At 38.1% G+C, this 115,343-nt stretch carries 102 protein-coding genes, 2 tRNA genes and 1 pseudogene (1 of these 105 running past the window's edge); 51 read left to right on the plus strand and 54 right to left on the minus strand.

What is annotated here, in order from left to right:
• Positions 1–413 precede the first annotated feature (413 nt).
• From IQ215_RS01000 to IQ215_RS01020, 5 genes are all read left to right on the plus strand, one after another.
• Positions 414–971, plus strand: coding sequence for a type IV pilin-like G/H family protein (locus IQ215_RS01000; protein WP_193799464.1), 558 nt, complete (start codon positions 414–416; stop codon positions 969–971).
• A gap of 230 nt (positions 972–1,201) precedes the next feature.
• On the plus strand, positions 1,202–1,717 hold the full coding sequence (locus IQ215_RS01005; RefSeq protein ID WP_206688471.1) for a type IV pilin-like G/H family protein: 516 nt from the start codon (positions 1,202–1,204) through the stop codon (positions 1,715–1,717).
• Positions 1,718–1,753: 36 nt separating this feature from the next.
• On the plus strand, positions 1,754–2,509 hold the full coding sequence (locus IQ215_RS01010; RefSeq protein WP_193799465.1) for a hypothetical protein: 756 nt from the start codon (positions 1,754–1,756) through the stop codon (positions 2,507–2,509).
• A gap of 24 nt (positions 2,510–2,533) precedes the next feature.
• Entirely contained in the window at positions 2,534–4,717 is a 2,184-nt protein-coding gene (locus tag IQ215_RS01015; RefSeq protein WP_193799466.1) for an O-linked N-acetylglucosamine transferase, SPINDLY family protein, read from the plus strand.
• 66 nt (positions 4,718–4,783) lie between these two features.
• Positions 4,784–5,341, plus strand: a complete 558-nt coding sequence (locus IQ215_RS01020) for a Uma2 family endonuclease (RefSeq protein WP_193799467.1) — start codon at positions 4,784–4,786, stop codon at positions 5,339–5,341.
• Between the two features lie 334 nt (positions 5,342–5,675).
• Here the strand turns inward: IQ215_RS01020 and IQ215_RS01025 are convergent, their stop codons facing one another.
• On the minus strand, positions 5,676–7,016 hold the full coding sequence (locus IQ215_RS01025; RefSeq protein WP_193799468.1) for a class I SAM-dependent methyltransferase: 1,341 nt from the start codon (positions 7,014–7,016) through the stop codon (positions 5,676–5,678).
• A gap of 321 nt (positions 7,017–7,337) precedes the next feature.
• Here IQ215_RS01025 and prfA point away from each other — a divergent pair, with 321 nt between their 5' ends.
• From prfA to panB, 3 genes are all read left to right on the plus strand, one after another.
• Positions 7,338–8,447 carry a peptide chain release factor 1 gene (prfA, locus tag IQ215_RS01030; RefSeq protein WP_193799469.1) on the plus strand — a complete coding sequence of 370 codons (1,110 nt, stop codon included), beginning with the start codon at positions 7,338–7,340 and terminating at the stop codon, positions 8,445–8,447.
• A gap of 41 nt (positions 8,448–8,488) precedes the next feature.
• Complete coding sequence (locus IQ215_RS01035) at positions 8,489–9,031, plus strand: hydrogenase subunit MbhD domain-containing protein (protein ID WP_193799470.1); 543 nt, start codon at positions 8,489–8,491, stop codon at positions 9,029–9,031.
• Positions 9,032–9,187: 156 nt separating this feature from the next.
• Positions 9,188–9,961: a 3-methyl-2-oxobutanoate hydroxymethyltransferase gene (panB, locus tag IQ215_RS01040; RefSeq protein ID WP_193799471.1), complete on the plus strand. Its 774-nt coding sequence runs from the start codon at positions 9,188–9,190 to the stop codon at positions 9,959–9,961.
• Positions 9,962–10,191: 230 nt separating this feature from the next.
• On the opposite strand, the gene IQ215_RS01045 is transcribed toward panB, so the two are convergent.
• From IQ215_RS01045 to IQ215_RS01060, 4 genes are all read right to left on the minus strand, one after another.
• A complete protein-coding gene (locus tag IQ215_RS01045; protein WP_193799472.1) occupies positions 10,192–11,190 on the minus strand; it encodes an N-acetylmuramoyl-L-alanine amidase in 999 nt (332 codons plus the stop codon).
• Positions 11,191–11,386: 196 nt separating this feature from the next.
• Positions 11,387–11,812 carry an FHA domain-containing protein gene (locus IQ215_RS01050; protein ID WP_193799473.1) on the minus strand — a complete coding sequence of 142 codons (426 nt, stop codon included), beginning with the start codon at positions 11,810–11,812 and terminating at the stop codon, positions 11,387–11,389.
• Between the two features lie 151 nt (positions 11,813–11,963).
• Positions 11,964–14,309: a heavy metal translocating P-type ATPase gene (locus IQ215_RS01055; protein ID WP_193799617.1), complete on the minus strand. Its 2,346-nt coding sequence runs from the start codon at positions 14,307–14,309 to the stop codon at positions 11,964–11,966.
• A 27-nt stretch (positions 14,310–14,336) separates the two neighbouring features.
• Complete coding sequence (locus IQ215_RS01060) at positions 14,337–14,873, minus strand: late competence development ComFB family protein (RefSeq protein ID WP_193799474.1); 537 nt, start codon at positions 14,871–14,873, stop codon at positions 14,337–14,339.
• A gap of 298 nt (positions 14,874–15,171) precedes the next feature.
• Between IQ215_RS01060 and IQ215_RS01065 the strand changes: the two genes are divergently transcribed.
• Positions 15,172–15,948, plus strand: coding sequence for a tryptophan-rich sensory protein (locus IQ215_RS01065; RefSeq protein ID WP_193799475.1), 777 nt, complete (start codon positions 15,172–15,174; stop codon positions 15,946–15,948).
• A 287-nt stretch (positions 15,949–16,235) separates the two neighbouring features.
• On the opposite strand, the gene IQ215_RS01070 is transcribed toward IQ215_RS01065, so the two are convergent.
• Both IQ215_RS01070 and IQ215_RS14535 read right to left on the minus strand, forming a co-directional pair.
• Positions 16,236–17,156 (minus strand): cobalamin-binding protein, encoded by a 921-nt coding sequence (locus tag IQ215_RS01070; protein WP_193799476.1) that lies wholly within the window; start codon positions 17,154–17,156, stop codon positions 16,236–16,238.
• A 37-nt stretch (positions 17,157–17,193) separates the two neighbouring features.
• Positions 17,194–17,283, minus strand: coding sequence for a DUF2949 domain-containing protein (locus IQ215_RS14535; protein ID WP_193799477.1), 90 nt, complete (start codon positions 17,281–17,283; stop codon positions 17,194–17,196).
• Positions 17,284–17,653: 370 nt separating this feature from the next.
• On the opposite strand from IQ215_RS14535, the gene IQ215_RS01080 reads away from it, so the two are divergent.
• The 5 genes from IQ215_RS01080 (at position 17,654) to rnc (ending at position 20,405) form a co-directional block, all read left to right on the plus strand.
• Complete coding sequence (locus IQ215_RS01080) at positions 17,654–17,992, plus strand: DUF3082 domain-containing protein (RefSeq protein ID WP_193799478.1); 339 nt, start codon at positions 17,654–17,656, stop codon at positions 17,990–17,992.
• A 98-nt stretch (positions 17,993–18,090) separates the two neighbouring features.
• On the plus strand, positions 18,091–18,417 hold the full coding sequence (locus IQ215_RS01085; protein WP_193799479.1) for a DUF2605 domain-containing protein: 327 nt from the start codon (positions 18,091–18,093) through the stop codon (positions 18,415–18,417).
• An 81-nt stretch (positions 18,418–18,498) separates the two neighbouring features.
• The gene (locus IQ215_RS01090; protein WP_193799480.1) at positions 18,499–18,813 is read left to right on the plus strand and encodes a DUF2973 domain-containing protein; all 315 of its coding nucleotides are present in this window, start codon (positions 18,499–18,501) and stop codon (positions 18,811–18,813) included.
• A 68-nt stretch (positions 18,814–18,881) separates the two neighbouring features.
• Positions 18,882–19,559 carry a deoxyribose-phosphate aldolase gene (gene deoC / locus IQ215_RS01095; RefSeq protein WP_193799481.1) on the plus strand — a complete coding sequence of 226 codons (678 nt, stop codon included), beginning with the start codon at positions 18,882–18,884 and terminating at the stop codon, positions 19,557–19,559.
• A 102-nt stretch (positions 19,560–19,661) separates the two neighbouring features.
• Complete coding sequence (gene rnc / locus IQ215_RS01100; RefSeq protein ID WP_193799482.1) at positions 19,662–20,405, plus strand: ribonuclease III; 744 nt, start codon at positions 19,662–19,664, stop codon at positions 20,403–20,405.
• 10 nt (positions 20,406–20,415) lie between these two features.
• Here rnc and IQ215_RS01105 read toward each other — a convergent pair whose 3' ends face one another.
• From IQ215_RS01105 to IQ215_RS01140, 8 genes are all read right to left on the minus strand, one after another.
• The gene (locus IQ215_RS01105; RefSeq protein WP_193799483.1) at positions 20,416–21,000 is read right to left on the minus strand and encodes a nicotinate-nucleotide adenylyltransferase; all 585 of its coding nucleotides are present in this window, start codon (positions 20,998–21,000) and stop codon (positions 20,416–20,418) included.
• Between the two features lie 87 nt (positions 21,001–21,087).
• The gene (gene hisA, locus IQ215_RS01110; protein WP_193799484.1) at positions 21,088–21,858 is read right to left on the minus strand and encodes a 1-(5-phosphoribosyl)-5-[(5-phosphoribosylamino)methylideneamino]imidazole-4-carboxamide isomerase; all 771 of its coding nucleotides are present in this window, start codon (positions 21,856–21,858) and stop codon (positions 21,088–21,090) included.
• A 58-nt stretch (positions 21,859–21,916) separates the two neighbouring features.
• The gene (locus IQ215_RS01115) at positions 21,917–23,215 is read right to left on the minus strand and encodes an L-lactate MFS transporter (RefSeq protein WP_193799485.1); all 1,299 of its coding nucleotides are present in this window, start codon (positions 23,213–23,215) and stop codon (positions 21,917–21,919) included.
• 12 nt (positions 23,216–23,227) lie between these two features.
• The gene (locus IQ215_RS01120) at positions 23,228–23,485 is read right to left on the minus strand and encodes a chlororespiratory reduction protein 7 (protein ID WP_193799486.1); all 258 of its coding nucleotides are present in this window, start codon (positions 23,483–23,485) and stop codon (positions 23,228–23,230) included.
• Between the two features lie 145 nt (positions 23,486–23,630).
• Positions 23,631–23,885: a DUF6761 family protein gene (locus tag IQ215_RS01125; protein ID WP_193799487.1), complete on the minus strand. Its 255-nt coding sequence runs from the start codon at positions 23,883–23,885 to the stop codon at positions 23,631–23,633.
• A gap of 68 nt (positions 23,886–23,953) precedes the next feature.
• Positions 23,954–24,646: a photosystem II repair protein Psb32 gene (gene psb32 / locus IQ215_RS01130; RefSeq protein WP_193799488.1), complete on the minus strand. Its 693-nt coding sequence runs from the start codon at positions 24,644–24,646 to the stop codon at positions 23,954–23,956.
• A 138-nt stretch (positions 24,647–24,784) separates the two neighbouring features.
• On the minus strand, positions 24,785–25,645 hold the full coding sequence (locus tag IQ215_RS01135; RefSeq protein WP_193799489.1) for a transporter substrate-binding domain-containing protein: 861 nt from the start codon (positions 25,643–25,645) through the stop codon (positions 24,785–24,787).
• Positions 25,646–26,175: 530 nt separating this feature from the next.
• The gene (locus tag IQ215_RS01140) at positions 26,176–27,855 is read right to left on the minus strand and encodes an NAD(P)H-quinone oxidoreductase subunit 4 (protein WP_193799490.1); all 1,680 of its coding nucleotides are present in this window, start codon (positions 27,853–27,855) and stop codon (positions 26,176–26,178) included.
• Positions 27,856–28,066: 211 nt separating this feature from the next.
• Between IQ215_RS01140 and IQ215_RS01145 the strand changes: the two genes are divergently transcribed.
• Positions 28,067–28,795 carry a Bax inhibitor-1/YccA family protein gene (locus IQ215_RS01145; RefSeq protein WP_193799491.1) on the plus strand — a complete coding sequence of 243 codons (729 nt, stop codon included), beginning with the start codon at positions 28,067–28,069 and terminating at the stop codon, positions 28,793–28,795.
• A 26-nt stretch (positions 28,796–28,821) separates the two neighbouring features.
• Here IQ215_RS01145 and tilS read toward each other — a convergent pair whose 3' ends face one another.
• From tilS to gshA, 6 genes are all read right to left on the minus strand, one after another.
• Entirely contained in the window at positions 28,822–29,787 is a 966-nt protein-coding gene (gene tilS / locus IQ215_RS01150; protein ID WP_193799492.1) for a tRNA lysidine(34) synthetase TilS, read from the minus strand.
• 135 nt (positions 29,788–29,922) lie between these two features.
• Positions 29,923–29,994: transfer RNA gene (locus IQ215_RS01155), tRNA-Thr, on the minus strand.
• A gap of 3 nt (positions 29,995–29,997) precedes the next feature.
• Positions 29,998–30,079 (minus strand) — tRNA-Tyr (locus IQ215_RS01160).
• 214 nt (positions 30,080–30,293) lie between these two features.
• On the minus strand, positions 30,294–30,722 hold the full coding sequence (locus tag IQ215_RS01165) for a MerR family DNA-binding protein (RefSeq protein ID WP_347239011.1): 429 nt from the start codon (positions 30,720–30,722) through the stop codon (positions 30,294–30,296).
• Positions 30,712–31,014: a hypothetical protein gene (locus IQ215_RS01170; protein WP_193799493.1), complete on the minus strand. Its 303-nt coding sequence runs from the start codon at positions 31,012–31,014 to the stop codon at positions 30,712–30,714. Before IQ215_RS01170 ends, IQ215_RS01165 begins: the two co-directional genes overlap by 11 nt.
• A gap of 145 nt (positions 31,015–31,159) precedes the next feature.
• Positions 31,160–32,314: a glutamate--cysteine ligase gene (gene gshA, locus IQ215_RS01175; protein ID WP_193799494.1), complete on the minus strand. Its 1,155-nt coding sequence runs from the start codon at positions 32,312–32,314 to the stop codon at positions 31,160–31,162.
• 291 nt (positions 32,315–32,605) lie between these two features.
• Here gshA and thrC point away from each other — a divergent pair, with 291 nt between their 5' ends.
• The 6 genes from thrC to IQ215_RS01205 all read left to right on the plus strand — a co-directional run bounded on the left by thrC (position 32,606) and on the right by IQ215_RS01205 (position 37,702).
• On the plus strand, positions 32,606–33,910 hold the full coding sequence (gene thrC / locus IQ215_RS01180) for a threonine synthase (protein WP_193799495.1): 1,305 nt from the start codon (positions 32,606–32,608) through the stop codon (positions 33,908–33,910).
• Between the two features lie 108 nt (positions 33,911–34,018).
• The gene (locus IQ215_RS01185; protein ID WP_193799496.1) at positions 34,019–34,294 is read left to right on the plus strand and encodes a MoaD/ThiS family protein; all 276 of its coding nucleotides are present in this window, start codon (positions 34,019–34,021) and stop codon (positions 34,292–34,294) included.
• A 225-nt stretch (positions 34,295–34,519) separates the two neighbouring features.
• On the plus strand, positions 34,520–35,275 hold the full coding sequence (locus IQ215_RS01190) for an isoprenyl transferase (RefSeq protein WP_193799497.1): 756 nt from the start codon (positions 34,520–34,522) through the stop codon (positions 35,273–35,275).
• A gap of 88 nt (positions 35,276–35,363) precedes the next feature.
• Positions 35,364–36,389, plus strand: a complete 1,026-nt coding sequence (pdhA, locus tag IQ215_RS01195; protein ID WP_193799498.1) for a pyruvate dehydrogenase (acetyl-transferring) E1 component subunit alpha — start codon at positions 35,364–35,366, stop codon at positions 36,387–36,389.
• Between the two features lie 187 nt (positions 36,390–36,576).
• Positions 36,577–37,434 carry a CIA30 family protein gene (locus IQ215_RS01200; RefSeq protein ID WP_241735219.1) on the plus strand — a complete coding sequence of 286 codons (858 nt, stop codon included), beginning with the start codon at positions 36,577–36,579 and terminating at the stop codon, positions 37,432–37,434.
• Positions 37,435–37,531: 97 nt separating this feature from the next.
• Positions 37,532–37,702, plus strand: coding sequence for a hypothetical protein (locus tag IQ215_RS01205; RefSeq protein WP_193799500.1), 171 nt, complete (start codon positions 37,532–37,534; stop codon positions 37,700–37,702).
• 30 nt (positions 37,703–37,732) lie between these two features.
• Here IQ215_RS01205 and folE read toward each other — a convergent pair whose 3' ends face one another.
• From folE to bioB, 6 genes are all read right to left on the minus strand, one after another.
• Positions 37,733–38,455 carry a GTP cyclohydrolase I FolE gene (gene folE, locus IQ215_RS01210; RefSeq protein WP_193799501.1) on the minus strand — a complete coding sequence of 241 codons (723 nt, stop codon included), beginning with the start codon at positions 38,453–38,455 and terminating at the stop codon, positions 37,733–37,735.
• 134 nt (positions 38,456–38,589) lie between these two features.
• Positions 38,590–39,318: an SDR family oxidoreductase gene (locus tag IQ215_RS01215; RefSeq protein WP_193799502.1), complete on the minus strand. Its 729-nt coding sequence runs from the start codon at positions 39,316–39,318 to the stop codon at positions 38,590–38,592.
• Between the two features lie 249 nt (positions 39,319–39,567).
• Positions 39,568–40,545, minus strand: coding sequence for an acetyl-CoA carboxylase carboxyl transferase subunit alpha (gene accA / locus IQ215_RS01220; protein WP_193799503.1), 978 nt, complete (start codon positions 40,543–40,545; stop codon positions 39,568–39,570).
• Between the two features lie 148 nt (positions 40,546–40,693).
• A complete protein-coding gene (gene lspA, locus IQ215_RS01225; protein ID WP_193799504.1) occupies positions 40,694–41,143 on the minus strand; it encodes a signal peptidase II in 450 nt (149 codons plus the stop codon).
• 61 nt (positions 41,144–41,204) lie between these two features.
• Positions 41,205–41,834, minus strand: a complete 630-nt coding sequence (locus IQ215_RS01230; protein WP_193799505.1) for a biotin transporter BioY — start codon at positions 41,832–41,834, stop codon at positions 41,205–41,207.
• Positions 41,818–42,873 carry a biotin synthase BioB gene (bioB, locus tag IQ215_RS01235; protein WP_347239013.1) on the minus strand — a complete coding sequence of 352 codons (1,056 nt, stop codon included), beginning with the start codon at positions 42,871–42,873 and terminating at the stop codon, positions 41,818–41,820. Before bioB ends, IQ215_RS01230 begins: the two co-directional genes overlap by 17 nt.
• A gap of 423 nt (positions 42,874–43,296) precedes the next feature.
• Between bioB and murA the strand changes: the two genes are divergently transcribed.
• Positions 43,297–44,559, plus strand: coding sequence for a UDP-N-acetylglucosamine 1-carboxyvinyltransferase (gene murA, locus IQ215_RS01240; protein WP_206688472.1), 1,263 nt, complete (start codon positions 43,297–43,299; stop codon positions 44,557–44,559).
• Between the two features lie 230 nt (positions 44,560–44,789).
• Here murA and crtD read toward each other — a convergent pair whose 3' ends face one another.
• The 4 genes and pseudogenes from crtD to IQ215_RS01260 form a co-directional block, all read right to left on the minus strand.
• Complete coding sequence (gene crtD, locus IQ215_RS01245; RefSeq protein WP_193799507.1) at positions 44,790–46,274, minus strand: C-3',4' desaturase CrtD; 1,485 nt, start codon at positions 46,272–46,274, stop codon at positions 44,790–44,792.
• A gap of 463 nt (positions 46,275–46,737) precedes the next feature.
• On the minus strand, positions 46,738–48,534 hold the full coding sequence (locus tag IQ215_RS01250) for an ABC transporter ATP-binding protein (protein ID WP_193799508.1): 1,797 nt from the start codon (positions 48,532–48,534) through the stop codon (positions 46,738–46,740).
• Between the two features lie 129 nt (positions 48,535–48,663).
• Complete coding sequence (locus IQ215_RS01255; RefSeq protein WP_193799509.1) at positions 48,664–50,046, minus strand: aldehyde dehydrogenase; 1,383 nt, start codon at positions 50,044–50,046, stop codon at positions 48,664–48,666.
• Positions 50,047–50,492: 446 nt separating this feature from the next.
• A pseudogene (locus IQ215_RS01260) lies at positions 50,493–51,404 on the minus strand (glutamate synthase subunit alpha); the annotation flags it as partial.
• A 115-nt stretch (positions 51,405–51,519) separates the two neighbouring features.
• Here IQ215_RS01260 and IQ215_RS01265 point away from each other — a divergent pair.
• From IQ215_RS01265 to IQ215_RS01280, 4 genes are all read left to right on the plus strand, one after another.
• The gene (locus IQ215_RS01265; protein ID WP_193799510.1) at positions 51,520–52,575 is read left to right on the plus strand and encodes a hypothetical protein; all 1,056 of its coding nucleotides are present in this window, start codon (positions 51,520–51,522) and stop codon (positions 52,573–52,575) included.
• Positions 52,556–52,876 (plus strand): hypothetical protein, encoded by a 321-nt coding sequence (locus tag IQ215_RS01270; RefSeq protein ID WP_193799511.1) that lies wholly within the window; start codon positions 52,556–52,558, stop codon positions 52,874–52,876. The genes IQ215_RS01265 and IQ215_RS01270 overlap by 20 nt, the downstream gene beginning before the upstream one ends.
• Before the next feature lie 2 nt (positions 52,877–52,878).
• Positions 52,879–53,547 (plus strand): hypothetical protein, encoded by a 669-nt coding sequence (locus IQ215_RS01275; RefSeq protein WP_193799512.1) that lies wholly within the window; start codon positions 52,879–52,881, stop codon positions 53,545–53,547.
• 152 nt (positions 53,548–53,699) lie between these two features.
• A complete protein-coding gene (locus IQ215_RS01280) occupies positions 53,700–54,590 on the plus strand; it encodes a cold-shock protein (RefSeq protein WP_193799513.1) in 891 nt (296 codons plus the stop codon).
• A gap of 100 nt (positions 54,591–54,690) precedes the next feature.
• On the opposite strand, the gene gltB is transcribed toward IQ215_RS01280, so the two are convergent.
• The 3 genes from gltB to hemC form a co-directional block, all read right to left on the minus strand.
• Entirely contained in the window at positions 54,691–59,313 is a 4,623-nt protein-coding gene (gene gltB, locus IQ215_RS01285; RefSeq protein WP_193799514.1) for a glutamate synthase large subunit, read from the minus strand.
• A 277-nt stretch (positions 59,314–59,590) separates the two neighbouring features.
• On the minus strand, positions 59,591–60,199 hold the full coding sequence (locus IQ215_RS01290) for a hypothetical protein (RefSeq protein WP_193799515.1): 609 nt from the start codon (positions 60,197–60,199) through the stop codon (positions 59,591–59,593).
• 439 nt (positions 60,200–60,638) lie between these two features.
• Positions 60,639–61,601, minus strand: a complete 963-nt coding sequence (hemC, locus tag IQ215_RS01295) for a hydroxymethylbilane synthase (RefSeq protein ID WP_193799516.1) — start codon at positions 61,599–61,601, stop codon at positions 60,639–60,641.
• Positions 61,602–61,765: 164 nt separating this feature from the next.
• Between hemC and IQ215_RS01300 the strand changes: the two genes are divergently transcribed.
• Complete coding sequence (locus tag IQ215_RS01300; RefSeq protein WP_193799517.1) at positions 61,766–63,244, plus strand: SulP family inorganic anion transporter; 1,479 nt, start codon at positions 61,766–61,768, stop codon at positions 63,242–63,244.
• 403 nt (positions 63,245–63,647) lie between these two features.
• Here the strand turns inward: IQ215_RS01300 and lexA are convergent, their stop codons facing one another.
• Positions 63,648–64,241 (minus strand): transcriptional repressor LexA, encoded by a 594-nt coding sequence (gene lexA / locus IQ215_RS01305; protein WP_193799620.1) that lies wholly within the window; start codon positions 64,239–64,241, stop codon positions 63,648–63,650.
• A 207-nt stretch (positions 64,242–64,448) separates the two neighbouring features.
• Between lexA and IQ215_RS01310 the strand changes: the two genes are divergently transcribed.
• Complete coding sequence (locus IQ215_RS01310) at positions 64,449–66,440, plus strand: flavin-dependent dehydrogenase (RefSeq protein WP_193799518.1); 1,992 nt, start codon at positions 64,449–64,451, stop codon at positions 66,438–66,440.
• A gap of 550 nt (positions 66,441–66,990) precedes the next feature.
• Here IQ215_RS01310 and rpe read toward each other — a convergent pair.
• Entirely contained in the window at positions 66,991–67,686 is a 696-nt protein-coding gene (gene rpe / locus IQ215_RS01315) for a ribulose-phosphate 3-epimerase (RefSeq protein WP_193799519.1), read from the minus strand.
• 151 nt (positions 67,687–67,837) lie between these two features.
• Here rpe and IQ215_RS01320 point away from each other — a divergent pair, with 151 nt between their 5' ends.
• From IQ215_RS01320 to IQ215_RS01335, 4 genes are all read left to right on the plus strand, one after another.
• A complete protein-coding gene (locus IQ215_RS01320) occupies positions 67,838–68,122 on the plus strand; it encodes a dienelactone hydrolase family protein (RefSeq protein WP_193799520.1) in 285 nt (94 codons plus the stop codon).
• Between the two features lie 97 nt (positions 68,123–68,219).
• Positions 68,220–68,795, plus strand: a complete 576-nt coding sequence (locus IQ215_RS01325; protein ID WP_193799521.1) for a TerD family protein — start codon at positions 68,220–68,222, stop codon at positions 68,793–68,795.
• Between the two features lie 161 nt (positions 68,796–68,956).
• Positions 68,957–71,251 carry a ribonucleoside-diphosphate reductase subunit alpha gene (locus tag IQ215_RS01330; protein WP_193799522.1) on the plus strand — a complete coding sequence of 765 codons (2,295 nt, stop codon included), beginning with the start codon at positions 68,957–68,959 and terminating at the stop codon, positions 71,249–71,251.
• A gap of 197 nt (positions 71,252–71,448) precedes the next feature.
• Positions 71,449–71,895, plus strand: coding sequence for a DUF3531 family protein (locus IQ215_RS01335; RefSeq protein WP_193799523.1), 447 nt, complete (start codon positions 71,449–71,451; stop codon positions 71,893–71,895).
• 3 nt (positions 71,896–71,898) lie between these two features.
• Here the strand turns inward: IQ215_RS01335 and IQ215_RS01340 are convergent, their stop codons facing one another.
• Positions 71,899–72,138 carry a hypothetical protein gene (locus IQ215_RS01340; protein ID WP_193799524.1) on the minus strand — a complete coding sequence of 80 codons (240 nt, stop codon included), beginning with the start codon at positions 72,136–72,138 and terminating at the stop codon, positions 71,899–71,901.
• Between the two features lie 250 nt (positions 72,139–72,388).
• Here IQ215_RS01340 and IQ215_RS01345 point away from each other — a divergent pair, with 250 nt between their 5' ends.
• Entirely contained in the window at positions 72,389–73,105 is a 717-nt protein-coding gene (locus IQ215_RS01345) for a hypothetical protein (protein ID WP_193799525.1), read from the plus strand.
• Between the two features lie 45 nt (positions 73,106–73,150).
• On the opposite strand, the gene IQ215_RS01350 is transcribed toward IQ215_RS01345, so the two are convergent.
• Positions 73,151–73,522: a DUF1823 family protein gene (locus tag IQ215_RS01350; RefSeq protein WP_193799526.1), complete on the minus strand. Its 372-nt coding sequence runs from the start codon at positions 73,520–73,522 to the stop codon at positions 73,151–73,153.
• Positions 73,523–73,948: 426 nt separating this feature from the next.
• On the opposite strand from IQ215_RS01350, the gene map reads away from it, so the two are divergent.
• The gene (gene map, locus IQ215_RS01355) at positions 73,949–74,719 is read left to right on the plus strand and encodes a type I methionyl aminopeptidase (protein WP_193799527.1); all 771 of its coding nucleotides are present in this window, start codon (positions 73,949–73,951) and stop codon (positions 74,717–74,719) included.
• Between the two features lie 185 nt (positions 74,720–74,904).
• On the opposite strand, the gene IQ215_RS01360 is transcribed toward map, so the two are convergent.
• From IQ215_RS01360 to IQ215_RS01380, 5 genes are all read right to left on the minus strand, one after another.
• Positions 74,905–76,320, minus strand: a complete 1,416-nt coding sequence (locus IQ215_RS01360) for a diguanylate cyclase (RefSeq protein WP_193799528.1) — start codon at positions 76,318–76,320, stop codon at positions 74,905–74,907.
• A gap of 29 nt (positions 76,321–76,349) precedes the next feature.
• Positions 76,350–79,175, minus strand: coding sequence for an ammonium transporter (gene amt, locus IQ215_RS01365; protein ID WP_193799529.1), 2,826 nt, complete (start codon positions 79,173–79,175; stop codon positions 76,350–76,352).
• A gap of 159 nt (positions 79,176–79,334) precedes the next feature.
• Entirely contained in the window at positions 79,335–80,087 is a 753-nt protein-coding gene (locus tag IQ215_RS01370; protein ID WP_193799530.1) for a class I SAM-dependent methyltransferase, read from the minus strand.
• A gap of 85 nt (positions 80,088–80,172) precedes the next feature.
• Complete coding sequence (locus tag IQ215_RS01375; RefSeq protein WP_193799531.1) at positions 80,173–81,441, minus strand: serine/threonine-protein kinase; 1,269 nt, start codon at positions 81,439–81,441, stop codon at positions 80,173–80,175.
• Positions 81,442–81,444: 3 nt separating this feature from the next.
• On the minus strand, positions 81,445–82,296 hold the full coding sequence (locus IQ215_RS01380; RefSeq protein WP_193799532.1) for a serine/threonine protein kinase: 852 nt from the start codon (positions 82,294–82,296) through the stop codon (positions 81,445–81,447).
• A 158-nt stretch (positions 82,297–82,454) separates the two neighbouring features.
• On the opposite strand from IQ215_RS01380, the gene bchB reads away from it, so the two are divergent.
• A complete protein-coding gene (gene bchB / locus IQ215_RS01385) occupies positions 82,455–83,981 on the plus strand; it encodes a ferredoxin:protochlorophyllide reductase (ATP-dependent) subunit B (protein WP_193799533.1) in 1,527 nt (508 codons plus the stop codon).
• A gap of 35 nt (positions 83,982–84,016) precedes the next feature.
• Here bchB and IQ215_RS01390 read toward each other — a convergent pair whose 3' ends face one another.
• Positions 84,017–84,265, minus strand: a complete 249-nt coding sequence (locus IQ215_RS01390; RefSeq protein ID WP_193799534.1) for a Ycf34 family protein — start codon at positions 84,263–84,265, stop codon at positions 84,017–84,019.
• 69 nt (positions 84,266–84,334) lie between these two features.
• Between IQ215_RS01390 and IQ215_RS01395 the strand changes: the two genes are divergently transcribed.
• Together IQ215_RS01395 and IQ215_RS01400 are read left to right on the plus strand one after the other, a co-directional pair.
• Positions 84,335–85,558 (plus strand): CCA tRNA nucleotidyltransferase, encoded by a 1,224-nt coding sequence (locus tag IQ215_RS01395; protein WP_193799535.1) that lies wholly within the window; start codon positions 84,335–84,337, stop codon positions 85,556–85,558.
• Between the two features lie 395 nt (positions 85,559–85,953).
• Positions 85,954–86,763, plus strand: coding sequence for an ABC transporter permease (locus IQ215_RS01400; RefSeq protein WP_193799536.1), 810 nt, complete (start codon positions 85,954–85,956; stop codon positions 86,761–86,763).
• Between the two features lie 63 nt (positions 86,764–86,826).
• Here IQ215_RS01400 and pdxH read toward each other — a convergent pair whose 3' ends face one another.
• Positions 86,827–87,471, minus strand: coding sequence for a pyridoxamine 5'-phosphate oxidase (gene pdxH / locus IQ215_RS01405; RefSeq protein WP_193799537.1), 645 nt, complete (start codon positions 87,469–87,471; stop codon positions 86,827–86,829).
• Positions 87,472–87,477: 6 nt separating this feature from the next.
• Positions 87,478–88,704, minus strand: a complete 1,227-nt coding sequence (locus tag IQ215_RS01410) for a bifunctional sterol desaturase/short chain dehydrogenase (RefSeq protein ID WP_193799538.1) — start codon at positions 88,702–88,704, stop codon at positions 87,478–87,480.
• Positions 88,705–88,927: 223 nt separating this feature from the next.
• Here IQ215_RS01410 and IQ215_RS01415 point away from each other — a divergent pair, with 223 nt between their 5' ends.
• From IQ215_RS01415 to glnA, 3 genes are all read left to right on the plus strand, one after another.
• Positions 88,928–89,611: a YggS family pyridoxal phosphate-dependent enzyme gene (locus IQ215_RS01415; RefSeq protein WP_193799621.1), complete on the plus strand. Its 684-nt coding sequence runs from the start codon at positions 88,928–88,930 to the stop codon at positions 89,609–89,611.
• Between the two features lie 163 nt (positions 89,612–89,774).
• Positions 89,775–91,073 carry an aminopeptidase P N-terminal domain-containing protein gene (locus IQ215_RS01420; RefSeq protein WP_193799539.1) on the plus strand — a complete coding sequence of 433 codons (1,299 nt, stop codon included), beginning with the start codon at positions 89,775–89,777 and terminating at the stop codon, positions 91,071–91,073.
• 613 nt (positions 91,074–91,686) lie between these two features.
• Positions 91,687–93,108, plus strand: coding sequence for a type I glutamate--ammonia ligase (glnA, locus tag IQ215_RS01425; RefSeq protein ID WP_193799540.1), 1,422 nt, complete (start codon positions 91,687–91,689; stop codon positions 93,106–93,108).
• Positions 93,109–93,441: 333 nt separating this feature from the next.
• On the opposite strand, the gene IQ215_RS01430 is transcribed toward glnA, so the two are convergent.
• The 3 genes from IQ215_RS01430 to IQ215_RS01440 all read right to left on the minus strand — a co-directional run bounded on the left by IQ215_RS01430 (position 93,442) and on the right by IQ215_RS01440 (position 96,479).
• On the minus strand, positions 93,442–94,485 hold the full coding sequence (locus tag IQ215_RS01430) for a hemolysin family protein (protein ID WP_193799541.1): 1,044 nt from the start codon (positions 94,483–94,485) through the stop codon (positions 93,442–93,444).
• Between the two features lie 3 nt (positions 94,486–94,488).
• The gene (ilvN, locus tag IQ215_RS01435; protein WP_193799542.1) at positions 94,489–95,007 is read right to left on the minus strand and encodes an acetolactate synthase small subunit; all 519 of its coding nucleotides are present in this window, start codon (positions 95,005–95,007) and stop codon (positions 94,489–94,491) included.
• Positions 95,008–95,135: 128 nt separating this feature from the next.
• A complete protein-coding gene (locus IQ215_RS01440; protein ID WP_193799543.1) occupies positions 95,136–96,479 on the minus strand; it encodes a serine/threonine protein kinase in 1,344 nt (447 codons plus the stop codon).
• 144 nt (positions 96,480–96,623) lie between these two features.
• On the opposite strand from IQ215_RS01440, the gene IQ215_RS01445 reads away from it, so the two are divergent.
• Entirely contained in the window at positions 96,624–97,277 is a 654-nt protein-coding gene (locus IQ215_RS01445) for a PAP/fibrillin family protein (RefSeq protein WP_193799544.1), read from the plus strand.
• A gap of 246 nt (positions 97,278–97,523) precedes the next feature.
• Here IQ215_RS01445 and IQ215_RS01450 read toward each other — a convergent pair whose 3' ends face one another.
• Entirely contained in the window at positions 97,524–98,348 is an 825-nt protein-coding gene (locus tag IQ215_RS01450; protein WP_193799545.1) for a hypothetical protein, read from the minus strand.
• A 182-nt stretch (positions 98,349–98,530) separates the two neighbouring features.
• Between IQ215_RS01450 and IQ215_RS01455 the strand changes: the two genes are divergently transcribed.
• Both IQ215_RS01455 and IQ215_RS01460 read left to right on the plus strand, forming a co-directional pair.
• Entirely contained in the window at positions 98,531–100,342 is a 1,812-nt protein-coding gene (locus IQ215_RS01455; RefSeq protein WP_193799546.1) for an aspartate kinase, read from the plus strand.
• A gap of 398 nt (positions 100,343–100,740) precedes the next feature.
• On the plus strand, positions 100,741–101,961 hold the full coding sequence (locus tag IQ215_RS01460; protein WP_193799547.1) for an HhoA/HhoB/HtrA family serine endopeptidase: 1,221 nt from the start codon (positions 100,741–100,743) through the stop codon (positions 101,959–101,961).
• A 142-nt stretch (positions 101,962–102,103) separates the two neighbouring features.
• Here the strand turns inward: IQ215_RS01460 and IQ215_RS01465 are convergent, their stop codons facing one another.
• Entirely contained in the window at positions 102,104–103,435 is a 1,332-nt protein-coding gene (locus IQ215_RS01465) for a glycosyltransferase family 4 protein (RefSeq protein ID WP_193799548.1), read from the minus strand.
• 77 nt (positions 103,436–103,512) lie between these two features.
• Here IQ215_RS01465 and IQ215_RS01470 point away from each other — a divergent pair, with 77 nt between their 5' ends.
• Positions 103,513–104,244 carry a tetratricopeptide repeat protein gene (locus tag IQ215_RS01470; RefSeq protein ID WP_193799549.1) on the plus strand — a complete coding sequence of 244 codons (732 nt, stop codon included), beginning with the start codon at positions 103,513–103,515 and terminating at the stop codon, positions 104,242–104,244.
• Positions 104,245–104,263: 19 nt separating this feature from the next.
• Positions 104,264–104,650 carry a hypothetical protein gene (locus IQ215_RS01475; protein WP_193799550.1) on the plus strand — a complete coding sequence of 129 codons (387 nt, stop codon included), beginning with the start codon at positions 104,264–104,266 and terminating at the stop codon, positions 104,648–104,650.
• 175 nt (positions 104,651–104,825) lie between these two features.
• Here IQ215_RS01475 and IQ215_RS01480 read toward each other — a convergent pair whose 3' ends face one another.
• Entirely contained in the window at positions 104,826–105,872 is a 1,047-nt protein-coding gene (locus IQ215_RS01480; RefSeq protein WP_193799551.1) for a hypothetical protein, read from the minus strand.
• A gap of 356 nt (positions 105,873–106,228) precedes the next feature.
• On the opposite strand from IQ215_RS01480, the gene IQ215_RS01485 reads away from it, so the two are divergent.
• The 4 genes from IQ215_RS01485 (at position 106,229) to IQ215_RS01500 (ending at position 110,383) form a co-directional block, all read left to right on the plus strand.
• Positions 106,229–107,029, plus strand: coding sequence for an ABC transporter permease (locus IQ215_RS01485; protein WP_431355514.1), 801 nt, complete (start codon positions 106,229–106,231; stop codon positions 107,027–107,029).
• A 27-nt stretch (positions 107,030–107,056) separates the two neighbouring features.
• The gene (locus tag IQ215_RS01490; protein WP_193799553.1) at positions 107,057–108,526 is read left to right on the plus strand and encodes a transglutaminase domain-containing protein; all 1,470 of its coding nucleotides are present in this window, start codon (positions 107,057–107,059) and stop codon (positions 108,524–108,526) included.
• 163 nt (positions 108,527–108,689) lie between these two features.
• Positions 108,690–109,202 carry a flavodoxin FldA gene (fldA, locus tag IQ215_RS01495; RefSeq protein WP_193799554.1) on the plus strand — a complete coding sequence of 171 codons (513 nt, stop codon included), beginning with the start codon at positions 108,690–108,692 and terminating at the stop codon, positions 109,200–109,202.
• A 152-nt stretch (positions 109,203–109,354) separates the two neighbouring features.
• On the plus strand, positions 109,355–110,383 hold the full coding sequence (locus tag IQ215_RS01500; protein ID WP_193799555.1) for a chlorophyll a/b binding light-harvesting protein: 1,029 nt from the start codon (positions 109,355–109,357) through the stop codon (positions 110,381–110,383).
• 453 nt (positions 110,384–110,836) lie between these two features.
• Here the strand turns inward: IQ215_RS01500 and IQ215_RS01505 are convergent, their stop codons facing one another.
• Complete coding sequence (locus IQ215_RS01505) at positions 110,837–111,580, minus strand: class I SAM-dependent methyltransferase (RefSeq protein ID WP_193799556.1); 744 nt, start codon at positions 111,578–111,580, stop codon at positions 110,837–110,839.
• A 65-nt stretch (positions 111,581–111,645) separates the two neighbouring features.
• Between IQ215_RS01505 and IQ215_RS01510 the strand changes: the two genes are divergently transcribed.
• Positions 111,646–111,957: a cupin domain-containing protein gene (locus IQ215_RS01510; RefSeq protein WP_241735220.1), complete on the plus strand. Its 312-nt coding sequence runs from the start codon at positions 111,646–111,648 to the stop codon at positions 111,955–111,957.
• A gap of 22 nt (positions 111,958–111,979) precedes the next feature.
• On the opposite strand, the gene IQ215_RS01515 is transcribed toward IQ215_RS01510, so the two are convergent.
• The gene (locus IQ215_RS01515; RefSeq protein ID WP_193799557.1) at positions 111,980–113,065 is read right to left on the minus strand and encodes a WD40 repeat domain-containing protein; all 1,086 of its coding nucleotides are present in this window, start codon (positions 113,063–113,065) and stop codon (positions 111,980–111,982) included.
• A gap of 164 nt (positions 113,066–113,229) precedes the next feature.
• Here IQ215_RS01515 and IQ215_RS01520 point away from each other — a divergent pair, with 164 nt between their 5' ends.
• Positions 113,230–115,343: the 5' portion of a mannose-1-phosphate guanyltransferase gene (locus IQ215_RS01520; protein ID WP_193799558.1), read on the plus strand. It continues 403 nt past the right edge of the window; 2,114 of the gene's 2,517 nt are visible here — the first part of the coding sequence; its start codon is at positions 113,230–113,232; the stop codon falls past the right edge of the window.

The following is a 115,343-nucleotide window of genomic DNA, read 5'->3' on the forward strand; positions in this document are numbered from 1 at the left end:
CCCGTAGCCTTGGAATTCATTACAAGGCGGATGATAATATATCTTGACAATCTGATTATGACCCAATCGCCCCTTAACCCACCCTATCCTAATAGTAATTACAGTTCAATTTATTGAACGATAAACCCGTAGCCTTGGAATTCATTACAAGGCGGATGACAATCTGATTATGAGCTGAAAGCCCCTTACCCCCCACCGCACCACCTCAAACAGCAAAGTCCCCTTTCTTAAGGAGGATTTAGGGGCATCCCCTAACGCCATAAGATCCCCCCTAGCCCCCCTTTGTAAGGGGGGAACAAGAAAAAACAAAAAAAATTTCCCCCAAGGTGATCGATCCATGATCCGAACTGGGTAACTTATAAATAACAGAAAAAGAAAAAACTTTTAAAATAACTCTCACAGGAGAAACAACCATGAAACCAGAAGTAACCTTAAAATATTTAAACTACGTCGCCAACAAAAAGAAAAAAGGTGAAGAAGGCTTCACCCTCATCGAACTCTTAGTAGTAGTAATCATCATCGGTGTACTAGCCGCCGTCGCTCTCCCCAACCTCCTCAACCAAGTAGGTAAAGCTAGAGAAACAGAACTCAAAAACGCAGCAGGTACAGTCAATCGCTCTCAACAAGCTTTCCACTTTGAACGTCGTCGTTTCGGTAGTGATTTAGGTGAACTAGGACTGTCCACCGCTTTTGCCAACAGTGATTATTTAGATTGGGATCAGGCAAGTAGTGGTGTAACATTTGCTGGTGGTGGTGCAGGGGCTAGTGCCGCTTCCGCTCAAACTGAAAATGCAGAATTTAAAACTGATGGAACTAGAGCCTACTCCAGCGCCATTGGATTCGATGCAACTAATGCAACTTATAACCAAGTTTTGTGTCAGAGTAATGAGATTGCCGCAAATACTGGAGCCCCAGACATAAGCAGTGTAAGCGCAGTAGAATGTCCTAATGATAGTGAAGTAATTAATTAATTACTTCTAGCGGTGGCTCTTGTCATCGTGCAAAACAAGTAGTCAAGGGAGTAGAATTATAAAAAAAATTCTGCTCCTTTTTTATTCCTTCCCCATCAGTTAATTTATTTTTTATGCACTATCTTCCAGGTAAATTGTTTTAACACATACTAGATATATAATTTGACTGAACTTCACTGATGAAGGATAAATAAAATCAAATAAACTTGCAATGTTATATCCAATGCATCATGAATACATACTTAATCTATACCTACCTTTATCGTTCAGTGCAAACTAAATCGAAAGGATTTACCCTCATCGAATTATTAGTTGTTGTTATCATAGTTGGTGTTTTAGCAGCAGTCTCCCTTCCAAATCTGGTAAGTCAGATAGGCAAAGCCAGAGAAACTGAACATAAAAACACTGTTGGTACAATCAACCGTTCTCAACAGGCTTACCATTGGGAAAAAAGAATATTTGCCGATGGTAATGACTATAACGAAATATTTTCTAAACTAGGACTTAATTTCCAAAATACTTATATTAGTGACTATAAATTTGATGTTACTAACATTGCCGCAACAGTGGTTCTGGTTAATGAAAACTATCAAAGAGATAGCATAAGAGCATACTCTGGAGGAACTTTTTTTGATAACACAAACGCCACTTATTCCATGTTTCTTTGTCAAAGTGAAACCCCAATTCAAGAAATTCAACCTCCAACCTTAGCAAATGGTTGTATTGAAGGAGATACTTTAAAATAAAAATAAGGTAACTATCATTAATAACCTACCACATTTATGTATAAAGCCATATTAAACCTATTACTAATATCTTTAAATGTGAGTGGTATCGTCCATATCCAGCAAAACAGTATTAGTCAAAATCAGGCTGAAGAAACTTATTATCAACAAGAAGATAATGCCAGAATAACCTATATGCAACTATTTCAAAAAACTTCCCTCCTCGGTTTTGATAACTTAATGACCAGTTGGACATTCCTTGACTTTATTCAATATTATGGAGACGCTCCTGCTAGAGACGTTACAGGTTATGATTTGTCTCCCCTCTATTTTGAAACTATCGTTAAGCGAGATCCCAAATTTATTTCAGCTTACCCTTTCCTTGAACCCGCCACCACCATATTTGCCCTTCAGCCCGACAAAAGTAATCAAATAATTGCCCAAGGTTTAGAAAATTTATCTCCTAGCATACCGTACACCCCTGAAATACTGATAATGAAAGCGACCAATGAAATTTTATTTTTAGCAGATATTGCCGAAGCTACCAAAACTTATCGCCAAGCACTTCAATGGGCAAGAGAAGATACCAATAATATTTATAGCAACGACCAAATTCAAAGATTACAACAAACAATTAAATTTTTAGAATCAAATCCTGATCCTAGCCTTGTCACAGCTAGCTCTTGGGCCGGTTTATTAATGAGAGCAAAAGACGAAAAAACACAACAAAGAATCTTAGACTATTTAGACGAACTAGGAGCAGAAGTAACACTCACAGAAAACCGAGTTTCTGTCAAAATGAAAGAAGAATAAGTAATCAATTTGAGTAAAGCAAACATGAGTAACTGGGATGATTCTGTCATATCTTTTCTAAATCAAGGCAACTACCAGCAAGTTATTAAAATATACGAAAATATCATCGAAGAAACCCCTGACGAAGTTACTAATTATTTATATTTAGGACTAGCTTATTTTTTAAATCAACAGGAAACAGAAGCCCAAAGTGTTTGGTTATTAATCTTTGATCAAGCAGAAACAGAGCAAGAGTTAGAGTTATGGAATAAGCAACTCAAACAAATCTTGCAAAAACAAGCCCAAGAGCAAACGAAAAAAGAAAACTACTTATTAGTGTGGGATATTTGCAGCCTAATAAAAGAAATAGATCCTGATGATTTAGCCAATCTCCTTTCCTTATTAAGACTATCATTTATTCTCAACAGTTTTAATCCAGAATTCATCAATAAATGGGGAATTATTCAACTTTTAGAACAAGATAATCCCCAGAAAGTAGATTTCAACTTCTTATTAATTATTCTTGATCTAATATTACCCATTCCAAAAAAAACCAGTGTCCAACTAGCACAAGCAATTCTGAAATACACCAAAAATGATTCTTTAGTCTATCAAAAGATAAAATCTTGCGGAAATCAACAAGTTTTCGCCACCATAAAATATCCCGGTTATGCCATTGATCTGCTCAATATATGTCTCACAGTTGAACCCGAAAATCTCACTATTTATAGAGATTTATATGGATTATATTTAACCTCTCAGAACTATCCCAAAGCACAAAAAACCGCATTATTTCTAAAAGAAAATAGTCTTTCATTAGCAGGACAATCATTAAGTAATAACATCTTGTTCTACTACTATTTAACCATTGGGCAATGGAAAAAAGTCTTTAGTATTCACGAACAACAACTCCATCTCTGGGAGATAATGATTAATCAGAAAGATTCTAATCCTGACACTTGGGCAAAAGATTCTTTTATAATTGGCTTGTATTGCTTATTGTATATGCAAGACGACCTAATAAAGAACCGCTATCTATTTAATCAAATATCAAAGTTATTTTACCGCTATAATCAAAGATCCACTTCAAGTTCTGAAACTTATCCCAACAAAAAACAAATAAACAGACCATTAAAAATTGGCTATATTGGACATACCCTCAGAAAACACTCTGTTGGTTTTCTATGCCGTTGGCTAATTAACCATCATGACCCTGATTTATTTGATGTATATATCTATTGTACAGGAGACAATGAAGACGATATAACAGAAAAATGGTTTAAAGGTAAAGCAAAAAACTTTTTTATGGGATACAGAAATGTTAATTTATTAGTTTCAAAAATTAAAGAAGATGAAATCGATATTTTAATCGATCTTGATAGTATTAGTTTTAACATTACCAACCTTGTGCTATGCCAAAAACCAGCACCCATCCAAGTCACTTGGCTAGGCTTAGACGCATCAGGACTTCCCACCATAGACTACTATATCGCAGATCCCTACGTCCTACCAGATCACGCCGAACAACACTACAGAGAAAAAATCTGGCGCCTTCCCCATACCTACCTCGCCATTGACGGCTTTGAAAGCGCTACCCCCACCCGAAAAAGAGAGGACTTTGGACTAGGCAAAGATGATATTATCTTCATGAACCTCCAAAACCCCGCCAAACTAAATCCAGACATCCTCAAATCCCAACTAAAAATAGTTAATGCCGTACCTAATGGCTACCTATTCACCAAAATCCGTAAAGACGAAGAAGCCCTAAAAGAATTAGTCACCGACATCGCCAAATCAGAAAATGTACCCCTTGACAAATTACGCTTTATACCGTCAGATCCTAGCGTAGAAACCCACCGAGCCAACCTACAAGCCATTGCCGATGTCATCCTCGATACCTACCCCTACAACGGCTCCACCACCACCCTAGAAGCCCTCTGGGCAGAAATCCCCGTAGTAACTAGAGTCGGTGAACAATTCGCCGCCCGTAACAGTTATACCTATATGGTTAATGCAGGTATCACCGAAGGCATCGCATGGAGTGAGGAGGAATATATCGAGTGGGGTATCAAATTCGGCACCGATGAAAACCTACGCAAAGAAGTAAGCTGGAAACTAAAACAATCCAAGAAAACCTCCCCCCTCTGGGATGCCAAACAGTTTACGAGGGAAATGGAAAAGGCATATCAACAAATGTGGGAAATATATTTGAGAGAAAATGCAAGTTAAATGCGTCTTAGCTTATTGTTGATATAATTATTTTCATGGCGGGATTGAAATCAATCTAAAAAAAATATGTTAACTTTACCTCGTAAAAAATTTGCTATCGAAGAATATCATCAAATAATCACATCGGGCGTGTTGAAAGAAGATTATTTAATTGAGTTAATTAATGGGGAAATTTTTGAAATGTCACCAGTAGGATTTAAACACGCTTCTTGTGTCAAAAAAATCAATTATTTATTTGCAGAAAAGTTAGGTTCAAAAGTTATTATAGGGGTACAAGATCCGATTAAACTTAATGATAATTCTGAGCCACAGCCTGATATTGTTTTATTGAAACCTCGCAAGGATTTTTACGCAAATGACCATCCTACCGTTGAAGACATTTTCTTGTTAATCGAAGTGGCTGATAGCAGTATAGACTACGATCGCACCTTTAAAATACCTATCTATGCAGAAAATAAAGTTCAAGAAGTGTGGTTAGTGGATCTCAATCAAAACTTATTAGAAGTATATCAAAATCCCCAGAAAAACTATTATCAGAATATAACAAAACTCTCTTCTGAAAATTCTTTAACCTTGAGTCAACCAGAAGCTATCACCATAAAAATTGATCGCATCTTGTTTTAGTTACTTCATTAGAACTTTGTTAGGGAAGCCCTTTTTTATCTCAAGCCCTAGAAACCTTTTATTTAGATACCGTAAATAATAATTGATCAACACTAAAAATCACAGTTACTCAACTTCAATTAGAGTATTATATTTATACTATTGTGAACACACTAGGGCATATTTTCAGCATCGAGCCGTTGATTAATCTATTCAAAAAAAGAGCTTTTAATAGACTTGTTGTGAAATAAGAGATAATAGATTCAGCGAACATCAACTATATTCCAAAACTTTCCTATGGCATAACAAAAAATATTAATTTTTAAATGCTGATAATTGCTCCATATAAATTTGTTTATTCCTCAATTTTTTCCACTAAAATATATAGAAAATTTTCCAATCTAACAATAACATTAATCAACTCATCATAAGCCACTTCCATAGACTTTGGTTGTAAAGAAACTAAATCATTTGGTTGAATAATTAACCAACGTTTAACTAACTCCTCTAAGGTAACACTATCTTTTTCCCAAAGAACAATTAAACAACTAGCAATATCACTTTCGATGTCAATATTACCCTTAGCAGGAAACGAAATATAACGATTAAAAAGAAAAGATTGTTTAGTTCTAATAGCTTTTAATAAGTCTTCTTTTATTTTCTTATATTTTAAGCGAGGATGTAAAGAAATTTTAGCCATTCCCCAATCTTTTTTATCCCAATTAATCACAGGATTTATAGAAGATTGAAGATTATCATTAACACACCAAAAATCGATTAAACGATGAACTGGGTTTAATAATTCATAAAGAGATAATTCTTCTTCGTGGGAAACCTCCCCCAATCCTAACTCCCAAATATCAGGTAAACTATCAGGATTTTGAAATAAATCTCGAATATTCCATTTTCTCCACATTACCATACTTAAAAAACTCAAATGGGAAGACTTTAACATCTCAAATACTTGAGGAATAGTAAAGCCTTTATCCCCTTGTAAAAGATAGTTAACTAAAATAGATTGTTTTTGTTTTTGAGGAGGTAAAGCCATGGAAGCAAATTTATTTTTCCATAACTGTTTCGCTGCAACCGAATCATTTAAACTATTGAAAGTTTCTTTTACTAATTCAACTTCTAAATCATCTGGGTTACTGTCCATCAAACCCATATTTTTAAACAATTTTTGTAACCTAAAAAAGTTAAACCTTTGATAATAACTATGAAAATTAACCCTGATAATTCCTTGCTCATTAAGTAAAGATTGAAATAATTTTAATACCTTTTCAGCATCAGGTAATAAATAAATAACTTCATCACAGTTAATATAGTCAAAACGATAATTTAATTTGTCAATATCTTCTATGGAAAGAGCATAAAATTCAGAGTTAGTAAAACCATGATGATTTAATCTTTTTTTAGCAACTTCTACAGATTTTGGAGATAAATCAATCCCGATAATTTTTGCCCCCGGATTGGCATAAGCTAAAAATAAAGAAGTCCATCCGCTACCGCATCCCGCATCTAAAATAACTTTATCCTTGGTGTCAATTATTTTTTGTTGAGATAAATAATAAGGGGTGGTTAAATCGTGAATAAATAAAGTGTCATAATATTCTTCGGGAGATTGTTCGATGGGAATTTGTGGATAGGGCAGATTGTCATATTGTTCCTGTAACGATTTTGTGGTGTCTTGATTCATCTGATGATTAGGATATTTTTTATTTTTTAGATATTCCCAATAATTATAAATCCCCCACAATGTAATATCTATAGTTTTTGAGTTTTTGAATTAGTGCTTAATATTTGTTAGATACGTGGTTCAACCTCCCCCATAATCATGGTCGATGTCATGGTGGTTTATAATTATCAATAAAGTCTATGACATTTTGAACCTATGAAAAAAACCAAGAGGACTAATAAACTAGGAATCTCAACAGAGTTTGTCTTAGTTCCTCAATGGTAAAATTAGGTTTTAAAGTAGCTTCAATATTATAATTAAATTATTTTTTAAAGATTAAAGATGGCAGAATCGTATTTAATAGATAAGTTAAACTCCGTTGAAACAACTTTTAACGAGTTGACCAGAAAACTAGGAGATCCAGATATAGCAACCAATCCCACGGAATTGCAGAAAATTGCCAAAATGCGTTCTTCCTTAGAAGAAACCGTTATTACTTACAATCAATGGCAAGAAGCCCAAGAGGAGTTAAAAGGGGCGAAGGAGATTTATAAGGAGTCCAATAGTGATCCTGAAATGAAGGAATTGGCAGGGATGGAGATTGAAGAATTAGAAACAAAAATTGATGAATTAGAGGCTAAATTAAAAGTATTGTTGTTACCTCGAGATCCTAATGATGATAAAAATATCATGTTAGAAATTAGGGCTGGTACTGGGGGAGATGAGGCTAGTATTTGGGCTGGGGACTTGGTAAGAATGTATTCCCGTTATGCGGAGTTGGTAAATTGGAATGTCAAGCTACTCAGCGAATCTCCTGCGGAAATGGGGGGCTTTAAGGAAGCTATTTTGGAGATTACTGGGGATAATGTTTATAGTCAATTAAAGTTTGAAGCGGGGGTGCATCGGGTGCAACGAGTACCTTTAACGGAGGCTGGGGGAAGGGTTCACACATCCACCGCTACGGTGGCGATTATGCCTGAGGTTGATGATGTGGAAGTGGAAATTGACCCTAAAGACCTTGAAATAAGTACGGCTCGTTCTGGGGGCGCTGGGGGACAAAACGTGAACAAGGTAGAAACGGCGGTTGATTTAACCCATAAACCCACAGGTATTCGTATTTTCTGTACTGAGGAGCGATCGCAACTTAAAAACCGTGAAAGGGCGATGCAGATTTTACGGGCAAAGCTATATGAGATGAAATTAAAGGAGCAACAGGACTCGGTAAGCTCTATGCGTAAATCCCAAGTGGGTACAGGGGCAAGATCTGAAAAAATTCGCACCTATAATTATAAAGATAATCGAGCAACGGATCACCGTTTAAATCGTAACTTTGACCTTAATTCAGTATTAGAAGGTAAAATAACCGATGTTATACAGGCTTGTATAGCTCAAGATCAACAGGAAAGACTAGAGGAGATGGCCGCCTCTCCCGACACCGCCCAAGCATTATAAAAATTATAATATTAATTTTGATCATCAATTAATTATCCACCATGGACAACTTATATATATACATCATTACTGCTTTGATGCCCATCGCCACCTTTTTGTTTATCCTGCAAAAAAATCCTTACTATGCCCTAGTAATTAGAGGAATACTAGGGGCTGTAGCGGTTTTAGTTTATGTGGTTTTAGGGGGCGCTGATGTGGCCTTAACCGAAGCCCTAGTGGGTACTTTATTAAGTATTGCTCTTTATATTATTGCCATTCGTTCATCGATGATCCTTAAAATGGGTATTCTAAGCAATTCGGAAGGTTCGGCAGAATTGACCGAAATTAATGCTAAATTAAAGGAAGTTATTGCTCAACACTATTTAAGATTGGAGCTATTAACCTATGAAACCAAAGAGCAGTTAAATAACGCCCTCAAGAATGAAGATATTCACGGTATCATCTCCAATACTCAGGAGGAGGAAACTGGCTCTATATCATCCTATCAAACCATTGTGAGAGTTCCTCGGATATACGAAATTATTAAGCCTGAAATTAATCAAGTGTTTATGGATAAAAAATTAGAAGGAGCTATTAAACACTAATATTAACCATGTCAGATGTTAGGGAGATGAGGAGGCGGAAAATAAGGTAATGAGTGCTGAGAAAGGTTTAATTATTAATTTTTCATTGCCCATCTCAAAGAAGGGCATTTTTTTTCGTCAAGGCGTAATTATTAGCTATTAAGCATTTAACAACAAATGAAAGTCACTATTCAAAAATTGTGTCAATGGAAACAGGAAAAAAAGCCTATTGTATGTTTGACGGCTTGGGATTATGCCATCGCATCTTTACTCGATGATGCTCAAATTGACTTAATTTTGGTGGGCGATTCCTTGGCCATGGTGGCATTAGGTCATAATAATACTTTACCCATTACCCTTGAGGAGATGATACACCATACTAAGGCTGTGTGTCGGGGGGTAAAACGCTCTTTTGTGGTGTGTGATTTACCTTTTTTAACCTATCAAACCAGTGTAACCCATGCCATTGAGTCGGCGGGGAAAATTATTAAGGAAACCAATGCTGATGCGGTGAAACTAGAGGGGGGTTATCCTGCCATGGTGGAAACAGTGACTAGATTAACGGAAATTGGTATTCCTGTTATGGGTCATGTGGGCTTAACTCCTCAGTCTGTAAGGGTTTTGGGTTATAAACAACAAGGTAAAAGTGCGATCGCCCAAGAAACCATTTTTAATCAAGCGGTAGCCCTCGAAAAAGCAGGGGCTTTTGCCATTGTATTAGAACATATGACCGAAGAATTAGCACAAAAAATTACCCACAGTCTTTCCATTCCTACCATTGGTATCGGGGCGGGAAAAAGTTGCGATGGACAGGTATTAGTAACCGCTGATTTATTGGGTTTATCCCCAAAAGTACCTCCTTTTGCCAAGATTTATACGGATTTAAAAACCATTATTTCCGATTCCGTAAGTCAGTATGCTAAAGAAGTGCGATCGCACCAATTTCCCTAAAAATAGACGCTATTAGTAGTATCTTAACTTGAGTTTGGGATAATATTTTTCGTCTTGTTAGCAATAATATTAATATCTTAGTTTAATTTATTGAACGAACTGCCGTTAGCCGTGTAATTCATTACACGGTGATGTTACAAAAATACTTATACTATTATCCACCGTGTAACAATTGATGATAAACAATTATTATCTATTCCCCGTTGCCTGTTCCCCATTCCCCATTAAAGTTATCTTAAATATTCCATAATACCATGGGCGATCGCCTCTCCCATTTGCCGACGATAGCTAGAATTAGATAAATTGCGATTATCCGTAGCACCCGTCAAAAACCCCACCTCCACTAACACCGCAGGCATATTAGTATTACGAAGCACATAAAATCTAGCTTGACGTACATTGCGATCGCCCACACTCAAACGCCGTAAAATAGTACGATGAATCGTATGAGCCAAAAGCCTTCCCGTTTGAAAATAATAAGTTTCCAAACCATTAACCTCCGGGCGATTACCCCCCACCGCATTAGCATGAATACTAACAAAAACATCCCCATCCCGATCATTAGCCAACCTCGCCCGTTGTTCAAGGGAAACAAATACATCACTATTACGAGTCATAATTACCTGATAACCCCCCCCTCGTAGCACCCTAGCCGTTTCCTGAGAAATTTCCAAAACAATTCCCTTTTCCCCAACACCCCGTAAACCAATGGCCCCCGGATCTCGTCCCCCATGTCCAGGATCAATTACAACCGTACCACGATTTTGAGTTGCAGTGGCAATGGTGGGGGCAGGAACGGCGATCGCCACGGTGTTGCCATCAGGTAAACTGTATATATCAGGGGTTTGAAACTTAGGTAACTGCACATACCAACGATTAGGGGCGAGGCTACGTACCTTTATTTGCCAAGGGCGCATGGTATAATTACCCGTCAACTCCACCACCAGACGAGTAGTTTGACTATCAAGTTGCCCCACCCTCACTTCTCGCACATAACTACTTACCTCCCCATCACGGCGAGTTTCTCCCACCCTCGTATTAGGCAAATCCACCACCAACCGAGTGGGATTCGCCATTAATTGCGCCCTAGGAATAACATTATTTTCCGTGACAATTTCTAAACGACTAAGATTTTGATTAAACTTCCAATATTGCAATGAACTAGCCCAGGCACTCAAACCCCACCAAGGAAAAATTATGGTTGCTAAAATAATCGATCTTAAATACATATCCAATCTCTACTCCTCACACATTTTTAAGGTTAACTCTTTATCTTATGAATACCTTAAAAATATTTTGTTTCATCTAAAATCGTGAGGTTAACAAATCCAAAAATTTTTATAAACCATTCAAAACTATTCCCCTTGGCTGATGAGCGTAGGTTCATCATTCCCCCCTCTAGTTGCCCAACTTTTTCAACACACCTTAAATTTCAAAATCTGTCCCCATCATAGCAGGATCAATCAAAGTAATATCAAAAGGATCATCGGGGGGAAGGGGAGGAAATACATCCCGACTAGATTGATGATAGATAGCAAAAACTTGTGGTCCAAATACAACCTTATCCCCTGTTTTTAATTGAGCATTATTAACCTTCTTACCATTAATGATGATACCATTTGCACTCAATTCCTCTCCGTTGCCATCCACAATATGATAATGGGCAAGACCTTCTTCATCAAAAATACGCATAATAGTGGCATGATGACGAGATACAAAGGGTGATTGGATGACTATATCGCAGTTTCTACCTCTACCGATGGAATATTTATTTTTTTTCAATAATATTTCTCTTCTTCCTTTATCGTCTTCTACAACTAAGATATGGGCGGTGTGGGGTTGAGCTGTCATTTCTAATTTTTATAATAACTATTTTGCTGATGATATGGATTCACTAAGATCATTTTGTAGTAATGCAAATCAGGTGTAGTCCCTGATGAAAGGATAAAGACTTTTTAACAGAAATAATTGTTATGGCCTTAATAATCATTTCCATTATCCTTTATTTGTTATCAACTGTCCATTTTTTGAGTTGTAGGGAGTTAGTGACAACAACAATAGAACTTAATGCCATAAATCCCCCTGCGGTAGCAGGGTTGAGCAATATATGATAGCTAGGTAAAAGTATCCCCGCCGCAATGGGTATGGTTATTACATTGTAACTTAATGCCCAAAACAGATTTTGTTTGATTTTCTGGAGGGTTTTTTGACTGAGTTTGATGGCGGTGATAATATCGCTTAACTTATTTCTTGTTAATACCACTGAAGCAGTTTTGATGGCAATTTCCGAACCTTGGGGCATGGCAATGGCAAAATCGGCTTCCGTCATGGCAGGGGCGTCATTAATGCCGTCTCCCACCATGGCAATGGTTTTGTCGGGGAATTTTTGTTTTAATTCTTTGATTAATTGTCCTTTTTCTTGGGGATTAACACCACCATAGTAAGTATTAATGTTTAGTTTAGAGGCGATCGCCCGTACCACATTAACTTGATCGCCACTAAGTAATATTACATCTGACCCCATCCCCTGAATTTGGGCAACGGTTTGTCGTGCAAAAGGGCGAATTTCATCAGCCAAGGCAAAAAAGCCTAAAGGAGTATTTCCCTGAGCCAAATAAATAACGGTTTTACCCCCGTTTTGTAAATTCACAACCTGTCTTTTAACGGCGACATCGAGATAAATTCCTTCTCCCTCTAACCATGACTCATTACCACAATAGAAATTTTTTGTGCCATGGACATCCCCCCGAATACCCCCACTAGGATAGTTTTCCACATTATCCGTATCCAAAAATGATAACCCTTGGTTGTTGGCTTCCCTGACGAGGGCTTGGGCAACAGGATGATTAGAAGCGATTTCCAAACTAGAAGCAATCTGTAATAATTCACCATGGGAGAATTCATGGTTGCCCACATTAACTATATCCGTAACCTCAAAACGTCCTTCAGTTAAAGTACCCGTTTTATCAAAGACTATTATATCAAGGTTCTGAGCCTGTTCCAACACATCTCCCCCCTTAATCAATAACCCTTGCTCCGCACCTACCCCAGTACCCACTAAAATCGCCGTGGGAGTTGCTAAACCAAGGGCGCAAGGACAGGCTATCACTAAGACATCAATGGCTAATTTGAGGCTCATAATCAAGGCTGAGGTGTCCAAATCCCCTAAAAGATATGACCAATTTTTTGTACCCCAACCATACCAAAAACAGAAAGTCATCAGGGCGATCGTCATAATACCATAAGCAAAATATCCAGACACCGTATCCGCCAATTTTTGTACAGGGGCTTTTCTAGTTTGGGCTTCCTCCACCATAGCAATAATTTGACTCAACACCGTTTTTGAGCCAGACTCAGTGGTTTCCACCACCACCATACCCCCAAGATTGATCGTACCCGCACACACTCCATCTCCCTTACCCTTAAACACCGCCATGGATTCCCCTGTCAACATCGACTCATCCACGCTAGTATCACCTAGAATAATCGTACCATCCACGGGAAATTGTTCCCCTTCCAATACCCTTACCCATTCTTGGGGTTTAACTTGAGCAGAAGGAATCTTTAACCCCTCATCCTGATTATTTTTGTCCTTACCAATAATTCTTGCCCAAGGGGGGCGTAAACTCATCAATGCTTCTAGGGCTTCAGAAGCCTTATTTCTGGCTCTACTTTCCAAAACTCGTCCTAAAAAGATAAAACCCAATAGCATCACAGGCTCATCAAAAAAGCATTCCCATCCCAAATCAGGAAAAACCAACGCCACACAACTAGCCAGATAAGCCGAAACAGTACCAAGACCGATTAAACTATTCATATTTGGTTGACGATGCCATAACCCTTGCCAACCATTTAAAATAATTTCCCTACCCGGAATCATTAATGCTAGGGTTGCCAAAGCCCAATGAAACCAAATGTTAGTGAGAGGATGTAAATAACCCATACCAACAAAATGATGGAGATGTCCAATGGTAGAAAAAATTAACAAGATTACAGCACTAATTAACTGATATGTTTGTAATCTTTGTTCTGTTTGTTGTTGTTTTTCCCTTATTTTTTGCCAATTCTGTTCATCTACCGATGTTCTTACTTCACTAGGAAAACCCCCTAGGGTAAGTTTTTGAGCTAAGTTTTCAGGTTCAACTTCTCCTTTTTGATACTCCACCAAGGCAACCGCAGTAATTAAATTTACCGTGGCACAAACTACCCCTGGATATTGGCTAATTTGTCTTTCCACAGCTTTAACACAACCAGCGCACTTCATTCCCTGTACATCAAGGGTAAGAGTATCATTATTTTTGGCAGTGTTATCTTTTGGAGATGATGGAGAAGGGGCAACGGTTATCATTAGCAATAGGATAGGGATGGACAACAATTATGATTCGTAATTAGGGGCTTGGGATTGTAATAATTTTGTTACCTGTTCAAATACATTATGGGATTGAGAGCCTTTGTTGAGGGCTTGTCTTTCGGGGTGGAAGTTAGGGCGCTCGAGATACAATGAAATTGCTTGTTCTACCTGATTATTGATAATTTCCGTTAGTTCTTTTTTTGCCTTTTCACGTTGAAAACTCGCTCCTTCCTCCGTGGTAGCATAAAGGGGAGGAAGACGATTAAGGGCATAGGCGGCGATGTCCCCCACATCCAAAAGTCGGTTGCTAGTGGTTTCAATTTCAGCCACTCGGGAAATTACCTCGCTGACGACTAATTCTTCCATGACATTGATAAATTGCTTTCTCGGCATGGCTACCACTTCCCCTGTTAGTAATGCACCCATTAATTTATCTAGGGCTAAATATTCTTCATTGGATAATTCGGCGGAGGTGTCGCACAGTCTTCCTACTTCAGCTTCCATGGTTGGTGTTAAATAACCACTTTCGAGGGCTTGTTCAACGATTTTATTAATATTCATCGAGATTATAATTTTGTGAAGGCAAATACTACTACTATTTTACTAACATCTTGTGTTTACGACATTATACCCCTCAAGAATTAATTTTATTACCTTTGGATTTGAAAAGATTTTGGGTGTTACTGATTTTAGATTAACCTCAATTCGGAATAACGGTTTATGAATAGCACAAGTGTTGGATTGTAAGTTAGAGATGAGATGTTGCTTAATCACAGTGTGAAATATATTGGGAAAAGATTAATGTACTATTGGATTATTGCATTGGAAAAAATTAATATCACATTTAAGCTAAAAAATAATGAAAATTGATCAAGATAGACTGAGACAATGGGTTAATTTTCTAGCTATTTTATCTGCTTTTGGTATCAATATCTGGGCTAATATTGCCCCTTGGAAGGGATTAACCATTGGTGAAATTTCGACTACCTTCTTCCCCAATGTACTGATAATTCCCGCTAACTATGCTTTTGCTATTTGGGGACTTATTTATTTAGGATTAATCAGTCTGGCTATTTACCAAGTTTTATCAACTCAAAGCAATAATCCTCGTTTTCGCCAGATGGGCTACTATCTAGCCATCAGCAGTTTGAGCCAAATTATCTGGGTATTACTTTTTCAATCTCAACTGTTTACCCTATCGGTTATGGCGATGGTCGGAATTTTAATTCCTTTAATTCTCCTCTACTTGAGGTTAGGGATTAACTTAACAAAACTTCCTTTCTTACAAAAATGGTTGATTAATTTTCCCATCAGTATCTATTTCGCTTGGATTAGTGTAGCCACTGTTATTAACATAGCTTCAGCTCTGGACAGGGCAAATTGGGGTGGCTGGGGAATCAGTTCTCAAGTGTGGACAGCCATCATGATGGTAGTAAGTGCGACCATAGCTGTAACAGTCATTTGGCAACGTAGGGATAACGTTTATGGCGGAGTGTTTGTTTGGGCTTTAGTCGCAATCGCCTTGCGACAAATAGAAGAAAATCTCACCCTTGCCGTCATAGCTGGTGTACTAGCTGGACTGCTGGTACTCATTATCATCGGGAGAAAAGCGAAAGCAAGGAGAAAAAGAATTTGAAAATTAAGCTATTATATCAAGTCCGCTTGATCACTTACAAATTAGTAATATTAATATCTTAGTTCAATAAATTGAACTAACCATCGTTAACCGTGTAATTTATTACACGGTGGGGGTACGAAGATACAATCTATTGATAACGAATTATCCGAACTTGATGTCAAAGGTGCAAAGTGACTATCAATTAAGCATTTAATTCAATTCTTTTGCTTTATCTACCGCATCTGCACCCGTTTGTATTTTATCTACAGCTTTCCTAGCTTTATGCTTCTTGAAGTCATGATCTCTTATCCTAGAAGTTGCCAAACCTTTTCTTGATGACCAAAATTAAAGCTATCTGGATGAAGAATTTCCGCCAAGATTTCTAAAGAATCAACTAAACGAGGACCAGGACGGTTAAAATAAGCATTCCCATCAGTGATGAAGACTTTTCCTTGCTTCACTGCTTGTAAATTACTCCAATTAGGATGCTTCATCAATACTTGGGATTCTTGACGAGTTCTCTCTAAATCAAAGCCACAGGGCATGATGATAATGACTTCAGGATCAGCTTGAGATAAGGCGTCCCAAGTTAGGTACGGTGAATGTTCCCCTTTTTTGCCCAATAAAGGTTTACCCCCTGCCATTTCTATCAATTCGGGAATCCAATTTCCTCCCCCCATTAAAGGTTCAGTCCATTCCAAAGCCACCACTGTCGGACGGTTATCTTCTGACAAGGTTTCTGTTTGAGAGACTATCTTTTGGACTCTTGCCTGTAATTGCTGTAAAGTCGTTTCACAAGGAACATCTAATATTCGGGCAACTCGTTCAATGTCTGCCCAAACCTCTTTGAGTAAATTTGGTTGTAAGGAAATGATTTGAGGCTGACTCGAAATCAAAGAAGTAACCGCCCTTTCAACGTCTAGGAAACTAACAGCACAGACATCGCACTGATCCTGAGTAACAATGTGAGTCGGTTGCAATTGTTCGATAACATCTGTTTTAAGTTCATATATACTTACAGCAGATTGTAAGAGAGATTGCACATCACTATCAATTTCCCGACTGGGTTTTTGAGAATTTAATCTCGCTATAGTACAGATGGGCAACTTGCCAACTTCCATCGGATAGTCACATTCATGGGAGCGCCCGACTAAACTCCCTATTAATCCCAGAACTTCGATAATTTCTGTGGCACTTGGTAGCAGTGAAATAATTCTTTTATCCATTAGCAATACTCATTACTGTTTCAGGGCAATCAAAAATTTAGTATAACTGTCCTAGGTTAATAAACCCATATTGCCATAAAACCATAGACAGTTGGTCAGGAGTTTTTTTTATGTGAGGCTGTGCCAACTGAAAAAACGGCTAAATCTTAAGTAATATCAAGTTCGGATAATTCGTTATCAATAGATTGTATCTTCGTACTCCCACCGTGTAATGAATTACACGGCTAACTATGGTTCATTCAATAAATTGAACTAAGATATTGATATTACTAATTTGTAAATTATCAAGCGGACTTGATATGAAGGACAAAGAAGCTACCTTTTATTCTAGTAACTGATCTTACATATAATTTACTAATTGAAGGGGAGAAAATGCTTCAAGTAGGCTTATCAACCATAGGAAAAAGGCAATAATGATAATATTTTTAAATTGGTTATGGTGATAATGAAAATATATTTCATACTGTAATTAAGTAACCCCTAAATTTAAAAGTGCTATGAACGATTCTGAAAAACAAGAAAATAAGATAAATTCATCTGAAAATCAATCCCTTGATAAGCCCATTACCCCTTTTCGTTGCTTTATGGGGGCTTCTATTTCAGGGGCTTTGGCGATCGCAGCTTATCTACTAACTAAATCCATTGTGGAAACCTATGCGGGAATTCCCATTAGTTTTGATAACCCCATGGCAGCCCGTATCGCATCCACCGTTAGGACTCTCATCATGGGCATTACCACTATGGCAACCTTTGTCTTTGTCATGGTAACGGTAGGTTTATTCGCCCTTGGGATTCAATTAATCTTCAAAAAATCTAACTCTACCCCAGAATCTTAATGTCAATTCTGAGAAATTTTCATCATTTATGTAAATTTATGTAAAGTTTGTTAGGATCAGATATAGAGTAGTAATATATAAATATATAAAAAATAAATATGCAACCATCTCAACCCACAGAAAAAGAACTACTGGCAAAGGTTCTTGCACCTTTACTAGAAGACTTTCAATACTGGTTTTCTCGCTCTATAACATTGCTAGAGTCGGAAAGAATTACTTTTTTATCAGAACAAGAACAAAACGATTTGATTGCTAGAATCAAAAGTTCTCAAGATGAAGTAAAAACAGCCTCAATGCTTTTTAGGGCAACCGATGGACAAGCTGGAGTGGATACAAAGGTTTTAATGCCTTGGCATAGTCTCGTCGCAGAATGCTGGGGGGTTGCCCGTCGTTGGCGCTTAGAAAAAGAGCAAAATCCAAACTAAATTTTTCCGATCTAGGAAAGATATTAATCCATAAACCATTTAATCAACAACTATTACAACAAAATCTGAGCGGAGATTTTAATGCTACATTTAATTTATATTCTTGCCTTCACTGTAATTGCCTTTTTCGCTATCAGCAACTTGATTCGTAGTCTTATTACCATCAGTGGTGAGTCTCAGAGGGGTTCTTGGACTGACACTCCAAAACCGATTAAAAGAGCAAACCCCCAAAGTTATCGGGCTACCCATCCTGAATTATTGGATGAAAATGGTAATCCCTTGGATGAACCTTTATTGGTAATTCGCTCTGTGTCTGTGGAGGATGCTCGTCAAAAATTAGACTCTATCTATCAATCCTCTCCAGGGCAAACTAGACAACCTGAAGAAGATAGTTAAAATAATTGATCATTGATAATTAATAATAGATAATTAAAGCTAACGTAATTTTTTCTTTACTTTGCTTTATGGTAATCACTGCTGCAGATGTTAACATAGCCGATTATATAGATCATTCCCTTTTAAATCCCCTTGCCACTGGGGATGATATAGATTTATGCTGTAATCAAGCCATTGATTGTGGTTTTCCTGTAGTATGTGTTTATCCTGTTCATGTCAAAAGGGCTGTGGCAATGCTCCATAGTCAAAAGATTACGGTGGCAACGGTGATTGGTTTTCCTACGGGGGCAACTACTCCTGGGGTTAAGTTGCATGAGGCTCAGGAAGCTACCAATTATGGGGCAGGGGAATTGGATGTGGTCATTAATCTAGGTTGGTTAAAATCTGGGAAGTTTGATTGGATTCATAAGGAAATTGCCTCTATCTGTGAGGAAACGGGAATCCCCGTTAAAGCGATTTTAGAAACTACCCGTTTGACTGATGAGGAAAAACAGATGGCGGCTCAAGTCTGTTTGGATGCGGGGGTAAGATTTTTAAAAACCAGTACGGGATGGTTTGGGGGAGCGACGGTGGAGGATGTGGCTTTTTTGCATGATATTTGTAAAGGCAGGGTGGGTATTAAGGCTTCAGGGGGTATTAAGGATTTGGAAAGTGCGATCGCCCTTATAAATGCGGGGGCAAATCGGTTAGGTACATCAAGGGGAGTAGATATTGTCAGACAACAAAAAGAAAACCTTACGGTTTGAGTCAAAAAGCATTAGATTTTAATGGGTCAAAAATGTTATGATGTAAGATCATAGTTGAACTTCACCTTAAAAGAGTTCTGCAGATTTCAAAAAAAGAGTCTAATGACAATAACTGATCCTCGTCGTCGCATAGAATTACAAAAATTACTAAAAAAATTAGGTCTAACGGACTTATCACAGGTTAACTGGACATTATTAGATACTGCCCTAACCCATTCTAGTTTCTCCCACGAAAATAACTATGAACAACTGGAATTTGTGGGGGATGCGGTGGTTAGATTAGTGGCCGCAGAATTACTAAAAGAAACCTATCCTACCTTACCCGTAGGAGAATATGCCGCTATTCGTTCGGTAATAGTAAGCGATCGCTTCTTAGCCGAAATCGCCGAACTATATGGCATTGAGACTTATTTACTCATTGCACCTAATGTGCGGGGCGATCGTATGGGACGCATTTCCCGCCTTGCCGATGCTTTCGAGGCAATTTTAGGAGCATTATACGAAAGCACCAAAACCATGGAATTAATACGCTATTGGTTAGACCCTGTTCTTTCAGAAAAAGCCGCCCAAGTTCACGCTGACCCTGCTAGACAAAATTATAAAGATGCCCTCCAAGAATGGACACAAAGGGTACATAAATCTTTACCTACCTATGTTGTCCAAGAACATCGTTTAAATAAAGGGGGAGAAAATGAACGTTTCTTAGCCCAAGTATGGCTCAAAGATCAACTATTGGGAGAAGGCAAAGGGGCTACCAAGAAAGCATCTCACCAAGCCGCCGCCAAACAGGCATTTTATACCTTTGTTAATCAAGAGCAGGTTTCCCCCGTTGATAAGCAAAGATAATTTACCCTATTTAATCTGCTGGATCAATCGTATATAAATTATGGGTTTGAATGTAGGATTTGACCTTGGGGGAAAGAATTTCTTCATTTTGACTTTGACGATATTCCGTGGAAGACACGGGGGGTAATGGATATTCGGCGAGGGTATAACCAAGGGTGAATTGATCTAACTTTTTTTGGGTAGCAATGTCGATGGTGTAGCCCTGGCGGGGTAGTATTAATACCTTTACCTGCGACCAAAGTTTTTTGGCTTCATACCAGCTGAATATTTGCGGTGCTAAATCACTGCCAATGACAAAAGTTAAGTCTGCCTTTTGCCCCCATTTTTTTTTGGCTTTTTCGATGGTGTAGATGGTGCGCCGATCGCCTATATCCGTTGCTAATTCTACATTATTGTTTATGGATTCTTGATTAAGTTCCTCTATTAATAAAGCCAACATTTTAGTACGATGGTATAGGCTTTTTTGACTCTCTTTAAAGGGGTTGTCAGAGGCATAGACGGCGATTAAGTCATATTTTTGACTCAAATAATCTAAAATTGTTTTATGGGCGATGGTCGGGGGGTCTGCGCTAGTACCAAAGATAGCAATTTTCATTAGATTGAACCATGGAGTTAGTCAGGGGTTAGGGGTTTAAAACCCCTATGTAAAAAAAAATCATTAATTGATTACAACCATTGTTATTTAAGCCAAGGCCGAATCACCGAAATGGGGGGGAATATCCTGTAATCTGCCATCCCCTACCGCCTTAATGGCTTCGGTTAAATCCACTTTACCCGTATAAATGGCCTTACCAACGATAACGCTTTTCACTCCCACAGGTTCAAGGGATAATAGACTAAGAATATCACTTAGAGAACTAATACCCCCAGAAGCGATAATGGGAATATCAGTAACACTAGCAATTTCCCTTAAGGCTTCTTGATTGGGACCGACTAATGTACCATCTCGATGGATGTCTGTATAGATGATGGCGGCCGCTTGGCTAGAGATGGCCTTAGCTAATTCTGTGGCTTCTACTTCTGAGGTTTCTAACCATCCCTTGGTAGCTACTTTACCATTTCTCGCATCAATGCCGATGGCAATTTTTTGGGGGAATGTTTCACATAATTCCCTGACTAAAGTGGGATTTTCCACTGCTACCGTGCCAACAATTGCCCTATCTACTCCCAATTTAAATAGGGTTTCGATGGAGGTGCGATCGCGCAAACCCCCTCCTACTTGAATAGGAATATCTAAAGCCGTAACAATTTCTTTAATAACATCTACATTGACGGGATGTCCAGCTTTTGCCCCATCTAAATCAACTAAATGTAAGCGGGTAGCCCCCTGATTCTGCCATTGTAGAGCTACCTCCACGGGGTTTTCATTAAATACTTGAGATTGGGCGTAGTCTCCTTGATATAAACGTACACAATGCCCACCTAATAAATCAATTGCTGGTATTACTTCCATAACCACATTAGCGAAATTTCAAGAGTTCTCATTATACCTCAGAAGATACAATCAACTATTAAACAGGATCAATTCCTCCGTTTTTTATGATAGTTATGCGGGGAGGTTTATAAATCCTTGTCAAAATAAATCCTATCACCAGTAAGGTGGTAGCTCCATATAGAGCATAATTGTAATTAGCTGTATTATCTTTAATCCAACTAAAAACGAATGGGCCAATAATCCCAGCGCTACCCCATGCGGTTAACATTGCGCCATAAATACGTCCAATATTTTCTGAGCCAAAGGCATCAGCGGCAAAGGCGGGCATCGTAGCAAACCCACCCCCCAGACAGGAGAGAAGGTAACAGGCAATAAAGACAAAAATAATATAGCTATTGAGATGGGGAATAATCAAATATAGCACTGCTTGGGTGATAAACATGGTGGAAAAAATCGCTTTCCTGCCGAATTTATCCGATAGCCATGCCCAAAATAGTCTTCCCAAACCGTTAAAAATAGAGGCGATCGCCACTACAAAAGATCCTGCCCTATCCTGTAATAAACTTACCTCTTGGGGGTTTAAACTCTCAAAAGAAGGTAAATAATACAAATCCCTAGCAATGGTAGATAATTGAGAAATCAACCCCATTCCTGCACTAACATTAACAAATAAAATTCCCCACAAAATCCACCACTCAGAAGCACGAATAGCTTGATGAAAACTAAAACAATTAAGGGATTTATTTCCCGTAGGTAACTCATAACCTTGCGGTAACCATCCCGAAGGAGGATTGATTAACAATTGTGCCGAAACAACAATCAAAATAAGAAAACCAACACCCCAAAGATAGAAAGTATTAGAAACACCAAAATTATTAATAAAATAAGGGGCGATTAAACCAACAAAAAATGAACCCGCCCCAAAACCCATAACTGCTAATCCAGTCACTAAACCCCTTTTGTCGGGAAACCAGCGAATTAGGGTAGCAATGGGGGTTACATAACCAAATCCATTACCTAATCCTGCTATCAATCCATAGCCTAGATAGAGAATTAAAAAATTATTTAATTGAATACCCACTCCTGCAATGATAGTACCGATACCAAAGAGAAAACCACCGAGGGTTGCCACAAATCGAGGCCCTTTTTTATCTACTAAAAGCCCTCCCACCGCAGCAGCAAAACCAATGACACCTAAAGCAATGACAAAAGCTAGAGAAGTGGGCACCTCTTGCCAACCTTGGTTTGTTACTAATTCATTTTTAATGACACTCCAAGAATATATAGTGCCTAAACATAGTTGGATAATGATAGCAGCTAGGGCAATCCACCATCTTTGTTTATCTAAATTATCTTTAATTAAAAAAGTAACCATGAAAATAAAAAGTTATTTTTTTTCCCAGCGCACCACATACCACTGCAAATAACTATTTTCATCAGGGTTAAATTCGCAGTAATTTTCTAGTAAATATTCCGCTTGGGCTTTCATAGTCTTATTTTGTGCTACGTCACGGGGTAAATCTGTGGCGTTGGTTACAACTTTTTCCAGTTTATTTAGTAATTCTGTTCTACTCATCAACTGTTCTGGTTGGTCATTTTCCAAAACAACGAAACCATCTTCTTGATACATGATTGAGTCAGCCATTTGAGAATCCCTCCACTAAATCCTACGAGTTATAACACACCCTAGTTAATTTACCACAAAAAATAAGGGATAAAATCGAACCGTAAAATATTAACATTCGATCTTAACCCCTACCCTTAAATATTGTCTTAATACAAAAAGAATTTTAATAGAAATCATGTTCCCTTTGCATTTGAGGCATTGCTAATTCAAAGTTTGAAGGATCTCTTAAAAAGCGAAATGCTTCTTCTTCGAGGCGGTGAATTAGATAAGGTTCAATAATATTTGTTTGACGCAAACAAGCCAAATACCCTTCCATATAAACCCTTAATTCTTCATAGCGACTGCCCCTGGCCCATAAATCTACCATACCATCGGTTAGTTTTTGGTAGTATCTGATAGCGATTGTATCTGTAATCATTTGTTAATTGGGTAGTTATTAAAAGTTTTATGTTATGAAATACTGAGCTTTCATATTTTCATTCTAGCTTAACTACCCGGAAAACCCACATACCAAAAGTATGTAACCATGGGGATAACCGTAGCAAGGATTACCAAAAGCACTACCCAAATGGTGGCAATGCCATCATCGGTTTCTTCTGCCGTAGAAAACGTTCCCTCGATGTTTAACTCCTGAATTTCGGGAGGACCTGGATCTTCTTTTCCTGATAATATGGCTATGATGCGATCGCCCGCATCCACCATAGCTTGATTATATTGTTGATTTTTAAGGGCATAACCAATGGTTTCTGTGGTAACGCTTTCAACAATTTCAGGGGTTAACAAATCCTGTAGAGAATTACCCACCCGAAGGCCACTGCGATTAGTTAGAGTATCAAGGGTTAACAACACCTGATTTTTTTGTTCCTCAGGAGTAGGATACCACTTTTCAAACACATCATCGGTAAAGCTATGGATAGTCGCGCCATAGTCAAGACGACGGAGGGTAATTACCCGTAATTCTTTATCGGTAGATTGGGCTAACTCATTCAACATATCATCCAATTTTGCCTCCGTGGCACGGCTAAGGGTATCGGCTTCATCTATTACCCACACCGATTCCCCCGCACTAACCAAAGGCATATCATAAACTCCTGTGGCGTAAGCATTGCCCATGCCAATACTAAATACTATGGTTAGGGTTAACCATAAACTGGTTATAATACGATACAATTTTGTCATGGTAATGTATCCTAAATCTTTAGCTGATAATTTCTTTTACATTATCTCACTCAGAGCGGATTTAGAAAAATTAACTTTACCCAAAATATCAAGGGAGTAAGACGAAAATCCTTCACCCTTTTTTTTAATTACTATCCCCTAATCATAGATTTCACAATCACTACGATTATTAATAAATCTATCAGCCACCGCAAACCAATCGCCGACGATTTCCCTTTCTTCACTAGAAGTAATTACCCTATCAATTAACGCTTTCCAATCAGGATCATTTTTTGGCAAAATTAACCCATACCTTTCACAAGTCAGGGGGGTTTCCGGTAACAAAATAAAATCTCGACTCAACGACATATTTAAAGAAGTAGCCGCCCCCAATAATAAAATACCATCATCAGCAAAAACATCTATTCTTTCATTTTCCACCGCCCTCACTCCCAAATTACTCCCACTAATTCCCCTAAATAAACTAATTTGTGCTTCAGGAAACCTTTGCTTAACATATTCTTCCGTGGTGGTATTAGCCAAAACCCCAATTCTCACATCCTCAATGGCGGTATTATTTCTTAATTGATTTGCTTTATCCCTAACCGCCAAAAACTGAATCCCAGTAGAAAAAAAAGGCTCGGAAAACGAAACCTCAAAATCTTTTATTTCCCTAATACTATTTGCCCCACACTCTAAATCCACAATACCATCTTGTACAATTTGAAAACGATTACTAAGGTTAGAATTAAAAAGATGAGTTGTGATGATATTACGATTTAAAGTGTCTCTTAACTCGTTTTTGATCAAATTAACTAAATCTAAACAAATTCCCTGTAACTCCCCATTACTATCCCTATAACTAAAAGGAATTTCATTATTGTTTATACCAATCCTCAACAAACCCCCTGACTCAATTCTTTCCAATACCGTCTCCGCTTTGGCAGAAGAATTAACCAAGAAGTTAAATCCTAAAAATAGACTAACAGTAAAGACTTTGATTAGTTTTTTTCCCATCATTGGTATTAATAATACTAAATCCTGTTTCAATCATATACTGATCAAGGCATGGAAAAGGGGACGGGGAATAGGTAAAAGATATTTGGTATTGCTGATTTTGAGTATGGAATATTATTGAATTACAGTAAATGTATAGTATTAAAACTATTATTACTATTGCCCATTACCCATTCTCTATTGCCAAACTAAACTAAAAATTATACCTTAATTCACCAACGCCAGATATTTATTGTTTATTGTTGATTGTCAATTGTTACACGGTGAATAATAGTCAACTTTACTAATCGAATTTGGTATAAAAAGATAAGATGATTTGTGTCTTTGTGAGACAAAAAAACCCTCTCCTAGCCAGAGAAGGGTTAATGATACAACCATGAAAAAGATAATTGGCATTGCTGATTTTGAGTATGAAGCATTATTGAATTACAGTAAATGTATAGTATTAAAACTATTATTACTATTATCGATTACCCATTTCCTATTGCCAAACTAAACTAAAAATCATACCTTAATTCACCAACGCCAGATAATTAATTCATCGCCACACTTTCAACCACCTCAGGGGATTGAACAACTTTATTACCAAAACGAGGATTATTAAGGGCTACTTGTTGATAAGACTGGGTAACTTGAGCGTTTACTGCCACGGTTTTCACATCATATAACTGAGTAGCTAACTTAGGGTATAAACCCACCCCGATGATGAGGATGAGGAAAGAAGCTGCGATAAAAATTTCTCTGGGTTTAGCGTCTTCATATTTTGCATTCATGGGCAAGATACAGTCATTACCAAAACATACAGGCTCGTCATTATCTTCATCTGTGTTGATTATATTGGTAGGTACTCCCAAATTACACATTAAAGTTTGATCTGAGCTATAGAATAACTGTCTTAACATAGATAGTAGGTAAATGGGAGTTAAGATTAAACCCACGGCACTAAGGAGAATGGTTACGGTGCGGAAATTTGAACCATAAACATCGCTGTTGCTATATCCCACAAATACTGCCAATTCACTGACAAAGCCACTCATACCGGGTAAGGCGAGAGAAGCCATGGCCCCTGCGGTAAATAGAGCGAATACTTTAGGCATCACTTTACCTATATTACCCATTTCATCTAAATACATGGTCTTGGTGCGATCGTAAGTTACCCCGGCAAGGAAGAATAACAAGGCGGCGATTAAACCATGGGAAAGCATTTGTAACATAGCCCCACTAATACCTAAGTCGGTAAAGGAAGCGATACCGATTAACACAAATCCCATGTGAGACACAGAGGAATAAGCTAAACGACGTTTCATGTTGGTTTGGCCAAAGGAGGCAAAAGCACCGTAAATGATGTTTACTACCCCGAGGATAACCAGGAGAGGGGCAAAATAAATGTGGGCTTCGGATAATAAACCAAGATTAAGACGAATTAAGCCATAACCACCCATTTTTAATAAAACTCCTGCCAAAATCATGGAAACGGGAGAAGATGCTTCTCCGTGGGCATCGGGTAGCCATGTATGGAGGGGAAACACTGCTAGTTTAACACCAAAGGCAACTAATAAACCACCGTATAATAATAATTTGAGGGTGAGGGGATAGTCTTTTAAGCCTAATTCTACCATGTCAAAGGTGATACTTCCTCCGCCGTATAATGCCATACCTAATCCTGCGACGAGGATGAAAATGGAAGCAAGGGCGGTATAGAGTAAGAATTTGGTGGCAGCGTAGCGACGTTTTTTACCTCCCCAGATGGAAACCAAAAGATATACAGGAACTAATTCTAATTCCCACATGATAAATAGTAGTAGTATATCTTGGGCTACGAATACGCCGATTTGGGCTGAGTACAATAATAATAGTAAAAAGTAAAATAATTTCGGTTTACGATCTACTTGCCAAGCGGAAAAAATAGATAGGGTGGTGACAAATCCTGCTAACAAGACAAGGGGCATGGATAAACCATCTACGGATACTGCCCAGTTTAGTCCTATTTGGGGTATCCAGCTATAGCTTTCTATTAGTTGTAAGTTGGCGTTATTTGTGTCGAATTGTTGCCAAAAAACGTAACACATTAAAATAAAATCGGTAATGCCTACTCCCAACGCATACCATCGAAGAGTTTTACCTTGCTTGTCGGGAATGAAGGGTATGAGCAAGGCTGCGACCAGAGGCAGGACTATAATTGCGGTGAGCCAAGGAAATTGATCCGCTATCATATGCACTTTTATTATATTTTTTTATTAGAGTGGAATAATTATACCATGCTTTTGTAACGTTTTGTAAAATTTTGTAAAAACTTTTTTCTCTAGGGCATAGTTTTTGATTTGGGAGAGGTTTTAGTTATCGGTTTTCCGTAAGTCGTGGATGAATTTTCTGAACTAAAATAGTAGCTATAGTAATAATATTTAGGTTTTAAGAGCAAAATATATGGCTACAAGTAGTAATTTTCGTGGGGCAATTAAAAACGCCCAAAATAAGGCTTTAGTAGGTCCTAATGTCATTCCCAATGCGTTACCATTTTTGGGCGGTGGCTTGGTTTTAACTGCTGTGGGTACTTATGGCGGTTTGGGGGTGCTTCGCTCTAATCCTGGTATTTTTATGACCACTTTTTTTGTGGCGTTAATTGCTGAGTTGGTGTTATTTTTTGTGGTGCGAGGTATTGCGGAAAAGGCAAATAATTCTACTGCTTTACCTCTTTTGGCGGTTTATAGTCTTTTGTCTGGTTATACTCTCAGTGGTTTGGTTTACGTTGCGTTAGGCACTGAGGGAGTGGGTATAAATGGCGTTGCGATCGCAGCTTTGGGCTGTGGTGTAACTTTCATTGTGGCCCGAAATATCGGCTCTAATTTGTCGGAGGAAGATGGTTTAGCACTTACTAAAACTGTATCCATGGCGATGATTGGTTTGGTGGTGGTGTTGGTAGGACAATTAATTTTTAGCTTATTTGGGGTATATACTCCTAGTTGGTTGGAAGTAGGTATTTCTGGTTTTGGTGTTTTTCTTTTTGCTGGGGTTTCCGTGGTGGATTTCTATATCTTACCTCGCACCTACAGAGATGAACAATATCTGAGCGCGGCTTTATCGATGTATCTTACCTACATTAATTTATTTGTGTTTATTCTTCGACTTTTAATCGCTATTAATAGCCGTGACTAATGTGAAGTTATCAACGTCTTTTCACATTACCTCTCAATGACTATAATTTGATTTTGTCTAACGGCGATCGCCCTTTCCCTTGAAAAACTGGAAGTTTGAGAGCCGTTAGGCGCATCTATTAAATTAACAACTGCTTCTATTTGCTCGAAAGTTGGCATTTTAGGCAAATTTTGTCTTAAAAACAGTTTTATAACCCTTCTTTGTAAACTTAGGGGCTTATCCTGCAACTTTTTACGGTCGATGGTATCTCGATTGACCGCTACTTCTTCAAAAATTAATTGAGCTTGGAAATCTAAAAATTCTCGATCAGCCCTTAGAATCTCAGCGGTTTGAGCGATGTGATTTTCTACTTGGGGATTAAATTCCTTTTTTAGATAGGGAATTAAGTCAAGGCGGATGCGATTACGGGCAAATTTTTTATTTTGGTTATAGCTATCTTCCCAAACGGGTAAGTGGTATTTTTGGCAAAAATCCTTGGTATCCTGACGACTAAAACCCAACAAGGGGCGCACTAATTCTACTTTTTCGTTTAATTTTCTTGTCCAATATAATGAGGTTAAACCACTACTTCCTGAGCCTCTCATTAAATTATATAAAAAAGTTTCGGTGCGATCGCTCTTAGTGTGTGCCGTCACCACATAATCAAAACCCTGACTTAGCGCCACATCCGTTAATACCTGATAACGCCATTTTCTTGCCGATGCTTCTTTTTCAGGGATTTTATCCTTTGCCTTTTCCAAATATAAGTCAAAACCCCAATCACCTGCTATAGCTTCAATATGTTCTCCTAAACCCTCATCCAACGTCCAATTATGGTCACAATGGGCGATCGCCACTACCCAGCCCCACTTATCCTGTAAATCTAAAATAAGACGAGTCAAACAAAGGGAATCCTGTCCCCCAGATAAAGCCACAAGGATTTTACTATCTTTTGGCAGAATTTGTCTGTTTTTCAAGAGTTGATGTAACCTTGCATGGTAATCACTCCACATTTCCTATTACCAAAAAAACCGAGTTGATTATAAAAAAATTCATCTCCCTTTTCAAAGGAAGATGCCAAAGGAACAAAGTTTGTGATAATTCAAAAAACTTAATCCTTGTATAAGAAAAATTGTCAATTTACCGAAAGCCTTTGACGAGGATTGAACTCGTGACCTCACCCTTACCAAGGGTGTGCTCTACCACTGAGCTACAAAGGCATATGGGCCGAGCTGGATTTGAACCAGCGTAGGCATAGCCAGCGGATTTACAGTCCGCCCCCATTAACCACTCGGGCATCGACCCTTGTGTTTCCACAGTTAATTATTATAGCTAACCCTTAATCAAAATGTCAACATAAATTTTCAAAAAACATTATGCTTAACTTGACTTCGGAATAAAATTGACCGTTTTTAAAAGTTTAAACAATTAACAATGAATAATTAAACTATTATCTATCACTCCTACTCCCCATCTCCCCAACACTTAATCATACCTCTAACTATTAAGCCCAATTTAGTCAACGGTTTTGTTGAATATTCGGGCAAATTTTATCATCTAATCTTTCAGCAAACTGCCATCCCAAAAGAATCCCTTTTAACTCAGTGCGTAAAATTTGTAACTGCTCAATTTGTTGTTCTATGTTGTCCAATTTATCCAATAGAACTTCCTTAGCAACACCGCAAGGAATATCACCTTGATCATAAATTTTTAGAATATGTTCAATTTCTTTTAAACTTAAACCCAAAGATTGCGATCGCCTAATAAAACTAAGACGATTAAAAATAGATTGATCAAATAAACGATAACCCGCCTTACTACGGGTAATATGAGGATTCAACAGCCCCAAATCATCATAATAGCGGATAGTTTTAATGGGAATACTGCTAACCGAAGCAACCTCACCGATTTTTAAGAGATTTTGTTGATGACTATGATTAATAATCACGATAATCTTGTTTTCTACGTAATACAGGAAGGGGTTCGACAAAAGTGTTATCCCCCTCAGGTAAATAACGACGGGGAATTGAACGAGGTTTTTTCTTCTTCTGTATTTGTTGAGCTTGTAACCAACGCATCATCAACCCCATGATAACTAACACCAGTCCAAAAGATAACAGACTCCAACGTTCACTAAATCCCCCCATGGCCAAATCTACTGCTCCAAAAATGACAATAAAAGCAGAAATAGGCTCTTGACGATAAATAGATTTTAAAGATTTGGGAAATTTAGATTTCATAAACAGATAGTATGGTTTGATGAAAAAGGATTTTGGTAGCGATAATACATAACAATGGACAACAAACACCAATAAGACTTCTTATAACTTCATTATAGAGCCTAGTTTATGAGATGAATTATTTTCCTTGATGTATGAATAATCCCTAGGCCACTAAAATTTGTTCACAAAGTTTATCCTCTAACTCTATTTCCTCCTGATGGGTTACCTTAATGGCCTGTTTCATAATTTCTCCAATGTTCATTCCTTGATGATACTGATTCAACCATTTTTGAGCCTGATTACCTTCTTGTAATATTCCCCTAACAGGGCTGAGAAAACAACTAAAACCCTTTTCCCTAGCCACAGGAAATAACTCCGTCAACAGTTGCTCTATCCATTCTTTCGCCACAATTTTTCTACCATCTTGCCAGTGAAAAAGTTGACCATCTAAACTATTTTTACTCACTTCCTGTTCATTGTATTTAACCATATTAAGTAATTCGGTTTCCAAATTCCCATGACTAATACTACTTTGTTGCAAAGGATCTAAATTTTCATTCTCCAACACTTGCCAAATTCTTGCTTCTAAAAAGGCTGTAATGGCTAAAAGATGGATAGGATTTAAAACCAAATCGGATATTCTCAATTCCAGACGATTGAGACTATAGGGACGATTATCACCGTTAGGACGCACGGAACACCACAGATGTCTTACATTTTGCATTGTACCCAGGAGGAGTTGTTGTTGTGTCCAATCGATAAAGTGTTGATGATTATGAAATAAAGGGACATCTTTAGGAGTATGGGGAAATAAATGCCAACGGGTAGAGTGATAACCAGAAGGTTTGTTATCAAGGAAGGGAGAGGAAGCACTAAGAGCAAGAATGAGAGGGGCTTCTAGTCTAATGAGGCGATAAGCCCTAATGAGGGTTTCAATATCATCTATGCCGATATTAATATGAATACTGGCGGTGACGATATTGGTATGATAAGTGTTTTCGATATAATCATGGTAGTGATTACTCGGATCTGAACGATAAAAACGCTTACTATCTCCTAAAGAAAGGGTGCTACCTGGTACGATGGTATAGTTTCCCACAGATTTTAGATAGTTTCTTAAGTCTCGGCGGGGACGTAATAAGGCGCAAAGGAGACGATCATAATTACAAAGAGGAGCGGTGGTATATTCGACGTTACGATTATCAGGCTCTCTGACGAAACCATGTAAGTCTCTGACAATTTGACTAGAAAGCCCCACTACTTCTCCTTCTGGTGTTCCTGTATAAACTTCAACTTCAAAACCTTTTGATAGTAGCACCGCTTTTCCTCAATTTCTATGAATCATTTCACTCCTAATTATAAAACCAGAAAGGCTATTGAACAATTAGGGTTTGTGGGAAAAGGTGCCGTGGGGAAAGGGGGGAAATAAGAATTAACGGTTTTCAATTATTTTGCTAATTTTCAATCATCTCATATATTAATCCCGACAAAAATAGTCGGGTATAGTTGACAGTTTAAAAGGGAGTTGTTATGCTTATGTTTAAGCAATCATAAATTAATTAGAAATTTCCAAATAAGTAGTTAAAAGCACACGGAGAAATAAAGTATCATGACAACTGCGATCGCAACTGACACCACCAAGAAAAAACCCACTTTCACCAAATTAGTATCCAAAGAAGGGGGAACAGAATATCCCCTTAAGGCGATTAACATTTGTGAAGAAACTTTTGCTCCCTTAGAAGTCGCTTACGATTATGATGAAATTCGTCGTCAAGTAAGCCGTGAAAGTATTGCGGCCGGACCAAACTCCATTTGGCGCTATAAAGCATTTTTGCCTGTGGAAACCGATAACCCCATCGATGTGGGTACAGGAATGACTCCTTTAGTGAAGTCTGATCGTCTTGCTCGTCGCTTAGGTCTTAAAAATCTCTACATTAAAAATGATGCTGTCAATATGCCCACCCTTAGTTTTAAGGATCGGGTTGTCTCCGTTGCTTTAACTCGCGCCCAAGAATTGGGTTTTACTACCGTATCTTGTGCAAGTACAGGAAACCTTGCTAACTCCACCGCTGCGATCGCTGCCCACGCTGGTTTAGACTGTTGTGTTTTTATTCCCTCTGACTTAGAAGCAGGTAAGGTATTAGGTACTTTAATCTACAACCCTACCGTTATGGCGGTGAAAGGAAATTATGACCAAGTCAACCGTCTTTGCTCTGAGGTGGGCAACACTTATGGTTGGGGTTTTGTGAACATCAACCTCCGTCCCTACTACTCCGAAGGCTCAAAAACCCTTGGTTATGAAGTAGCGGAACAACTAGGCTGGAAATTACCTGATCACATTGTTGCTCCTTTGGCTTCTGGTTCTTTATTCACCAAAATTTATAAAGGATTCCAAGAATTTGTCAAGGTTGGTTTAGTGGATGATAAGGATGTTCGTTTCAGTGGGGCGCAAGCGGAAGGATGTTCTCCCATTGCTCAGGCTTTCAAAGAGGGTAGAGATTTTGTTACCCCTGTTAAACCCAATACCATTGCTAAATCCATTGCCATTGGTAATCCCGCTGATGGTGTTTATGCCCTTGATATTGCCCGTAAAACTAATGGTAATATTGAATCTGTGACTGATGCCGAAATCATTGAAGGTATCAAACTTCTAGCTGAAACCGAAGGTATCTTCACCGAAACCGCTGGGGGTACGACCATTGCTGTACTCAAAAAATTGGTAGAAGCAGGAAAAATTGACCCTGAAGAAAGTACCGTTGTATATATCACGGGTAATGGTTTAAAAACCCAAGAAGCTGTACAGGGTTATATTAGTGAACCTTTATTAATTGAGCCTAAATTAGACAGTTTTGAAAGAGCTTTAGAACGTTCTCGCACCTTAGATCGCCTAGAATGGCAACAAGTTTTAGTGTAAGATAGATTCTCGAACGGGGGGTTTTTATGCCCCTTGTTTTTCCCAAGACTTTTTAAAGGTCTTTTTTTTTGTAAAAATTACTATTTATAAAATAATATTTGTAGAACAATGGCAGTAAAAGTATTAATTCCTACCCCTTTACAAAAATTTACTAAGGAAGAGGCGATCGTGGAATGTGATGCTACTAATGTGGCAACTTTAATTGATGCGCTTGAGACCAATTATCCTGGTATTAAAGCCCGTCTTTGTGATGAGCAAGGCACTCCCCGTCGTTTTCTAAACTTTTATGTTAATAGTGAAGACATTAGATTTTTAGATAACACTGATACGACTTTAAATGATGGGGATGAAGTAAGTATCGTTCCTGCTGTGGCTGGGGGCTAGAGCTGAATTGATGACTTTTCAGTTTAAAAAAGTCTCAACAACATCTTTGAGGTGGGCAATACCCACCGTTGTCATTAATAAAAAACAATACTTTTTGTATTGTTAATATCGTTGCAGTGACAGTTATTGTTCACTGTAATTTTTTTATGATCAAATTATCTACATTTTTGAAACTTTTACGATGGTTAGCTAAAGTAATATAATTACTTGAGAGTTAATGGTTAAATGAATGTGCCCCAAAGTTTAATGGAATTGCCTTCTGATTTAGTTCCCGAAAAAATGCCCCGTCATGTGGCGGTGATTATGGACGGTAATGGCCGTTGGGCAAAAAAACGTGCCTTACCCCGAATGGTAGGACATCAAAGGGGCGTGGAAGCCCTTAAAAATTTGTTGAGATGTTGTGATGATTGGGGGGTTGATGTTCTCACAGCTTATGCTTTTTCTACGGAAAATTGGGGAAGACCTCGTTTGGAGGTGGATTTTCTGATGACTTTGTTTGAAGGGGTTTTACGGCGAGAGTTGGCGGAGATGATGAGTGAGGGGGTAAAAATTAGATTTGTGGGGGATTTGACGGTTTTGCCGACTTCTTTACAAAGGGAAATTGCCCACGCCATGGATACTACAGTTAATAATACGGGTATTCAGTTTAATGTTGCCACTAATTATGGTGGTCGTCAAGAAATTCTCCATGCTTGTCGTCATATTGCCCGTGAGGTACAGGAGGGTAAATTGGAGGTGGAGGATATTAATGAGGAAATTTTTGAAAGTCATCTTTACACTAAGGGTATTGTTAATCCTGATTTGCTGATTCGTACTAGTGGGGAAATGCGTTTAAGTAATTTTTTGTTATGGCAAATGGCTTATGGGGAAATGTATGTTACTCCTACTTTGTGGCCTGATTTTAATCGTCAGGAGTTTTATCAAGCACTTTTGGATTATCAAAGGCGCGATCGCCGCTTCGGCAAGTTGAAGGAGGAATAGATTAATCAATGAAAGTTAAAGTCTATTGTTGATTGCTAATTGGGCGAGGATATTTGATAATTAAGATAAATAAATATAGTAATTTGATATGGCAGAAGAAAGAACCCTACCAAAATTTGATCATTCTACGGTAAAAATTTCTAAAGAAGAAAGTCTGGTTTATTACGAAGATATGGTTTTAGGACGCTTATTTGAGGATAAGTGCGCTGAGATGTACTACAGGGGTAAAATGTTCGGTTTTGTTCACCTCTACAACGGACAAGAGGCGGTTTCTAGTGGTATTGTCAAATCTTTGAGAGCTGATGAAGATTATGTTTGTAGTACCTATAGGGATCACGTTCATGCCCTCAGTAGTAATGTTCCCGCCAGGGAAGTAATGGCGGAGTTGTTTGGGAAATCTACTGGGTGTAGTAAAGGGCGTGGTGGCTCTATGCACATGTTTTCTGCGGAACATAAATTATTAGGGGGTTATGCGTTTGTAGCGGAGGGGATTCCTGTGGCTACTGGGGCAGCTTATCAAACTATGTACCGTCGTCAGGCGTTGGGGGATGAAAGTTCTGATCAGGTGACGGTATGTTTCTTTGGTGATGGTGCTAGTAATAATGGGCAGTTTTTTGAATGTTTGAATATGGCGGCGTTGTGGAAGTTGCCTGTTATTTATGTGGTGGAAAATAATAAATGGGCCATTGGTATGGCTCACGATCGCGCTACATCTCAGCCTGAAATCTACAAAAAAGCCAGTGTGTTTAATATGGAAGGTTATGAGGTTGATGGAATGGATGTTTTAGCTGTTCGTGATGTGGCTCAAAAGGCGATCGCCCGTGCAAGAGCAGGAGAAGGTCCCACCCTTATCGAAGCCTTAACCTACCGTTTCCGTGGACATTCCTTGGCAGATCCTGATGAATTAAGGGATGCGAAAGAAAAGGAATTTTGGAACGCTAGAGACCCTATTAAAAAATTCGCCCAATATCTTATTGAGAATAAGATCGTTACTCAAGCAGAATTAGATGCGATCGATAAAAAAGTAATGGCAACTATTGATGACGCTGTGAAATTCGCTGAGGAAAGCCCTGAACCCGATCCTAGCGAACTATACGACTACATTTTCGCATAATTCACAGAGTATTTAAGAGACCCAAAAAGGTCTCTTTTTTATATAAAAAATTACAGAGGGTTAAACTACAATGAAAATCAAAAGACTGTGGGAAACCATAAACTACTTTGAAATTTTTCCTTGGTTAAATTGTTTACAAAAAACGTTTAATCTTTCACAAAATAATAATTTAAAACCCAATGTAATTATGAATTTAATATTAATAATTTCCTCTGAAAGTAAATTATCAAAAAATACATTAAACTATTTAAATCAGCAAAAATTAGATGTTAAAACTATTAATAATATACAAGAAATAAACCCATCAATCTTAGAAAGAGTAACTAATATAATTTGCTTTCCAGAAAATAATAACCAATCCTTATTTAATCTAATCAACACGACATTAACACCTGAAGAAACCCTCCTTTTTGACTTCCATAATACCACCGAAGAAATTAAAAATCTATGGGGTGCTGTGGATGATATTGTCATGGGGGGAGTAAGTCAAAGTAGCCTCAAAATTGACAATCAAAAAGTAATATTTAGTGGCATGGTTTCTACTGCTAATAACGGCGGTTTTGCCTCAGTCAGAACAAAAAATTTTACTAAACCATGGGATTTGTCAAACTATCAAGGTATTCGTTTAAAAGTGCGGGGAGATGGGAAACGCTATAAATTTATTACCCGTTGCGAAGGTAAGTGGGATGGTTTAAGTTATTGTTACTCTTTTGATACTGATGGTAATGATAATATTATTGATATTAAATTCACTGATTTAATTCCCGTATTCAGAGCGAAAACCGTGCCTGAAGCAGATAAATTTGATTCTAGTCAAATGTATTCTATGCAATTGATGCTCAGTAAGTTTGAATACGATGGGGATTATAACCCGACTTTTGAGGCTGGTAGTTTTGCGTTAGAAATTGAATCTATCAGCGCCTATGGGGCGGAAAATGTACCTCAAATCTTTTTGATGGGGAATCCTAGTCAATGGCAAAATATAAGCCTTAATGGTTCATTTTTGAGAACTTATGCTGAAATACCCGAAGATTTAAATATTTAATGATTCTAATTTAATTAAAAAAAATTTATTATTATTCTAGCGACAAACTATAAGCTATTATAAAAATTTTAAAACTGAAAAAATAATCAAATTAATTATGGAAAGAAAAAAATTAGTGGCGGTAATTACAGGAATTATCTCAGTATTATTAGGGGTCGTTTATTTAATTTTAGTACAATTATTGGACTCACGGGGTGCGATGATTCCAGCGCCCCTTACCCCAGATTTATCATCCCTAACTCAAACTATTATCGGATTTTTAGCTTAAAAAAAAGGGCGAAAAATCGCCCTCATAAGATTATCTAAATTGGGGCTGATGCTGAATGAGATTCAAAAATTCCTCACGGGTTTTGTCTTCGTCTTGGAAAACCCCAATCATAGCACTGGTGACAGTCCAAGAACCGGGTTTTTGTACCCCACGCATGGACATACACATATGACTACCTTCCATTACCACAGCCACTCCACGGGGATCGAGAATAGTTTGTACAGCCTCAGCAATCTGGCGAGTCAGTCTTTCTTGTACTTGCAAACGGCGAGAATACATTTCCACGATACGAGCAAGTTTACTCAATCCCACTACTTTTTGATTGGGGATATAAGCAACATGGGCGCGTCCCATGAAAGGTAACATATGATGTTCACAAAGGCTGAAAAAGTCAATATCTCTGACTAAGACCATTTCGTTATGACCTTCATCAAAAATCGCTCCATTAACGAGCTTTTCTAAAGATTGGCTATAACCTTGGGTAAGAAACTGCATAGCTTCTGCTACCCTTTTAGGTGTTTTGAGCAATCCTTCCCGTTCTGGATCTTCTCCTACACACTCTAACATTTGATATACTGAATCCATCATTTTTTGTTTATTTTCTTCTTTGATGGCTTGAATTTGAGCTTCTTTGCCGTCGTGGGTGTTGCGATCAGGACGACTACCAACATTGTTGAATACTTCGGTAACGATGGATTGAGAATTTAGAGAGTTTTCTTTAAGAGAGTCAGAACCGTTGGAAAATACTGTCATGATTAAAGTTATAAGATTACTTGTATGGTTTTATTTGGGTTAACTATTTTGAGGATAGTTAAACAAAGTTCGATAACGATTTAAAGATCGGTTTTGATTTTATAAATAATTCTTTAAATCTATGAGTTTATAATTTACAATGCGCCTAAACTGGGGGTAACAGTCAAGTTTTCAATTACTGATGACTGGGGTAGTAAGGCGGCATGAAGGATGGTTTCGGCAACGATTTCGGGAGTTAACATGGCAGAGCGGTTAAGATCTGCGTTAACGGTGTCTGTGTCCCAGATGGGGGTATTTACGGCACCGGGGGATACGGTGGTAACTCTGATACCATTGCTTCTTTCTTCCATGGCTAAGGATTGACTAAGGGTAACGATCGCCGCTTTGCTGACGGCATAAGTACCCCATTGGGGAAAAGGACTACTGGCAGCGATGGATGCCACATTAATAATTGTTCCTTGTTGTTGTTCTCTCATGGTTGGTAATACTCCCATGATACATTGAAAGACGCTGGTTAAGTTCAGATTGATAACTTTTTGCCAATCTTTTAGGGGAGTTTCCCTTAATAAGTTGGTGTAGGCAATTCCTGCGTTATTCACTAATATATCGATGCCACCCCATTGCTCTACTATATGGGCGATCGCCCCTTGAACCTGTGACACCTCCTCAAGGTCAAAAGGATGAGTTTTTACTTGTACCCCATAATCGGTTGCTATTTTGGCGACTTCGTCCAGTTTTTGGGCAGAACGAGCGATAAGACATAGATCAATTCCTGCTTGAGCGAATTTGATGGCTACTGCTTTTCCGATCCCACTACTGGCGCCCGTGATGATAGCTCGTTTTTGATTGGGGGAATTTTCCATGATATTATTTAATCCTTGTACAACATTCGGGTTGAATGATGATCTTTCAGGTTAGCTCTATTACTTTTCCTGATTGCTTCATCGTTTTTACCCTCTACGACAGTTAAAAACCGTCTTTATGAAGTTTTGTAACAAAATTCACTTTTAAATTATAACAGTTTCTGATCCCAGAAAACACGGAATCAATGGACAATGAACAATTGACAATGGACAATTATTTTTTTTATCACCATTCCCTATTGCCTAAATTTAGCCTTCCAAGAATACGCCGATTTGACGGAACTTGTCGTAACGGAGGTTTTTACGTTGTTCTGGGGTGAGGCTAGAGAGATATTCTAAGTTATCTAAAATGGCTTTTTTGAGAATATCGGCGGCTCCAAGGGGATCAGAATGGGCGCAGTTAGGGGGTTCTGCTAAAATCTGATCGACAATACCTAAGTGTAATAAATCCTTGGCGGTAATTTTCAGGGCCAGGGCGGCTTGTTCAGATTTTTTGGCATCCTTCCACAAAATGGCAGCACAGGCTTCGGGACTAGCTACGGTGTAAACAGAGTGTTCAAAAATCATTAATTTTTCAGCTACCCCTATGCCTAAAGCACCCCCAGAACCTCCTTCACCGATAACGGTGGTAATAATAGGTACATCGAGACTGAACATTTCTCGCAGATTATAGGCGATCGCCTCTCCTTGCCCCAATTTTTCTGCATCTACCCCAGCGTAAGCCCCAGGGGTATCAATAAAGGTAATAATGGGCAACGAAAAACGGTTGGCGTGTTCCATCAAACGCATGGCCTTGCGGTATCCCCCAGGGGAAGCCATACCAAAATTACGGGCCACATTATCCTTGGTATCCCTTCCTTTTTGATGACCAATAATCATAACTCCTCGTCCATCGAGTCTTGCGATACCACCAATGAGGGCGGGATCATCATTCCCGCGGCGATCGCCATGTAACTCAAACCAATCATCGGTCATGGCTTGAACATAATCAAGGGTAGAAGGGCGACGAGGATGACGGGCAATTTGTAACTTTTGGGAAGGGGTTAAACTACTAAAAATCTCTAATCTGAGTTGTTCTGCTTTAGACTCCAACTCGCTGACTTGCCCAGACACATCTACATTAGTTTCCTCTGCTAGTTCCCTAATTTGATCAATCCTTGCCTGTAACTCCACCAAAGGTTTTTCAAACTCTAACAGGAAAGTACGCTTTTTTTCGGTTTTTACCATATCAGTATCTTAAAATTCTCTATCCTTATGATCTTAGGATATTCAGTATGTATTTATAAAAAGATTAATTATCAATTAACTAAATTGTCCATTGTCCATTGTCCATTGTCAATTGCCTTAGTCCATTGTCCATTGCTTTCGTTCAAGATCAATTTTCCTGAAACATACCATAAATAAGAAAAACAATCCCTATGTTAATACATACATCCGCAATATTAAACACAGGGAAATTAATTAAACGAAAATCAAAAAAATCTACCACATAGCCGAAAATAAAACGATCAATACCATTACCAAAAGCCCCTGCCAAAATTAAACCATAGCCCCATTGTTCAGGCTTCGGTAACTTCTCCATTAGTCCATAAACAATTAATACCACACTGACAAATAAAGATAGCCACCTGAGCCAAAATGCTCCCCCCGTAAAAAAACTAAAAGCCGCCCCTGTATTTTGCACATAGGTAAAATGAAATACCCCCTCCCACAGAGGAATAGTATCATTAACATTTTCAAAGGTTAAAATTGTCCAAACCTTGGTCAGTTGATCAATGATTAAACCAACGATCGCCACTAACCAAAAATAAAAATTTTTCCTCATAGTTTAGGCTATTGTTTACACTAAAATAAGGTTTATAGAAGCTAAAAGTTTTAAAGTATCCCTAGTAAAATAAAATCAGTCGAATGATAAAAGCAACGGTGGCAATGAGAGGAATTAGAATAATTTGAGAGAAAAAAGGAGTAACAGTATAAAGATTAATGGCATCGGTTAGATAATTGGGGTCTAACTCATTGCCGAAAATAGGAGTAATAAAAGTATAGCCTACTAGATAGAGAATACCGCATAGATGAACTACCAGTAATCCAAAAAAGATCGCATAGACAAATATTTCCAATCTTCTTTTGCCAGGTATAGCCAAATAACCGCATAACCAAGCCCCTGGAATAAAACCGAGAATATAACCAAAACTGGGTTGATTTAAATACTCAAAAGTTCCCCCTTGATAAAAAACAGGGAGTTTAAATAAACCTAGTACCAGATAAGCTATTTGGGCATATGTTCCAGCATTTTTTCCTCCCAAACAACCCGTTAAGAATACCCCCACCAACTGATAAGTTACCCCCAAGGAAGTCGGGGTAAAACTTTCTAAGCTCGTGCCTTGGGGAATTACAAAAAAGACCTCTACAAATGTACCAAAAACCGTGAGCATTAAACCTGTCAATGCCCACAAAAACTCATGGATAGGATTAATTTTGAGTTGGTTTTGGTCGTCTTTAGCCAATGGATTCATTTTGATAGGGGACAGGGGCTTCTCCCCCTTCTAAACCGAGGGATTCTAGCATGGCTTGATCTTCTTGGGGAGATTGCCCGAGGGTGGTTAAATAATTACCGATTAACATAGCATTAATTCCCGAAATTAAACCTTGTTTTTGCCATTCTCCCATGACGGTTTCTCTACCCCCTGCATAACGGAGAATTTGCTCTGGTAAGATAAAACGGAAAAGGGCGATCGCCTTTAGGGCTTGTAAGGGAGTTAATTTATTCTGCTCTCCTAGGGGTGTACCTTCTCGGGGATTAAGTAAATTAATAGGCACGGATTCTACTTCTAATTCTCGCAAAGAAAGGGCTAAATCAACCCGATCTTCCCAACTCTCTCCCATACCCATAATGCCCCCTGTACAGGCTTGTATGCCAACGGCTTTGAGGTTTTTCACCGTATCTACCCGATCTTGCCAAGTGTGGGTGGTAACGATTTTTTCATAAAAATTCGCCGATGCCTCAAGGTTATGGTTATAGCGGGTTACCCCTGCTTCTTTGAGTTGTTGGGCTTGTTCTTGGGTAATCTCCCCTAGGGCGCAACAGGGTTTTACGTTGGTTTCCTCAATGATACGGCGTACGGTGGAGATAATTTGGGCAAATTCGTTGGTTTTAGGGCTATTATATTTTATTCCTCGCCCTTGGGATACTAAACAAAATCTTTTTGCCCCCGCCGCTTCTGCCGCTTTGGCATATTCTAAAATTTCATCTTCGGTTTTTAAACCGTAAACGGGGGAGTCTTTTCCCTGGTGGTGTACCGATTGTGAGCAAAAACTACAGTTTTCTGAACAATTTCCCGATTTAACGTTAACGATACTACATAGGTCAACTACATTACCACAACGGGCCTGACGAATACGATCAGCATTTTCACACAACAAAAGGATATTTTCTTCTCCTTCGATGGTGGTAATTTTTAAGGCTTCTTCTCTGGTAATCTGTTCACCGTCTATGATGCGATCGCTCAATTCCCTTAACCATAGCGCAAGGGAATCATTACTATCGGTGGAAATATTGTTAACTTTTTGTTCTGGCTTACTAATGGTGTTTACCACAAATACCGTCCCCTCATAATATGTATATTACTTGACAATTTCATCTAACTCTTAGTGAGAAGATTCTGAAATAATCACCCCAAAATTATACCCTAAAAATCCATGGTCAATGGAACATAACATAGACAAAAAATAAATACTTATTTACTACATCTTTGGGGAGAAAAAAATTAGACTTGATTCTGCTATAACAGTGAAAACACTTAAGATAAATGTAAATTTAAATAAAAAACGAACAAAACATAAATTATCAGGTAGAATCATAACGAAATATTATGGTTAAACTTTATTTTTAAACAAAATCGGGAGGTAAAGGCTATTAATACTTTTATTCAGACAAATTCATCAAGCACATTCACCCAAGACTATAACCAAGTAGCTTTGGAAATTATCGGCAAAAATCCCCTCCAAGGGGAGGTAAGAATCAGTGGGGCAAAAAATTCAGCCCTAGCCATTTTGGCAGGAACTTTATTATGTAGTGAAGAATGTCGCTTAACTAATGTTCCCACCCTTAAAGATGTGCAATTTATGGGTCAGGTGTTGAACGCTTTAGGGGTTAAAATAGAACAAAATCAAGATGTATGGGATATTGATGCCCGTCAATTAAAAGACGCTCAAGCACCCTACGAGTTAGTATCCCAACTTCGTGCTAGTTTCTTTGTTATTGGGCCTATTCTCACCCGTTTAGGGGTTGCCCATGTGCCTTTACCGGGGGGATGTGCGATAGGTTCTCGTCCTGTTGACCTTCACGTCAGAGGGCTTCAGGCTATGGGCGCTGATGTGATTATTGAACATGGGGTGGTTAATGCTTCGGTGAAGGGGGGTAAAAAAAGATTGCAGGGCGCAAATATATTCCTTGATTATCCTAGTGTGGGCGCTACGGAAACTATCATGATGGCGGCAACCCTTGCAGAAGGTGAAACCATTATTCAAAATGCTGCTCAAGAACCTGAAATTGTTGATCTGGCTAATTTTTGCAATAGTATGGGGGCAAAGATTAAGGGCGCTGGGACAAATACTATTATCATTGAAGGGGTTAAAAGTCTGCATACCACTGATTATGCGATTATTCCCGATCGCATCGAAGCTGGTACATTTTTAGTGGCTGGGGCTATCACCCATTCTCCCATTACTCTTACGGCCGTTAACCACGAACATTTGATTCCTGTGATTGCGAAGTTGGAAGAAATTGGCGTCGGAATCGCTAAAGAATCAGAAACCAGTCTTAGGGTTATCCCTGGGGAAATTCGCTCAGCGGACATCGAAACTGCTCCTCATCCCGGTTTTCCTACGGATATGCAAGCCCAATTTATGGCGCTATTGACGGTGGCTCAGGGGAATAGTGTGATTACTGAAACGGTGTTTGAAAATCGTTTACGTCATGTTGCTGAGTTAAAACGCATGGGCGCTGATATTAAGGTTAAGGGTAATTGTGCTGTGGTCAAAGGTATTTATGGTCTTTCGGGCGCTCCTGTTATGGCTACGGATTTAAGGGCGTCCGCTGCTTTGGTTATTGCTGGTTTGGCGGCAGATGGCAAAACTTTGGTACAAGGATTACAACATCTTGATCGAGGTTATGAAAATATTGAACAAAAGTTACAAAGTCTTGGAGCTAAAATTAAACGTATTCAGTATCGTGGCTAACGTTGTTTGATTTTTTTATATTTTTAAAGCGTTTTGCCTAAGGAGTTATGCTTCAAGCTGAACGCTTTTTTTGTTGACTTTTTCTCTCGGATGGTTCATAATGTAAGTATGTTTAGTATAATTAGAATCTAACCACTCATAATTTAAAATGAATAGATTCCCATTATAAAACAATAATAACAGACTATCTCCCTAATAGTCAAAAAAACCGCAATTTTTGTGATATAAATTTACAAACCAATTTGACGGACAACGGTTAGGGCTGAATAACTAACCCCTGCAGTGCCTTCTCCTGGATGTACAGAATCTCCCACTAGCCAAAGATTTTTAATGGGGGTACGGGGGGCAAATCCAAAGGGGCCGAAGGTACTAATTCTTTGTCCCACACCACCGACGATGCCATCTTCTCGGGCGGTATATTTAGCGAAGGTAAGGGGTGTTGCCACTTCTTGATGGATGATATTTTCAGGGGTAAGGTGAAAGTATGTCCCTAACCGTGCGATCGCCCTTTGGCTGTATTCTTGTTTTAATTGGTCATAATCAGCTTTATTTTTATTCCACCAGAGGGCAGTATCGGTGAAGGAAGAAGCGATAATAGTTCTTTTGCCCTGGGGCGCTCGTCCATCATTAGGTTTACTCACGGACACAAACAAAGAGTTAATTTCGCCAATGGGTTGATCATAGTCATAGAGAAATTGTAAATGGGGAGGGCAATTTTCAGGGATAGCAGATTCATCAACTCCTAAATAAATAACAAATGCTCCCGATGCAGGTTCTAACTTTTGCACTCTTTTACCATATCCATTGGGTAAATTATCAGTCATTTTTACTAAATTATTTACCGTAATATTACCCACCACATGATTAGCATTTTCTTGAAAAATTTCACCTTTTTTCTTATTTTTAATAGTGACCCCTTTTGCCATGCCATTTTCCGTGTGTATTTTTTCCACAAAATAACCCATTTTTAACTTGCCACCATATTTTTCTAGGGCAGTGACGAGGCGATCGCACAATACCTGCATACTACCATCTAAATGATATAATCCTTGGGGTTCTTGGGATACAGAAAGAGCAGTAGCAGCATATAACAAAGCCGTTTCCTCACTGTTTACCTGAGAATATAATTTAAGCTGTAAATCAAGGAAAGTTTTTAAGCGGCGATCATCTTTTAATCCTAACAAATTAAGCAAATTAGCTACCGTCATAAAAGTAAAAGGTACAGTAACAAAAGTATCGAGCCTTAAAGCCTGAATAAGCTGAAAAAAATCCCACAAATTGCGAGGAGGTAACACAGGATCTCTCCCTTGAAAACGCCAACTTGCATCAAACAAAAACTTAAACAAAGACCAAAAATTTTCACTATTCGGAAACTGTTTTTCCCTTTCTTGTTGCCATTTTTGAGGATTTCTCCACACCATAATGGGTTCTTTTTCTTCTGGCAAAAAAACCGCACAAGCAGGATCACAAATTGTCATCGAAGGTAATTCAACATCCAATTCCTTAAAAATACGCTCATGAATGCCCCCCTTTTCTAATCCTGCCACCTGAGTAGCCCCTACATCAAAAGTAAAACCCCTACGCTTAAAGGTAGAAGCACAACCCCCCGGTACGATGGCTTGATCGTAAATTGTCACATCATAGCCCCTTTTCGCCAACAAAGCCCCTGCTGTTAATCCACCTATTCCCGCCCCAATGACCACAACTTTTTTCACAACTTAATCTTTATGCCATAAATTACTTAATATTTCTTAATTATAAACTCTCAAAGATTTTTAGGTAAAAGGCAAAAGATTATTGAGAATGAATAGTAGATTAGATAATGATGTTTTGTTGTTTATTTTTTAAAGGCTATTCTATGCCCAAACTATTGATATTTATTGTTTAACTTGTGTTCGGGATTTGTTAGTATGCTAGGGGACGTACCATGGTACGTCCGTACAGGTTGCAGGTTATATTGAGTTTGAAAAATTAGTTATAAATAGATTATATCTTCGCATTTACCCCACTATGTAATGAATTACAAGGCTAACGGTAGTTCGTTCAATAAATTGAACTTATTGATAAGTAATAAAGCGGACTTGATATTAAAGGTGGCATAGTATAGTTTATTAATTGTCTATTGTTTACACCACGACACCGAATTTTTATTAAAACCTAACACCCCATAAGCAACACCTAAACAGTGGCTAACATTTGCAATTTATATAAACTGGCATATAAACCATTTTCTGCCAATAATTGATCATGATTACCCGATTCGATTAATTCCCCTTGTTTAAGGACTAAAATTTTATCCACATTACGAATGGTAGAAAGACGGTGGGCGATGATAATAGCGGTTTTATTGATTAATAATTCATCTAAAGCCTTTTGGGTGTCGGCTTCTGTGGAAACGTCTAGGCTGGAGGTGGCTTCATCCAAGACTAAAATATTGGGGTTACGAATAGCTACCCTTGCAAAAGCCAGTAATTGTTTTTGCCCTGCGGATAGGTTTGCACCCCTTTCCCGTAATTGGGTGTTGTAACCTTGGGGCAATTCTTCGATGAGAGGCTTTATGTTGGTGAGTTTGACGGCATTTTCTATTTCATCAAAATCATAGGTTTCTCCTAGGGTGATATTTCTTTTCACATCCCCTGCAAAAATGAAACTTTCTTGTAATATGACCCCGATATGGCTTCTTAATTCGGCTTGGGTGATGTCTCGGATGTCGATACCGTCCACTAAAATTCTACCTTGGGTGGGTTCGTATAAACGACAGAGAAGCCTGATGATGGAGCTTTTACCTGCCCCTGTGGGCCCTACGAGGGCGACTTTTTCTCCCGGGCGAATGGTGAAGTTAAGGTTTTTGAGTACATATTCATCAGGTTTATAGCCAAACCAGACATTTTCAAAGCGAATTTCCCCTACGGCATCTTGGTTGGCGTTGTGGTGGTTTAGGCTAATGTCATTATCCTTATCTTGGATTTCGATGGGAATATTCATCAATTCGGAAATACGTTCGATAGCTGTAAATCCTGCTTGGAACATGGTAAACTTATCAGCGAACTGTCTGAGAGGATCGAATAATCGTTGGGAATAGAGAATAAAGGCGGATAATGTACCATAGTTGAGGTTATCTCCTAATATTAGCACCCCTCCGATCCAAAGGACAACGGCGATCGCAACTAGGGAAATCCATTCAAGGGTAGCCGATACCGCTGAATCATGGAAAATTGTTTTATCGACGGCCAATCGATAACGCTCATTGACAGTGCGAAATAGTTCGCTATTATGTCTTTCACGGCGAAATAATTGCACAATATTAATACCTACCACATTTTCTTGTAGCATGGCATTTAAGACGGATAATTCTTCCCTTGCCACATAGTTAGCTTTACGATATTGCTTTTGGAAATAAACGATTAAAGCTGAAACAGGAATTAACATGAATACCAACAATAGGGCTAACTGCCATTGAAGGGAAACCATGGTAATGATAATCGCTAAAATATAGATAACATCACTAAGAATACCTATAGCCCCAGTGGCAAAGACATCTCCTAAGGCTTCTACGTCATTAATTAACCTTGTGACTAATTTTCCCACGGGGGTTTTATGGAAAAAATTAGATGATAATGAAGTAACATGATTAAATAAATCTTGACGAATAAAAGCGGTAATTTCTTGCCCCACTTTTTGGACTAAAAAACCTTGCCAAGCTAAAAAAATTGTCCGAAAAATAATTGTTCCTAGTAAGATAAAGGCTAGTAGATTTAAACCTTCTGCAACGGAATAAGACTCTAAAAAACCCCAAGTATCTTCCCCTCTTAATAAAGAAATACCTTGTCCGACAATTAAGGGTTGAATGGCTCCCGCTATGGATAAGGGAATTAACAATATAAAAGATAATAATAGTATGGGAGATTTTCTTTTAGCGTAGGGTAAAATTTTTAAGACTAATCCCCAATCGTTATTTTTTGTTTTTGATTTCATTCTCTGTGTTATCAATTAATGTATGTAGGGTTTGCAGCAAAAAGTGAAGTAATTGTATCAGGGAATAGACAATAGGTAATGGTTTTCATTTTTTTATTTTTTTCAAAAAAGCCTTATTTTGGCGGAATGTCAATTGGTGTAGAATTTTTTGAAAGAGTTGACTATCTTATCGCTGTAGGGGGCATAACGCCAGTTTAAATCGCCCCAGAAATAACGAGATAAGACGGCTTTTTGGTGGGAAAAAGTATCAAAGCTGGTTTTGCCATGATATGCCCCAATACCGCTATCCCCTACCCCGCCAAAGGGTAAATCTTTTACCCCTACTTGCATGATGGTTTCGTTAAAACATAATCCCCCTGATGAGGTTTCATGGAGGATACGTTTTTTGTTGTCTGAGTTGTTGGAGAAAAAGTAAAGGGCAAGGGGTTTGGGTTTGCTGTTAACGATGGTGATGGCTTCATCAAGGGTATTGTATTCGAGGATAGGCATAATAGGGCCAAAAATTTCCTCTGCCATGATGGGAGAGTTGAGGGAAACGTTATCGATGATGGTGGGGGCGATATATTTATCTTCTCGGTGGGTTTTTCCCCCTAGGATAATATCACCATGGTTTAATAGTTGTTCTAGTCTGTCAAATTGTTTATGGTTGATGATACGGGCAAAATCGGGGCTTTGGTGAGGATTTTCGCCAAAAAATTCGTGGACACATTGTTTGATTTCTGTGATAAGTTCTTGTTTGATGGTTTTATCTACGAGGATGTAATCGGGGGCGATGCAGGTTTGCCCTGCGTTGATGAATTTACCCCAAGTAATTCTTTTGGCGGTAATTTTGAGGTTGGTTTCTTTATCAACGATGCAGGGGCTTTTTCCTCCTAATTCGAGGGTGACGGGGGTTAGTTGTTTGGCGGCGGATTCCATGACAATTTGCCCAATTTTTGTGCCTCCGGTGAAGAAGATATGATCAAATTTGGTATTTAGTAATTCTTGGGCTATTTCTACTCCTCCTTCTTGGATGCAGATGTAGTCGGGGGGAAAGATGTCTTTGATTAATTCGGTGATGAGGGCGGAGGTGTGGGGTGCTAATTCTGATGGTTTGAGCATAGCACAGTTTCCCGAGGCGATCGCCCCTACGAGGGGGGAAATCATTAGGGTAAAGGGATAATTCCATGGCCCTATAATTAATACTACCCCCAATGGTTCAGAATGGATTTTGGCACAGGCGGGAAAGTTTTCAATGCCGGCGCTTACTCGTTTTGGTTTCATCCATTTTTTGAGGTTTTTAATGGCGTAGCTGATTTCGGAAATAACTGCTAATTCAAAACAACCTTCTAATTTTGGTTTACCTAAGTCTTGATTTAAGGCTTCTAATATTTTATCTTGTCTAAGGGCGATCGCCTCTTTTAATTTTTTCAACTGTTGTAACCGAAAATCATAGGATTTAGTTGCCCCTGTGGCAAAAAATTTCCTCTGCTCATCCACAAAAGATTGCATAGAATAACTGGTAATAGTCATAAAATAAAAAAAATATTAAGATAGCAATACCTCTCTAGGATAACAACAAAAAACCTTGCTCCTAAGACACCCCGCATAACTTGAGTTAAAGATAAAATTTATAGTCTTGTCAAGGTGTACGCAATGGACAATTAATAAACTATCACTTATATCAAGTTCGGATAATTAGTTATAAATAGATTGTAGCTTCGCAGTTGCCCCACCGTGTAATGGATTACACGGCTAACAGTTTATAGTTCAATTGATTGAACTAATATGAAATATAAATAAAGAATGCTATAAACACCATTGCAAGAGTGCCCGTTGCCCATTCCCTGCCCTCACCAGAAAATGTTATCCCGAACTTAGGTTACACTACAGATACAAAAAAAAGTGGACAGATGCCCACCAAAAAAAATCATATTTTTTTTAATTGCTTGTATTTTTCCCCTAACAAGAAAGAAAAATTAACTACCGCTTACACGGGCAATATCTTGGGAATTAGCTTCAAAAGCCGCATTGAGGGCATCATCACCACTCAAACCAGAGTCAATGGCTTCTTTTAATGCCTCCAAAACACGCTTATAATCACGGGGCATTACCTTAACAAATTTACTGATGTTTTCCTGCCAATTAGCAAGGACTTTTTCAGCTTTTTTGCTATTAGTAAGCTGTTGATGATTAGTAATTAATTGTTTTAACTCGGCAATTTCCGAAGCATCATCGAGGGTTTCTAAGCCAACCATCTCAGTATTGCAACGGGTGGCAAAATCTCCTTTTTCATCGAGAATATAGGCAACACCGCCACTCATACCAGCGGCAAAATTGCGCCCTGTATCGCCGATAATGACTACTTTACCCCCTGTCATGTATTCGCAACCATGATCGCCCACACCTTCAACTATGGCGGTGACTCCTGAGTTACGCACACAAAAACGCTCTCCCGCAATGCCCGAAATATAGGCTTCTCCACTGGTAGCGCCATAAAAGGCAACGTTACCAACGATAATATTTTCCTCAGCTTCAAAGGTGGCTTTTTTGTCGGGATAAACGATGATTTTTCCACCGCTTAAGCCTTTACCGATATAGTCATTGGCATCTCCTTCTAACTCGAGGGTAACTCCTTTGGGTACAAAGGCACCTAAACTTTGCCCGGCACTACCGACGAAGTGTAAATGCACCGTATCCTCGGGTAAACCTTGCCAGTGGTTTTTGGTAATCTCGTTACCTAGGATAGTACCCACCACACGATTAGTATTTTTGATGGGGAGGGTAGCGGTAACTTTTTCCCCTTTCTCAATGGCTGGTTTACACAAATCTAGTAGAGTAGTCATATCAAGGGATTTTTCTAAATCATGATTTTGTTTGATGGTACAATAAAGTAACTTTATATCAAAAAAGAATATATATGTCTAAAATTAACTCTTTTTGGATATGATTTAACCATGCAATAAAATCAAGCTAAATAGATTAAGATAATTTCACTATATTATAATGCCCGAATCAGAACATCATTTTGATTTTAAAGAACATTTATTAAAAAGAAGATTACGACGTTTGCCCACAGAAAAAATAACAAAATTTTGGGAAAATGAGGATATTGATTTTACTGGACTTATAAGTCAGAAGGATATTGTAGATAAGATTATTACTGAATATAAAATTAAGTTTTCTAATCAACAATTTACTAGCAAATTCAAAGATTTTCTCAGGGATGTGGTATTAACAGCTCGTGAAGCTGATTATTTGATTTCCATAAATAATTCTGAAAAAATAATTCAATGGATGCAATCTTGGTCAAATAATACTTTTGTAGGTCAAAAACATAATTTTCAACTACATACAGTTGTTGAACTGAATCATAAATCTTTGCCAGTAAATAGAAATTTAGATAATGTAAAGATTGATACAGAAAAATTTAAGATGGATCAGATTTCGTTTCCTAGTATTGTTGGATTTATAGTTGCTTCTAGCAAAACTATCAAACGAGAATTAGATGGATTAGAAGAAATATCTTACTATCCAACTAAAGAATTCGAAATTATCCTCAGAAAGGATTTAGATATAGTAGAAGTAAGAGGTGCATTTCAAGTAGTTAAGGATTTTGTTTCAACAGCTATTTTAGACAGGCATAATCCTTTATCATCTGCAGAAAGTTATTTCATTGGGGAAAAAGAAGATTCTAAAAAAGCTATCACTAAAGTCACTAGACAGATAATTAGAATAGATACCTTAAAACATCTTCTTGATGGTTCATACACAAAATTATCATCTCCATTTAATGGTACCAAAATCTCTAATTTTGAAGTAACACTTGATGATCTAAAGAATATCGCTGAGGAAACTCATCCAGAAGCACAAGCTGTTTTACAAGAAATGATGAAAAACCCAGTTAAGGGAAACATCTGTTTCTGTTACAATCAGAGTAAATATTCTTTTTCTGTAACAAAGACAGGAGGACTACTTTTTCGAGAATATATACCCGAAGAAGTGGTTACATATATATTGTACAATATCAAACTCTCAGCTTATGTTCTCTCAGGAAACTGAAATATCTAATTTGGTTCGAGAATACACTAAACAGAAATATCATGGTGGCTTGATTGGCATTTCTGATTTGGCTGAATATTGTGGTGTCTTAGAGGGAGAATTATATAAAATATTATTTCAAATGCAGTCCGAAAATGAGCTAAAAATAATTAAAAGATATTTTTGTCCAGAGTTTCATCGAATTGAAAAAAATCTGAATGATCATGAATCTTATTGTGAAGAGTGTGATTATATGTACCCTAATGAACAGCTTGAAGTAGCGGTATATATTGAACCATTGAAGATAAAAGTAACGAGATAAAGATGGATGAGAATAAGTTCTTGACAGATATTCAGGACTACATCAATAAAAGAATTAATTTTGACATTCAAAAAAAAGATTTAATAAATTGCAATAATTGTTTTTCTTGTGATGATCAATATAAATTTGAAAAGGAAATTGTCCAGAAAATAAAATCTAAGGACTTTCAAAATACTACAGAACAAGGAAATCTTTTAGAAGATTTAGTTAAAAGTCTATTCAAAAGAATCACACTAATTAGTTCTTTATCTGTTACAAATAAAGATACTGCTTTAGGACAAATTGATATTAATTTAATTCCTATTGATGAAACAATATATGAAATATGGGGAATGATAGGCGATTTTCCGTCATGCTTAATCGGAGAATGTAAAAATTATAATAAGTCGTCTGTGGGAAGACCAGAAATAGAAAAAATGTGTTGGCGAACAGGCAAAGGACAAGCATTGAGCTTTTTTATTGCCCCATCTTACACAAAAGAGGCTATTGAAGAAATAAGTTATTTTAACTTATCAAAAGAAAGTATCCTAAAGAAAAGTCAAGGGGTTTATCTTGTTCCTCTGACGTTGAAAATGCTTGAAATTATTGTTGATAATAACTTAAATTTTTGTTATTTTATCCGTTGGGCGATTCAATCCTCAAAAAAAATGGCGATCGCAAATTATCTTTAATACAAAAATACGCAAAACACGATCACCTTTCGACTTCTACACATACTTTAAAAATGATCGCATTATAGCAATTTTATCCTAATAGCATTATTTAAGTTATAATGCAATGAAAATATACCTTTCGTGGTTCGTCAATTTGTAGAACTGGCTTTATGACAATAGACTTTGGTTATATCAAGAATTACCATTCTGATAGAGGTTTTGGATTTGTTGGTTGTACTTTTTCTAATCAAAACAGTCAAGTTTTCTTTCATATTAAGAAAATAAAGAGCAAATATCGTGAATTAGCTCAAAAATTAGACAATGATGACATTTTTGAACCTGTAAGTTTTTGGTATGAAATTGAAACTACTCAAAAACGGAAACAAGTTAGTGAAGTTTGGTTAAATAAAGATGATATTCCTTCATGTTATGCACATCAATTTGATGGTTTTATTGAAACAGTTGAGAATATGTGGAAAAACATAGACTCATCAAAACCTAGTTGGCTTGATATTGTCACAATAGAGTTAGTTGGAATTAATCGTAAAGATGAATTAAGTCTTCAAAGAAATAATTTAGAGATTCAACGGAGGGAGGCTGAGGAAAGAAAACGCAAAGATGCTGATGTTGAACGCTTAAGACAAATAGAACTTCAAAGAGAAAGAGAACGTCAAGAAGTTGAACATCAAAAACAGATTAGGGTTGATAAAGAGAATGAAGTTAGAAGACTAAGTGTCAAATATGAGAAATATTTAGAAGGCGTAGAAGCGGCCGGGGAATTATATGAGCTATTAGAAGAAATGCGTCAGCTTCCTGAAGAAGAAAGATTTACACATAGTAAGCAACTTTCAAATTATATTGTACGAAAGAAACTTGGTTATAAGTATAAACATATCTCAGGTATTTTAAGAATGCAAAATGGAACGGATGAATGGGATTTTAAAGGGGGGTTTCCCACTGACATTTATAGAATTATTTGTCAAGAACTTGGACTAGATAACCAACATACAACGGCTAGACCTGTCGGTTTTAGATCATTTAAGGATGTTTATAAATTTTAATATGCTCTTAAACTTTTGATGTATATAAGTTTTAGTTTTTGCCAAAGGGGGAAGTTCGGTTATTAAACTGTCTCCCCCTTTTTAGGAGAGATTTAGGAAATTAACTTCCTCCAACTCTGGCAACATCTTGGGCGTTAGCTTCAAATGCCGCATTTAACGCTTCATCACCGCTTAAACCAGAATTAATTGCCTCTTTTAGTGCCTCTAAAACTCGCTTATAATCACGGGGCATTACCTTGACAAATTTACTGATATTTTCCTGCCAATGAGCGAGGACTTTCTCAGCTTTTTTACTATTAGTAAGCTGTTGATGATTAGTAATTAATTGTTTTAATTCGGCAATTTCCGAAGCATCTTCGAGGGTTTCTAAGCCAACCATCTCAGTATTGCAACGGGTGGCAAAATCTCCTTTTTCATCGAGAATATAGGCAACACCGCCACTCATACCAGCGGCAAAATTGCGCCCTGTATCGCCGATAATGACTACTTTACCCCCTGTCATGTATTCGCAACCATGATCGCCCACACCTTCAACTATGGCGGTGACTCCTGAGTTACGCACACAAAAACGCTCTCCCGCAATGCCCGAAATATAGGCTTCTCCACTGGTAGCGCCATAAAAGGCAACGTTACCAACGATAATATTTTCCTCAGCTTCAAAGGTGGCTTTTTTGTCGGGATAAACGATGATTTTTCCACCGCTTAAGCCTTTACCGATATAGTCATTGGCATCTCCTTCTAACTCGAGAGTAACGCCCTTGGGTACAAAAGCGCCTAAACTTTGCCCAGCACTGCCGATGAAGTGTAAATGCACCGTATCCTCTGGTAAACCTTGCCAGTGGTTTTTGGTAATCTCGTTACCTAGGATAGTACCCACCACACGATTAGTATTTTTGATGGGGAGGGTGGCGGTAACTTTTTCCCCCGTTGCGATCGCACCTTTACACAAATCCAGTAGGGTAGTAATATCGAGGGATTTTTCTAAATCATGATTTTGTTTGATGGTACAATGGCGAGGCACAGTAGGATCGATTTCAGGTTGATAAAGGATGGGTGATATATCAATACCCTTGGCTTTCCAATGATCGATCGCCCCTTTAGGTTCTAATACATCTGTACGTCCTACCATTTCATCCACTGTACGGAAACCCAACTGTGCCATGATTTCCCGCATTTCTTGGGCAATAAATTTCATGAAATTAACCGTATGGGCAGGATCTCCCGTAAATTTGGCACGAAGTTCGGGGTTTTGAGTGGCAACCCCCACAGGGCAAGTATTGAGATGACACACACGCATCATGATACATCCAAGACTGACGAGGGGGGCAGTGGAAAAACCATATTCTTCTGCACCCAACAAAGTGGCGATCGCAATGTCGCGCCCAGTTTTCATTTGTCCGTCAGTTTCCACCACAATGCGACTACGGAGATTATTTAATAACAAGGTTTGATGGGTTTCCGCCAAACCTAATTCCCACGGTAATCCAGCGTGTTTAATGGAAGTTTTGGGAGATGCCCCCGTACCACCATCATAGCCAGAAATGAGAACCACATCAGCCTTGGCCTTGGCAACTCCAGAAGCGATAGTGCCTACCCCCACTTCTGACACTAACTTAACGTTAATTCGGGCGTTGCGGTTAGCATTTTTCAAATCATGGATTAACTCCGCCAAATCCTCGATGGAATAAATATCATGGTGGGGAGGAGGAGAAATTAAACCCACCCCGGGGGTAGAATAACGCACCTTAGCAATCCAAGGATAAACCTTCTTACCCGGTAACTGTCCCCCTTCTCCCGGTTTCGCACCCTGCGCCATCTTAATTTGAATTTCCTTGGCTTGGGAAAGATAAAGGCTATTTACCCCAAAACGTCCACTAGCCACCTGCTTAATGGCACTATTTTTCGAGTCTCCTTGATCATTAATCCAAGTGTAGCGCTCGGGGTCTTCCCCCCCTTCCCCTGTGTTGGATTTACCACCGATACGATTCATGGCAATGGCGAGGGATTCATGGGCTTCTTTGGAAATTGAACCATAGCTCATTGCCCCCGTTTTAAACCGTCTCATGATATTCTCAATGGGTTCTACTTTCTCGATGGGGATGGATTCCCGTTGCTTAAATTCCAATAAATCCCGCAAACGGAAATAATGTTTACCATGATCATTGATCATCTGGGAGTAGGCTTTAAATAGTTGATAATCCCCCTCCCTTACCGCTTGTTGTAGGGTGTGGATGGTTTGGGGATTGAAAAGGTGCGCTTCTCCATCCTTACGCCATTGATATTCACCGCCCACATCGAGGGTATGTCCATTTACCTGTCTTTGGGGGAAACCGTGGTTATGACGCATGATGGTTTCCTCGGCAATTACTGCCAAATCGACCCCCTGTAAACGGGAAGCAGTACCAGTGAAATATTTATGAATGACACTATCATTTAAGCCCACAGACTCGAAAATTTGCGCTCCTCGATAGCTTTGGATGGTGGAAATACCAATTTTGGAGGCGATTTTAATTACCCCTTTAGTAACACATTTAATGTAGTTATAGACGGCGGTATCGTAATCTACCCCTGTGATCAATTTTTCCTTGATCATCTGGTTAATGGTTTCATAGGCGAGGTAAGGATTAATAGCACCGCAACCATAACCAAGGAGGAGGGCGAAATGGTGAACTTCTTTGGGTTCTCCTGATTCAAGAATTAAGCCCACAAGGGTGCGGGTGCCGTTGCGGATGAGATGGTGATGTAACCCTGATACCGCCAAGAGGGCAGGAATGGGGGCATTATTTTCATCTACGGTGCGATCGCTCAAAATTACATGGGTGCATCCCTGTTCAATGGCTTGATCTACCTGTGCATAAAGGCTCTCCAAGGCTTCTTCTAGTCCTTTTACCCCATCTTTGGGGTTGAATACGATGGGGAAGGTTTCTGCTTTGAATTGATGGGATCGATTCTCCCCATCTCCCTTTGATAAGGGGGGCGTTAAAGATTTCAGTTTGGCTAGTTCCTCATTGGTGATCACAGGGCTTTTTAGGGCGATGAGGTGACAACTTTCGGGTTGGGGGTTGAGCAGATTTCCTTCCCTACCAATGGTTGTTTCGGGGGAGGTGATAATGGCTTCTCGGATGGAGTCTATGGGGGGGTTAGTTACTTGGGCAAATAGTTGTTTGAAGTAGTCGTATAAGAGTTTGGGTTTATCACTCAACACCGCTAGGGGAGTATCTATACCCATTGCACCGATCGCCTCTACCCCGTTAGTTGCCATGGGAGCGAGTAACATTCGCAAGTCTTCAAAGGTATAACCGAAGGTTTGTTGGAGGGGTATGAGATCTCCCCCAGCCCCCCTTGATAAGGGAGGAGTAGAGGGCAAGTCATCGAGGGTATATAAATTTTTGTCGAGCCATTGTTGATAGGGTTTTTCCGTGACGATCGCCTTTTTTACTTCCTCATCCGCTACGATGCGCCCTGCTTCCATATCCACCAAAAACATCTGCCCGGGTTGCAATCTGCCTTTAGATTCCACCCTTTCTGGTTCGATGGGCAATACTCCGGCTTCTGATGCCATGATGACTAAACCATCTTTGGTGACGGTATATCTGGAGGGGCGTAAGCCGTTGCGATCCAAAATGGCGCCGATTTGTTTACCATCGGTAAAGGCGATGGAGGCAGGGCCATCCCAAGGTTCCATTAAACAGGAGTGATATTGATAAAAGGCTTTTTTGTCTGCGTCCATGGATTCATGCCCCGTCCAGGGTTCAGGAATCATCATCATCACGGCATGGGGAACGCTACGCCCACTTAATACCAGCATTTCGAGGGCGTTATCAAAGATGAGGGAGTCACTACCATCAATGTTAATAATGGGTTGGATTTTTGCCATGTCTTCCCCAAATAAGTCGGACTCAAAGAGGGCTTGTCGCGCGCGCATCCAGTTGGTATTACCTTTTAGGGTATTAATTTCCCCGTTGTGGGTGATGTAGCGGTAGGGGTGCGCCCTTTCCCAACTGGGGAAGGTGTTGGTGCTAAATCTGGAGTGGACGAGGGCCAGGGCGGTTTCTAGGGCGGGGTTATTAAGATCCACATAGTATTTGCCTACTTGGGCGGGGGTTAGCATTCCTTTATATACGATGGTACGGCTGGAGATGGTGGCAGGATACCAATACTCATCAATGTTAGTGGTTTTGATGGCACGGTGCGATCGCTTCCTAATTACAAATAGGGTGCGCTCGAAGGCAAGATTATCGGTGATGTTGGGGTTTTTGGCGATGAATACCTGTTGTACAAAAGGCTCACTAATTAAGGCACTTTTTCCCAAATCAGAATTATCGGTGGGTACGTCTCGCCAACCTAATACCTTCTGCCCTTCTTCGGCGACTACTTCTTCAAAGGCTTTTCTGGCTTTCTGTCTTGCTTCTGGGTTGGGGGAGGTGAAAATCATCCCTACGGCATAATCTCCTTCGGGGGGGAGGGCTATTCCTAATTTTTTCGCTTCCTCATTCATGAAGCTGTGGGGAATTTGCATCAGTATTCCTGCGCCGTCTCCTGTGTTGGGTTCAGCACCACAACCGCCCCGATGGTCAAGGTTAATTAAAATTGTTAATGCTTGTTGTACTGTATCGTGAGATTTTTTCCCGTATTTATGCACTACGAAGCCCACACCACAGGCATCATGTTCATTTTGTGGATCGTATAATCCTTGTTTTTTGGGTATATTATTTACGGTCATAATTGCTTCCTAAATTGTTGGTGTTAATTCGTGCAAATATAAAGAAAATATTAAGTCTAGCTCGGTTTTTCTCTCTATTTTTAGTTCTTTATATTATAGGAAGATTTATCAATGACCTCTCTTTTTTTGTCAGGTTTTTTACATAATATTAAGTTTGTTAAAGTTCTGCGAAGGTGTAGGAGCGATCGCACTGTAAAACGTAAAGGAACATTATGCGATCGCTCATAGTACAATCTTTTAAGATATGTTAGTTATAAAGTTTTAATTTGTTTCAGACCTACCGAGATAGAATGGAAACATCCCTAAATTGAGCCGTTGTACGAGACGCTGGACTTACACCCTCAACTTGAAACCCAATTTCAAGAAGGGCTAATTGGGTTGTTTGAGAGGTCATATTATCAAATGTTAGTGTTAATCTCACTGGCACATCATAAACAAATGTACTTCTAGGGTGACCAGATCTTTGATTACCTCCTAGGCGAAGAGTTTTTATGCTGAATAGATCTCCCAAACTAGAAATAGCTCTTGAAGGAGCTTCCCACCCATGAATAGTTCTACTACGGTAAATAGTTAATGTTGTATTAGTTTGATCTCCAATATTTGTAATGAGTACATCACAGTTTGCAGTATTATCGCTCCCTCTGACACATCCTTGTAATTCAAATCTAAATCCATTTGTTTCAATTCGTTGAGGGGACATCACATTATTTTGCCCTACATTGTCTTGAACTAATGTTCCACAAACAACATTTCCTGATTGATTTCGCACACATGCCTCTTGTGCTAAAGCAGTAGAAGAAATCATATCAAAGGTGATTACTCCTATAATGGATAAACCTGTAGAAATCATCAAATTTAATGGTGTATAAATATTAAATAGCTTCATAAGATAATTACTCTTGTAGGATCTCACTTTATCTTATAATTAAACTATCAATTCTTGTAGATAAAAAATATTTTGATGAGTAGATAATTAATATCAAGTTCGGATAATTAGTTATCAATAGATTGTATTTTTATACTTGCCCCACCTTGTAATGAATTACAAGGCTAATAGTTTATCGTTCAATAAATTGAACTGAGATATTAATATTGCTAATTTCTAAGTGCTCAAGGGGATTCAATATAATACCAATCCTAAATCATCTATGAGAATTCTAACTTGAATTGCTCTAAAAAAAGGGGGTTAAGAGGGATTAATTTTTTATGACTCATTTAAGACTGCTATATGTTTAGCTAAAAATTTTCTGTGTTACTGAATTTTATTTAAAGTGTACCGAAAAATTAATTAATGTAGAGACGAAATCGCCCCTACACAATAAAAATTAGCGATCAATTTCTGCAAGGATAGCAGCTAAGATTTCCCCTGCCCCTTGATTTTTGAGTTTTTCGGCTAACTCTTGACCTATTTTTTCAGCTTGGGTGCGATCGCCCGTTACACTATCTTTAAGTAACTGTTGACCATCTAAACTAGCAACCATCCCCACCAAAGTTAACTGATTCCCTTCAATGGAAGTATTAACCCCAATAGGTACTTGACATCCGCCCTCTAATACTCGTAAAAAGGAGCGCTCGGCGAGGGTACAATCAAGGGTATCTTGATCTTGAATTGCCTTAATAATCTCTAAAACAGCTTCATCACCAGTGCGACACTCAATGCCCAAAGCCCCTTGCCCCACGGCATGGAGAGAGATTTCACTAGGGATAACTTGATGGATGCGATCGCCCATATCCAACCTTTCTAACCCTGCTACGGCCAAGATAATGGCATCATATTCCCCAGCGTCCAACTTCGCCAAACGGGTGTTTACATTACCACGGACATCCTTAAAAGTAAGATGAGGATAATGGTGGCGCAACTGGGCAAGACGACGTAGAGAAGAAGTACCAATGACAGCGCCTTCGGGAAGGGTATCTAACTGTTTATCCTTATGTTTTTCATTCACCACCAAAGCATCGGCAGGATTTACCCTTTTGCTAACACAACCCAACATTAAGCCATCGGGTAAATTAGTGGGTAAATCTTTCAACGAATGCACAGCAAAATCAACTTCCTTGTTAATCATGCCCAACTCTAATTCCTTGGTGAATAAACCCTTATCACCGATTTTAGCCAAGGCAACATCAAGGATTTTATCCCCTTGGGTACTCATTTTTTCCACCTCAAAATCTATGTGGGGGAAATGGGTTTCTAATTCTTTTTTTACCCAATAGGTTTGAACCAAAGCCAAATTACTTTTACGAGTACCAATTACAATAGTACGTTCACTATCATTAGATGCGGTCATATAAATAGTTTTTATAGAAATTTTAACGACTCGATCTAGGTTATCAGAAAAAAGGTGCGAAAACCTCTCACTGTTACGGTAGATTAATGATCCTAGTTATTTTTTTTGTAAAGTTTTGTGATACTATTAAGATTTTCCCGTGCCAAAAATAGAGAGAGGAGGAAATGATTAACACTTTCACCCTACAAAGGGAATGGTTTTCCAATGTTAAAGAAGATCTTTTAGCTGGTGCAGTGGTAGGTTTGGCGTTGATTCCTGAGGCGATCGCCTTTTCAATCATTGCAGGGGTTGATCCCAAAGTAGGCTTATACGCTTCATTTATCATAGCAGTAACTACCGCCTTTTTAGGGGGAAGACCAGGTTCTATTTCTGCAGCCACGGGGGCTATGGCGTTATTAATGATTGATCTAGTCAAAGATTATGGCATAGAATATCTTTTTGCCGCCACCCTCCTCACAGGTATTCTCCAACTTATCTTTGGCATCCTCAAACTAGGAAAACAAATGAAATATGTTCCTAGGGCGGTGATGATGGGTTATATTAACGCCCTGGGGGTATTAATCTTTTTAGCACAACTACCCCAATTAACTAACGTACCCTCGGCAGTATATGCTATTACCATCGGTTCATTGTTAATCATTTATATTTTACCCAGATTTACTCAGGTTGTACCCTCCCCGTTAGTTGCTTTATTGGTGGCAACGGTGGTTACGGTGGTTTTAAACTTAGATGTAAACTTAGGAGTGCCGACGGTGGGAGATATGGGGGAATTACCCGCCACATTACCTTTTTTCCGTTTACCCGATGTACCCTTTAATTTAAAAACCTTACAAATTATCTTGCCTTTTTCCCTAACCATGGCATTGGTGGGTTTATTAGCTTCATTTTTAACCGCTGCCTTAGTAGATGAATTAACTGATACCCCTAGCAACAAAAATCAGGAAGCCAAAGGGCAGGGTATCGCCAACATTATCACCTCTTTTTTCGGGGGTATGGCAGGATGTGGCATGATTGGGCAATCGGTGATAAATGTGCAGTCGGGGGGTAGGGGGCGACTTTCTACTTTTTCGGCAGGAATGTTTTTGTTATTTGCCATTTTGGTATTGCAACAGTGGGTGCAAAGGATGCCCATGGGGGCTTTGGTGGCGGTGATGATTATGGTATCGGTGGGTACTATTCGTTGGTCATCTTTTAAGAATATTAAACGTACTCCTCCTAATGAAACCATTGTGATGTTGAGTACCATGATTGTTACGGTGGTTACCAGTAATTTTGCTTTGGGGGTAATTACGGGAATTATTTTAAGGACGATCTTTTTTTCCCGTCAAATTGCGGAATTGGTATTTGTGGAGAAGGTGTTGGATGAGGAAAATTCTTTGTGTACTTATAATGTATCGGGGCAAATTTTCTTTGTTTCCATTGAGGAGTTTTATAGCAAATTTGATTTTGATGATTTGGTGGATAGGGTAGTTATTAATTTAACCCATGCTCATTTATGGGATCAAGGGGCGATCGCGGCTTTGGACAAAGTGATGATCAAATTTCGTCGCAATGGCGCTGATGTGGAGTTAATCGGCTTAAATGAAGCCAGTGCCACTCTATTGGAAAATCTTGGTACTTTCAAAGAGGCAAAATTAACGTAACGGGGAGTATGGGGGTGATAGAGTGATGAGGAGTTAGGATAATAATAGTTTGATTATTTAACCTCGATTCGGGATAAAGGGTTATGAGTAGTACAAGTGTTGGGGGTGTAAGTTAGAGGTGTGATGTTGTCTAATCACAGTGTAATATCAAGTCCACTTGACCATTTACAAATTAGTAATATCAATATCTTAGTTCAATTCATTGAACGAACGATTGTTAGCCGTGTAATTCATTACACGGTGGGGGGTACAAAGATACAATCTATTGATAAGGAATTATGCGAACTTGACATAAAATATATTTTGACCACTAAAACCATAGATTATTACAAATATTACCACTATTCTCTATTACCCATTCCCTGCCGACCCTAGAAAATTTTATCCCGAACTTCAAGTTAACTTAATATCCGAGGCGACACACAGCGAATAAAGTACCTTGAATTTCTACATTCTCGGGAGCTACTTTGATGGGATCATATTTAGGATTAGATGCTTTTAAAATTACTTCTTCAGGATTAAAGTAAATTCTTTTTAAAGTAGTGCCATAACCATCTACCCTAGCTGCGACAATTTCCCCTTCTTTGGCTTCTTTGCTAGATTTCATAATTACATAGTCTCCCTCGGTGATAAAATCTTCGATCATGCTATCCCCTACTACCTTGAGGGCAAAACAATTGGGTTGATTAAACATGGAGGCAACGTCTAATTTTTCATGATCATCGGTAAAGGGTTCTACTAAGCCCCCTGCGGTGATTGTACCTAAAATGGGTAAACCATTATAAGGTTTTAGGATTTTCATTGTCCTTGCTTGTCCTTCTATCCAGTCGATATAACCCTTGGCTTTGATTCTTTCTAAACGACTTTGGATGGGTGCGGGCGATCGCAAATTCATCGCTTTCATCATCTCTCGAATTGAAGGAGAATACTTATTAACATTAATATATTCCACTAACCAATCATATAATTCTTTTTGGGCAGGGGTTAAATTTTCCATTTCTCTGATTTTATTTAGATTAGATGACATTCTTTATTTTAATGTATTTAAGAACACTCGTACTAAAAACCATCAACCATTGATAATGCTTTCCTTCTCATCACCTCTACCCCTTATTATCTCCCTTCGCCCCCATCGTCCAATAAATCAATAATCGGCAATAATAGATAGATAGTAAATCAAAAAACCTATAAAAAATTTAGTGAAATGGACGTAAAGCCTTTACTTTATATAGAAATTCCCCATCCTCATACCCAAGAAGCCCTCGACTGGTTACAAAATTCTTGGCAACCTAGTATTGGTGAAAAAACCATTACCCAAGATGGATTAAGGGTCAAACTAGGAGAAGATAGCGAATTATCTATTTTCCTTTGGTCATTGCAACGGACAACTTATCTAAAAATATACCGTTGGGGGAAAAAACTATCAAGTAAAGAAAATAAGGTCAAAAAAGAATTACAAACTGCCATTAATAAAAAGTTTCCCAATCAATATCCCCAATTACCTGACATTGATTTAAGTAATCAATCAATCTTTGATTCCCTCAAGCCCTATTATCCTGAAACCGTTAAATATTTCCAAAAAATGCCCCAAGGGGAATATGACTTAAATCGGGTTTATTGGTGGGAAAAAAAATGGCGAGAAAGTGTGGAAAATAATGCCTATAGTGCCAACAATTATCAGGTTAAACCTGTTTTATTTAAAGATAATAGCAAAGGAAAAGCTGATTATGATCTCATCTATGTTGGGGGTGCTTTAGGGGCTATCCATGCGGCTTTAATGGCAAAATTGGGCTATAACGTTTTAGTGATTGAACGTCTAAAATTCGGTAGAATGAATCGAGAATGGAATATTTCTCGGGATGAATTTCAAGTTTTAATTGATTTAGGATTGTTTACGAAAAAAGAGTTTGAATATTGTATCGCTGCTGAATATGAGGACGGTTTTAGTAAGTTTTTTGATGCTAATAACCCCGAAAAATTAAAAGCTAGTGTTTTACATACTCCTACGGTGCTAAATATTGCCCTAGATACCAATAAATTATTAGAGGTATGTCAGAAAAAATTAATTAAATATGGGGCTGACATATGGGATGAGACGGAGTTTGAAAAAGCCACCGTCGGTAAAGACATTGTCACCGTAAAAGCTACTCACTTAGTCACGGAGGATGAAAGGGAAACCACAGGAAGGCTGTTAATAGATGCCATGGGTACTACTTCCCCCATTGCTTGGCAAATAGCAGGTAAAAGAACATTTGATAGTGTTTGCCCCACGGTGGGTGCGATTTTGGAAGGTTTTGAGCCTGAAGTTTGGGATAAAACCTATGGGGATGTTTTATTTTCCCATGGAGATATTTCTAGGGGTAGGCAGTTAATTTGGGAGTTATTTCCTGCGGAGGGGGATGAGTTGACTATTTATCTATTTCATTATCACCAAGTGCATCCTGATAACCCTGGCTCTTTGCTGGAGATGTATGAGGATTTCTTTAATATTCTTCCTGAATATCGCCGTTGTGATATGGATAAATTGGTTTGGAAAAAGCCTACTTTTGGTTATATACCCGGACGTTTTACCGTGGGAGAAAATGATCGTCAAATTGCTACGGATAGGGTAATGGCGATCGGTGATGCTGCTTCTTTACAGTCTCCCCTTGTGTTTACGGGTTTTGGTTCGTTGGTGCGTAATTTAGGACGTTTAACCAGTCTCCTTGATAAAGCATTAAAAAATGACCTTTTGGATGGGGAATCTTTAAACCGCATAAAAGCCTATCAAAGTAATATTGCGGTAACGTGGCTATTTTCTAAGGGGATGATGGTGCCTACCCACAAAACTTTACCCCCTGAAAGGGTGAATGCCATGTTAAATACTTTCTTCGGTTTATTGGCCGATGAACCTGATACTGCAGAGGTTTTTATTAAAGATCGCACGGATTGGTTTACTTTTAACAGATTAGCCCTCAAGGCGGCTCGTAAAAATCCTGCTCTATTGTTGTGGATATGGGAAATGGCTGGAACTCGAGATATATTCCGCTGGATGGGTTCTTATGTTAAGTTTAGCTTTGATGCTTTTAAAAATCTGCTTTTTAGCCGTTGGTTTAATCCTTGGTTGGAAAATCAAAGTAAGTGGTTAAAGGAAAGTAATCCTAAGTTATGGTTTAAGTTGCTTACTTTTGGTTCTCGTTTTGTTTCTCAGAAGTAAGTAACTTTTATTCGGGATAATAGGTGTGGTAAGGACTATGCTATGTCCTTACAGATTAGGGGTGACAGGTTAAAAATACCATCAGCCTTTGTTAGTTCCTTGATTAAACTAAATACAAGAAAATTAATAGACTTGTTGTGAATTAAATATCTGCGTATCTGAAACTCTTATCAAATAAGGAGGAAATTTGGCAAAAAACCTATTTCGCAACAACTCTAATTAATATCAAGTTCGGATAATTTGTTATAAATAGATTTTATAGTTAATCAAAATTAGAATTAATCGCTATCGAATGTCATAATGCTTATTTTGCAAGGCTTTTAAATAAGTAAAATGTCTCAATCTTAATTGAAATGACTATATCTTCCTAGCCCCACCGTGTAATGAATTACACGGCTAATGGTAGTTCGTTCAATAAATTGAACTTAAGATATTGCTAATTTGTAAGTGATTAAAACACCTGTATGGACGTACCAATTAAAGTCCCTAACACCCTATACCTGACACCTTTTTTTACAAGACTGTAAATTTTATCCCGAACTCAGGTTCATTAGGCAGTTACTAGCTCTTTTTCAGGACGCTTACTATTACGGATACCTTCGATCGCCTCGGCGTAGTCAGGGGCTTTAAATACGGCAGATCCAGCAACGATCGCATTTGCACCTGCTTCTAAAACTTGCCAAGTGTTATTGGGTTTTAAACCACCATCAACCTCAATCCAAGGATCTAAACCTCTCTCATCACACATCTGACGGAGGGCTTTGATTTTGGGAACTACCCCTGGAATGAAACTTTGACCACCAAAACCAGGGTTAACACTCATAATAAGAACTAAATCACATACATCGATGACATATTCGATTAATTCAAGGGGAGTGGAAGGGTTTAATACAACCCCAGATTTTTTACCCAATTCACGAATTTGACAAAGGGTACGATGTAAGTGGGGAGAGGCGTTATGCTCGGCATGGACGGAAATAATATCAGCTCCTGCTTTGGCAAAGTCGGCCACATATTTTTCGGGTTCAACGATCATTAAATGAACGTCTAAGGGCTTTTTGGTGTGGGGGCGAATGGCATCAACGATTAAAGGCCCAATGGTGATATTGGGTACGAAACGACCATCCATTACGTCCACATGAATCCAATCTGCCCCTGCTTCGTCAACGGCTCTGATTTCTTCTCCTAACCGACTGAAATCGGCGGATAAAATGGAGGGGGAAATAACTATATCTTTTTTACTCATAAGTAGTTTATTTTAAATATGTTTGCACTGGGTAAATTGTAACAAAAGATTGTCCTTTTCTTTATCGATGTTTTTATGTTATGGGAATGTTTTGATTTTTTCTAATACTTCAGTTAGATTTATTTAAGTTAAATTAACCATAAAATAAATTATGAATATTACAACTAAATCTGTCATTCTTAATGGTGAAAATATTCGGATTCCTGCTTTTTTGGCGACTCCTACCGATGGGGGAATATATCCGGGGGTGGTGGTAGTACAGGAAATTTTTGGGGTAAATGAGCATATTCGGGATGTTACTTCGAGGATAGCAAAAGAAGGTTATGTGGCGATCAGGCGTAGCCTGCCACTTCGTGATCGCCGTTCATCCTATAACAAAAATGTAGCACAACAAGCATGGCAAGAAACCCTTAAGTTATTTGAATCTAAGTTGTAGTACGTTGATAGTGTTTGTAACACAAAAAAAGATGAGAAGGAACTTAGGTTAGGATTTATGATTGATAAGGTAGTAGAAACAAACCGAAAAAAAAAGAATGGCTATATCACTACAAAAAGGACAAAGAGTATCCCTCGATAAAGTGGCCCCTGGATTAACCGCAGGATTTATTGGCCTAGGGTGGGATACGAACGTAACCGATACGGGGAAAGATTTTGACCTAGACGCCTCCGTATTTTTACTCAATGGTCAGGAAAAATTAATATCCGATCATCACTTTATCTTTTATAATAATCTAACCAGCCCAGATCCCCATCAATCAGTCAAACACATGGGGGATAACCTCACGGGAGAAGGAGAAGGAGATGACGAGGTAATCATCGTTGATTTAAGGAAAGTCCCTGAAGATGTACAAAGAATCGTTGTCACCGTTACCATCCATGAAGCCGATAAAAGGGGTCAAAATTTTGGGCAAGTGCGTAATGCTTTTGTAAGATTGGTGGATGTGGCTACCAAGGAAGAAGTTTTACGTTACGACTTAGAGGAAGATTTTTCTGTGGAAACAGCTTTAATTATGACGGAATTATATCGCAAGGATGGAGAATGGCGCATGAATGCCGTTGGTGCTGGTTATCAGGGAGGTTTACAAGCCCTACTTAATCGTTATTCATAACCACTTGTTGAGGACAATTAACCATTATGCCCTAGTCGTTGATTGTCCATTCTTGTGTTTACTTGTTTACCCCATAAATTGTTTTTTGTTTTATGTTTGTAGTACACAGTATATGCTATAATAAGTTTCTTTAGAAGGAATCTTTTAGGTAAACGACACAAATGTTATTCGATACTCAAGAACAGGCCATCGAAACGTCAATCAGTGACAGTAGTAAAACCAGTAATCATGTAGAAAACTCATCTAGTAGCATCAAGGTAGTTAAAAGAAGTGGCCGTTTAGCAGATTTAGATATTAGTAAAATCAGGAATGTAGTTAACTGGGCTTGTACGGATAAGGATGTAAATGCGATCGCCCTTGAAGCAGGATTAAAAACCCGTTTGCGTTATGGAATCAGCACCAGAGAAATCCAAGATAACTTGGTAAACTGCGCCTTGGAAATGTGTGATATTGATGAACCTGATTGGCGTTACGTTGCGGGACGTTTATCGATGTGGAGTCTATGGAAAGAGATTCTCGTTAGTCGTGGTTATAACTATGGAGACTATGCCAAAACCGTACAGTCTTTTGTGGAGGCAGGAAAATATGACGATCGCATTTTGGTATATTCCCAAGCCGAATTAGAAACCGCCAACGGTTGGATTAACCCTGACTGGGATTTAGACTATGACTATGCAGGGGCAGTGTTACTTACCTCCCGTTATCTATTACCCAATGAATTACCCCAAGAAGCCTTTTTAACCTGTGCTTTATTACTTGCTAGTGAAGAAGCACCCGAAAACCGTTTACATTATGCTAAAAAGTTCTATGAGGCGATCGCATCTCGCCGTATTTCCCTTGCTACCCCCATTTTAGCTAACTTGAGAGTGCCTAACGGCTCATTAACTAGCTGTTTTATTATCAGCATGGAAGACAACCTCGAAAGCATTTACCGAGAAATTACCAATACCGCCCGTATCTCCAAAAATGGTGGCGGTGTCGGGGTTAATGTATCCCGCATTAGGGCCACAGGTAGCGCCGTCATGGGCAAAAAAAATGCCTCTGGGGGGGTTATTCCTTGGATTAAACTCTTAAATGATACCGCCATCGCCGTCAACCAAGGAGGAAGAAGGGCAGGGGCAGTTACCGTTGGTTTGGATATTTGGCATTTGGACGTCCCCGAATTCCTTGAAATGCAGACAGAAAACGGAGATCAACGCCGTAAAGCCTATGATGTATTTCCCCAACTTGTTATCACCGATGAATTTATGCGTCGGGTAAAAAATAAGCAATCCTGGACATTGGTTGACCCCCTAGAAGTTAGGGAAAAATTGGGCTATGATTTACCCTTAATGTGGGGCGAGGAGTTTGAGAAAGCCTATCAAGACATTGAAGCTAACCTTGATACGGTGATCAAACTTTATAAACAGGTAAATGCTAGGGAATTATTTAAGCATATCATGCGATCGCAGGTAGAAACAGGGATGCCCTACCTCTGGTTTAAAGATACCGTCAACAAAGCCAACCCCAACAAACACGATGGCTATATCCCTCAAGGGAATCTGTGTCAAGAATCCTATAGCAATGTAACATCAGGACAATACGCCCACTGTTGTAACCTTGTCTCCCTCAACCTGGCTAACCTCGAACAAGAGGAGTTAGAGGAAGTTTGCACCCTCGCCGTCAGAATCCTTGATAATACCATTGATATTACTAACCCTCCCTTTGCCGATGCTAAAAACCATAACAACCGTTATCGCACCATTGGAGTTGGTGCTATGGGGTTAGCGGATTGGTTAGCAAAACGAGAGTTACGTTATAACAACCTCCAAGAAATTAGTAATCTTTTTGAGGATATGGGTTTTTATTGCACCCAAGCATCTATGAAACTCGCCCAAGAAAGGGGCGCTTTTGATGCCTATGAAGGTAGCGATTGGAGCAAGGGTTTGTTGATTGGTTCAAGACCTGTAGAATGGTTTAAGGCTAATGCTTATCGCCCTGAGCGTTGGCAAACTTTAGCCGATGATATTCAAAAATATGGCATTCGTAATTCTCACATAACGGCGATCGCCCCTAACACTTCATCAAGTTTAGTCCAAGGCTGTACCGCTAGTATTTTACCTGTTTATAGCCGTTTCTTTTATGATAAATGGGCAAAAGGTACAGTACCCATCGCCCCTCCTTACATCAGCGATAAAGTATGGTTTTATCAAGAAAATAAAAACCTAGATCAAACCATGGTGGTTAAAGCCACAGGGGTAATACAACAATGGATCGATACGGGTATTTCCATGGAGTTATTATTTAACCTCAATGAAGGGGTATATTATCCCAACGAACCTGAAAGGGCATTAAAAGCCAAAGACATATTTGATACTTTAATTATGGCATGGGAGGAAGGTTGTAAAGCCGTCTATTATGTGCGTATCGTCCAGAAAGACAATTTTAAGGATGAATGCACCGCCTGTGCCAACTAAATAACCTCTGTTAGCCTTGTAATTTATTGCAAGGCGAGTCATAATTAAGGCATTGCACGGGTTATGGGATGAAATATAGTTAAATTACACTAAAAACCAACACTTCTAAATATTAGAACCGTTCCCTGTTCCCGGTTGCCTTCCTCTCAGATAGTGGTATAGTTTATGGGGTTTGTAATTTAGAAAAACATTAAATAATGGAAGTATTGTTTAGGGAAGTAAATCCTTTTGATTTATGGATTTGGGTGGAATTTGAAACCGTGCCGAAGGAAATGGAAAAACAATATGTTGAGGAGTTGTTTAATTCTTGGTTTTTCCTTGGTAAGTTAGGGGGTTATAATGCCGAAAATTTTCAGGTGCAGGAAGTGGGGGTTGATATTAGTTATATGAATTATGACCCCGATTATGCTGAAAATTCCATGATGTCTTTGATGCACAATATGGGGGAATTTGAGTTTTTGGGTAGTTGGGGGAGATGTTGGTTAGATTTAGGGACTACGGATTTGGTAGCCCTTGATATTTTAATTAATTCTTTGGGGGAACTTTCTAAAGATTACGTTACCATTAACCAATTAATTATTGGGGGTGAAAATTCTGATTGGCCTGTGGAAACTAACCCCGATGATAAATTTATGGAAGAATAACTATTAGGTATTAAACTTTTCTTTCCATTTTTTGATTAACCAACTCGAAAAAGCTCCTAAAAATAAAATGCCGATGGCTGGGTTAAAGAGCGGTTGCCATAATTTGTACCAGATTTCCCATCCTAGGGCTATACCCATGGATTTACCGATAAGGGCGATCGCAAACCAGCCAAAACCAATGATGACTAAGAAAACATCAGCAATTAAAAAACGGTCTAACCAAAGTAAAAACTTCTCTCGCATTAATGCACAAACCAATAACTAAAGTTAACAAAAATCAATAGTATAGTTTTAAAAAACTTAAATATTTAATCTTAAAAATAGAACTAAGTATAGGTCAAATTCAGTTATAATTAACCTGAGTCCATCATAAACGCAAAAGGGACACAAAGTATAGCAAAAAATTTACTATACTCAGGTTTTTTGCTGTTTTCAAGAGTAAAAAAATTCGGATTATCGCAATAAAACTAAAAACCACCATATTGATGAAAGAATGTCTAAAGTTATTATAATAGTCAATGCCCAAGTAGAGCAGGGGAAAATAGTTCCTTCCGCGCCTATTGCCCAAAAAATGGCAACGGCATTGACCAAAGGAATAATGACAAGTTCCCCCAATACTGAAGTAAAAATTATGGGTGCGGCGGATTTGTGGTCGAAATCTGTTACTTTAGCTAATCCGAGTTCAGAATTAATTTACTGCCCCCTGACCATCAAATTACCAGAATGGTTCAATTTTAAGGCCTACAATGTTTATAAAGCCTGTTACGAAGTGGATAAAAGAAGAAAATGGGTTGAACAACATTTTAACTATCGTACCAGCACGGATCATCTTTGGTTGGGGGATTTATGGCTACCGATTATCTACACGGCTAAAGGCATCGTTTATGGTGAAGTGATTGGAGAAGGGGGGATTCCTAACTCCTATGAACAACCTTATGACTTGGGTGACAATTTACGTCAACCTTTATATCGTCTTGCCCATGATTTATTGGAGTCGGTGAAGGCTACCCCCGCAGTCTATTTAATGCAGTTTAGAATGGTTGATGAAAATATTATTTTCGATCGCCTCTGGCCTTTTCCTGCAACCCCTGCTATCGCATCTATTAATGTACAAAATCCCGATCTTTACACTTGCCATTGGCATTGTTTGAGAAATTATCCTTTTACTGATATAAGAATTCCTCCCTCGTCACAACTTATCCTTAATTAACTTGGTGTGGCTCATTATATATATAATTTCTCATCAAAATAATACTTATTGATTGTTGACATGGTGGGTTTTCATGTAACTTAATAACCAATTTGCCATGGTGGCGCGACGGGTTTCGAGGGGGCTAAATTCGCCAATTTTATAGCCTTTAAATCCTAAGTCTTCTTTGAGAAGTTGTTTATTGTCCTTTGGAATGGAGCGAGTTAGTTTGACATTGGGGGGACGATGGGCGATAAAATCAGGGGGTTGGGGATATTCTGTGCGCCACGATTCTTCTACTTCTGAGTTATCCCATGTGTGGATTTCTTGATTATATTTGTAGCCTAAGTAATGCCATATTAATTCGTTGCAGGTGCGATCGTCGATTTTTTTGTTTAAAATATCCCAGATGGTTTCTTTTGTTAATGGTGGTAGCATGTATAATTACTTTTTTCCCAAAAAAGTGGCGTTCTATAACTTAATTATCTCATTAATTAGGGAATAGGGAACCGGGAACAATAATAATATTTTAATATCTAAATTTCGGCGTTGGTGAATTAAGGTATGATTTCTTGTTGAGGAAGGGAACAGGGAACGGGGAATAGGGAACAGTTATAATATTTAGAAGTCTTAGTTTTTTGTGTAATTCAATAATGTTTCATGCTCAAAATCAGCAATGCCTAAATTTATAGTGTCGTTCAATTATATTTCATACCGTGATTAAGCAACATCCATAGGAATAATTAAATACTAGCAAAACCATGGAAAAATAGAAAAAAATTGATAGCACCTTTAAAGATCAAATGTTTTGTAAAATAGAAAGATAGTTAATTTTTATTTACAAAGTAGAAAGAGATAAAGTAAATGGGTAATGAAAATATAGTGCTTTTATCCTCCCGAGAAATTGATAAAATGCGTCAGGCGGGAAAACTAGCGGCACAATTATTAGAACATTTAGGGAAAATGGTGAAACCGGGGGTTAGTACCCACGAAATTAACCAAGAAGCCGAAAAATGGACAAAAGCTAAGGGCGCTGTCAGCGCCCCTTTAGGCTACGGAAACCCCCCTTTTCCTGCGTCAATCTGTACCAGTGTTAATGAAGTAATTTGCCATGGTATTCCTAGTAAAAATCAAATTCTTAAGGATGGGGATATTATCAATATAGATGTAACTCCAAAATTAGATGGCTACCATGGGGATACATCAAAAACATTTTTTGTGGGTAATCCTTCCCCCCGCACTAAAAAATTAGTAGAAGTTACTGAAGAATGTTTATATCGTGGTATCAATGCCGTCAAACCCAATGGGCGAATTGGTGACATTGGGGCGGCTATCCAAGAATATGCGGAAAGTTGTGGTTTCTCTGTGGTGCGTAATTTTGTGGGCCATGGTATCGGTAGGGTGTTTCATACTGCCCCCCAAGTGCCTCATTATGGCAAAAAAGGTACGGGGAAAAAGATTCGCCCTGGGATGGTATTCACCATCGAGCCGATGATTAATGAGGGTACATGGGAATCAGATATATTAGATGATAATTGGACAGCGGTAACAAAGGATCGTAAGTTATCGGCACAGTTTGAACATACCATTGCGGTAACTAAAGAGGGGGTAGAAATTTTAACGGTGGATAAATAAAGGTGTTTTGTATAAAGTCTTTGGGTTTAAATTAGCTAAATCCCATTGACGAGCGCACCTTACACCCAATTATATGAACTGATGTTACGCAAAAAAGATAATTAGTTCTTGGTTTGAGGTGTTAGGTATCGGGTATCAGGTTCAAAAATTTAGAATGACTCTACATTAATTAGGGGGCATTAACATTAGAAGGGGTTTAAGATGTTTGCCACAACCCTATTACGTCCATTTTGTTTAGCGGTGTATAAGGCTTTATCGGCGTTTTTAACTAAGTCTTCGGGGGAATAGTGGGATGAGGGAATTACTGTGGAAATTCCAAGGCTAAGGGTAATAGATTGACTAATTTCGGATTTTTGGTGAAGGAGATTAGCTAATTCTACTTCTTTTTTGATGGTGTTAGCGACGACTAATGCTCCTTGGGAGGGGGTATTGGGTAAGATGATGGCAAATTCTTCTCCTCCGTATCGGGCTAAAAAATCCGATGACCTTTTGACAATAGTATCCATAATACTAGCTACTTTTTTCAGGCATTTATCTCCTTCCTGATGACCGTAATAATCGTTGTAGGGTTTAAAGTAGTCTATGTCACACAGTATTAATGATAATGGTTTTTGGGTGCGATCGCACCGATGCCACTCATTTTTGAGCCGAAAATCAAAACTTTGTCGATTATAAACTTGAGTTAAACTATCAATGGTGGCTAGTCTATTTAATTTTAATTCAAGGTTTTTTCGCTCGGTAATATCTCGAATGGTAATGGAAAAACCATCCCCTAATTTAACGGCAGTAATATGAAACCAACTTTTTTTCCTATTATGAACTAATCGAATATCTTTTTTAAGAATAATATTTTTCTCTACCACATCAATAAAATATTTTAAAATACCAATTTTTTTATCATCAATAAAATCCTTAAAAACTAACTTATCAATTAATTGATCAACTTTTAGATTAAATAAATTAGCCGTAATCTGATTAACTAAAACACACCGAAAATCTTTTATTTCCCCTGTTTTATCATTTCTGACCGCCTCAAGAGCCGCAATACCATCAAGGGAAGAATTAAGGATACTAAAAATAAATGCCCTTGATTGAGATAGAATAAGTTCAGTTTCTTTTCTTTGTTTAATTTCGTCCTCTAATTTTTTTTGTTTAATTTCTAATAATCTTTTATCTTTTTCTAGTAATCTTTTTTGAGTCTGAATCGTTAATTGACTACTAATTCTGGCTAAAACTTCTTCTTCCTGAAAAGGTTTAGTAATGTAATCTACAGCCCCTATTTCAAAAGCCTTTATTTTATCAAAAACATCATTTAAAGCACTGATAAAAATAATCGGAATATTTTTGGTAAGCGGATTAGATTTCAACTTTTGACATACTTCGTAACCGTGCATAGTCGGCATTAAAATATCAAGTAAAATTAAATCAGGCGGATTTGAAATAGCCGCCATTATGGCAGTTTCTCCGTCTTGAGCTTTTTTTACCTTGTATTTTTTGCCCTTTAACATACTAGCTAATACCCTTAGATTAGCAGGTTGATCATCGACAATCAATATACTTCCAATTAAATCATTTTCCGTTGATAGTTCATCGAAAGTCATTTTTTTAAGGGTATCAATAGTAATTTATTTTAGTTTATTTTTTCAATCAATTTTCTGATTTGTGATAGTTGAAAATTATCCACAAGATAAACCAATTTTTGAGCAATAAAATTCAAATTTTGGGGAATTTCTGTGATTAATTCTAAAACTAAATCATCATCCAAGTCAACCACGGCTTGATATAATTTACGTAACCAATTAGAAGGCATTTTTTGTAATTCTTCAACGGTTAAGGCTTCAGGAAACTTTGACAATAAAGAAGTTTTTTCTTCCTCATAAATATATTCAATACCTAAATGTTTTGCCATAACATCAAAGATAACAGATTCCCGAAAAGGTTTTCTGACAAAATCGTCACATCCTGCAGACATTACAATGGCTTTTTCTTCTTCTAATACACTAGCGGTAAGGGCAATCACCGCCGTCGGATTCCTCCCCATTTTTTTTATATACTTAGTCGCCTCATAGCCATCCATCACAGGCATACGCATATCCATCCAAATCAGATGGGGTTTCCATTGTTGCCAAAGTGCGATCGCCTCTTTACCGTTAACAGCTTCTTTCAATTCAAACCCTAAAGGTTGTAGTAATTTTAGCAACAAAAGTCGGTTCATAGGGCGATCGTCAACCACCAAAATACGATAAGAAATTTGCTCTTTTTTTAAAGCAATAACCTTTTTGGTATGATAAGTTTCCGAGATTTCAACCTCATTAAAACTAATCAACTTAGCCAATATATCAAAACTAAAAATAGTCCCCTTACCCAACACACTTTGAAGACTAATATCACCACCCATTAACTGAACAAACTTACGACTAATAGAAAGTCCTAACCCAGTTCCTTCCTGACTTTTTCTACCCACTTCCGTTTGAATAAAAGCATCAAAAACCTTATCTGTTTCCTCTTTAGCAATACCAATTCCAGAATCTTCAATAGAAAAAGTTAGCCTTAAATTAGGATAATATTTATAACTAATATCATCATAATAAATCGACTGATTTACTTTATCAATATCTACAGACTTTACCCTAATTTCAACTCCCCCTTCCTCAGTAAATTTAATCCCATTATTAATAATATTAATTAAAACCTGACGTAACTTAGTTTCATCCGTGCGAATATATCTAGGCACATCCCCACTAATATTAAAAACTAACCGTAAATTTTTGCCCTCCGCCTTTAAATGTAATAAATCATCAACCTCATCAAATAAATTATACAAATCAATATTTTTTAGATTGAGCATCATCTTTCCCGCCTCAATCTTCGATAAATCCAACACATTATTAATCAGATTTAACAAATAATTACCACTACGATTAATAATACTAATATTCTCCAACTGCTCAGAATCCAACCTTTTAGAGCGCATCATAATTTGTGAAAACCCCAAAATAGCATTCATCGGGGTACGTAATTCATGACTCATATTAGCCAGAAAAATACTCTTAGTCTTATTAGCAACCTCCGCCTTTTCCTTCGCATGGGCTAACTCCAAATTATTAGCTTGTAACTGATGAGTAGATTTTTCCAAATTATCCATCAACTGATTATAACGAAACGCAATATGCCCCACCTCCGTAAAGGGCTCAACAGGCACTCTCAAACTAAGATCTTGAGTCTGGGTTTGTTGATCTATAATCCTCATAAGATCATAAACCTCAGTTTTTGCCTGATGCTCAGAAACATTCAAACCAGTAATCTCCTCCTCTAAGGATACCCGTAAAGGAAAAATACGATTAATACTTGAGAGAATCAGCCAACTAACCCCAAAAGCCCAAACAAAACATACCAGCGCCCCTAACAACTGCACCCAAAATTGATTAAAAGCCGATAACCCCGTATTCAACAACTCAGGCTTACCAAAAAAAGCAACCGCCACAACCCCCCAAACTCCTGCCCCCCCATGCACCGCCACCGCATCCACCGCATCATCGATGTGATAATATTCCAAACAACCCTTAATAATCACCATCAAAATACCTCCTACCGCCCCAATAATCACAGCTTCAGAAGTAGAAACAATATGACAAGAAGCCGTAATGGCAACCAATCCTGCAATGGCACCATTCATCAAAGACTCTACCTGAGGAATCTTTTCCCGATACCATGTAAAAATACAACTACTAATCATTCCAGCAACCCCCCCCATGAGAGTATTAACCAAAATGAGTGCTACCTGATTATTAAAAACTAATATACTACCCCCATTAAAACCAAACCAAGCAATCCACAATAACATTACCCCCAACACCGAAAGAGGTAAATTAGCCCCATGGATTTTATTCTTCTTACCATCTTGATTAAAACGCCCCGCCCGAGGCCCTATAATTAATAAAGTAGCTAATCCTACCCATGCCCCAATACCGTGGACGACACTACAACCCGCAAAATCTACATAACCTAATCTCCCTAACCATCCTGTCATCCCATCAAAATCCAACCCATTCCATACCCAATGACCAAAAAAAGGATAAATTAATCCTGAAACCAGAATGGCCACTATAATATAAGAATCAAATCTTAATCTTTCCGCTACAGCCCCAGAAACAATAGTAGTGGCAGTGCTACAAAACATAGCTTGGAAAAGGAAAAAAGCTCCCAATTCCATATCTGTATCTACATTTAAGAAAAAATTTTCTGTGCCCACTAAACCAAACAAGGAATCACCAAACATAACGCCATAACCAAAACACCAAAAAAGGGCAACGGAAATTCCAAAGTCGGCGAGGTTTTTAACTGCTACGTTAATGTTATTTTTTGAGCGGGTTAATCCTGATTCTAGGCACATAAATCCGGGTTGCATCAGGAATACTAAACCTGCACATATCAACAACCATTGTAAATCTGTCATGGGGAAGATTATTAAATCATAGGAATAATAAAAATATTATAATTAAGTTAGTAGATATTAGGTTAATATCAAGTTTGCTCAATTATTTCCTAACCATTGATGGTAATTTATTAAATGGTGGATAATTAATCAAGATTAGATTTTTTGATATATATATCACTATATTTTTTTTGCTATGTAAACACCATAACTATAATAGTTTTTATATTTTTTATATAGTGCGATTTCCTTTTTTTCTGCCTCAACTATAGCTTGTGCTTCCTGACTATGATGATTACGTTTAAGAAAATCTTCAAAACTATTTTCCATGGGCTGATAATAATTATCTAACCAACAATTTTCGGGTAAAACAAAATAACTTATAGGGGAATAACCATTTTTTTCTAAAATATTCATTTTTGAAGAGACCGTATCGATTTCAGAATATTCTTGCTGCCAATATTGATTAATTTCTGATGGACGAGAATTAGTTATCCAAGTTATTTCGGAAACAACCAATAAACCGCCTATTTTTAAGTAAGGATACCAATCTTTGATTCCTTTTCTAAAACCCATATTATAGATTGCACCTTCTGACCAAATAATATCATATTCTTCTATGGCAAAGGGTAAATTTTCCATGGCACAACAAAGGGTAGTTATTTTTTCTGATAATCCTGATTGTTTTGCTTGATTTTCTAACACTTTCAAAAAGTCGGGAAGAAAATCTACTGCCGTAATGGTAGCTAATGGTAAAATATCAGCTAACAATAGGGATAAAACCCCTGTGCCACAACCTATATCAGCAATTTTCAATGGTTGAGATTTATCTACCATGGTTAGGTTTAAAGCCTTTTTTGACTCAATTTCTCCTCCAGGCCCTTGTCTGATTTGATTTTTATGTAGGTCTATTAATAGTTGATAATCTTCCATTATTTTAATACATTTTTTTTGATAATTTTAACTTTTTTGGTAGAGTCTTTATGCTCTAAATACTATCTTGATATTAGTTATTTTTTTAGTACATTTGAGTATATTGATCATTAATAATAAAACTCTGTTTAACATTATTCGTAATAGTAGTAATTATAAATAAAATAAGTGAAGTGAGAGAAATTCCCATAAAAAAACTTAAAACTAAGCCTTTAATAAATTGTTTTTTAGAAATATAATTACCGTTGAATTCTGCTGATAAGATACTATATTCAGGATAAATATTGATAATTTTTGCAAGAATTTCTTCAGAGTTTTGGAATCTATCATTAGGATTTTTGGCTAGACATTTGAGGATAATATTATTCAGTATTAAAGGAATTTTTTCACAATCAATTTGTTGATTAGGTGGAATAGGTAATTTAAGATTATGAACCCCTAACCAACCTTTAGTAACCAATAAATCATCATAGTCGGTAAACGGTTTATTTCCTGTGATAATTTCATAAAATATTAGACCTAAATTATAAATATCACTTCTCGCATCTAACTCTGTTACTCCGTAAATATGTTCAGGGGAAATATAATAAGGACTTGCAAAATAATCATTCATTTTAGTTAATCTTATAACACTCATACTATCGACTTTTCGGGCGATACCAAAATCAAGAATTTTGACAATATGTTTGTTATTAAGGGTAGGAATTAAAAAAATATTATCGGGCTTTAAATCTCGATGAATAACCCCCTGATTGTGAGCAATTCTTAATCCTGCTAAAATTTGAGTAATTATACAAAGAGATTCTTGGAGGGATATTTTTTGAGTTTTTATTAGGTAGTCACTTAGGGTTTCTCCTTGTAAATATTCCATCACAAAGAAGGGAATATCATAACTTTTGCCATGTTCTTTTAGTTGATAAATACCTTGGTCTAAAATATTAACAATGTTAGGATGATTTAAACTAGATAATAATTTAATTTCTCGTCTGAAACGGTCAATAATTTCTTGTTTATTATCAGCTTCTAGGCATTCTTTATCTAAGAATTTTACTACCACAAAATCATCTTCAATGGTTTCTGATTCATTAACACAAAGGTATATATTACCCATACCGCCTTTAGCAATGAATTTGACAATTAAATATTCTTCATTTTCGCCACATCTTTCACCGATAAAAGGATCCGTATTTTTTTTTCTTTTGTATGTATCGATGGTAATATCATCAATCATGGTAGAATCTTCGGCAGGTTCTATTTTAGTAATGAATGATTGATTTTCTATTGTTGTTTTGATCTCAATTTTTGTTTTTTCATCTGATTGAATATTTGTTTTTTGGTTATAATTTTCCGACATTTTTTATTTGCGAAATTGAGTGAATAAATCGATAAGGGCGATCGCACTTTGAGGGCGTTTATTATAATCAAACTGAGTCAAAAAATTAATAATTTCCACCAAAGAAGGGGAAATACCAGCGGTTTCCAAGCCAACAAAACGATTTAAAACAGGATTAAAAAACTTCGTGGGAGACTTACGAGTCAAAAGATAAATTAAAGTAGTACCCACCGCATAAAAATCCGACTGTATAAAAGATAAACCTTTTTTCTGTTCAGGGGAACTAAAACCAGCCGTTGCGATGCGAGTGCCTGGTTTTAGGGTAACTTCCTTTACCGCCCCAAAATCAATTAAAACAATTTCTTCGGGATTATGACGTAAAATCAGATTACTAGGCTTAATATCTCGATGAATTACAGGTTTAGGTAGATTATGTAAATAATCAAGAATTTTCGCTAATTGAAGCATCCAACCCACCGCTTCCCTTTCACTATGGGGATTCAACATTTGTAAACTCTCCCCATAAATCATCTCCATAATCAGAGAATAATAATTTTTAGAAGCAAAAAAATCATAAAATTGAGGAACACCATGATGACTAAGACTCTTTAAAACCCTAGCTTCTCGCTGAAAAAGTTCCCTTGCCTTTGCCATAGAAGATAAATCAGAATCAATCTCCTTTAACACACATAACTTTTCCATGGCATAGTTATAAACTAAATAGGTGGTACTCATGCCCCCCTCTGCCAAAACCCTTAAAACTTCGTAGCGATTACCACTTTCAGGATTTACAATAACTCCCTTTCCCTTGAGTAAATGACCATCAAGACGACAAAAATTAATACAAGGAGGATTTGGGCGACAACAATCAACCATCTTAAAAGGACTGTTTTAACTCGATTATAATCATATCTTACAATAAGCCTTCCCCCATATTTCGTTCCCGTGAATATTTGTAAATGAAAAGCGCACATAACGATTATAGGTAGCACACTAGAAGAAGCGAATGGATACCCACACGGAGACAATTTTCTATGAAACTAGCTTACTGGATGTATGCAGGACCAGCGCACATCGGCACTCTACGAATTGCCAGTTCTTTTAAAAATGTTCATGCTATAATGCACGCACCCCTTGGAGACGATTACTTTAACGTCATGCGCTCCATGTTAGAAAGGGAAAGAAACTTTACCCCCGTTACCACCAGTGTAGTCGATCGCAACGTACTTGCTCGGGGTTCACAGGAAAAAGTAATTGATAATATTGTACGTAAAGACGGAGAAGAAAACCCCGACTTAATTGTTTTAACCCCTACTTGCACTTCCAGCATTTTACAAGAGGATTTAGAAAACTTTGTTAGTCGGGCGCAACTTAACTCCCAAGGGGATGTCATCCTAGCGGATGTTAACCACTACCGTTATAACGAATTACAAGCCGCCGATCGCACCTTAGCCCAAATCGTCAAATTTTACCTCGAAAAAGGAGCAAAAAAAGGCACTGTTAATCAAGAAAAAACGGCCAATCCTTCCGTAAACATTATTGGCATTTCCACCCTCGGTTTTCACCATAACCACGACTGTCGAGAATTAAAAAAACTCATGGCAGACTTAGGCATCGAAATCAATATGATAATCCCCGACAAAGCCAGTGTACAAGACTTACAAAACTTGCCCCGGGCATGGTTTAACTTTATCCCCTACCGTGAATTAGGCTTGATGGCAGCCGAACATTTACAAAGGGAATACGGAATGCCCTATGTGGATATAACCCCCATGGGAGTAGTGGAAACAGCCCGTTGTATCCGTGAAATAGCCAAGGTGATAAACCAACAGGGAGGCAATGTAGATTATGAAGAATTTATCGAACATCAAACCATGGAAGTGTCGGAAGCCGCTTGGTTTTCGCGCTCTATCGATTGTCAAAATTTGACAGGAAAAAAAGCTGTGGTATTTGGAGATAATACCCACGCCGTGGCAATGACTAAAATTTTGGTACGGGAAATGGGCATCAATGTGGTGTTAGCTGGTACTTATTGTAAGTATGATGAAGCATGGTTTAGAAAAGAACTTGAGCCATTTTGTGATAATATTTTAATCAGTGAAGATAATGGAGAGATTGCCAATGCGATCGCCAAATTAGAACCCTCTGCCATCTTCGGAACACAGATGGAACGCCATGTAGGTAAGCGTTTGGGCATTCCCTGCGGTGTCATTGCCGCCCCTATCCATATCCAAAACTTCCCCATCGGTTATAAACCCTTCTTGGGTTATGAAGGTACAAATCAAATTACCGATTTAGTATATAATTCTTTTACCCTTGGTATGGAAGATCATCTTTTAGAAATATTTGGTGGTCATGATACTAAAGAAGTTATTACCAAAGGTATTTCCGCAGACTCCGATTTAAATTGGACAAAAGAAGCCCAAGCCGAATTAAATAAAGTACCAGGTTTTGTCCGTGGTAAGGTAAAACGTAATACCGAAAAGTTTGCTAGGGAAAGAAATTTTGACCAAATTACCCTCGAAGTCATGTACGCTGCTAAAGAATCTGTAGGCGCATAAACTTTAATTCGTGATTATTAATTAATCTTGCGCCCCTAAGTGGGAATGGCTTCCCCCGGGCGTAGTTTTGCCCATTTATTTTTTTCCTCACTAAAACTATCACAACCAACCACATCCCATTCCATTTCTATGTAATCTTCTTGGGGGCGGATATTAACATTGATGGAGGGATTGTTTGGCTCAAAACTAGGATTTTCCGTTAAATGGGGTTGCTCATGTTGAGTTTCTACGGCATGATAAGTATTGCAACGGTCAACATAGTAACAGTTTATACAGATACACATAGGCTTTTTCTCCGACTGTCTCTATTTGCTAATGTAGCTTAATTTTGATAAGGTTGGTTTTTATTATTAATGTTTATTGCTGATTTTTTAACACAGGTATTGCCCTTTGATTTAGGTTTATTGCCCCCCGATGCTTTTTTGGTGGGGGGGGTGGTGAGAGACACTTTGTTGCACAGGAGAAGGGATTATATTGATTTAGATTTTGTTTTGCCTAAAAATGCGGTTAAGACGGCTAAATTTATTGCCAATAAATATGGGGCTGGGTTTGTGGTTTTAGATGCCCAACGGGAGATTGCTAGGGTGGTTTTTCCTTCTATTACTGTAGATTTTGCTCGGCAGGAGGGAGATTCTTTAATTGATGATTTATATCGTCGTGATTTTTGTCTAAATGCGATCGCCCTTAACCTTTATACTAAAGAAATAGTAGATCCCTTAGAAGGTCAAAAAGACATAGAAAAGGGTATCATCAGAATGGTATCAGAAAAAAACCTCACCGATGACCCCCTCAGAATTTTAAGGGCTTATCGTCAAGCCTGCCAATTAGGATTTAAAATTGCCTCCGAAACCCGTCAGACTTTACAACAACTAGCCCCCCTTCTCCAACAAGTGGCCGCCGAAAGGGTAAAAACCGAATTAGATTATCTTTTACAATCTCACCATGGTTGTTATTGGTTACAACAAGCCTATGAGGATAATATACTATCCTATTGGTTAGAAAATATTAGCCCAGAAAGTATTATTAATTTATCAAAAATAGATCAAACTTTAACTAATCTTCAGCAAAAATATTCTTTATTTAAACAACTATCCCCTGATTTTATAGCCCTAGCTAAATTGTCTTGTTTAGTGATAGATAATTCTACACTAGCCCAAGAAGAATTAATCCATTTAAAATGTTCTAAAAATGAAATTAAAGCCATAACAACTATTATTAAATATTTACCATGTCTATTAGACTTTAACTCAAAAACTACCCTGAGGGAACAATATTTTTTCTTTCTTAATGTGGGAAACATTTTCCCATTAATTGCCATCAGGGCAATATCTTGTAATCCTAATAATAAATTATTAATATATCAATTAATAGATAATTTTTTTGATCAAAATAATCCTATTGCCCATCCTAAATCATTAATAACAGGACATGATTTAGTAAAGGAAATTAATTTAAAACCAAGTCCTTTAATCAAAGAATTATTAACCGAAATACAGGTTGCTTATATAGAAAATAAGATTAGTGATAAACAAGAGGCTCTTAATTTTGCTCGACAATATTGTTTAAATAACCATTAATAAATTATTCATAAATAATTATAAAACTGTAATCTAATATTTGTTACGTGAATCAAAACTAAAACAATTTTAAAGAAAATAATAAGTAAAATATAAAAATTATTCATTTATTTGTCTAAATACTTTTGATTATTATGGTAATTCATTCAGACAATAAAAAACAGGTCTTTAAGAGATTAATTAATAACATGAAACTCTCTTAAATAAAGATCTCAATGGAGAAATAAAAATATTATCTTCCTTGCTATTATGCTTCTGAAACAAGATAATAAAACTCTTATGAGCCAAAAATAATATATATACTATGAGCGTTAAAATAAAATTTTAATATTGATTTTGATAGAGAAAATCAAGGACAATATAACTAGATAAAAATTTATAAAAAAATAAAAGATATGGAAAAATTAACCAAGCTAAAAAAGCTACCCATTAAAACCATTTGGTATGATACCTTAACCATTTTTTGGGGTGAGTGGTTAGATTTACGGGCAAGAATGGCTCAAATTGCCTCCACGGGTTTAATTTCACCGTTAATATATGTGTTAGCCTTCGGTTTAGGGTTAGGTAATACTATTGATAGGGTTAGCACCCCTGCCGTGGGAGATAGTTATTTAGAATTTATTTTACCCGGGATGGTGGCGCTATCCTCCATGACGATTAGCTTTGGGGGTACTACTTTTTCCATATGTGGCGATCGCCTTTTTAGCAAAACCTTTGACGAACTGTTATTATTACCAGTACATCCCCTTGCCCTGCACCTAGGAAAAGTATTAGCAGGAATTGTCAGAGGATTAATGACGGCATTTTCAGTAATTGTAGTGGCAATCCTGTTTACAGGGAAAGTATTTAGTTTTATCAATCCCCTATTTATAGTGATTTTAATCCTTAATTGTGCGGTTTTTGCTGGAATTGGGGTAATAATAGGTTTAAGAGTCAAATCCCTTGAATCTGTGGGGCTATACAACAACTTTTTGATTGTACCCATGTCTTTTTTAGGGGGAACTTTTTTCTCTCCTGATAGTTTACCGTTTTTTCTAAAAGTGATCGTTTATATTTTACCCCTTACCTATACTACCACTGCCCTACGGGCGGCCGCTTATCAACCTATTAATCTTTTTCCTTGGTATAGTATTCCTGTACTACTATTAATGGCGATCGCCCTTTCCTTTGTAGGGGCTTATCAATTTTCTCATCAGCAGGAGTAGGGTAAGCAATGGATTATTAACAATAAACTCTCAAACTATTATCACCCCCACTCCCCATCACCTCTAAGGTGCTAAACGTTCAATAATCCACTGGTTATCTTTTAGAGTGTAGCACAGGCGATCGTGTAAACGGTTTGCCCTCCCTTGCCAAAATTCAATTTTTTGGGGAATAACCCGAAATCCTCCCCAATGGTTAGGGCGTGGCACGGTTTTTCCCTGATATTCCTCCTCGAGGTTTTTTAGGTTGTTATCTAATACCTCACGATTAGGGATTACCTGACTTTGGGGAGATGCCCAAGCACCTAATTTTGAGCCTTGGGGGCGCACATTAAAATATTCATCGGATTCAGCAGGGGTAATTTTTTCTACCTCCCCTTCTACCCTTACTTGTCTTTCTAATTCTCCCCACCAAAACACAAGGGAAGCATAGGGATTAGCGGTTAAATCTTGCCCTTTTTGGCTGTCATAGTTAGTAAAAAAAACAAAACCACGCTCATCCAGATTTTTGAGTAAAACTATTCTGGCGCTGGGTTTACCATCTTTATTGATGGTAGCAATAGTCATGGCGTTAGGCTCTTTTTGTTGAGCGTTGATGGCTTCTTCTAACCAGAGGTGAAATTGTTGGAAGGGATTAGGGAGGATGTCTTTTTCGAGTAATCCTCCTTTAAGGTAGTTTTCCCGTAGGGATGGTAAGTAGTCGATGCCCATGGTTGATTATTTGGTAAATAGTTTAAAGTAAACGGTTTGAGTAAATTCTTTGATGGGAAAGAAAATATAGGTGATGGGGTTGATGGTGACGATGATGTCTCGGAAGTCTCTTTGGGCAAGGCTAACGATTTGTTTGGCTACCCAAGGCGCTGACATTACCCCGATGGGGTTAAGGTTACTTTTAAAAGGGCCTAAAATTAGTTTTCTGATGACGCAGGGGGCGTTGGTGCGTCTTAGGGTGACAATGTCGCCCATGGTGCGTTTACTTAATTCATAAAGGGGGCTAAAGGCTGGGTTTACTTCGGCTTCGGAGGTATTTACCCAGATTTCCTTGGTGGCTTTTTGGCGATTGGTTTGCACTGTTTCCAAGAATAATTCCATCATTTTAATACCTGAAAAGGTGTTAACTTGGTAGGAAGTGGCGATCGCCCCAGGACTTTTATCACCATGAACATTGATACCATGGTTAATAATGAGTATATCAATTTTCTCGAAAAGTTCTTTTAATTCTTCTTCTCTACCCACTGCCCAAGTAAGGGTATTAATGGGGATAGGCTGATTATCTACCATGATAGATAATTCTTGAGGTTTGGAAGTAAGGGCAGTTACCTTTGCCCCTTTTTGATGTAACTGAGTCATCAAAGCCTCCCCCAGAGTGCCACTAGCACCCGTGACGGCAATTTTTTTTCCCTTAAGTGAAAGTGCAGTGCCCATAATTCTATCTACGAGGGTAAGTGTGCCACAAAAATAAGCATCTTGATCGTCGAAATGGTGTCGCCAATGGTAAGTACGATTTACGAATAGGTTACCTGGTAAACTTTGAAATTCTCCTTGACGGTGGGTAACATCGGTGATGGCATCAGCGTAAGGTATGCCCAAGCCCCGGGCGATCGCCCCTAAACTATAGGTTATAGTATAAACACACCCCGTCCATGCCAACCATTGATAATTTTCGGACACTATCCCATTAATGATAACTACTTGGGCAAAAATGACCCCAAAAATAAGCATAACAAGGGATTCTGGTAAATCATTATACCAGTTAGCTTGACGATAGATTTCCTCGCTTTTTACCGACAAATCAGGTTTAAAAATACGATGATGCCAACCGTGGAGACGATACAAAGGTTGCCACACATGGGCAAGGAAATGATACAAATCCCTAACTATTTCCACCACTAAAATGGAAATAAGGGCGATCGCACCTGCTACAATTAAAGAATTATAAAACATTTACACCGACCATATTACAGATAATTTCAAAGTTATATTTTATTACATTTTCCCCTGTAGCATTCAGAAAACATCTAAGTAGCCACCATGATAAATAAACTTGAAGTGGCAATTTTCCAGGGGGCAGTATAGGTTAGGAGGGCTTAACCTCAAGAATAGCTAAAATATAAAGATGTAAAGCCGTTTTTTGACGACGGAATATAGAAACAAAAAAATTTCCTTAATGATTCCCCAAATAGAAAAAATTAGGAACAATATACCTAATGATGTCCGCTTAATCGCAGTGAGCAAAACTATGCCCTCAGAAACGATCAGGATGGCTTATGATGGGGGTATCCGTGACTTTGCAGAAAACAAACTACAAGAAGCCCTAGAAAAACAAGAACAATTAAAAGACTTAGATGATATTTGTTGGCATTTTATTGGGCATCTACAAAGTAACAAAGCAAAAAAAGCCGTCGAATCTTTCCCCTGGATTCATTCCATTGATAGCTTAAAAATTGCCCAAAGGATTAACCGTTTAGCCCAAGAAGCCTTTTCTCAACAAACAATTAAAAACTTACCCCAAGTATGTTTACAGGTGAAAATATTACCCGATGAATCTAAATACGGTTGGAATGTGGAACAATTATGGCAGGATGTGGAAGCTATTAAACAACTTGATTCGTTGCGATTACGAGGTTTAATGGCAATTTTACCCCTAGGATTATCAAAGGATGAAACCCTACAGGCTTTTAAGGATGTCAAAAGTTTAGCTGATGAATTAAAACCCCATTTTGGCTCAGATTTTGATCAATTATCCATGGGAATGTCGGGGGATTATCCCTTAGCCATTGAAGCCGGGGCCACCATGATTCGTTTGGGTACTATTCTTTTTGGTAAACGTTCCACCGTTGCGCTACGGTGATGGGGCGTGTGGGGGTATTTACTCTAAAAATTTTTTGTTGAAAGCAGGGAATAGGCAATGGGCAAAATAATTAATTATCCATTATCCATTCTCAATTATTAACACCTGTAACCTAGATGTTAAAATACAGTAATTAACCTTAATCTTTCTTTACAAAGAATCGATGATGATTGCTCAACAAGAATACGCTCAACGCCGTGAATTGTTAATGTCGAAAATGGGGAAAGGAGTTGCGGTTTTTCGTAGCGCCCCCATGGCGGTAATGCACAATGATGTGGAATATGTTTATCGTCAAGATAGCGACTTTTTCTATTTGACGGGGTTTAATGAGCCTGAGGCGGTGGCAATTTTAGCCCCTAACCACGATGAGCATCGTTTTATTTTATTTGTACAACCGAAGGATTTAGCTAAGGAAATTTGGACGGGTTATCGTGCTGGGGTAGAAGGTGCGAAGGAAAATTATGGGGCGGATGCGGTTTTTTCCATTGAGCAATTGGATGAGAAGTTATCGCAATATTTGGTTACGGGCGATCGCATTTACTATCATTTAGGAAGGGATCAAGAATTTAACCAAAAAATCCTTAACCATTGGCAAAAGTTGGTGGGGAGTTATCCCCGTAATGGTTATGGCCCGAGGGCGCTAGAAGATTCTAACTATATTTTGCACCCCTTGCGCATGGTTAAAAGTGCCACGGAAATTGAAATGTTACGCAAAGCCGCTTCTATCTCCGCCAAAGCCCATATCAAAGCCCAAGAATTTGCCACCCCAGGTCGTTATGAGTATGAAGTTCAAGGGGAAATTGAATATATTTTTAAATCCCTTGGTTGTGAAGGCCCTGCCTATCCTTCCATCGTTGCTTCGGGGGCTAATGCCTGTGTATTACACTACATTGAAAATAATCGCCGTATGGAGGAAGGAGATTTATTACTCATCGATGCAGGGGCCAGTTTTGGCTACTATAACGGTGATATTACCCGCACTTTTCCTGTTTCTGGAAATTTTACCCCCGAGCAAAAAGCCATCTATGATTTAGTCTTAGAAGCACAACTAAAGGCGATCGCACAGGTACAACCGGGAAACACCTACAACCAATACCATGACACCGCCGTAGAAGTATTAGTAGAAGGCCTAAAAGAACTAAAACTGCTACAAGGAGACACCGAAGAAATCATCAAAGAGAAAAAATATCAACCCTTCTATATGCACCGCACAGGGCATTGGTTAGGCTTAGATGTCCATGATGTAGGTAACTATAAACTAGATAAAGTCACCTGGCAAACCCTCCAAGCAGGAAACGTCCTCACCGTCGAACCAGGCATCTATATCTCCCCCTACATTACCCCCGCCGAAGGACAACCCGAAATTCCCGACCATTGGAAAGGTATTGGCGTAAGAATTGAAGATGATGTATTAGTTACCAAAACAGGCAACGAAATTTTAACCTCCGCCGTAAGCAAATAATATCAAGGTCTGGGGATCATTGATTAATTATAAAATATCGGTATTCTCCATTGCCCATTGCCCGGTTGATAAGCGTAGTCGAATCAGCCTATTCCCTGCCCCCATGAGAAAATTTTATTAATAACCCCCCCAGTGAATTGGGGGATTTAGGGGGCAAACCCACCGTTTAGATCATAATTTATCTTAAAATTAACACCATCAGCTCAATCAAAAAAAGTATAAACAAATCCTTCTTAAGTAATATACCTATCGGTTAATTTAAAATAGAGATGATTAGCCTATCAATCTACAACTATAAACCTTGAAAAACTGTTCCCCGTTCCCTATTCCCTGTTCCCCGCCCTAATTAATATATTATTACAACGGGATTTAGTATAAACAAATCATTGAAAAAAATAAAAAAATAAATTATAGTTTAGAATCCTTGAAAAATAATAGGTTTTAATCCCTGAAGTAAACGACTCTTAACATTAATCTTTATAACAATCAGGTTAATATTGGTTACTTTTTCTAATTACTTGGTATAAAAAGTTACAAAACAAAATCAAGAGAATACTTAGGATAATACCCTTGAGAAGGATTTTTCACAGAAAATTATTAGGAGAATTTATTAATGGCTAAAACCCCCCAAGAAGTCTTACAAATGATCAAAGACAATGGGATCAAAATGATCGATCTCAAATTCATCGATCTACCCGGCACATGGCAACACTGCACATTTTATTATGATCAAATAGACGAAACCGCCTTCACCGACGGTGTACCCTTTGACGGTTCCAGTATTCGTGGTTGGAAAGCCATTAATGACTCCGATATGGCCATGGTACCCGATCCAAACACCGCATGGATCGATCCTTTTTACAAAGAACCTACCCTGAGCATGATTTGCCGTATCAAAGAACCTCGCACGGGGGAATGGTACTCCAGAGATCCTCGCAGTATTGCTTACAAAGCCTTGGATTACCTTGCTTCCACTGGTTTGGGTGATACCGCTTACTTTGGGCCTGAAGCAGAATTTTTCCTCTTTGACGACGTTAGATTTGACCAAACCGAAAATAAAGGTTACTACTATGTAGATAGCGTAGAAGGGCGCTGGAACTCTGGTAGGGAAGAAGAAGGGGGCAACTTAGGTTATAAACCAGGTTACAAACAGGGATATTTCCCCGTAGCACCTACCGACACCATGCAAGACATTCGTACCGAAATGTTATTAACCATGGCTGATTGTGGTGTACCCATCGAAAAACACCATCACGAAGTGGCCACTGGGGGACAAAATGAATTAGGTTTCAAATTTGGTACTTTAGTAGAAGCGGCTGACCATTTGATGACCTATAAATATGTTATCAAGAACGTAGCCAAAAAATATGGTAAGAGTGCCACTTTCATGCCCAAACCTTTATTTAATGATAATGGTTCTGGGATGCACACCCACCAATCTATCTGGAATGAGGGCAAACCCTTATTTGCAGGGGATCAATATGCAGGATTGAGCGAAATGGCTCTCTACTACATCGGTGGTATCCTCAAACACGCTCCCGCTTTACTTGCTTTTACTAACCCCACCACCAACTCTTATAAACGTCTTGTACCGGGTTTTGAAGCCCCTGTAAACTTGGCTTATTCCCAAGGAAACCGCTCTGCTTCTGTGCGTATTCCTTTATCAGGAGATAACCCCAAAGCCAAGCGTTTAGAATTCCGTTGTCCTGACGCTACCAGTAACCCTTATCTTGCTTTTGCGGCGATGCTTTGTGCAGGGATTGATGGTATCAAGAATAAAATTCACCCTGGAGAGCCTTTGGATGTGGATATTTATGATTTATCCCCCGAGGAGTTGAGTAAAATTCCTTCCACTCCTGCATCTTTAGAAGGTGCGCTCGAAGCCTTGGAAAAAGATCATGCTTTCTTGATTGATAGTGGTGTATTCACCATGGAATTTATCGAAAATTGGATCGAGTACAAATTAGATAATGAGGTTAACCCCTTACGTCTTCGTCCTCACCCCTATGAGTTCGCTTTATACTATGATGTATAAGCTATCTTGATCATAAAAATATTTTGTTGACGGGGTTTAACCCTCTTGTTCAATTTTGAAATTATGTTAGGGCGTAATGTTATGTTACGTCCTTTTTTGACAGGTTACAGGTCGTAGTTTATTAATTATCCATTGTTTCATTGCAATACTAAAAATGGCGTTGGTGAATTAAGGTATGATTTTTAGTTTAGTTTGGCAATAGGGAATGGGCAATAGTAATAATAGTTTTAATACTATACATTTACTGTAATTTCATAATGCTTCATACTCAAAATCAGCAATACCCTAAAAATTGTATCCTTAACTCAGCTTAAAATATACCTTATATAAAATCTAACTATCCATTAACCCCTTAGAAACTAATAATCGCTCTCTTTTCTTCCGAGCGATTTCCTGTAAATTAATAGTTTTATCCGTTTCATCCACAATATCCCCTGTCAACACCTCCAACACATCCTCTAAGGAAACAACCCCCGCAACCCCTCCATATTCATCAATTACCACCACTAAATGTTGTCTGATATTCTGGAATTTTTTGAGCAAATAATCAGCCCTCATGGTTTCAGGAACAAAATTTGCCGGGCGCGCTAACTGGGCAATGGTTTGATCTTTTTTACCCTCAATAATTGCCGTCAAAAGCTCTTGTTTTAAAGCCGTACCGATGACATTATCAATGGTGTCATCAATGATTAAAATGCGGGTATGTTCTGAATTAATAATAAAATCTTGGCATTCTCCTAGTGTTAAATCTCCTTTAACGTAAGTCAATAAAATTCGAGGAGTCATTAAATCCGATGCCGATAAATCATTGAGATGAAAAACTCGATGTATCATTTCCGCTTCATCAGGTTCGATTACTCCTTCTGTTTTACCGATGCGGGTTAAAAATCTGATTTCTGTTTCGTTGGTGGTGGGTAAAACCTGCCCTTTTGTTAAGGGTTGAGTAACTTTTTCTAATACCCAAACAATGGGGGTGAGAATGAAGGTAATGTATTTGACAGGTATGGCTAAAGATAGGGATAATGGTTCAGCATATCTTTGTCCTAGGGTTTTAGGTAAGATTTCCCCAAAGATAATGATGAGGAAGGTTAAAAGTCCTGAAAATAAACCTAACCATTTATCGCCTAGTTCTTGGGTTACGGTGCCACCGATAATGATACTACCGACAATATTAAAAATATTGTTTAAGATTACTATACTAGCGATAGGACGGTTAATTTTTTGTTTAATTTTTAATAGGGCTAGGGCAGGGGCTTTTTTTGATTGGGCCCATTGTTTTACCCTAATTTCGGATACGGATAATAATACTGTTTCAGTAAGGGAACAAAATGCCGACCCTAGTAAGACTATGACAACAACGAGTAGGAGAGTCAGCATTGATTAAACTTTTGTTTCTAATGATTTTAAATACTCTGTATTTACCCCTGATTCCCTTGTGAGAGCAATTTTCCCTGTGCGAGAAATTTCTTTGATGCCAAATTTACTTACCATGGAAATGATGGCTACCATTTTGCCCGGATCTCCTACTACTTCTAGGGTTAAGCTATCTTCTGCTATATCTACTACTCTGGCTCTAAATACTTGGGCAACTTGTAGTAGTTCACCTCTGTTGGCGCTGTTGGTGCTAACTTTGACTAACATTAATTCTCTTTCTACACAGGGAATTTTGGTTATGTCAGTAACTTTGATGACGTTGATTAATTTGTGGAGTTGTTTGGTTAGTTGTTCGATGGTGTCGTCATCTCCCGGCACTACCATGATAATTCTTGATACTCCGACTTGTTCGGTGGGGCCTACTGCTAGACTTTCTATGTTAAAACCACGTCTGGCAAATAATCCTGCTATTCTGGTTAATACTCCTGCTTCATCTTCTACTAGGACAGAAATGGTATGCTTCATTATTGATGTTGATAATTCTTGACAATAAACGACACTTTTAGTTGTTTGACAGGTTGTTATTTTATATGTCCTGACATCCCTATTATTTTACCTTAAATGCTTTTTAAATGCTTTAAGGCGATGGGATTTTAGTTGGGGCATAGGGGCCCGGGGCAGATACATAATACGTCGGGGGGGCAGTCAACATTTTTTCTTTGATGGGCTTGATGCCATTCTTCTATTAGGTTTGTGGCTTCTGGGTAGTGTGAATTGTGGGGGGGAATTTGTTGGGCAGTGGCGATCGCCCCTTGATAATCTTCTAGGTTGGCTTGTTGTTTGGCATACTCAAGACGACATTCGCCGATGTATTGCTCAAGAAGATGGGGCGCAATATTTTTTGCTCTGGGAGACTGGGTTAATTGAATACAATTTTTAAAGTTTTGATTGACTTTCGAGGTTTCTAATTGGGCGATGGTAGCTTCTACACGACGACTATCATAATAAAAAAAACCTCCCCCCAACATACCCACTAAGAAAAATAGTAAAAAAGCGATACTCCAAGGGCGAGGAGAAGTAATGGTTTTGAGTATGGGGGGATTTTGAGTGAGGGTAAGGGGTTGATGGTGGTAATGAACATCTACCACGTCTTTGGGTATGGGGTTGACTTCCGTATTTTTGAGGGTTTCTCGCCAACGGATATATTTTTCAAGATCTTGTAATACGATGTCTGCGGAGTGATAGCGCTTGGTATAGTCAGCGCGTACCATTTGGGTTAAAATATCCCCTAAATAGGAATGAATATCGGCATATGGTCGCCAGATAATTTCTCCGCTTTGTTCATCTTCTTTAAAACTAATGGGATTTTTCCCGGTAAGGGCTTGAATGGCGATAATTCCTAAGCTGTAGATGTCGCTGTTTTTACGAGGTTTTCCCCTTGCTTGTTCGCTGGGCATATAGCCGTGAGTGCCAATGGCAACGGTAGGATTAATAATGTGGCTTTGTTCGACATTAAAATTTTTTACTGCCCCAAAGTCAATTAAAACTATTTCTTGACTATCTTGACGACGAATAAAATTATCGGGTTTTATGTCTCGATGGATTACTCCCCGACGGTGGATATAATCAAGGATTTGTAGCCCTTGTTCTAAAAAATTTAGTATTTTTGTTTCGCTCCAGGGGCGATCGCCCTTTAGTTCAAATTTAATCGTTTCCCCTCTAATATACTCCTGCACCAAAAAACAATCCTCACCATCATCATAAAAATCAATCAGACGGGGAATTTGAGGATGATCGAGCTTTTCTAAAATCTTCATTTCTTCAAAAAATAAACGCTTGACAACGTCCGCATTTTCAAGATCAGAATGAAGTTGTTTAACCACACACTCCCGATTACTTTCCTTATCCTTTGCTAAATAAACTACCCCAAATCCACCCTCTCCCAATTTATTGAGAAGCTGATAACGGGAATTAAGAATAACCGCATTATTACTCATTTTAAGACGCTCAAAAATCTTCCATTAGTTGTAGCATAGGAGGAAAAAGACTTAAACTATCAATATTATAGCCTTTCTAGTTATTGCTTATAGTACCCAAAATTTTTCTATCAATATCTAATCTAATTTTTCCCATTAAATTAAATGATCAATAGTCGTCTAAAACTCAAAGAAAAACTGCTTTCAACTATCAAAAATACCGCCATTAAAATCGATGTTAACCCCGAGTATCCCATCACCGACACCATGATTAACCCTAGGGAAGCTCAAACCATCGATGAATTAACCAAAAATCTGGAAACTCTCAACCCCTTCCCCAATCCCCTACAATTTGCCACCAATCTCCTCGACGGCATCTGGCAATTACAATACTCTAGCGCTAGGGAAATTCGTTCATTAAATAAACTTCCCTTAGGATTTAAACTCAGAAAAGTGTATCAAATCATCAATGTTCAAGAGGTATCTTTTTTTAATATTGCCTTTGTCGAACATAGTTCTAAAATGATTAATGGTTATGTGAAAGTTACCGCTAGTTTTACTCCCAAAATTGAATCAACGCAAATTTTACCGACGGACACTATTAATGTTAATTTTGAAAAAAGATATGTGTCCATCCAAAAAATAGCAGGATTTAAAACACCCATGCTAGATCCTGTTAAAACATTTGATGCCCGTAACCCTCAGGGTAGAATCCCTAGTTTAACTATCAGCTACATTGATGAAAATTTAAGAATTGGTAGGGGTGGAGATGGGAGTTTATTTATTTTAACCTCAGTTCGGGATTTGTCAGCATGGTAGGGGACGTAACATGCTACGTCCGTACAGGTTGCAGGTTACAGGTTTAAAATACCACCAGCCTCTGTTAATTCCTTGATGGAACGAAATACCAGAAAATTAATTAACATACAGTGTTTGTAAATTTTTTAATCTAAAACTTTATTCCAAACCCAAGTGAGTATAAGGGGTTTGACCCCCTTGTTATCAAAATAAAGACGAGGAAAAACTATCTAATTTCTCCCCTGTAATTGTAAACAAGTTTAAAAATTAAGATTCTCTGGGGATAAACTCCTTCTCCTCCTCCTTATAAATCCATGGAATGCCGTCAGGATCTCGACTTTGACTCCAAATCCCAAAATCATCATCTAACTTTCTCTTACCCACAGTGCTAGGGCTAACCTCTAATCGTTTAGCTAATTCCGTTTGATTTAAAACCATAGTAGAAGTTTTAATAACCTCTCCTAAATCAGATTTTATCTCCTCTGGGGGGGCTACTGAGGGAGGATTATCATTTTCCGACATATTGTCGTCATTGGTATCATGAACAGATTCTTGAACGGTTGATGAATTATCTTGCACAACCGCAGTATCAACAACCCCTGTAGATGGGGCAGGAGTTTGAGTTACGTTGCTGCTATCCTTCTGGGAAGAATAAGCATCGGATGAAGGGATTAAATTGGTTTTTGGTGCAGATTCGGCTTCACTCTCATCAAGAATACTGCCCAAAGTATTCGCGCTTAGAAAATAATAAACTACTCCTTGACCATCATAAAGTCTTTTTACCGCTCCATATTCTTCTTTTTTACGATCTAAATACCATTTAGATATACGAGCGCTCAAACCTGTTTTTGTAGATAAATCCAATATAGTTAAACATCCTTGGTTGACGTTTACTAATTGATTAAATAAAGGATCAATTTGTGCAGATAGTTGTTGCCATTGGTAGGTTTGCCATAGCTTCCACCCCAACGCAAGAGCAAAAGCTCCCACAATCAGGGGCCAGGCGACAAAAACCACCATGGTTACAAGAGCGAAAGGCAGTAATACTAATAGTAAACCGTTAGCACCACTATCTATTACTTTTCCAGTCATAGTGTTAAGTGGTTAATTTGATTGTGAACATTCTATTTTAGCTGATTTTGTGCGATCTCCTGAAATTGCAAAAAAAATTAACTTATGGTTTGAAGGTTCTGGGAAAATAGCATACAAAGAAGATCTAGGTTAATATTAATTAGTTATTGCTGTTGTGATGAAATCGAAATTTAGTTGAAGATATGGCGCTAATTGTCCAAAAATATGGTGGTAGTTCTGTAGGCTCTACGGAGAGAATCAAAGAAGTTAGTAAGCGGATTTGTGCAACCGTTAAAGAAGGTAATCAGGTTGTGGTAGTTGTTTCCGCCATGGGTAAGACGACAGATAGTTTGGTTAAGTTAGCGCAGGAAATTTCGAGTAATCCTTGTCGTCGAGAAATGGATATGTTACTTTCTACGGGGGAACAGGTTTCCATCTCTTTACTTAGTATGGCGTTGCAGGAAATGGGACAACCTGCCATTTCTTTGACGGGGGCGCAAGTGGGTATTGTCACGGAAGCTCATCATAGCAAGGCGAGAATTTTGGAAATTAAAACCGAAAGGGTTAATAAGCATTTAGCGGAAGGAAAAGTAATTGTAGTGGCAGGTTTTCAGGGTATTAGTAACCTTCAGGAATTGGAGATTACCACCCTCGGTAGGGGGGGCTCTGATACTTCAGCGGTGGCCTTGGCGGTGGCCATTGGGGCGGACTGTTGCGAAATTTATACGGATGTGCCTGGTATTTTGACCACTGACCCTAGAATTGTCCCTGAGGCTCAGTTATTATCGGAGATTACCAGTGATGAGATGCTGGAGTTGGCGAGTTTGGGGGCAAAGGTGTTACATCCTCGGGCGGTGGAAATTGCTCGTAATTTTGGGATGCCTTTGGTGGTTAAATCTAGTTGGACGGATGATCTTGGTACGAGGGTAATTTCTCCCCCTAATCAGGGACGTTCTTTGATTGGGTTGGAAATCACTAAGGCGGTGGATGCGGTACAATTTGACTCGGATCAAGCTAAGATTGCTCTGTTGAGGGTTGCCGATCGCCCTGGGGTAGCTGCAAAACTATTCGGGGAAATTGCCCGTCAGGATGTGGATGTAGATTTAATTATTCAGTCTATCCATGAGGGTAATAGTAATGATATTGCTTTTACGGTGGTTAAGGGAATGTTACCCCACGCGGAGGCGGTGGCAAATGCGATCGCCCCTATACTAGATGAAAACGGTACGACGGATATTTTAGTAGAACAGAAAATTGCTAAAATCGCCATCGCAGGGGCTGGAATGATTGGCCGCCCTGGTATTGCCGCACAGATGTTTAGGGCTTTGGCGGATGCGAGAGTTAATATTCAAATGATTTCTACCTCGGAGGTGAAGGTTAGTTGTATTGTTAATCAGGATGAGTGCGATCGGGCGATCGCTTCTTTGTGTAATACTTTCAACATCGATAGTTCTAATATTACCTACAGCGAGGAAAAAACAGAACAAAGTCACCTCGTGCCTGTGAGGGGGGTTGCCCTGGATAAAAATCAAGCTCAAATCGCCATCCTCTATGTGCCAGATATACCCGGTATGGCGGCGAAAATTTTTACTACCCTTGCCGAAGAAAACATCAGTGTTGATATGATTATTCAATCCCAACGTTGTCGTTTAGTCGATGGTGTACCCATGCGCGATATTGCCTTTACTGTTGCCCAATCTGATGCCCATCAGGCAGCCGAAGCGATTAATCAATTACAAGATAGTCTTAAATTCCGCCAAGTGGCGATCGATGATAACATTGCCAAAGTAAGTATTGTCGGTTCTGGCATGGTAGGACATCCTGGTATTGCCGCCCAATTTTTTGCCGCCCTTGCCCAAGAAAAAATTAACATTTCCATGATTACCACCTCGGAAATTAAAATAAGTTGTGTGGTATCCCAAGAGCAAGGCATACAAGCCCTCAAAGCAGTCCATAAGGCCTTTAACCTTGGGGGGGAAGTAAAAGCCGATATTCCTGCGGTTAGCTGGAAATAGAGACGGGAAAACCATCGTCAATGAAGGTGTTAACAATGGAAAATTAATAAATTATGACCTAATACAAAATTCGATTTTGAAAATATATCATTATTTGCCTTGCAATGAATTACAAGGCTAACAGTTTATCGTTCAATAAATTGAACTATTATCAACCTTACTCCCCTACTCCTCATCTCCCCACCACCCCTACTCCCCACCTTTTATCGCTAAAGTTCAACAAAAGTTCATCTCAGGTTCATAGGAAAGTCATAGACACTGTTTATACTAAATTTAGTCAGCTTAAAAAGGTTTTCCTCTTTATCTCCTTCGCACTTTAAGCTGACTTCCCCCAAACCATATTTCTAAAAATCTATAATTATTAGTAAAAGTAAATAATCAATGAAAGGTAATATATTATGAGTAAAAAATCTTTATTATCTAAATTAAGCGCAGGTACATCCTTATTGGTAGTTGGTTTAGGAATTGGAATGGGGGTTAGTTCGTTAACAAATATTTCCCAAACATCTGCCTTTACCCTACCCTTTTCTTCTAGCGAAGAAAGTAATAACCTTCAAGAAAGTAATAATCCTTCCCCTGTTGCTAGGATTCCTGAAATGAATCGCAATGGCAATGTAAACTTTGTGGCGGAGGTGGTGCAAGAGGTAGGGCCGGCGGTGGTTAGAATTAATGCTTCTCGTACTGTTAGTACACAAGTTCCACCTATTTTTAATGATCCTTTTTTCCGTAGATTTTTTGGGGATCAAATTCCCAATATTCCTGAGGAGGAAACAAGGGAAGGCACTGGCTCTGGCTTTATTATCAGCGCCGATGGTAAAATTTTGACTAATGCCCATGTGGTGGAGGGGGCTTCTGAGGTTTCCGTTAGTCTTAAGGATGGACGGGTTTTAGAAGGGCAGGTTTTAGGTACTGATGCCCTGACGGATTTGGCTGTTATTGAGGTGGATGCGGATAATTTGCCCGTGGCAAGGTTAGGTAATTCTGATGATTTAATTATTGGGGAATGGGCGATCGCCATTGGTAACCCCCTTGGATTAGATAATACTGTTACTACGGGTATTATAAGTGCTACGGGGCGATCGAGCGCCCAAATTGGTGTAGGAGATAAACGCCTTGACTTTATCCAAACCGATGCCGCCATCAACCCGGGTAACTCAGGTGGCCCCCTATTAAACGCCCAAGGGGAAGTAATTGCCATCAACACCGCTATTATTCGTAATGCTCAGGGTTTAGGCTTTGCCATTCCCATCAACCGAGCTGCCGAAATTGCCGAACAACTAATTACCGATGGTAGAGTCGAACATCCTTACATTGGAATTTCCATGGTTTCCATTACCCCTCAAAATCGCCAAAGAATCGAAAGCCAAGGCTTTAGACTATCAGGGGATGAACGTGGAGTTTTAGTAGTACAAGTTGCCCCCAATTCCCCCGGGGCTAGAGCTGGTTTACAACCAGGGGATATTATTACAGGTATTGGCCCTGAGAGCGTCACTGATGCCGAAGCAGTACAAAAAGCCGTTGCTTCGAGTCGTGTGGGTAATGATTTAGAGCTCAGGTTAAAACGCAACACAGAAGAAGTTAGTCTTAATGTTACCCTCGGAGTATTACCCACCCGTTAATCAAGTTTTCCATTGAATATTTAACTTAGCAATCATCTTTTTATTGGGGGTGATTGCTTTTGTATTTTATATTTAATATCAAGTCCGCTTGATCACTGACAAATTAGCAATATCAATATTTTAGTTCACGGATTTAGTACTATTAAGTATTAGATAAAATTGTAGCAATTTGCGATTGATAATTATCAAAGGTATATTGACTACTTAGTTTTTCTCCTTTGGCAATCAATTCTTCTCGCAGACTATTATTATTAACCATTTCTAAGATACCTTCAGCAATTTCGGGAATACTATTAGGATTGACATATAAGGCTGCATCTTGACAGGCTTCGGGGATAGCTGATATTTTCGAGGTTAACACAGGACATCCCATGGCCATGGCTTCAAGGGAGGGTAAGCCAAAACCTTCATATAAGGAAGGAAATACAAAACAATTAGCATTGCGTAGTAATATTAGTTTTTCTAAGTCATTCACGTAGCCTATATGTCTGACGGAAGCATAATTTCTTTTGGTAATACGGACATTTTTTGTGTCGGGATTAATGTCTATTTTTTCGATGAATGTTTCTTTTCCATAACCTAAAGAGCCTACTAAAATTAAAGGCATTTTTATTTTATCTTTTATGGCACTATAAGCATCAATAAGAAGATCAATATTTTTTCTCATTTCCAATGCACCAACGTATAATATATAGTTCTGTTTTTCTAGTTTGTATTTGTTTAAAATACCTTCATTAAAAATCTGATTTTCAGCTACTTTTTTATCTTCTTCATCAATGGGAATGGGTTGATATATTACTTTAATTTTGTCTTCGTATTTTGATTGGGGAAATGTTTGTAATATTTCTTGTTTAGAAAATTCGGAAATAGTTAGAATTAAGTCGGAATATTCGAGCGCCCCTAAAACGTTTTTATAAAAAAGGGAGTTAAAACGAATGGCGGGGGGATGGTATAAGGTGACAAGGGGAATTAAATCATGGATGGTTTGAATTGTTAAACCGTTTTTATATTTGTTTTTTACTGGGGAAGGGGCGGCGGTAAAGAGTATATCCGCTTGTTTTGTTTCTAAATCGAAGGGTTTATTGGATAAGACGGCATGAAGATTGATGGTTTTATAAATGGAGGTTTGATTAATATATCCATCTACGGCGGATAAGTAGTTTAATTTATTGTTGTTATAATAACTACTTGCTACTTGATTGACTTCTTTTGATTGTTTTTTACCAATAAATGTGGAAAGATAATCTAATATTATTTTACGTAAGGATGGTTCTATGGGATCATCTAATTTTCTTAAAATATTTAGTTGTTGTAAATTGTTTATTTGATTACTTTTTGCACTGGTTAAAAGATAGTTAGTATAGCCTAATTTTTTGGTTGTTTTGATTACTGATTGGGCATAAAAACCAATGCCACGATAATATTTTTCTTCTAAATCTGAAGCACAAAAAACAACTTTTTTATGGTTGGTCATTCTTTCTTGTTAATAATTCTTTCTATACTAGGGTAAACTAAAAGCTGTAAGGTGTTTTAATTTTATTTCTACGGGTTATGGTTGAACAAAATGGTATTTATCGCACCCTAGAATGTCGTCCTGATAATTATCACGGTTGGTATAATCAGGGGAATATGTTGCGATCGCACAATAAATTACATGATGCACTATTCTGTTATGAAAAAGCACTAGAATATTATCCCCATGACTATTTCTCATGGTATTACCATGGCAAGGTATCAGAAGAATTAGGGCGATACACTCAAGCCGTCAACAGTTTTCATCAAGCCTGTAATATTGATAAAAATAACTATTGGGCTTGGTATAGTGCAGGTTATATCCTCCAAGAAAAAATAGGTAATCACCAAAAGGCCATTGATTTTTTACAAGTAGCGTTAGAAAATAATCCCTCAGATTATTGGGTTATCTATCGTTTAGGAAAAGCCTACTTTTATCAAAAAAAATACCTTCAAGCCCTAGATTTTTTTCAACAAGCCCTCAATATTCGACCGAATGATTATTGGTGTTATTATCGTTGTGGGCAATGTCGCCAAAAATTAAATCAGTTAGATTTAGCAAAAAAAAATTATCAACAATCACTAAAAATAAAGCCCAAAGATTATTGGTCTATTGCTAGTTTAATTAGCGTGGCTTATTCTCAAGGATTATATCAAGATATAATTGCCCTAAGTGAAAACATTATTAATAATGACAACATTTGTAGTAGTATAGAGGAAAAAATATATTTAGCTCGTATTATTATAGGTGAAAAAAGTAGTGATAATTAATATTTGTAAGCATACATTAATGACACTTTTTTTATACTTATTTGTCATTAGTTGTGCTGATGCAAGGATTTCTAGTTGTCGTCAATTAGTTAAAATTATTTTGCCCCTTGAGGAAAAAATTAGTACCTTAAATGATAATGATTTAGAAATGATACTCGATACCGCTACAACTTTTGAATTAACGAGCAAGATAATTAATGAGCAAACTTTTGAGGATAACAACTTACAAAGATATAGTTTAAAGTTATCTCAAATATATCAGGAGTATGGCGAAAATACTCGAAAATTTATCGATGCTTATCAAACTAAAAATCAAGACGAAGGTATATTTTATCAACAAAAAATAATTAATTTATTCAGCCAACAAAATGAGGTTATAAATGAAATAAATGATTATTGTAAATAATACTCAATCTATCAATAAAAATAAACTAAAAAATTTACTTTGATTAAGTAATTTTTTATAACAAGATAATAAATTCCATAAGTCATATAGAAAACTTGATAGTTCATAATTAATGAATATTAATATTTTTTTTAAAAGCGCACCTTAATTAATCAATTTTTTTAAAATACTCTATTTATTTAAAAATATCAATATACTTTTCATACTTACGGTAAATATCAACACCCATAATTTCTTTTTTATATTCTGGAGGAAGATTATATTCTTTAGCGGGATATTGGGAGCGATGATCTTCAATGGTATTATATAAAGTAACCCATTGTTGCATAACTTCTATGAGCCGGAAAAACTGTTCTGAATTTTTTTCATGCTTTTTACTCAATCCTAAATATTGCAAAATTAAAGCATAATTTTCTAATGTTTCTTTACTTTTTGGTAAACCAATAATTCGAGTTACTTGGATGAAAATTTCTTGATTTTTTCTCACTAAATCTACAACCGCATTGGTTTTTCTTAAATCTTTAGATTGTAAGTAATTTACCATATCTGATAATACCCTTAAAATACTTAAATCTTTAATATCTGTTCTCTTAAATAAATATAATAATCGTAATCCAATATCATTTTTTGTAGCCAGTTGCTTGACAGATTCAGCATAATCATTAAGGGCAGTTTTTCCTTCTTCACTTTTAACCGTGGAATTAATTTCTGCTAGTTTTTGATCTAACTTATCTTTAAATGCTTCGGGGGAATATACTTTTTTTGAAGTAGCCTTTTTTTTAGCTATTAAAATGCCATTATCTTCCTCTTCTTCTTTTTCTAATTCAGAAAATTCCTCAGTCAATATTTGTAATACATAATTATAATATTCCTGTTGTTTTAAACTACGGTAGCGTAATTCTGTTTGTTCAATTTTTAAAAATATTGATTGAGCTGCGATCGCAACTCTTAACAATTCAGCACTATTTTCTAACCCCTCATACGCTCCATTATTTTGAGCAAAAGAAGCCCGAATATCTAAATAAAAAAGAAAATCTGATTGAGTAAAAGAATCACTATCTAAAGTTTTAGCGATGGAACTTAATATTTTTATCTCAGACAGTAATTGATTATGATTAACTATGGCACTTTCGGGAACATTTTCTTTATTGCTAGAGTCCGATAAACTATCATCGGTGCTAAATAAATCCTTTGTTAAAACGGCTTTAATTTTTTTAAACATTGTCTTAAAACCTATAAAATATTATCTTCTATTTACTTAGATTAACAAAAAAAATAAAATAAATTGTTTATCGTTAACATTATTTAACTTATCTTATGATCTATTATTTTTATTTGAAATACGATAAAATATAGACTTATTTAGTTAAGATAAACTTTAATAATTTAAAAAAATACTTAAGTAATTTTTCTACTTTAATCCTAAAAAGTGGATCAAAATAATGAAATATAGCATAATTTTTAAAATTATTAGCCCTAGAATTATTTAACCATTGATTAAATTATATATCAAAAATGATTGGCATAAAATCTAACCAGAAAAACCTAAAAATATTGACCCTAAATAACATCATGCTAATGGGCGGTATTATTATCACTTTATGTTTTTTAATCCTTGCTGTAAGTGCTTCTTTTTTGCAAAATATAAATATAATTAAAGATCCCTTAGAATCTCTTATTAATCCAATTTATGCCCCTCCTAGTAGTGAATATTGGTGGGGAACTACAGGACAAGGTTATGATGTATTTTCAAGAACCATTTTTGGCACTCAAGCAGCTTTTAAAGTAGTAATTTTAGCCACAGGATTAAGTTTAATTATTGGTGTTCCATTGGGTTTAATTAGTGGTTATTTTGGCGGTAAATTAGATAAATTTTTATTATTTTTAATGGATACAATTTACACTTTACCAGGCTTATTATTATCTGTTACCCTCGCTTTTGTGGTGGGCAGAGGGATTTTCAATGCAGCCATTGCCCTGTCTATTTCCTACATTCCCCAATATTATCGGGTAGTGCGTAACCATACCACCAGCGTAAAAACAGAGTTATTTATCGAGGCGGCTTATGCCATGGGGGCAACACCCCAAAGGATTTTGACAAGACACCTATTCTTTAATGTTGTCCAAAGTGTACCTGTTTTATTCACCCTCAATGCGGCGGATGCAATTTTGATTTTAGGGGGCTTGGGTTTTTTGGGCTTGGGATTACCTGAAAATGTGCCAGAATGGGGTTATGACCTTAGATTGGCTTTGGATGGTTTATCTACAGGAATTTGGTGGACTGCTTTATTTCCGGGGTTAGCAATGACTGTCATGGTAACGGGTTTATCTTTACTGGGAGAGGGTTTAACGGAATTTTTTACGCCTCGTATGCGCTAAATAAATTGTTAAGTTATTGAGGTTTTCATGAGAAATAAACATAATTATAATCGTCGTTCACGGAAAAGAAAACAAAAAAGAGGCAAGAAGAAAAGTCGTTTTTTTCCTTTATTGATTTTGGTTGGTTTTCTTGTTTTTAATCATTATGCCAATCCTCAGTGGCGATCGCCTTTAGAAGATAAATTAACCTATGAAAATATAATTAGTTTTATTAATAGTTTTAATTTTAGGATAACTTCTCTAAAATCTTTAACCCAAGAATTTATTACTGAATTTAATGAACCAATTGTTATTGGTGATATTAACACCCTTGATAAAACTAAATTTTCTGACATAGATAATAAAGCATTAGCAATTCAATATTCTGGAAATTCCGCCTCAGAATTAGCCAATATGTTGAGTCAATATGCTACCACTGATGTAGAAAAAGCAAGGATAATTTATAGTTGGATTACCCATAACATTGCCTATGATGTGGTAGCCCTTAATACTTTTATGAATTATAATATCTATCCTGATGTAACCGTTAAAAGTGTTTTAGATAATCGTCAAACTATCTGCTCAGGTTATGCTAATTTATATCAACAATTAGCCCAAAATATGGGTTTAAAATCAGTAATTGTTATTGGCTATGCCAAAGGTGTTGATTATGCCGTAGGTAATGACAATAACGTTAATCATGCTTGGAATGGGGTGCAAATTGATGGTAAATGGTATATTTTAGATCCTACCTGGGGCGCTGGTATTATTAATAATGATCGTTTTGAGAAGGGATTTAATGATTTTTATTTTGCAACTGCTCCTCAAAATTTTATTTATACCCATTTCCCTGAAAACAATAAATGGCAATTATTAAACACCCCTTATACCAGGAATAATTTTGATAATTTACCCACTGTCTCTCATCATTTTTTTAGTAATAACTTTGAATTAGTTACCCACAAAAATAAAAATATTATTGCCGATAATGTAGTTAATATTACCCTAAAAGCCCCTCAAAATATAGTGGCGATCACCTCCTTACAATCCAACGATCAAGAAATAGAAGGACAACACACTTTTATTCAAAGACAAGGAGAATTAATTAATATAAAAGCATCATTTCCCGAAAGAAAAAATTATCAATTAAAAATATTTGGTAGCACCCCTAATCAAGAAAATAATTATCCCTTTATTTTGGGATATGATATTAATGTAAATCGTCAAACAAATCAAGAATTTCCCTTTACCTTTAGTCATTTTTCTGAACATAATGGCTACCTAGAATCTCCTGTCCAAAAACAATTAAATCCCCAACAGAATAATTATTTTAAACTAAGAATTGACAACGCTATTGATGTCAAAGTATTTGATAAATCTTCCAATAATTGGACAACCTTAACTCGTTACGGCAATCTATTCACAGGCAATGTAGAGGTTTCTCGGGGTGAAGTCATTGTTTATGCTCGTTTTCCGGGCGATCGCAACTTTTGGGGTTTATTACGCTACAACCATTAATATTGAATTTTTATCCCTCGCCATAATAAGAAAATTTAAAAATCCATTAAATTCCTCAATTAGTTGCAACTAGATTGCAATTAGGTTACTCTATTCATAAAACTAATGATAGTAATTATCAATAGTTTGTAACTGTAATTAAAAATAGAAGTAATCACAAATTATGGCAAAAATAGGCTTATTTTACGGCACTCAAACAGGAAACACCGAAACCCTTGCAGAATCAATCCAAGAAGCCCTTGGAGGAGATGGAGTGGTTGACTTATACGATGTTGCTGACGTAGAAGTAGATGAACTGAGCAATTACGAATGCTTGATTATTGGTTGCCCTACCTGGAACGTAGGCGAACTCCAAAGCGACTGGGAAGGATTATACGAAGATCTTGACGATGTTGACTTTCAAGGCAAAAAAGTAGCCTATTTCGGAGCAGGAGATCAAATCGGCTACGCCGACAACTTCCAAGATGCCATGGGCATTTTAGAGGAAAAAATTAGCCAACAAGGGGGGCAAACCATAGGTTATTGGTCTGTAGAAGGCTACGAATTTAACGAATCAAAAGCCCTTAGAGATGGCAAGTTTGTGGGATTAGCCATTGACGAAGACAATCAATCTGACTTAACCGAATCTAGGATTCAATCTTGGAGCGCTCAAATTAAACAAGAATTTGGTCTCTAATTCATAGCCCATAAGGCAGAACATGGTTCTGCCTAAACTTATTAACAAAACTTTACAGGATTTTTATTGCATATATTTAGCAACTAAGTTAATTTATTAATACGCTTATTGAATAAAAATATTAATAAGTATTGTTTAACAACTGATTATCTATGCAAACTTACGACAACCCCAACGTAAAATATGATTGGTGGGCAGGAAATGCCCGATTTGCCGATCTCAGCGGTTCATTTATTGCCGCCCATGTAGGACAAGCCGCCCTTACAGCCTTCTGGGCGGGGGCTTTTACCCTCTTTGAAATCTCCCGATTTGACACCAGTTTGCCCATGGGTGAACAGGGTTTAATCCTCTTACCCCACCTAGCCACCCTTGGTTGGGGAGTAGGAGAAGGAGGAGCAGTGGTTGACACCTATCCTTACTTCGTGATTGGTTCAATTCACCTGATTTCCTCCGCTTTTTTAGGTGCAGGAGCATTATTTCACACCTTAAAAGCCCCTGATGATCTCAAGAAAGCCGAAGGACAAGCGAAAAAATTTCATTTTGACTGGAACGATCCTGCTAAACTGGGTCTTATCCTCGGACATCATCTCTTGTTCCTTGGTTTTGGAGCTTTACTCCTAGCAGGAAAAGCCATGTATTGGGGCGGATTGTACGACTCTACCACCCAAACAGTCAGGTTAGTAACTAACCCCACCCTTGATGTGATGACCATCTATAGCTATCAAACCCACTTCGCTAGTATTTCTAGCTTAGAAGATCTTGTGGGAGGTCATATCTATGTGGGTATTATGTTAATTGGTGGAGGAGTGTGGCATATCCTTGTACCTCCTCTCAAATGGGCAAGAAAAGTATTAATCTTTTCTGGGGAAGCAATCCTTTCCTACTCCTTAGGAGGAATTGCCCTCGCTGGGTTTGTAGCGGCCTACTTCTGTGCAGTTAATACCCTTGCCTATCCTGTAGAGTTTTATGGCCCAGTATTGGAGGTTAAATTGGGCATCGTACCTTACTTCGCTGATACCGTTAACTTGCCCTACGGTGAAAATACATCCCGTGCATGGTTGGCCAATGCTCATTTCTTCCTTGCCTTTTTCTTCTTACAAGGACATTTATGGCACGCTATCAGAGCCTTAGGGTTTGATTTTCGCCGAGTTGAAAAAGCCTTTGAGTCTCTGGAAGCCTAAAAAAAGAATGGTGAGATGGGAGGCTACTACATTAGACAAATACTTAACCTTCTCTCACCACCACTGCGTTACGGACAAAATTGGGAAATTGTCCATAGCTTATTAATGATTCTCTTTTTATCGTAGCAGAAGAAAGTTGTAATTGTTTTGGTTACTCTTTCTTCTTTTTTTGCTCAAAATTATTTAATCTCAATTCAGAATAATTAGTTATGATAGCAAGTTCGATTTAGAAAAAATATTATCACTCTCTGGGCAATGAATTATATCAAGTTCGGATAATTTGTTCTCAATAGATTGTATCTTCGCCGCCTCACTGTGTAATGAATTACATGGCTAATGGTGGTTGGTTGAATAAATTGAACTATTATCAACCTCACTCCCATACTCCTCATCTCCTCCACTCCCCATCACATCCATTCCTCATTCCCCATACTCCTCATCTCCTCAAGTTAATTAAGTTTTTTCAAAGACTATATAATGTTGTTGGGGTAAAAATTCTTCGGTGGTTACCCATGATAAACCCACCGCTTCCATTTCTTTTTTTACCTGAGTAACGCTCATTTTATGGACTCCTTTAATGAATATGAAAGGATTTTCTTTACGGTATTCGACTAATATGACTCTACCTTGAGGGCGTAGGGCGGTGACGATTTCTTCCATCATTTCTCGAGGGTGAGTAAATTCGTGATAAGCATCTACCATTAGGGCAAGGTTGATGGATTCTTTTTCGAGGTTGGGTGATGTTTTTGTGCCTAATACTGGTATTACGGGTAGTTGAGGATTTTCTTCACTTAAAAACTTGATAATATCTAACATTTCGGGTTGTATATCTACGGCGAAAACTTTGCCTTGGGGTACTTTTTGGGCAAGACGAAAGCTGAAATATCCTGAACCTGCACCTATGTCGGCGATGGTATCGGTGGGTTTGAGGTTGAGGGCGGAAATAACGGCGCTCGGTTTTTCTTGATTTTCTCTGTTGGGGCGCTCTAACCATAGAAATTCTCTATGCCCCATTACTTTGGCGATTTCTCTACCCAGGTAATATTTACCGATGCCGTCTTTGTTATGGAGGGCTTGATATTGATAAAATTGGCTGTTTTTTGCTTCGGTGGGTTGGTAGGTAAGGGAGGAGGTGAATAATAGGGAGGTGACTATCAGAATTGTGAGGGCAAGGATAATGTTTTTGATGGATGACATTGTTTTAATTTTGGGGCGAAATTTTTGCTATTATCTCAGAGGTTGGGAGTAATGGTGGATGTTTTATGATGCCAAAAGTTGAGAATTTGTTTGATAATCTTCCTTTTTTGGTGGATGGAGAGGAGTTTTCTGAGTTGTTACGGTGTAAGAATGTTGTTATAGAAAGGATTGTAAGTAGCGATCGCCCTTACCATAAGACTTATAATCAAGATCACCATGAATGGATAATTTTGCTTGAAGGGGAAACGCAATTAAGGGTGCGCAATGACATGGTTAATCTTAAGGCGGGAGACTACTTTTTTATTCCCGCTCAAACGCCGCACCGAGTTTTAAAAACATCCCCCAATTGTATTTGGTTGGCAATACATATTTATTAAAAATCTTAGGAATAGGAGTCTATTAAGCAAATCCTTTGCCCCTTTTTTGTATTACCTGTTGCCAGATAATAACCTTCCCGTTGCGACTTCCTGCCACCAATTTTGTACCATCAGGATGCCATGCGATCGCACTGAAGCCATCATCTTCAATGATAAATCGTTGTTCTGCTTTTCCGTGTTCATTCCAAAAAAATAACATCCCTTGATCATCAGCCGAAACAAAGGAAAAATTACAAGGGCTAAACTGTAAAGCCTCAACAATACCTTCATGGGCTTGTAATGGCAACGAAAACCAACCATCATTGTCGTCCTCAGCCTTTTTCCAGAGAATCACACCATTAAAACAAGAAATGGCCAACAAGGGAGCAGTATCAGCCGGAGGAGTTGACCAACTGAGATTGCGAATTTTGCCCCCAAAACCTGATAAATGCCAAGTTTCTAGGTTTTCCCAACACCATATCCAGACACTATTATCAAAACAATCCCCCGCCAGATAATTACCATCCCTCGACCAAGCAACCCTACTACAAGCCCCATCCATCTCCGCAATAAAAGGATCATCATCCCAATCAGAAGTCGTCCAAATATGGATTCCCCCCTTTCCTGCCATGGCTAAATATTCCCCCGTAGGATGCCATTGTAAATCTAACACAGAAGAATCAGGAAAAGGTATCGTGGTTAAGATTTGTTGCTCCTCGGCATCCCATACCTGAACATAATTACCAAAACTAAAGGCTAAAATAGGTTGGGAAGGATGCCACTGAACATTTTCGATCCATTGTTTCGGTTTAGGAAACTCAAACATCTTCATTAAATCAATGTCGGGCTTAATCTGCCATACCCTTAATCTGCCATCGATAGTGCCAACGGCCAGTAAGTCTCCTTGGGGGGAAAAAGATACACAACTGACAGGATGTTCGTTGGTTTGGGAAGCATCTAAAAGAGTTTCTACCATGTCGTTATTAGCCCTTCTTATTTTTACCTCCCCACGGGCAGAGGCGATCGCCAAGTCCCCACTCATAGACCAATCCATGGCCATAATATATTCATCAAGGGAAGTTTCCCATTGTTTTTGATACTTTGTTTTACTTGTTTTTTTGCTACTCATAAAAAATTGTCAAAATTATAGATAAAAATATTATCACCATTAACATTACCCACTAAACAAAGAATAATATTCAAAATCAGCCATGGCAAATAACCCATTGTGAGTTAATAAATGTTAGGCTAAAAATTGACCATATCACTTTCAAAAAAAAGAACGGAGAATTTATGCGAGCGGTTTTAATGGCGGGAGGCTCAGGCACTCGATTGCGTCCTTTAACCTGTGATTTACCAAAACCCATGGTACCAGTGTTAAACCGCCCCATTGCCGAGCATATTTTAAATTTACTCAAGCGTAACAGCATTACCGAAGTAATTGCCACCCTCCATTATCTCCCCGACGTAATGCGAGACTATTTCCAAGATGGTAGTGAATTTGGGGTACAGATGACCTATGCCGTAGAAGAAGAACAACCCCTAGGGACGGCAGGATGTGTTAAAAATTTAGAAGAATTATTACAGGATACATTTTTAGTCATTAGTGGAGACAGTATCACTGACTTTGATCTTCAAAAGGCGATCGCCTTTCACCGTGAAAAACAATCCAAAGCCACCCTCGTCCTCACCCGTGTACCAAACCCTATCGAATTTGGAGTAGTCATCACCGACAAAGAAGGTAAAATCCAAAGATTTCTCGAAAAACCCTCCAGTAGTGAAATATTCTCCGACACCGTTAACACCGGCACCTATATCCTCGAACCCGAAGTCCTCAAATATCTCCCCAAAAACGAAGAATCAGACTTCTCCCAAGACTTATTTCCCCTCCTCCTCGAAATCGGTGCGCCCATGTACGGATATGTAGCCGATGGTTATTGGTGCGATGTGGGCCACCTCGAAGCCTATCGGGAATCCCAGTACGATGCGATCGACAAAAAAGTATTAGTAGATTTTGCCTACCGTGAAATAGAATACGGCATCTGGATGGGAGAAAATACATATATAGATCCCACCGCCATCATCGAAGCCCCCGTCCTCATCGGTAACAACTGCCGTATCGGCGCCCGTACCAAAATAGAAGGAAGCACCGTCATCGGCGATAACGTCACCATAGGCAACGACGTAGAATTAAACCGCCCCATCATCGGTAACGGCGTCACCATCGGTGATGAATGTTCCCTCTCCGCCTGTGTAGTAGCACGGGGTACAAGAATGGATAGACGAGTACAAATATCCGAAGGAGTCGTAGTCGGTGCATTATGCAACATCGGTGAAGAATCCCAAATCAATATCGGAGTTAGAATTTGGCCCCAAAAAAGAATCGAATCAGGAGCAACCCTCAATATCAACCTAATTTGGGGTAATATAGCCCATCGTAACCTCTTTAGCCAACGGGGCGTAACCGGCCTTGCCAACATCGACATCACCCCAGAATTTGCCGTTAAACTAGGGGCTGCCTACGGCTCAATCCTTAAACATGGCTCATCGGTAGTGGTATCAAGGGATCAACGAAGCGTATCAAGGATGGTAAGTCGTTCTCTGATTGCAGGATTAATGTCCGTGGGTATTGACATTCAAAACCTTGAATCCACCGCCATTCCCATCTCCCGTACCATGACACCCAAATTAGGAGTCCAAGGGGGAGTCCATGTGCGCCTACACCCCGAGCGCCACGAAGATATGTTAATTGAATTTTTCGATGAAAAAGGTATTAATATTCCCAAACCCAAAGAAAAAAAAATCGAAGGAGCTTATTTCAAAGAAGACTTAAGAAGGGTACACAGTATCGACATTGGTGATATGTCTTACCCCTCCCAAATTATTGAAACCTATCGCAAAACCTTTGAGACACAACTAGATGTAGAAGCCATCCATAACAGTAACGCCAAAATTGTTATCGATTATGTATATTCAGTTTCAGGGGCAATATTACCCCAAATATTAGGAAAATTTGGCTGCGATGCCGTCGTATTAAATGCTAGTTTGCGACAAAGGGCTATTTCCACCGAAGAAAGGGAAGTTTTATTAATACAATTAGGTCATGTGGTAGAAGCCCTCAAAGCTAATTTTGGGGTACAGGTTTCCGCCAACGGAGAATTATTTATCTTAGTAGATGAATCAGGGTTACAAATTCGGGGAGAAGAATTAACCGCCCTAATGGTTAATACTATTCTCACAGCCAACCCCAGAGGTACTGTGGTAGTACCTGTTAATACATCCAGTGCAGTGGAACAAATTGCCCGTCGCCATGATGGCAGGGTAATTCGCACCAAAGCTAATCCCACCGCTTTAATGGAGGCTACCCAAAATAATCCCAATGTAGTGTTAGGGGGTAGCGGAGACAT

The sequence above is a fragment of the Cyanobacterium stanieri LEGE 03274 genome, assembly GCF_015207825.1.
Lineage (GTDB): Bacteria > Cyanobacteriota > Cyanobacteriia > Cyanobacteriales > Cyanobacteriaceae > Cyanobacterium > Cyanobacterium stanieri_B.

Bases quoted from the DNA above. Each gene is read 5' to 3' on its own strand.
- IQ215_RS01085 (WP_193799479.1), top strand. From the start codon at position 18,091: ATGCAACCATCTCAACCCACAGAAAAAGAACTACTGGCAAAGGTTCTT.
- IQ215_RS01035 (WP_193799470.1), top strand. From the start codon at position 8,489: ATGGACAACTTATATATATACATCATTACTGCTTTGATGCCCATCGCC.
- IQ215_RS01020 (WP_193799467.1), top strand. From the start codon at position 4,784: ATGTTAACTTTACCTCGTAAAAAATTTGCTATCGAAGAATATCATCAA.
- glnA (WP_193799540.1), top strand. From the start codon at position 91,687: ATGGCTAAAACCCCCCAAGAAGTCTTACAAATGATCAAAGACAATGGG.
- IQ215_RS01115 (WP_193799485.1), bottom strand. From the start codon at position 23,215: ATGGTTACTTTTTTAATTAAAGATAATTTAGATAAACAAAGATGGTGG.
- IQ215_RS01065 (WP_193799475.1), top strand. From the start codon at position 15,172: ATGAAAATTGATCAAGATAGACTGAGACAATGGGTTAATTTTCTAGCT.
- IQ215_RS01375 (WP_193799531.1), bottom strand. From the start codon at position 81,441: ATGTCGGAAAATTATAACCAAAAAACAAATATTCAATCAGATGAAAAA.
- IQ215_RS01215 (WP_193799502.1), bottom strand. From the start codon at position 39,318: ATGGAAAATTCCCCCAATCAAAAACGAGCTATCATCACGGGCGCCAGT.
- IQ215_RS01265 (WP_193799510.1), top strand. From the start codon at position 51,520: ATGCCCGAATCAGAACATCATTTTGATTTTAAAGAACATTTATTAAAA.
- hisA (WP_193799484.1), bottom strand. From the start codon at position 21,858: ATGGAAGTAATACCAGCAATTGATTTATTAGGTGGGCATTGTGTACGT.
- IQ215_RS01445 (WP_193799544.1), top strand. From the start codon at position 96,624: ATGATCAATAGTCGTCTAAAACTCAAAGAAAAACTGCTTTCAACTATC.
- IQ215_RS01415 (WP_193799621.1), top strand. From the start codon at position 88,928: ATGATTCCCCAAATAGAAAAAATTAGGAACAATATACCTAATGATGTC.
- IQ215_RS01335 (WP_193799523.1), top strand. From the start codon at position 71,449: ATGGAAGTATTGTTTAGGGAAGTAAATCCTTTTGATTTATGGATTTGG.
- IQ215_RS01050 (WP_193799473.1), bottom strand. From the start codon at position 11,812: ATGACAGCTCAACCCCACACCGCCCATATCTTAGTTGTAGAAGACGAT.
- IQ215_RS01080 (WP_193799478.1), top strand. From the start codon at position 17,654: ATGAACGATTCTGAAAAACAAGAAAATAAGATAAATTCATCTGAAAAT.
- IQ215_RS01490 (WP_193799553.1), top strand. From the start codon at position 107,057: ATGAGAAATAAACATAATTATAATCGTCGTTCACGGAAAAGAAAACAA.
- IQ215_RS01135 (WP_193799489.1), bottom strand. From the start codon at position 25,645: ATGATGGGAAAAAAACTAATCAAAGTCTTTACTGTTAGTCTATTTTTA.
- IQ215_RS01140 (WP_193799490.1), bottom strand. From the start codon at position 27,855: ATGATAGCGGATCAATTTCCTTGGCTCACCGCAATTATAGTCCTGCCT.
- IQ215_RS01045 (WP_193799472.1), bottom strand. From the start codon at position 11,190: ATGTATTTAAGATCGATTATTTTAGCAACCATAATTTTTCCTTGGTGG.
- map (WP_193799527.1), top strand. From the start codon at position 73,949: ATGGGTAATGAAAATATAGTGCTTTTATCCTCCCGAGAAATTGATAAA.
- IQ215_RS01205 (WP_193799500.1), top strand. From the start codon at position 37,532: ATGGAAAGAAAAAAATTAGTGGCGGTAATTACAGGAATTATCTCAGTA.
- IQ215_RS01105 (WP_193799483.1), bottom strand. From the start codon at position 21,000: ATGAAAATTGCTATCTTTGGTACTAGCGCAGACCCCCCGACCATCGCC.
- IQ215_RS01400 (WP_193799536.1), top strand. From the start codon at position 85,954: ATGGAAAAATTAACCAAGCTAAAAAAGCTACCCATTAAAACCATTTGG.
- pdhA (WP_193799498.1), top strand. From the start codon at position 35,364: ATGGCAGAAGAAAGAACCCTACCAAAATTTGATCATTCTACGGTAAAA.
- IQ215_RS01270 (WP_193799511.1), top strand. From the start codon at position 52,556: ATGTTCTCTCAGGAAACTGAAATATCTAATTTGGTTCGAGAATACACT.
- IQ215_RS01420 (WP_193799539.1), top strand. From the start codon at position 89,775: ATGATGATTGCTCAACAAGAATACGCTCAACGCCGTGAATTGTTAATG.
- IQ215_RS01460 (WP_193799547.1), top strand. From the start codon at position 100,741: ATGAGTAAAAAATCTTTATTATCTAAATTAAGCGCAGGTACATCCTTA.
- IQ215_RS01325 (WP_193799521.1), top strand. From the start codon at position 68,220: ATGGCTATATCACTACAAAAAGGACAAAGAGTATCCCTCGATAAAGTG.
- IQ215_RS01000 (WP_193799464.1), top strand. From the start codon at position 414: ATGAAACCAGAAGTAACCTTAAAATATTTAAACTACGTCGCCAACAAA.
- bchB (WP_193799533.1), top strand. From the start codon at position 82,455: ATGAAACTAGCTTACTGGATGTATGCAGGACCAGCGCACATCGGCACT.
- IQ215_RS01310 (WP_193799518.1), top strand. From the start codon at position 64,449: ATGGACGTAAAGCCTTTACTTTATATAGAAATTCCCCATCCTCATACC.
- psb32 (WP_193799488.1), bottom strand. From the start codon at position 24,646: ATGACAAAATTGTATCGTATTATAACCAGTTTATGGTTAACCCTAACC.
- IQ215_RS01500 (WP_193799555.1), top strand. From the start codon at position 109,355: ATGCAAACTTACGACAACCCCAACGTAAAATATGATTGGTGGGCAGGA.
- thrC (WP_193799495.1), top strand. From the start codon at position 32,606: ATGACAACTGCGATCGCAACTGACACCACCAAGAAAAAACCCACTTTC.
- IQ215_RS01280 (WP_193799513.1), top strand. From the start codon at position 53,700: ATGACAATAGACTTTGGTTATATCAAGAATTACCATTCTGATAGAGGT.
- IQ215_RS01475 (WP_193799550.1), top strand. From the start codon at position 104,264: ATGACACTTTTTTTATACTTATTTGTCATTAGTTGTGCTGATGCAAGG.
- IQ215_RS01430 (WP_193799541.1), bottom strand. From the start codon at position 94,485: ATGCTGACTCTCCTACTCGTTGTTGTCATAGTCTTACTAGGGTCGGCA.
- IQ215_RS01230 (WP_193799505.1), bottom strand. From the start codon at position 41,834: ATGAATCCATTGGCTAAAGACGACCAAAACCAACTCAAAATTAATCCT.
- IQ215_RS01290 (WP_193799515.1), bottom strand. From the start codon at position 60,199: ATGAAGCTATTTAATATTTATACACCATTAAATTTGATGATTTCTACA.
- lspA (WP_193799504.1), bottom strand. From the start codon at position 41,143: ATGAGGAAAAATTTTTATTTTTGGTTAGTGGCGATCGTTGGTTTAATC.
- fldA (WP_193799554.1), top strand. From the start codon at position 108,690: ATGGCAAAAATAGGCTTATTTTACGGCACTCAAACAGGAAACACCGAA.
- IQ215_RS01380 (WP_193799532.1), bottom strand. From the start codon at position 82,296: ATGGTTGATTGTTGTCGCCCAAATCCTCCTTGTATTAATTTTTGTCGT.
- IQ215_RS01390 (WP_193799534.1), bottom strand. From the start codon at position 84,265: ATGTGTATCTGTATAAACTGTTACTATGTTGACCGTTGCAATACTTAT.
- IQ215_RS01015 (WP_193799466.1), top strand. From the start codon at position 2,534: ATGAGTAACTGGGATGATTCTGTCATATCTTTTCTAAATCAAGGCAAC.
- rnc (WP_193799482.1), top strand. From the start codon at position 19,662: ATGACAATAACTGATCCTCGTCGTCGCATAGAATTACAAAAATTACTA.
- prfA (WP_193799469.1), top strand. From the start codon at position 7,338: ATGGCAGAATCGTATTTAATAGATAAGTTAAACTCCGTTGAAACAACT.
- IQ215_RS01410 (WP_193799538.1), bottom strand. From the start codon at position 88,704: ATGTTTTATAATTCTTTAATTGTAGCAGGTGCGATCGCCCTTATTTCC.
- IQ215_RS01510 (WP_241735220.1), top strand. From the start codon at position 111,646: ATGATGCCAAAAGTTGAGAATTTGTTTGATAATCTTCCTTTTTTGGTG.
- IQ215_RS01190 (WP_193799497.1), top strand. From the start codon at position 34,520: ATGAATGTGCCCCAAAGTTTAATGGAATTGCCTTCTGATTTAGTTCCC.
- IQ215_RS01465 (WP_193799548.1), bottom strand. From the start codon at position 103,435: ATGACCAACCATAAAAAAGTTGTTTTTTGTGCTTCAGATTTAGAAGAA.
- panB (WP_193799471.1), top strand. From the start codon at position 9,188: ATGAAAGTCACTATTCAAAAATTGTGTCAATGGAAACAGGAAAAAAAG.
- IQ215_RS01275 (WP_193799512.1), top strand. From the start codon at position 52,879: ATGGATGAGAATAAGTTCTTGACAGATATTCAGGACTACATCAATAAA.
- IQ215_RS01200 (WP_241735219.1), top strand. From the start codon at position 36,577: ATGAATTTAATATTAATAATTTCCTCTGAAAGTAAATTATCAAAAAAT.
- IQ215_RS01350 (WP_193799526.1), bottom strand. From the start codon at position 73,522: ATGCTACCACCATTAACAAAAGAAACCATCTGGGATATTTTAAACAAA.
- tilS (WP_193799492.1), bottom strand. From the start codon at position 29,787: ATGTGGAGTGATTACCATGCAAGGTTACATCAACTCTTGAAAAACAGA.
- IQ215_RS01055 (WP_193799617.1), bottom strand. From the start codon at position 14,309: ATGATAACCGTTGCCCCTTCTCCATCATCTCCAAAAGATAACACTGCC.
- IQ215_RS01185 (WP_193799496.1), top strand. From the start codon at position 34,019: ATGGCAGTAAAAGTATTAATTCCTACCCCTTTACAAAAATTTACTAAG.
- lexA (WP_193799620.1), bottom strand. From the start codon at position 64,241: ATGGAAAATTTAACCCCTGCCCAAAAAGAATTATATGATTGGTTAGTG.
- IQ215_RS01515 (WP_193799557.1), bottom strand. From the start codon at position 113,065: ATGAGTAGCAAAAAAACAAGTAAAACAAAGTATCAAAAACAATGGGAA.
- IQ215_RS01060 (WP_193799474.1), bottom strand. From the start codon at position 14,873: ATGAATATTAATAAAATCGTTGAACAAGCCCTCGAAAGTGGTTATTTA.
- IQ215_RS01070 (WP_193799476.1), bottom strand. From the start codon at position 17,156: ATGGATAAAAGAATTATTTCACTGCTACCAAGTGCCACAGAAATTATC.
- IQ215_RS01125 (WP_193799487.1), bottom strand. From the start codon at position 23,885: ATGATTACAGATACAATCGCTATCAGATACTACCAAAAACTAACCGAT.
- IQ215_RS01370 (WP_193799530.1), bottom strand. From the start codon at position 80,087: ATGGAAGATTATCAACTATTAATAGACCTACATAAAAATCAAATCAGA.
- pdxH (WP_193799537.1), bottom strand. From the start codon at position 87,471: ATGGGCATCGACTACTTACCATCCCTACGGGAAAACTACCTTAAAGGA.
- IQ215_RS01120 (WP_193799486.1), bottom strand. From the start codon at position 23,485: ATGGCTGACTCAATCATGTATCAAGAAGATGGTTTCGTTGTTTTGGAA.
- IQ215_RS01090 (WP_193799480.1), top strand. From the start codon at position 18,499: ATGCTACATTTAATTTATATTCTTGCCTTCACTGTAATTGCCTTTTTC.
- IQ215_RS01255 (WP_193799509.1), bottom strand. From the start codon at position 50,046: ATGACTATTACCAGTTATTCTATGCAATCTTTTGTGGATGAGCAGAGG.
- IQ215_RS01455 (WP_193799546.1), top strand. From the start codon at position 98,531: ATGGCGCTAATTGTCCAAAAATATGGTGGTAGTTCTGTAGGCTCTACG.
- rpe (WP_193799519.1), bottom strand. From the start codon at position 67,686: ATGAGTAAAAAAGATATAGTTATTTCCCCCTCCATTTTATCCGCCGAT.
- IQ215_RS01145 (WP_193799491.1), top strand. From the start codon at position 28,067: ATGGCTACAAGTAGTAATTTTCGTGGGGCAATTAAAAACGCCCAAAAT.
- IQ215_RS01025 (WP_193799468.1), bottom strand. From the start codon at position 7,016: ATGAATCAAGACACCACAAAATCGTTACAGGAACAATATGACAATCTG.
- accA (WP_193799503.1), bottom strand. From the start codon at position 40,545: ATGGTAAAAACCGAAAAAAAGCGTACTTTCCTGTTAGAGTTTGAAAAA.
- IQ215_RS01005 (WP_206688471.1), top strand. From the start codon at position 1,202: ATGAATACATACTTAATCTATACCTACCTTTATCGTTCAGTGCAAACT.
- IQ215_RS01485 (WP_431355514.1), top strand. From the start codon at position 106,229: ATGGGCGGTATTATTATCACTTTATGTTTTTTAATCCTTGCTGTAAGT.
- IQ215_RS01505 (WP_193799556.1), bottom strand. From the start codon at position 111,580: ATGTCATCCATCAAAAACATTATCCTTGCCCTCACAATTCTGATAGTC.
- ilvN (WP_193799542.1), bottom strand. From the start codon at position 95,007: ATGAAGCATACCATTTCTGTCCTAGTAGAAGATGAAGCAGGAGTATTA.
- IQ215_RS01340 (WP_193799524.1), bottom strand. From the start codon at position 72,138: ATGCGAGAGAAGTTTTTACTTTGGTTAGACCGTTTTTTAATTGCTGAT.
- IQ215_RS01480 (WP_193799551.1), bottom strand. From the start codon at position 105,872: ATGTTTAAAAAAATTAAAGCCGTTTTAACAAAGGATTTATTTAGCACC.
- IQ215_RS01345 (WP_193799525.1), top strand. From the start codon at position 72,389: ATGTCTAAAGTTATTATAATAGTCAATGCCCAAGTAGAGCAGGGGAAA.
- gltB (WP_193799514.1), bottom strand. From the start codon at position 59,313: ATGACCGTAAATAATATACCCAAAAAACAAGGATTATACGATCCACAA.
- IQ215_RS01360 (WP_193799528.1), bottom strand. From the start codon at position 76,320: ATGACTTTCGATGAACTATCAACGGAAAATGATTTAATTGGAAGTATA.
- deoC (WP_193799481.1), top strand. From the start codon at position 18,882: ATGGTAATCACTGCTGCAGATGTTAACATAGCCGATTATATAGATCAT.
- folE (WP_193799501.1), bottom strand. From the start codon at position 38,455: ATGACAGTATTTTCCAACGGTTCTGACTCTCTTAAAGAAAACTCTCTA.
- IQ215_RS01470 (WP_193799549.1), top strand. From the start codon at position 103,513: ATGGTTGAACAAAATGGTATTTATCGCACCCTAGAATGTCGTCCTGAT.
- IQ215_RS01170 (WP_193799493.1), bottom strand. From the start codon at position 31,014: ATGAAATCTAAATTTCCCAAATCTTTAAAATCTATTTATCGTCAAGAG.
- IQ215_RS01330 (WP_193799522.1), top strand. From the start codon at position 68,957: ATGTTATTCGATACTCAAGAACAGGCCATCGAAACGTCAATCAGTGAC.
- IQ215_RS01450 (WP_193799545.1), bottom strand. From the start codon at position 98,348: ATGACTGGAAAAGTAATAGATAGTGGTGCTAACGGTTTACTATTAGTA.
- amt (WP_193799529.1), bottom strand. From the start codon at position 79,175: ATGACAGATTTACAATGGTTGTTGATATGTGCAGGTTTAGTATTCCTG.
- IQ215_RS01300 (WP_193799517.1), top strand. From the start codon at position 61,766: ATGATTAACACTTTCACCCTACAAAGGGAATGGTTTTCCAATGTTAAA.
- IQ215_RS01250 (WP_193799508.1), bottom strand. From the start codon at position 48,534: ATGAAATCAAAAACAAAAAATAACGATTGGGGATTAGTCTTAAAAATT.
- hemC (WP_193799516.1), bottom strand. From the start codon at position 61,601: ATGACCGCATCTAATGATAGTGAACGTACTATTGTAATTGGTACTCGT.
- IQ215_RS01395 (WP_193799535.1), top strand. From the start codon at position 84,335: ATGTTTATTGCTGATTTTTTAACACAGGTATTGCCCTTTGATTTAGGT.
- IQ215_RS01320 (WP_193799520.1), top strand. From the start codon at position 67,838: ATGAATATTACAACTAAATCTGTCATTCTTAATGGTGAAAATATTCGG.
- IQ215_RS01440 (WP_193799543.1), bottom strand. From the start codon at position 96,479: ATGAGTAATAATGCGGTTATTCTTAATTCCCGTTATCAGCTTCTCAAT.
- IQ215_RS01010 (WP_193799465.1), top strand. From the start codon at position 1,754: ATGTATAAAGCCATATTAAACCTATTACTAATATCTTTAAATGTGAGT.